The 115040-nt window shown below is 60.0% G+C and carries 99 protein-coding genes, 3 tRNA genes, 1 other RNA gene and 2 pseudogenes (2 of these 105 cut by a window edge); 59 read left to right on the forward strand and 46 right to left on the reverse strand.

The window, feature by feature from the left end:
• The 10 genes from CAF76_RS14345 to CAF76_RS14390 form a co-directional block, all read right to left on the reverse strand.
• Positions 1 to 1138, reverse strand: partial view of a hypothetical protein gene (locus tag CAF76_RS14345; RefSeq protein WP_085647646.1) — the 5' portion only. 161 nt of this gene lie to the left of the window's left edge; only the first 1138 of its 1299 coding nucleotides appear in the window; it begins with the start codon at positions 1136 to 1138; its stop codon lies off the left edge, out of view.
• 56 nt (positions 1139 to 1194) lie between these two features.
• Positions 1195 to 1467: a hypothetical protein gene (locus CAF76_RS14350; RefSeq protein ID WP_256579616.1), complete on the reverse strand. Its 273-nt coding sequence runs from the start codon at positions 1465 to 1467 to the stop codon at positions 1195 to 1197.
• 138 nt (positions 1468 to 1605) lie between these two features.
• Positions 1606 to 2088, reverse strand: coding sequence for a cysteine hydrolase family protein (locus CAF76_RS14355; RefSeq protein WP_085647647.1), 483 nt, complete (start codon positions 2086 to 2088; stop codon positions 1606 to 1608).
• Between the two features lie 67 nt (positions 2089 to 2155).
• Positions 2156 to 2545: a transfer-messenger RNA gene (gene ssrA, locus CAF76_RS14360) on the reverse strand.
• 95 nt (positions 2546 to 2640) lie between these two features.
• Positions 2641 to 2919 carry a hypothetical protein gene (locus tag CAF76_RS14365; protein WP_011332383.1) on the reverse strand — a complete coding sequence of 93 codons (279 nt, stop codon included), beginning with the start codon at positions 2917 to 2919 and terminating at the stop codon, positions 2641 to 2643.
• 130 nt (positions 2920 to 3049) lie between these two features.
• Positions 3050 to 5872: an FAD-binding and (Fe-S)-binding domain-containing protein gene (locus CAF76_RS14370; RefSeq protein ID WP_085647648.1), complete on the reverse strand. Its 2823-nt coding sequence runs from the start codon at positions 5870 to 5872 to the stop codon at positions 3050 to 3052.
• Positions 5869 to 6540, reverse strand: a complete 672-nt coding sequence (locus tag CAF76_RS14375) for a lactate utilization protein C (protein WP_085647649.1) — start codon at positions 6538 to 6540, stop codon at positions 5869 to 5871. Before CAF76_RS14375 ends, CAF76_RS14370 begins: the two co-directional genes overlap by 4 nt.
• The gene (locus CAF76_RS14380) at positions 6540 to 7994 is read right to left on the reverse strand and encodes a LutB/LldF family L-lactate oxidation iron-sulfur protein (protein ID WP_085647650.1); all 1455 of its coding nucleotides are present in this window, start codon (positions 7992 to 7994) and stop codon (positions 6540 to 6542) included. The genes CAF76_RS14375 and CAF76_RS14380 overlap by 1 nt, the downstream gene beginning before the upstream one ends.
• The gene (locus tag CAF76_RS14385) at positions 7991 to 8815 is read right to left on the reverse strand and encodes a (Fe-S)-binding protein (RefSeq protein ID WP_039769136.1); all 825 of its coding nucleotides are present in this window, start codon (positions 8813 to 8815) and stop codon (positions 7991 to 7993) included. The genes CAF76_RS14380 and CAF76_RS14385 overlap by 4 nt, the downstream gene beginning before the upstream one ends.
• A 150-nt stretch (positions 8816 to 8965) precedes the next feature.
• Positions 8966 to 10660 (reverse strand): lactate permease LctP family transporter, encoded by a 1695-nt coding sequence (locus CAF76_RS14390; protein ID WP_007953783.1) that lies wholly within the window; start codon positions 10658 to 10660, stop codon positions 8966 to 8968.
• A 262-nt stretch (positions 10661 to 10922) separates the two neighbouring features.
• Here CAF76_RS14390 and CAF76_RS14395 point away from each other — a divergent pair, with 262 nt between their 5' ends.
• Complete coding sequence (locus tag CAF76_RS14395) at positions 10923 to 11690, forward strand: FCD domain-containing protein (RefSeq protein ID WP_085647651.1); 768 nt, start codon at positions 10923 to 10925, stop codon at positions 11688 to 11690.
• Between the two features lie 50 nt (positions 11691 to 11740).
• Here CAF76_RS14395 and smpB read toward each other — a convergent pair whose 3' ends face one another.
• Positions 11741 to 12223, reverse strand: coding sequence for an SsrA-binding protein SmpB (gene smpB / locus CAF76_RS14400; protein ID WP_007953781.1), 483 nt, complete (start codon positions 12221 to 12223; stop codon positions 11741 to 11743).
• A 119-nt stretch (positions 12224 to 12342) separates the two neighbouring features.
• On the opposite strand from smpB, the gene CAF76_RS14405 reads away from it, so the two are divergent.
• Genes CAF76_RS14405 through CAF76_RS14415 form a run of 3 tightly spaced genes read left to right on the forward strand, consistent with a single transcriptional unit; the run spans position 12343 to position 14495 of the window.
• Positions 12343 to 13746, forward strand: coding sequence for a sodium-dependent transporter (locus CAF76_RS14405; RefSeq protein ID WP_039769144.1), 1404 nt, complete (start codon positions 12343 to 12345; stop codon positions 13744 to 13746).
• Positions 13747 to 13753: 7 nt separating this feature from the next.
• Entirely contained in the window at positions 13754 to 14188 is a 435-nt protein-coding gene (locus CAF76_RS14410; RefSeq protein WP_003221509.1) for a type II toxin-antitoxin system RatA family toxin, read from the forward strand.
• Entirely contained in the window at positions 14181 to 14495 is a 315-nt protein-coding gene (locus tag CAF76_RS14415; RefSeq protein ID WP_085647652.1) for an RnfH family protein, read from the forward strand. Before CAF76_RS14410 ends, CAF76_RS14415 begins: the two co-directional genes overlap by 8 nt.
• Before the next feature lie 61 nt (positions 14496 to 14556).
• On the opposite strand, the gene CAF76_RS14420 is transcribed toward CAF76_RS14415, so the two are convergent.
• Positions 14557 to 15084, reverse strand: coding sequence for an outer membrane protein assembly factor BamE (locus CAF76_RS14420; protein WP_074691914.1), 528 nt, complete (start codon positions 15082 to 15084; stop codon positions 14557 to 14559).
• A 97-nt stretch (positions 15085 to 15181) separates the two neighbouring features.
• On the opposite strand from CAF76_RS14420, the gene fur reads away from it, so the two are divergent.
• Positions 15182 to 15586, forward strand: a complete 405-nt coding sequence (gene fur / locus CAF76_RS14425) for a ferric iron uptake transcriptional regulator (protein ID WP_039769149.1) — start codon at positions 15182 to 15184, stop codon at positions 15584 to 15586.
• Between the two features lie 75 nt (positions 15587 to 15661).
• Here fur and recN read toward each other — a convergent pair whose 3' ends face one another.
• Positions 15662 to 17335: a DNA repair protein RecN gene (gene recN / locus CAF76_RS14430; protein WP_085647653.1), complete on the reverse strand. Its 1674-nt coding sequence runs from the start codon at positions 17333 to 17335 to the stop codon at positions 15662 to 15664.
• Between the two features lie 240 nt (positions 17336 to 17575).
• Here recN and grpE point away from each other — a divergent pair, with 240 nt between their 5' ends.
• The 8 genes from grpE to CAF76_RS14470 all read left to right on the forward strand — a co-directional run bounded on the left by grpE (position 17576) and on the right by CAF76_RS14470 (position 28091).
• A complete protein-coding gene (gene grpE / locus CAF76_RS14435; protein ID WP_039769154.1) occupies positions 17576 to 18145 on the forward strand; it encodes a nucleotide exchange factor GrpE in 570 nt (189 codons plus the stop codon).
• Between the two features lie 102 nt (positions 18146 to 18247).
• Complete coding sequence (dnaK, locus tag CAF76_RS14440; protein ID WP_064593336.1) at positions 18248 to 20161, forward strand: molecular chaperone DnaK; 1914 nt, start codon at positions 18248 to 18250, stop codon at positions 20159 to 20161.
• A 342-nt stretch (positions 20162 to 20503) separates the two neighbouring features.
• On the forward strand, positions 20504 to 21628 hold the full coding sequence (dnaJ, locus tag CAF76_RS14445; protein WP_039769159.1) for a molecular chaperone DnaJ: 1125 nt from the start codon (positions 20504 to 20506) through the stop codon (positions 21626 to 21628).
• Positions 21629 to 21637: 9 nt separating this feature from the next.
• The gene (gene dapB, locus CAF76_RS14450) at positions 21638 to 22444 is read left to right on the forward strand and encodes a 4-hydroxy-tetrahydrodipicolinate reductase (RefSeq protein ID WP_007953764.1); all 807 of its coding nucleotides are present in this window, start codon (positions 21638 to 21640) and stop codon (positions 22442 to 22444) included.
• A gap of 256 nt (positions 22445 to 22700) precedes the next feature.
• The gene (gene carA, locus CAF76_RS14455) at positions 22701 to 23837 is read left to right on the forward strand and encodes a glutamine-hydrolyzing carbamoyl-phosphate synthase small subunit (protein WP_064593337.1); all 1137 of its coding nucleotides are present in this window, start codon (positions 22701 to 22703) and stop codon (positions 23835 to 23837) included.
• A gap of 126 nt (positions 23838 to 23963) precedes the next feature.
• The gene (gene carB, locus CAF76_RS14460) at positions 23964 to 27185 is read left to right on the forward strand and encodes a carbamoyl-phosphate synthase large subunit (protein WP_039769162.1); all 3222 of its coding nucleotides are present in this window, start codon (positions 23964 to 23966) and stop codon (positions 27183 to 27185) included.
• Positions 27182 to 27658, forward strand: a complete 477-nt coding sequence (gene greA / locus CAF76_RS14465; protein WP_007953757.1) for a transcription elongation factor GreA — start codon at positions 27182 to 27184, stop codon at positions 27656 to 27658. Before carB ends, greA begins: the two co-directional genes overlap by 4 nt.
• Positions 27659 to 27686: 28 nt before the next feature.
• The gene (locus tag CAF76_RS14470; protein ID WP_085647654.1) at positions 27687 to 28091 is read left to right on the forward strand and encodes an MFS transporter; all 405 of its coding nucleotides are present in this window, start codon (positions 27687 to 27689) and stop codon (positions 28089 to 28091) included.
• A 9-nt stretch (positions 28092 to 28100) separates the two neighbouring features.
• Here CAF76_RS14470 and CAF76_RS14475 read toward each other — a convergent pair whose 3' ends face one another.
• Complete coding sequence (locus tag CAF76_RS14475) at positions 28101 to 28409, reverse strand: YhbY family RNA-binding protein (protein ID WP_011332401.1); 309 nt, start codon at positions 28407 to 28409, stop codon at positions 28101 to 28103.
• 101 nt (positions 28410 to 28510) lie between these two features.
• Here CAF76_RS14475 and rlmE point away from each other — a divergent pair, with 101 nt between their 5' ends.
• The 17 genes from rlmE to CAF76_RS14560 all read left to right on the forward strand — a co-directional run bounded on the left by rlmE (position 28511) and on the right by CAF76_RS14560 (position 44558).
• Complete coding sequence (gene rlmE, locus CAF76_RS14480) at positions 28511 to 29140, forward strand: 23S rRNA (uridine(2552)-2'-O)-methyltransferase RlmE (protein WP_085647655.1); 630 nt, start codon at positions 28511 to 28513, stop codon at positions 29138 to 29140.
• Positions 29141 to 29342: 202 nt separating this feature from the next.
• A complete protein-coding gene (gene ftsH, locus CAF76_RS14485) occupies positions 29343 to 31250 on the forward strand; it encodes an ATP-dependent zinc metalloprotease FtsH (RefSeq protein ID WP_011332403.1) in 1908 nt (635 codons plus the stop codon).
• 8 nt (positions 31251 to 31258) lie between these two features.
• A complete protein-coding gene (folP, locus tag CAF76_RS14490) occupies positions 31259 to 32110 on the forward strand; it encodes a dihydropteroate synthase (protein WP_074691907.1) in 852 nt (283 codons plus the stop codon).
• Positions 32111 to 32126: 16 nt separating this feature from the next.
• Positions 32127 to 33464, forward strand: a complete 1338-nt coding sequence (gene glmM, locus CAF76_RS14495; protein ID WP_039769173.1) for a phosphoglucosamine mutase — start codon at positions 32127 to 32129, stop codon at positions 33462 to 33464.
• Positions 33465 to 33529: 65 nt separating this feature from the next.
• Positions 33530 to 34285 carry a triose-phosphate isomerase gene (gene tpiA / locus CAF76_RS14500; protein WP_007953744.1) on the forward strand — a complete coding sequence of 252 codons (756 nt, stop codon included), beginning with the start codon at positions 33530 to 33532 and terminating at the stop codon, positions 34283 to 34285.
• Positions 34286 to 34289: 4 nt separating this feature from the next.
• Positions 34290 to 34673, forward strand: coding sequence for a preprotein translocase subunit SecG (secG, locus tag CAF76_RS14505; protein ID WP_011332406.1), 384 nt, complete (start codon positions 34290 to 34292; stop codon positions 34671 to 34673).
• A gap of 22 nt (positions 34674 to 34695) precedes the next feature.
• A tRNA-Leu gene (locus CAF76_RS14510) sits at positions 34696 to 34781 on the forward strand.
• A gap of 97 nt (positions 34782 to 34878) precedes the next feature.
• Positions 34879 to 34955, forward strand: a tRNA-Met gene (locus CAF76_RS14515).
• A gap of 138 nt (positions 34956 to 35093) precedes the next feature.
• Complete coding sequence (gene rimP / locus CAF76_RS14520) at positions 35094 to 35552, forward strand: ribosome maturation factor RimP (RefSeq protein WP_039769696.1); 459 nt, start codon at positions 35094 to 35096, stop codon at positions 35550 to 35552.
• A 47-nt stretch (positions 35553 to 35599) separates the two neighbouring features.
• Positions 35600 to 37081, forward strand: coding sequence for a transcription termination factor NusA (gene nusA / locus CAF76_RS14525; protein WP_085647656.1), 1482 nt, complete (start codon positions 35600 to 35602; stop codon positions 37079 to 37081).
• Between the two features lie 27 nt (positions 37082 to 37108).
• Positions 37109 to 39625 carry a translation initiation factor IF-2 gene (infB, locus tag CAF76_RS14530; protein WP_085647657.1) on the forward strand — a complete coding sequence of 839 codons (2517 nt, stop codon included), beginning with the start codon at positions 37109 to 37111 and terminating at the stop codon, positions 39623 to 39625.
• A 159-nt stretch (positions 39626 to 39784) separates the two neighbouring features.
• On the forward strand, positions 39785 to 40186 hold the full coding sequence (rbfA, locus tag CAF76_RS14535; RefSeq protein WP_007953741.1) for a 30S ribosome-binding factor RbfA: 402 nt from the start codon (positions 39785 to 39787) through the stop codon (positions 40184 to 40186).
• 4 nt (positions 40187 to 40190) lie between these two features.
• Positions 40191 to 41108 (forward strand): tRNA pseudouridine(55) synthase TruB, encoded by a 918-nt coding sequence (gene truB / locus CAF76_RS14540; RefSeq protein ID WP_007953739.1) that lies wholly within the window; start codon positions 40191 to 40193, stop codon positions 41106 to 41108.
• Positions 41109 to 41249: 141 nt separating this feature from the next.
• Positions 41250 to 41519 carry a 30S ribosomal protein S15 gene (gene rpsO, locus CAF76_RS14545; protein WP_011332409.1) on the forward strand — a complete coding sequence of 90 codons (270 nt, stop codon included), beginning with the start codon at positions 41250 to 41252 and terminating at the stop codon, positions 41517 to 41519.
• A 194-nt stretch (positions 41520 to 41713) separates the two neighbouring features.
• Entirely contained in the window at positions 41714 to 43819 is a 2106-nt protein-coding gene (gene pnp, locus CAF76_RS14550; RefSeq protein WP_011332410.1) for a polyribonucleotide nucleotidyltransferase, read from the forward strand.
• 129 nt (positions 43820 to 43948) lie between these two features.
• A tRNA-Thr gene (locus CAF76_RS14555) sits at positions 43949 to 44024 on the forward strand.
• Positions 44025 to 44258: 234 nt separating this feature from the next.
• On the forward strand, positions 44259 to 44558 hold the full coding sequence (locus tag CAF76_RS14560; protein ID WP_039769697.1) for a DUF6388 family protein: 300 nt from the start codon (positions 44259 to 44261) through the stop codon (positions 44556 to 44558).
• Between the two features lie 51 nt (positions 44559 to 44609).
• On the opposite strand, the gene nadC is transcribed toward CAF76_RS14560, so the two are convergent.
• The gene (gene nadC, locus CAF76_RS14565; RefSeq protein ID WP_007953729.1) at positions 44610 to 45458 is read right to left on the reverse strand and encodes a carboxylating nicotinate-nucleotide diphosphorylase; all 849 of its coding nucleotides are present in this window, start codon (positions 45456 to 45458) and stop codon (positions 44610 to 44612) included.
• A gap of 255 nt (positions 45459 to 45713) precedes the next feature.
• On the opposite strand from nadC, the gene CAF76_RS14570 reads away from it, so the two are divergent.
• From CAF76_RS14570 to CAF76_RS14590, 6 genes and pseudogenes are all read left to right on the forward strand, one after another.
• Entirely contained in the window at positions 45714 to 47903 is a 2190-nt protein-coding gene (locus CAF76_RS14570) for a DUF1631 domain-containing protein (protein ID WP_085647658.1), read from the forward strand.
• Positions 47904 to 47967: 64 nt separating this feature from the next.
• Positions 47968 to 48528 carry a 1,6-anhydro-N-acetylmuramyl-L-alanine amidase AmpD gene (gene ampD, locus CAF76_RS14575; protein WP_011332414.1) on the forward strand — a complete coding sequence of 187 codons (561 nt, stop codon included), beginning with the start codon at positions 47968 to 47970 and terminating at the stop codon, positions 48526 to 48528.
• Entirely contained in the window at positions 48525 to 49358 is an 834-nt protein-coding gene (gene ampE, locus CAF76_RS14580; RefSeq protein ID WP_039769185.1) for a regulatory signaling modulator protein AmpE, read from the forward strand. Before ampD ends, ampE begins: the two co-directional genes overlap by 4 nt.
• A gap of 1126 nt (positions 49359 to 50484) precedes the next feature.
• A pseudogene (locus tag CAF76_RS29070) lies at positions 50485 to 50688 on the forward strand (HAMP domain-containing protein); the annotation flags it as partial.
• 153 nt (positions 50689 to 50841) lie between these two features.
• Complete coding sequence (locus CAF76_RS29075; RefSeq protein ID WP_371857714.1) at positions 50842 to 51546, forward strand: methyl-accepting chemotaxis protein; 705 nt, start codon at positions 50842 to 50844, stop codon at positions 51544 to 51546.
• A gap of 154 nt (positions 51547 to 51700) precedes the next feature.
• Positions 51701 to 52090, forward strand: coding sequence for a hypothetical protein (locus CAF76_RS14590; protein WP_085647660.1), 390 nt, complete (start codon positions 51701 to 51703; stop codon positions 52088 to 52090).
• On the opposite strand, the gene CAF76_RS14595 is transcribed toward CAF76_RS14590, so the two are convergent.
• Positions 52091 to 52867, reverse strand: coding sequence for a TatD family hydrolase (locus CAF76_RS14595; RefSeq protein WP_085647661.1), 777 nt, complete (start codon positions 52865 to 52867; stop codon positions 52091 to 52093).
• 3 nt (positions 52868 to 52870) lie between these two features.
• Positions 52871 to 53866 carry a catabolite repressor/activator gene (gene cra, locus CAF76_RS14600; RefSeq protein ID WP_085647662.1) on the reverse strand — a complete coding sequence of 332 codons (996 nt, stop codon included), beginning with the start codon at positions 53864 to 53866 and terminating at the stop codon, positions 52871 to 52873.
• 306 nt (positions 53867 to 54172) lie between these two features.
• Between cra and ptsP the strand changes: the two genes are divergently transcribed.
• Genes ptsP through CAF76_RS14620 form a run of 4 tightly spaced genes read left to right on the forward strand, consistent with a single transcriptional unit; the run spans position 54173 to position 61321 of the window.
• Positions 54173 to 57034, forward strand: coding sequence for a phosphoenolpyruvate--protein phosphotransferase (ptsP, locus tag CAF76_RS14605; RefSeq protein ID WP_085647663.1), 2862 nt, complete (start codon positions 54173 to 54175; stop codon positions 57032 to 57034).
• Positions 57034 to 57975, forward strand: coding sequence for a 1-phosphofructokinase (pfkB, locus tag CAF76_RS14610; protein WP_085647664.1), 942 nt, complete (start codon positions 57034 to 57036; stop codon positions 57973 to 57975). The genes ptsP and pfkB overlap by 1 nt, the downstream gene beginning before the upstream one ends.
• A gap of 11 nt (positions 57976 to 57986) precedes the next feature.
• Complete coding sequence (locus tag CAF76_RS14615) at positions 57987 to 59720, forward strand: PTS fructose-like transporter subunit IIB (RefSeq protein ID WP_085647665.1); 1734 nt, start codon at positions 57987 to 57989, stop codon at positions 59718 to 59720.
• 59 nt (positions 59721 to 59779) lie between these two features.
• Positions 59780 to 61321 (forward strand): alkaline phosphatase, encoded by a 1542-nt coding sequence (locus CAF76_RS14620; protein WP_085647666.1) that lies wholly within the window; start codon positions 59780 to 59782, stop codon positions 61319 to 61321.
• Positions 61322 to 61441: 120 nt separating this feature from the next.
• Here the strand turns inward: CAF76_RS14620 and CAF76_RS14625 are convergent, their stop codons facing one another.
• Both CAF76_RS14625 and CAF76_RS14630 read right to left on the reverse strand, forming a co-directional pair.
• Complete coding sequence (locus CAF76_RS14625; protein ID WP_085647667.1) at positions 61442 to 63970, reverse strand: sulfite reductase flavoprotein subunit alpha; 2529 nt, start codon at positions 63968 to 63970, stop codon at positions 61442 to 61444.
• Between the two features lie 132 nt (positions 63971 to 64102).
• Positions 64103 to 66424, reverse strand: a complete 2322-nt coding sequence (locus CAF76_RS14630; RefSeq protein WP_085647668.1) for a TonB-dependent siderophore receptor — start codon at positions 66422 to 66424, stop codon at positions 64103 to 64105.
• Positions 66425 to 66631: 207 nt separating this feature from the next.
• On the opposite strand from CAF76_RS14630, the gene CAF76_RS14635 reads away from it, so the two are divergent.
• On the forward strand, positions 66632 to 67312 hold the full coding sequence (locus tag CAF76_RS14635; RefSeq protein ID WP_039769208.1) for a Fe2+-dependent dioxygenase: 681 nt from the start codon (positions 66632 to 66634) through the stop codon (positions 67310 to 67312).
• Positions 67313 to 68071 carry a tetratricopeptide repeat protein gene (locus tag CAF76_RS14640; protein WP_256579618.1) on the forward strand — a complete coding sequence of 253 codons (759 nt, stop codon included), beginning with the start codon at positions 67313 to 67315 and terminating at the stop codon, positions 68069 to 68071.
• A gap of 60 nt (positions 68072 to 68131) precedes the next feature.
• Here CAF76_RS14640 and CAF76_RS14645 read toward each other — a convergent pair whose 3' ends face one another.
• From CAF76_RS14645 to CAF76_RS14665, 5 genes are all read right to left on the reverse strand, one after another.
• On the reverse strand, positions 68132 to 69295 hold the full coding sequence (locus CAF76_RS14645; protein ID WP_039769212.1) for a type III PLP-dependent enzyme: 1164 nt from the start codon (positions 69293 to 69295) through the stop codon (positions 68132 to 68134).
• A gap of 858 nt (positions 69296 to 70153) precedes the next feature.
• Positions 70154 to 71308, reverse strand: coding sequence for a betaine/proline/choline family ABC transporter ATP-binding protein (locus CAF76_RS14650; RefSeq protein WP_039769215.1), 1155 nt, complete (start codon positions 71306 to 71308; stop codon positions 70154 to 70156).
• Complete coding sequence (locus tag CAF76_RS14655; protein ID WP_007953690.1) at positions 71305 to 71958, reverse strand: ABC transporter permease; 654 nt, start codon at positions 71956 to 71958, stop codon at positions 71305 to 71307. The genes CAF76_RS14650 and CAF76_RS14655 overlap by 4 nt, the downstream gene beginning before the upstream one ends.
• A gap of 13 nt (positions 71959 to 71971) precedes the next feature.
• Positions 71972 to 72865, reverse strand: coding sequence for a glycine betaine ABC transporter substrate-binding protein (locus CAF76_RS14660; RefSeq protein ID WP_064593352.1), 894 nt, complete (start codon positions 72863 to 72865; stop codon positions 71972 to 71974).
• Between the two features lie 20 nt (positions 72866 to 72885).
• Positions 72886 to 73575, reverse strand: a complete 690-nt coding sequence (locus tag CAF76_RS14665) for an ABC transporter permease (RefSeq protein ID WP_172829515.1) — start codon at positions 73573 to 73575, stop codon at positions 72886 to 72888.
• Positions 73576 to 73931: 356 nt separating this feature from the next.
• Here CAF76_RS14665 and CAF76_RS14670 point away from each other — a divergent pair, with 356 nt between their 5' ends.
• From CAF76_RS14670 to CAF76_RS14680, 3 genes are all read left to right on the forward strand, one after another.
• The gene (locus CAF76_RS14670; protein WP_011332431.1) at positions 73932 to 75515 is read left to right on the forward strand and encodes a peptide chain release factor 3; all 1584 of its coding nucleotides are present in this window, start codon (positions 73932 to 73934) and stop codon (positions 75513 to 75515) included.
• A gap of 127 nt (positions 75516 to 75642) precedes the next feature.
• On the forward strand, positions 75643 to 76851 hold the full coding sequence (locus CAF76_RS14675; RefSeq protein ID WP_085647669.1) for an MFS transporter: 1209 nt from the start codon (positions 75643 to 75645) through the stop codon (positions 76849 to 76851).
• Between the two features lie 160 nt (positions 76852 to 77011).
• Entirely contained in the window at positions 77012 to 77272 is a 261-nt protein-coding gene (locus CAF76_RS14680; protein ID WP_085647670.1) for a hypothetical protein, read from the forward strand.
• 107 nt (positions 77273 to 77379) lie between these two features.
• Here CAF76_RS14680 and CAF76_RS14685 read toward each other — a convergent pair whose 3' ends face one another.
• The 9 genes from CAF76_RS14685 to CAF76_RS14725 all read right to left on the reverse strand — a co-directional run bounded on the left by CAF76_RS14685 (position 77380) and on the right by CAF76_RS14725 (position 90016).
• Entirely contained in the window at positions 77380 to 78360 is a 981-nt protein-coding gene (locus tag CAF76_RS14685) for a peptide ABC transporter ATP-binding protein (protein WP_007953682.1), read from the reverse strand.
• Entirely contained in the window at positions 78360 to 79328 is a 969-nt protein-coding gene (locus CAF76_RS14690; protein ID WP_011332433.1) for an ABC transporter ATP-binding protein, read from the reverse strand. The genes CAF76_RS14685 and CAF76_RS14690 overlap by 1 nt, the downstream gene beginning before the upstream one ends.
• A 10-nt stretch (positions 79329 to 79338) precedes the next feature.
• Entirely contained in the window at positions 79339 to 80265 is a 927-nt protein-coding gene (locus tag CAF76_RS14695) for an ABC transporter permease subunit (RefSeq protein ID WP_039769224.1), read from the reverse strand.
• Positions 80266 to 80276: 11 nt separating this feature from the next.
• The gene (locus CAF76_RS14700) at positions 80277 to 81287 is read right to left on the reverse strand and encodes an ABC transporter permease subunit (protein ID WP_047597886.1); all 1011 of its coding nucleotides are present in this window, start codon (positions 81285 to 81287) and stop codon (positions 80277 to 80279) included.
• Between the two features lie 74 nt (positions 81288 to 81361).
• Entirely contained in the window at positions 81362 to 82957 is a 1596-nt protein-coding gene (locus CAF76_RS14705; protein WP_085647671.1) for an ABC transporter substrate-binding protein, read from the reverse strand.
• Positions 82958 to 83035: 78 nt separating this feature from the next.
• The gene (locus tag CAF76_RS14710; protein ID WP_085647672.1) at positions 83036 to 84451 is read right to left on the reverse strand and encodes an OprD family porin; all 1416 of its coding nucleotides are present in this window, start codon (positions 84449 to 84451) and stop codon (positions 83036 to 83038) included.
• A gap of 177 nt (positions 84452 to 84628) precedes the next feature.
• Complete coding sequence (locus CAF76_RS14715) at positions 84629 to 86227, reverse strand: ABC transporter substrate-binding protein (protein ID WP_064593357.1); 1599 nt, start codon at positions 86225 to 86227, stop codon at positions 84629 to 84631.
• Between the two features lie 301 nt (positions 86228 to 86528).
• Complete coding sequence (locus CAF76_RS14720) at positions 86529 to 88154, reverse strand: ABC transporter substrate-binding protein (protein WP_064593358.1); 1626 nt, start codon at positions 88152 to 88154, stop codon at positions 86529 to 86531.
• A 260-nt stretch (positions 88155 to 88414) separates the two neighbouring features.
• Positions 88415 to 90016 (reverse strand): ABC transporter substrate-binding protein, encoded by a 1602-nt coding sequence (locus tag CAF76_RS14725; RefSeq protein WP_085647673.1) that lies wholly within the window; start codon positions 90014 to 90016, stop codon positions 88415 to 88417.
• A 973-nt stretch (positions 90017 to 90989) separates the two neighbouring features.
• Between CAF76_RS14725 and CAF76_RS14730 the strand changes: the two genes are divergently transcribed.
• Positions 90990 to 91292 carry a DUF6124 family protein gene (locus CAF76_RS14730; protein ID WP_085647674.1) on the forward strand — a complete coding sequence of 101 codons (303 nt, stop codon included), beginning with the start codon at positions 90990 to 90992 and terminating at the stop codon, positions 91290 to 91292.
• Between the two features lie 186 nt (positions 91293 to 91478).
• Here CAF76_RS14730 and CAF76_RS14735 read toward each other — a convergent pair whose 3' ends face one another.
• Entirely contained in the window at positions 91479 to 92195 is a 717-nt protein-coding gene (locus tag CAF76_RS14735; RefSeq protein WP_064593362.1) for an SIMPL domain-containing protein, read from the reverse strand.
• Between the two features lie 263 nt (positions 92196 to 92458).
• On the opposite strand from CAF76_RS14735, the gene CAF76_RS14740 reads away from it, so the two are divergent.
• The 5 genes from CAF76_RS14740 (at position 92459) to CAF76_RS14760 (ending at position 97421) form a co-directional block, all read left to right on the forward strand.
• Positions 92459 to 92653, forward strand: coding sequence for a hypothetical protein (locus tag CAF76_RS14740; protein WP_085647675.1), 195 nt, complete (start codon positions 92459 to 92461; stop codon positions 92651 to 92653).
• 190 nt (positions 92654 to 92843) lie between these two features.
• Positions 92844 to 94106: an ATP-binding protein gene (locus CAF76_RS14745; RefSeq protein WP_011332442.1), complete on the forward strand. Its 1263-nt coding sequence runs from the start codon at positions 92844 to 92846 to the stop codon at positions 94104 to 94106.
• Positions 94099 to 94659: a response regulator transcription factor gene (locus CAF76_RS14750; RefSeq protein WP_003221630.1), complete on the forward strand. Its 561-nt coding sequence runs from the start codon at positions 94099 to 94101 to the stop codon at positions 94657 to 94659. Before CAF76_RS14745 ends, CAF76_RS14750 begins: the two co-directional genes overlap by 8 nt.
• A 96-nt stretch (positions 94660 to 94755) precedes the next feature.
• Entirely contained in the window at positions 94756 to 96483 is a 1728-nt protein-coding gene (locus tag CAF76_RS14755) for an ABC transporter ATP-binding protein/permease (RefSeq protein ID WP_085647676.1), read from the forward strand.
• 191 nt (positions 96484 to 96674) lie between these two features.
• On the forward strand, positions 96675 to 97421 hold the full coding sequence (locus CAF76_RS14760) for a FadR/GntR family transcriptional regulator (protein ID WP_175473381.1): 747 nt from the start codon (positions 96675 to 96677) through the stop codon (positions 97419 to 97421).
• Positions 97422 to 97452: 31 nt separating this feature from the next.
• Here CAF76_RS14760 and CAF76_RS14765 read toward each other — a convergent pair whose 3' ends face one another.
• Both CAF76_RS14765 and CAF76_RS14770 read right to left on the reverse strand, forming a co-directional pair.
• The gene (locus CAF76_RS14765) at positions 97453 to 97656 is read right to left on the reverse strand and encodes a hypothetical protein (RefSeq protein ID WP_085647677.1); all 204 of its coding nucleotides are present in this window, start codon (positions 97654 to 97656) and stop codon (positions 97453 to 97455) included.
• Between the two features lie 103 nt (positions 97657 to 97759).
• Positions 97760 to 98023, reverse strand: coding sequence for a hypothetical protein (locus CAF76_RS14770; RefSeq protein WP_256579626.1), 264 nt, complete (start codon positions 98021 to 98023; stop codon positions 97760 to 97762).
• Between CAF76_RS14770 and CAF76_RS14775 the strand changes: the two are divergent.
• A pseudogene (locus CAF76_RS14775) lies at positions 97988 to 98235 on the forward strand (FCD domain-containing protein); the annotation flags it as partial. The gene CAF76_RS14770 and the pseudogene CAF76_RS14775 overlap by 36 nt on opposite strands.
• Here the strand turns inward: CAF76_RS14775 and CAF76_RS14780 are convergent.
• The 4 genes from CAF76_RS14780 to CAF76_RS14795 form a co-directional block, all read right to left on the reverse strand.
• Entirely contained in the window at positions 98183 to 98536 is a 354-nt protein-coding gene (locus CAF76_RS14780) for a hypothetical protein (RefSeq protein ID WP_085647678.1), read from the reverse strand. The pseudogene CAF76_RS14775 and the gene CAF76_RS14780 overlap by 53 nt on opposite strands.
• A 196-nt stretch (positions 98537 to 98732) precedes the next feature.
• On the reverse strand, positions 98733 to 99107 hold the full coding sequence (locus CAF76_RS14785) for a hypothetical protein (protein ID WP_085647679.1): 375 nt from the start codon (positions 99105 to 99107) through the stop codon (positions 98733 to 98735).
• A gap of 102 nt (positions 99108 to 99209) precedes the next feature.
• Entirely contained in the window at positions 99210 to 99401 is a 192-nt protein-coding gene (locus tag CAF76_RS14790; protein WP_064593376.1) for a hypothetical protein, read from the reverse strand.
• Positions 99402 to 99412: 11 nt separating this feature from the next.
• Positions 99413 to 100711: a phospholipase gene (locus tag CAF76_RS14795; RefSeq protein ID WP_085647680.1), complete on the reverse strand. Its 1299-nt coding sequence runs from the start codon at positions 100709 to 100711 to the stop codon at positions 99413 to 99415.
• 235 nt (positions 100712 to 100946) lie between these two features.
• Between CAF76_RS14795 and kdgD the strand changes: the two genes are divergently transcribed.
• From kdgD to CAF76_RS14820, 5 genes are all read left to right on the forward strand, one after another.
• Complete coding sequence (gene kdgD, locus CAF76_RS14800; protein ID WP_011332448.1) at positions 100947 to 101858, forward strand: 5-dehydro-4-deoxyglucarate dehydratase; 912 nt, start codon at positions 100947 to 100949, stop codon at positions 101856 to 101858.
• 61 nt (positions 101859 to 101919) lie between these two features.
• Complete coding sequence (locus tag CAF76_RS14805; protein WP_011332449.1) at positions 101920 to 103359, forward strand: aldehyde dehydrogenase family protein; 1440 nt, start codon at positions 101920 to 101922, stop codon at positions 103357 to 103359.
• A gap of 99 nt (positions 103360 to 103458) precedes the next feature.
• The gene (locus tag CAF76_RS14810) at positions 103459 to 104823 is read left to right on the forward strand and encodes an MFS transporter (protein ID WP_039769701.1); all 1365 of its coding nucleotides are present in this window, start codon (positions 103459 to 103461) and stop codon (positions 104821 to 104823) included.
• 11 nt (positions 104824 to 104834) lie between these two features.
• On the forward strand, positions 104835 to 106388 hold the full coding sequence (garD, locus tag CAF76_RS14815; protein WP_039769258.1) for a galactarate dehydratase: 1554 nt from the start codon (positions 104835 to 104837) through the stop codon (positions 106386 to 106388).
• A gap of 288 nt (positions 106389 to 106676) precedes the next feature.
• The gene (locus tag CAF76_RS14820) at positions 106677 to 107618 is read left to right on the forward strand and encodes an AEC family transporter (protein ID WP_007953620.1); all 942 of its coding nucleotides are present in this window, start codon (positions 106677 to 106679) and stop codon (positions 107616 to 107618) included.
• A gap of 37 nt (positions 107619 to 107655) precedes the next feature.
• Here CAF76_RS14820 and CAF76_RS14825 read toward each other — a convergent pair whose 3' ends face one another.
• The 6 genes from CAF76_RS14825 to gatC form a co-directional block, all read right to left on the reverse strand.
• Positions 107656 to 108036, reverse strand: a complete 381-nt coding sequence (locus CAF76_RS14825; protein ID WP_011332452.1) for a carboxymuconolactone decarboxylase family protein — start codon at positions 108034 to 108036, stop codon at positions 107656 to 107658.
• Complete coding sequence (locus CAF76_RS14830; protein WP_085647681.1) at positions 108033 to 109094, reverse strand: calcium/sodium antiporter; 1062 nt, start codon at positions 109092 to 109094, stop codon at positions 108033 to 108035. The genes CAF76_RS14825 and CAF76_RS14830 overlap by 4 nt, the downstream gene beginning before the upstream one ends.
• A 46-nt stretch (positions 109095 to 109140) precedes the next feature.
• Positions 109141 to 109515, reverse strand: coding sequence for a septal ring lytic transglycosylase RlpA family protein (locus tag CAF76_RS14835; protein ID WP_064593383.1), 375 nt, complete (start codon positions 109513 to 109515; stop codon positions 109141 to 109143).
• A 148-nt stretch (positions 109516 to 109663) separates the two neighbouring features.
• Positions 109664 to 111109, reverse strand: coding sequence for an Asp-tRNA(Asn)/Glu-tRNA(Gln) amidotransferase subunit GatB (gatB, locus tag CAF76_RS14840; RefSeq protein WP_039769265.1), 1446 nt, complete (start codon positions 111107 to 111109; stop codon positions 109664 to 109666).
• 10 nt (positions 111110 to 111119) lie between these two features.
• Complete coding sequence (gatA, locus tag CAF76_RS14845) at positions 111120 to 112571, reverse strand: Asp-tRNA(Asn)/Glu-tRNA(Gln) amidotransferase subunit GatA (RefSeq protein ID WP_085647682.1); 1452 nt, start codon at positions 112569 to 112571, stop codon at positions 111120 to 111122.
• 16 nt (positions 112572 to 112587) lie between these two features.
• Complete coding sequence (gene gatC / locus CAF76_RS14850; RefSeq protein WP_007953612.1) at positions 112588 to 112875, reverse strand: Asp-tRNA(Asn)/Glu-tRNA(Gln) amidotransferase subunit GatC; 288 nt, start codon at positions 112873 to 112875, stop codon at positions 112588 to 112590.
• Positions 112876 to 113086: 211 nt separating this feature from the next.
• Between gatC and mreB the strand changes: the two genes are divergently transcribed.
• On the forward strand, positions 113087 to 114124 hold the full coding sequence (gene mreB / locus CAF76_RS14855; protein WP_002555108.1) for a rod shape-determining protein MreB: 1038 nt from the start codon (positions 113087 to 113089) through the stop codon (positions 114122 to 114124).
• 141 nt (positions 114125 to 114265) lie between these two features.
• Positions 114266 to 115040, forward strand: partial view of a rod shape-determining protein MreC gene (gene mreC, locus CAF76_RS14860; protein ID WP_085647683.1) — the 5' portion only. Its footprint extends 350 nt past the window's final position; only the first 775 of its 1125 coding nucleotides appear in the window; the start codon lies at positions 114266 to 114268; its stop codon lies beyond the right edge, outside the window.

Raw genomic sequence — 115040 nt, forward strand, 5'->3', positions numbered from 1 at the left:
ATGTTTTTATATAGCAAAATATCGTCTCAGATACGTCATCCGGATCATCGGGGATCTGGTAAAAATCTCTTCCTTCATGAACTAGTTTGTTTCGGATGTCGTTATATATGCGGTCGAACTCCTCAAGGATGGAGTGGAATTTGTTGGGGGAACGTTCGCAAATAAGGGCGGCTATGTAACTCCGATGTTTCCATCCCGTCCATTTTTTTTCAGGATCGGCAAGGCCGTCCAGTGTAAATAATAGGTTTAAAAATTGTGACTCGCTACCAATCGAGTAAAACGACTGCCTGCACGAGCGTAATGATGAAGTTACGGATGAGGATATTTCGTTTTTAATTTCTTCATTGTAGATGGCGGCTAAATAGTGAGTGCCTGGATAGAATAGGTCGTCGACTTGAGGTCCTAGCCAATTATTACTAACGGATAGTGGCTTTGATATTCCGCTAAGCTTCAGCGGCTTCAAGTGTGTTCTCTCAGATGGGATGATTTCGACATCATAAAAGCCATCATCGCGCTGTCCAGCCGGATTTGGCGTAAAAGCTTTATTTTTAAAGGAGCTGTGGGAGTATCTTATGATGTCTAAAGCATGTTCTGCTAAAGATAAGCATTTATTTATAACGTAGTCGTTATGGTCTATGGTGCGATTGAGTCTTAGTAGGTCTCGATAGTTTAGTTTGCAGTTAAATTGTACGTACTCAGTTTCTAAATCTGATAACCGCTCGTAGGGTTCTTGGTCGAATTCTTTGCGGCAGAAATATGTATACTTTCCCAGGGTTAAGGTTTTTTGTATGTAGATTTTTTCTAGAGGGATTATAATTGTGCAGTTTAATGTTCTGTTATCCGTCTCCAGTTCAGCTATTTCGGTATTGGAGTCGTGAGACTGAGCTTGCTCAATGTCAATCCAGTCGAAGCAGTTCCTGAAGTCTTCAAGTAAATCTCTGTCGTATTCGTCGGCAGTAAAGCTTGGTGCGCTAAATGTCACGCCGTCGCCTTCTGGGAATGCACTTGCCCAGTACCCGAGGCTTCTCAGTTTTTTAAGTGAGCTTGATATTTCAGCGTTTTTATTTACGAACTCCTCTCTACACCATACGAGATTTCCATAATGGCCGACTCTAGGTGGCAAAAATCTGGCTTTCATTTGATTTCCTTATTTGAGAGCAATCGTTTTGTCAATTGTTAAGGCCGGTGTGTCGTCTATCCAAGACGCATCGAGATATCCATCAGCAGTTGCCGGTCATTCCCTAGCCGCTCCCAGATCAACAGAGCTGTGAGTTGATAATAATACCGGGTGGCATCGGAATGGTCTTTCAGGTGTTGAGTGAGAAACCAGCGCACATGCTTGAGCTGCCAGATGCAGGGATTATTGCGTTGCCATAGGAAAAAGGGGACTAGGAAAAAGGGGACAGATTTATTTTGAAGGAAATCAATCTGTCCCCTTTTCCATTTGGCTTCGAGTGTCTTTTTCATGGCAAGGATGCGTGGTTTCAGGCTCCCGGCGAATTCCTTTGGTAAACCATCTTCTTGGTTGCAGCGGAGCGCGAAGACTGGCGCTCGGAAGCATCTTGAACCAGTTCATGGAAGTCGACGCGAGTTGCGGGAAATTTCCTAGGACGCCTGCAGACAAGAGCGGAGTGCACTCGACGTCAGCGTGTGCTTGAAGTGATGTTCCCACAACCGCTCACCCAGCCCACCCGAACGATCCAGCGACGAACCCACCGTCAGATCCGTCAGCAACGTCGGTTGCAAACCGGCATCGAACAGCGCAAACCCGGCAGCGAGGCAGCAGGTTTCGGTTTGCAGGCCGCAGACCAGCACGCGATCCAGATTCAGGCTTTTCAGGTATTCGATTGTGTCGGGGGAGGGGACGTAGCCGTATTTGATGAAGATGCGGTCTGCAGCGATCAGGCTGTCATCGTCCGTTGCTGGATGCCAGTCGAGCTGGCGCTGGAACGGTGTACGGCTCTCGTCATGGCGCTCGACCGTGGCGACGCTGGGCAGTTTGCCGATGAGCGATTGAATGCCGTCGATCAGCCATTGCGGAGGGGAGAAGCTGGGTTGGACGTCGATGATCAGCAGTGTCTGGCGCATGAGGTCTCCCGGGGTGAATCTCCAGATGCGACAAGGCCCGCACTGGGCGGGCCTTGTCGTTGAGAGTTGGTGGAGCCGGGGGGATTTGAACCCCCGTCCGCCAGTACTCCGCTGTCGGTACTACATGCGTAGCCGTGTCTATTAAGTTAACCCTCAGCGACCCGACGGGCAGGGTGCTTTGGGCGAGTTGTGTAAGTTTTAGCCGCTTCGTCCACAACGTACTGCACGGCGATTCTGTTCTATATGACAATCATTTTGGGTTTACAGACATCCCCTGATGATTGCTGGACCCGAAGGTACCAGGAGTGCATGTCAGCTGCAATTAAGCAGCGAGAGCAGCACCGTATTGGTCGTCATTGGCAACTATAAGTAGTTGCAACAGTGGATTTACGACTTCTGTTACCAAGTCGGCATGCACCTAGAGTTTCGCAACCGGCGTCGAATCCTAAACGGCCCCGAGCCTGGCGCTCTGTGTGGCTTATGAGCAACAAGCCTGCGCAGTGTACGCCAAACGGCTCACAAGGCCAACCCGAAGGTTGGCCTGAGCTTCGATCAGTTGTTGGTTCCGCTGGTTTTACGGATTTCCAGAATGGTTTGCTGGGTTTCAGCCACGCATTCGTCGATCTTGCCCTGGGCCTTGAGTGCCTGGGCTTTTTGCACACTGGCTTCTACCCGCTGACTCAGGTCGGGTGAGGCCATTGCCTGCGCCTTGGCGTTGTTGATGGTTTGCAGATTGGCATCACACAAGTCAGCGGGCTTGTCGGCAGCGAACGAAGCCGACGCCATCATCGAGGCAGTAACGAACAGACCTAACAGTACAGAACGTTTCATATGAATCTCCTTGAACTGAGGGATCCAGACTTCGCTGGCCGTCAGGACGGGCAACCGAATGGAGGACAAGCCCCGATTGTTCGGGGCCTGTTCTGTGGACTGCGGTCGCTCGCAAGGGTTCTATTTTTCTTCAGAGGGCGGTTGCGGGGGCTTTGGCTCGGGTTACCCGGTCCACCAGATACACCAGACCGTGGTAGTCGATGCCGCCATGTTGCGTCAGACCGATCTCACAGGTGCGGCTTGTGGAAATCCCCTCGCTGCACTGTTGCACCGCATCCTTGAGCGTTCGCAGCGAATGGCTGTTGAGCTCCGGCGTGGTGAAACCCTTGTCGCCAGCAAAACCGCAGCAGTGAATGCCTTCCGGAATCACCACATTCTTGCTGCATTTGCGCGCGAGGTCGATCAGCGCCTGGCTTTCCCCAAGATGCTGAGTGCTGCAGGTCACGTGAACGGCAATCGGTGCTTCCTGCGGGGTGAATTCGAGACGATCCATCAGATGCGTACGGATGAATCGCACAGGGTCATACAGATCCAGTCGAACATTTCCCACATCCTGCACCAGCCGCAACGTGCAGGGGCTGGTGTCGCAATAGATCGGATCAAGCCCGCCGCGACTGGCTTGGAGCAGCGCGCCGATCAGCTCCTGACGCTTGTGCTCGGCCTGTTCGGCATAGCCCTTGGACGCGAAAGGCTGGCCGCAGCAGAGGTTGTCCAGATTGTCCGGAAACACCACCTGATAACCGGCTTTTTCCAGCAGACCACGGGTTTTGTCGTACAGCGACATCTGCTCCTTGTCGCCCGCCGCCGGCCCCATCACCCGCGAGACGCAGGCTGCCAGATACACAACGCGCGGGCGTTCGTCCGTCACGGCCGGGCTGAAGCGAATGGCTTTTTCCGGTTGCGGCATCGCGTGGGTCCACAGCGGCACCTGACCTTTGGACAGCCGCGTCAGGGTCGCCGAAAGCTTCGCCAGGCGTGGTGCACCCAACAATATCCGCGCACCGTTGGCCACGTGCAGGGTGAAACGCGCACCCTGCAGGGTGGTGGCGAAATTTCCTTCGATCAAGTTGGCGGTTTTCGTATGTGTCGCGTGACGGCCGCGAAGCTTTTTCACCAGCTCGCCGGTGTTGATGCCTACAGGGCAGCGTTGCGCACACAAACCGGTCGCGGCGCAGGTGTCGATGCCTTGGTACTCGTAGGCTTTTTCCAGTTCGGTGGTGTCGATGCCGGCGCGCTTTCGCGCCTGAATATCGCGCCAGATCACGATGCGCTGACGCGGGCTCAGGGTCAGGCCTTTCGAGGGGCAGACCGGCTCGCAGAAACCGCACTCGATGCATTTATCGACAATCTCGTCGGCCGCCGGCAGCGGTTTCAGGTGCTTGAGGTGGATCTGCGGATCTTCGCTGAGCACCACGTCCGGATTGAGAATGCCGTTGGGGTCGAGCAGGCGTTTGAGCTGCCACATCAATTGATAGGCGTCACTGCCCCATTCCAGTTCGACGAAGGGCGCCATGTTGCGCCCGGTGCCGTGTTCCGCCTTCAGCGAACCGCCGAACTCCACGGCCACCAGTTGCGCCACGTCGTCCATGAACGCCTGATAGCGTGCGACTTCTTCCGCGCTGTTGAAGCCTTGGGTGAAGACGAAGTGCAGATTGCCTTCCAGCGCGTGTCCGAAAAGGATCGCTTCGTCGTAGGAGTGTTTGTCGAACAACTCGATCAAGCGGTTTACGCCGATGGCCAGTTGCTCGACCGGGAAGGTCACGTCTTCGATGATCACCGTGGTGCCGGTCTTGCGCACGGCGCCGACGGCGGGGAAGGTGTCTTTGCGGATCGCCCAGAGGCGGGCGTTTTCGACCGGGTCTTCGGTGAAGTCGACCTGTTTCTCCACCGGGAAGGCGCTGAGCGAGGCCATGATCTGCGCCAGTTGTTCCTGCAGCAAAGTGGAAGAAGCGGCGCGGGATTCGATCAACAGCGCGCAGGCATTGTTCGACAGCTGCTGTACGAAAGCCGGCATGCCGGGTTTGTCCTGCACCGAGCGCAGGCTGCGGCGGTCGAGCAGTTCCACGGCCGACACCGGTTGGCTTTTAAGCACGGTGACGGCGTTGCAGCAGGTTTCCACATCCGGGAATACGATCAGCGCCGAGGCCTTGTTCGGATGGTCGATCACCGTGTCGTAAGTCACGGCGCTGATGAAACCGAGAGTGCCTTCGGAACCGACCAGCAAGTGGCTCAAGATATCCACAGGCTCATCGAAATCCACCAGGGCGTTGAGCGACAGGCCGGTGGTATTTTTCAGACGGTATTTGTGGCGAATTCGCGCGGCCAGTTCGGCATTGGCGCGGGTCTCGCGGCCCAAGCTCGCCAGACGTTCCAGCAAGTCACCGTGGCTGACTCGAAACGCCTCGACGCTGGCGGCATCTTCGGTGTCGAGTCGCGTGCCGTCGGCCAGCACCAGACGAATCCCGGCCAGCGTGTGATAGGTGTTTTGCGCAGTGCCGCAGCACATCCCGCTGGCGTTGTTGGCGACGATGCCACCGATTTTGCAGGCATTGATCGACGCCGGATCCGGACCGATCTTGCGCCCGAATGGCGCGAGCCACGCGTTGGCCTGGGCGCCGATCACCCCCGGTTGCAGGCGGATTTGTGTGCCTTGCCCTCGGATCTCCCGGGCGTTCCAGTTATCCCCCAGCACGATCAACACCGAATCGCTGATCGCCTGTCCGGACAGGCTGGTGCCCGCGGCGCGGAAGGTCACCGGGACCTGATCGCGCTGGGCCAGTTTCAGCAGCGCTACCACTTCATCTTCGGATTCGACGCGGATCACCAGTTGCGGAATCAACCGGTAGAAACTGGCATCGGTGCCGAAAGCCAGGGTCGACAGCGGATCGTCGAAACGCCGTTCGGCAGGAATCAATTGCTGCGCATCGCGCAGGAAAGTCGCCGGTAAGGTCATTGGTCCTCCAGGATCAACACCACCAGGTCTTTCGGGCCGTGGGCGCCGTAAGCCAAGACTTGTTCGATGTCGGCGGTTTTCGACGGGCCGGACACCAGCAATGCATTGGTCGGCATGCCTTGGGCCCACTCGAATTCCTGCTGCACCTGAAAGAAGTTGTCGCGGATCTGGCTGGCCTTGAGCAGGGCGAAATGCACCGGCGGCACGAGGCTCATCAACCGTGGTTCTTCGCGGGTCGGCCAGAGAATCAGGCTGCCGGTGGCGGCAATGGCGCCGAGGGTGCCGGTGAGGCTGGCCGGGGTGTCGTTGAACAGCTCGGCTTTCCATTCCTCCATCGGCCGGTCGTAGGATTTCAGCGCCGGCAGATCAGGATTGTTCGCCCAGTGTTGTGTGATGCGCTGCCCGTGAGGCGTAGTCGGTGCGATCAGCAGGCTCGGCAACTGACGGTCGCGCAGCAATTGCGCCAGCAGCGCCGGCCACCCATCAGCGGATGTCAGGTGGATTTCGGTGTGCACCGCTTCCATCAGTTTGCGCAGTTGCGGGATCCGTTGTTCGGCGCTGTAGGTGTAAGGCTGGGTCACCAGATCGACGTCGAAGTTGTCGGCAATCGGCGTGGTGCCGGTCAGACTTTTCCTTAACTTGCCGAGGATATTTTGCTTGGCGCTCATCAACGGTCTCCTTGTTTGGCCAGGTGTTCGCGAGCCATGTCATGCAATGAGCGGGCGGCGGGTTTCGGTGCGCTGTGATTCTGCGTCCACGGCCCGACATTGTTCGGCGCCAGGGCGCGCAGTCGCGTGGCGAAGAACGCGAACAGCCGATACAGGGTCGGCGAGCTGTTGAGCTTCGCCCAGGCGTTCCAGATGAAACGTTCCTTGCGCGAATACTTGCTGCCTTGGCCGCGCATCACTTGATGAGGACTGTCGGGGGCTTTGACGTTCTCTTCGCGTAGGCGGCGCAACAGTGCGGGGATGGGAATCTTCACGGGACACACTTCACCGCAGGCGCCGCACAAAGAAGACGCGCTCGGGTGATCCGGGACTTTCGCCAGGCCGACCATGTGCGGAGTAATGATTTTGCCGATCGGGCCGGGGTAAACCTCGCCGTAGGTATGGCCGCCGACGCGGGTGTAGACCGGGCAATGATTCATGCAGGCGCCGCAGCGGATGCAGTTCAACGTCTGGCGCAGTTCGCTGTCGGCGAAAGCCTGGCTGCGACCGTTGTCGAGCAGCACCAGATGCACTTCCTGCGGGCCGTCGAGTTCATGTTCCTTGCGCGGGCCGGAGATCATGTTGACGTAGGTGGTGATCGGAATGCCCAGCGCCGAGCGGGTCAGCAATGACAGTAGCGGCACCACGTCGCGCAGGTTTTCCACGACTTTTTCGATACCGGTAACGGCGATGTGCACCGGTGGCACGGTGGTGGTCATGCGGCCGTTGCCTTCGTTTTCCACCAGCAGCAGGGTACCGGTTTCGGCCACGGCGAAGTTGACACCGGAGACGCCGATGTCCGCTTCGAAGAATTTCTGCCGCAGGACCCTGCGACCGATCTGAATGAGTTGGTCAACGTCCTTGGTGTATTCCACGCCAAGTTTGTCGTGGAACAAGGACGCGACCTGACCGGCATTCTTGTGGATTGCCGGCATGATTATGTGTGAAGGCTTCTCGTGGTCGAGCTGGACGATGTACTCCCCCATGTCGGACTCCAGACATTCAATGTCCCGAGCCTCGAGGAAATGGTTCATCTCCATCTCTTCGCTGACCATCGATTTGCCCTTGATCACTTGCCGCGCCTCGTGAGCGCGGATGATCGAAAGGACGATGCCATTGGCCTCGTCCACCGTTTCCGCCCAGTGCACTGTCACACCGTTGCGGGTCAGGTTCTGTTCCAGTTGCTCGAGCAGGTCGGGCAACTTGGAGAGCGCACGCGCCCTGATCGAGTTGCCCAGGGCGCGCAGGTGTTCTCTTTCGTGGGCATCGCTGAAAGCCGCTGCCCGCTTGGTCATCAATGAATCCATTGCAGTGCGGAAGTTGTTCCGTAACTGCGAATCGCCCAAGGCGTTGTGTGCCCGGGTGCGGAAGTCTTCTTCTACGGCAACCGTAGGAATAATCGTGGAAGTGCTCATCGCGCACCTCCGGTTCGTTGCCAGAGAAAACTCGCCAGGTGTTGCCCGCGCAGTGCTTCCTGCTGTTTTTCCAGCGAGCCGTTGATGTTCATCAGGCAGCCGCAGTCGGCACTGAGTACCTGATGCGCGCCGGATTCCTTCAACGCCCGGGTCTTGTCAGCCACCATCGCGCCGGAAATGTCTGGCATACGGACGCTGAATGTCCCACCGAAGCCACAGCATTCGCTTTCGTGATCGTGATTGACCCGTTCCACGTTGCTCAACTGCGCCAACAACTCGCGCCCGTGCAAGTGGGTGTTCATTTCCCGTCGCGCCGAACACGAGGTGTGCAGCGCCACTTTCACCGGCTCGCCGCTGTCCTTGAGCTGCACCTTGCAGACGAACAGCAGAAACTCGGCCAGCTCATAGGTACGGGCCGCGAGGGCCTGAACCTGTTTCAACGTTTCCGGCTCGTCCTTGAACAAGTCGGCGTAATGCTCGCGGATCATCCCGGCGCACGAACCCGACGGCACCACCACCGGATAGTCCCCGGCAAACAGCGCCAGTTGCGAGCGCGCCACCGTCCGTGCCTGCTCGGTGTAACCCGAGGTATAGGCCGGTTGTCCGCAGCAGCTCTGCCCTTGCGGGTAGTCGACCCGGATGCCTTCGCGCTCCAGCAAGTGGATCGCGTCCATCCCGGCTTCCGGGTAGAACAGGTCGACCACGCACGTGCCGAACAGGTAGACCCGCGACGGTTTCTCGCTCGGGTATTGCCGGGGTTCGGGCAGTGGCGGTGCGACGCGAGTGGCGTTGGGCACAGCGTTGTAAAAAAGCTCGCTCATCAGGCGTGTCTCCGGGTGGGCCCGGTTATCCGTCTGTTGAGGCTGCCGAATATAGAGCGCGTTGCTTTCAGCAGCCTTACAGACCGGGTTGTGAATTGCTGACACCGGAATCACGAACCGGTGTCGGTTTTTTCCATGTTGCTTGTCGGCTTAATGCACCAGCATGCCGGTGAACCAGTAGGCCTGAGCCAAAGTGATGAGGCCGACAATCGTTGCAAAGAATAGGCTGTGCTTGAGGGTGAAGCGGAACAGATCGGATTCCTTGCCTACCAGACCGGTCGCGGCGCAGGCCACGGCGATCGATTGCGGCGAGATCATCTTGCCGGTCACGCCACCGCTGGTATTGGCCGCCACCAACAGAGTGTCGTTGACCCCGATCTGGTGTGCGGTGGTCGCTTGCAGCGAACTGAACAGGGCGTTGGACGAAGTATCGGAACCGGTGAGGAACACGCCAAGCCAGCCGAGGAACGGCGAGAAGAACGGAAATGCCGCGCCGGTTGCCGCCAACACCAGGGCCATGGTCGAGGACATGCCGGAATAGTTGGTGACGAAGGCAAACGCCAGCACCATGCCGATCGACAGTATCGGCCAGCGCAGTTCGTAGAAGGTCTCTTTCAAAGTGGTCAGACCAGTTTTGAAATTGATCTTCAGCACCAGCATCGAAATCAGCGCGGAGAAGAAAATCGCCGTGCCGGTCGCGGAAATCGGATCGAGTTTGAACACGGCCGGGATCGCGGTCGGGGCGGCTACGATCGGAGCGGTCTTGATAACCAGTTGATCGAGGTGCGGAATCGCGAAGTTGAACACCCAGGCGTACATCGAACCGCCGGCGGCGAACATGGCCTTGAAGGGCTTGAGGGTCCAGATGGTCACCAGCACGGTGAGGATCAGGAACGGCGACCAGGCTTTGAAAATTTCCCCAAGGCTGTAAGGCGAAGCGACGGTGGTGCGCTTCTGGCCGAAACCGCCGACGCTGGCAGTCACCACCGAAGCGGAAACAGCACCGGCAATGTGCTGGCCGGCGGCACGTTTCGGCTGCCAGACCTTCAGGAACAGGGTCAGCGAAATCAGGCTGGCCAGGGCCGAGGTGATGTCCGGCAGTTCCGGGCCGATGAAGTTCGACGTGAAGTATTGGGTGACGGCAAAGCTCAAGCCTGCGACCAGCGCCGCCGGCCAGGTTTCACGCACGCCGCGCAGGCCGTCCATCATGAACACCAGCCAGAACGGCACGAACAGCGACAGCAGCGGCAGTTGGCGGCCAGTCATGGCGCCGATCTTGAACGCATCGATGCCGGTGACTTGCCCGGCCACGATGATCGGAATCCCCAGTGCGCCGAACGCAACGGGTGCGGTGTTGGCAATCAGGCACAGGCCGGCGGCGTACAGCGGGTTGAAACCCAGGCCAACCAGCAGCGCAGCGGTAATCGCCACCGGCGCGCCGAAACCGGCGGCGCCTTCCAGGAATGCACCGAAGCAGAAACCGATCAGCAGCACCTGCAGACGCTGGTCGTCAGTGATCGACAGCACCGAGCTGCGGATGACCTCGAACTGACCGCTCTTGACCGTCAGTTTGTACAGGAACACCGCTGCCACAATGATCCAGGCAATCGGCCACAGACCATAGGCGAAGCCATATCCGGCAGCGGCGAACGCCATGTCGACCGGCATCTGGAACGCAAAGATCGCCACGGCGATGGCCAGGGCGAGCGTGATGCTGCCGGCCACATGACCTTTGAGGCGGAACACCGCCAGGGCGAGGAAGAAGAAAACGATGGGGATGACGGCCGCGAGTGCGGACACGCCGAGACTGCCGAGCGGGCTGTAGAGCTGTTGCCAGGTTTGCATATGGGGTGGCCCCTAATTGTTGTTGGTCAGGCACTGTCAGCGTTCTTGGTTAATTGGTAAGACCAATTTACAAGTGCTGTCGGCTAGGGTAAAAGCCTTGATGTCGGTGTGTCAATTTGCCGCCCTAAAACTTTTGTCGAGCAACCGGACGGCGAATCGGATTGCACCGGTTGAATTGGCGTCATCTGGCAGGTGTCGGCGCAGCGTCGATAGGCCAGAATAGAGAGCCCGGCGAGCGGTCGGGATGGTGGAGAGTTGAGTGATGGGGTTTGATCAGATACGTCAGCGCCGTTTGTCTGACGACATTGTCGAGCGACTGGAAGGGATGATTCTCGAGGGCACGCTAAAGTCCGGCGAGCGCCTGCCAGCCGAGCGGACACTGGCGGAACAGTTCGGCGTTTCCCGGCCCTCTTTGCGCGAGGCGATTCAGAAGCTTGCGGCCAAGGGCTTGCTGGTCAGCAAGCAGGGCGGCGGCAACTATGTCGTGGAAAACCTCGGTTCGACGTTCAGCGATCCGCTGCTGCAATTGCTGGAAAGCAATCCCGAGGCGCAGCGCGATCTGCTGGAATTTCGCCACACGCTGGAGGCATCGTGTGCCTATTACGCAGCATTGCGCGCCACGGATGTGGATCGTGAACGGCTGACGGCTGCGTTTGAAGAGTTACAGGACTGCTATTCGCGTCATGACGAAGTGAGCCGGGCGGAAGAGGGCGCGGCGGATGCGAAATTCCACCTGGCGATTGCCGAAGCCAGTCATAACGCGGTGTTGCTGCACACCATTCGCGGGCTGTTCGATCTGCTCAAGCGCAACGTCGTGACCAACATCGGTGGCATGTACAAGCAGCGCACGGAAACCCGCGACATGCTGATCACGCAGCATCGGGAGTTGTATCTGGCGATTATCGAGGGTCGCGCGGAACAGGCGCGTGAGGTCTCCAGCCGCCACATTCTGTATGTGCAGGAAGTGCTGGAAGAGGTGCGTCAGGAAGTGCAGCGCATGGCTCGCGCCGAGCGACGCAAAGGGATGTAAAAAAGACCGCTCCCGTGCGAGGCGCGGGAACGGTCATTCAGGCAGAGGAATCAGTCTTCCTTGCCCTTGTTGCGCACCGCACGCTGCAACTCGCGACCGGCGTCGCGTTCGCGTTCGGTATCACGCTTGTCGTATTCCTTCTTGCCCTTGCCCAGCGCGATCTCGCACTTGACCATGTGCTTGCTCCAGTACCAGGACAGGCACACGCAGGCGTAACCCTTCTGCTGCACGGCGGCGGCGAGCTTGTCCAGCTCGCGGCGGTTGAGCAGCAACTTGCGGGTACGCACCGGGTCGGCGATGACGTGGGTGCTGGCGGTCATCAGAGGCGTGATGTGGCTGCCGAGCAACCAGGCCTCGCCATCCTTGAGCAACACGTAACTGTCGACCAGTTGCAGCTTGCTTGCCCGCAGACTTTTTACTTCCCAGCCGGCCAGGACCAGACCAGCCTCGAACTTGTGCTCGATGAAGTAATCGTGTCGCGCCTTTTTGTTTTGCGCGATGGTCCCTGTTGGGTGTTTCTTCTGTTTAGCCATAGGGGCGGCATTATATGGAGATAAACGGCTGTCGGCTACGGTGATGCTGCGTGCTTGAGCAGGTTGAGTGAATCCCGGACAATGCGGCCTCTTTTTCTAACGCTTGGGCGTGATAAACGATGTCGACAGACAAGGTTTCTGTCCACGGCAGTTGGGCTAGCCGCTGGGTTTTCATATTCGCCGCGACCGGTTCGGCCGTGGGATTGGGCAGCATCTGGAAATTCCCCTACATGGTCGGGGTCTACGGTGGCGGCGCCTTCGTGCTGATGTTTCTGGCGTGTATCGCGCTGATCGGCATCCCGGTAATGCTCGCCGAAACCCTGATCGGCCGCCGTGCCCGCCAGAGTCCGGCGAATGCCCTGAAGGTGCTGGCGCGGGAAGCTGGGCACTCGGGCAAGTGGTCGTGGGGCGCGTTCGCCGGGATGATCACGGCGCTGCTGATCCTGTCTTTCTACAGTGTGGTCGGCGGCTGGTCGCTGGATTACATCATTGATATGGGGCGCGGAGACTTCCAGGGCGCGACGGCTGATCAGGTCGGAGCCTACTTCGGTAATGTCATCGCCGACCCGTGGCGTATCACGCTGTGGCACACGGTTTTCATGCTGTTGTCGGCTGTGGTGATCGCCAAAGGCGTGGTCGCCGGGCTCGAGCGCAGCCTGCGGATCATGATGCCGCTGCTGTTCGTGATGGTGCTGGTGCTGCTGGGTTACAGCATGACCACCGGGCATTTCATGGAGGGCGTGCACTTCATGTTCGACTTCCACCCGGAAAAAGTCCTCGACGGCTTGCTGCCGGCCATGGGCCACGCATTCTTTTCGCTGAGCGTGGGCGTGGGCTCGATCATGATCTACGGCGCCTACATGACCAAGGAAGCCTCGCTTTCCGGCACAGTCGTGGGTGTGGCGCTGCTTGATACCTTCGTTTCGCTGGTGGCCGGTCTGGCCTTGTTTCCAATTGTTTTCGCCGGTGGTTTGAACCCGAGCGAAGGCCCGGGGCTGATGTTTGTCAGCCTGCCATTTGCTTTCGGTAACGTGCTGTTCGGCCAGTTGATGGGCGTGGTGTTCTTCGTTCTGGTGGCCATTGCGGCCTGGAGCTCGGCGATTTCCCTGCTGGAGCCAATGGTCGCCTATCTGGTCGAGCGGACTAAAATCAGCCGTGCCTGGGTGACATTCTGGTTGGCGTTCACCTGCTGGTTCGTTGGCCTGGGCACGGTGTTTTCCTTCAATATCTGGAAGGAAGCCAAATTTTTCGTGAACGATGGTGGGGTCTTCCATCTCTACCAGTGGGGTGCGGCCGGTGGCCTGGACTTCTTTGGCGTGATCGACTTCTTCACCTCGCGCATCATGTTGCCGCTCGGTGGGCTGTGCTTTGTGCTGTTTGCCGGTTGGGTGATGGGGCGTGAGGCGGTACGTGATGAATTGTCGATTCGCAGCCCGGCGCTGTTCGCCCTGTCTCTGTTTTTGATGCGCTATGTGGCGCCCATCGGCATTCTTGTAGTGTTTGCCGCCCAGCTCTGGAAGTGACGCTTACATGACGACACATATTCAACGATCGGCGCTGCTGCCTTATCCGGCGCAATTTCTCTACGACCTCGTCAATGACGTGGCACGGTACCCGGAATTTCTGCCGTGGTGCTCGTCTGCTGAAGTCCTGGAAAGCTCGCCTGAGCACATGCGCGCCAGTGTCGGCGTGGCCAAGGGGGGGCTTAGTCAGCACTTCGTGACACGCAATACGCTGGTGCCGGGGCAGTCGATCGAGATGAACCTGGAGGAGGGGCCGTTCAATCAGCTGCACGGCGTCTGGGTGTTCAAGGCCCTGAACGAGAAGGCCTGCAAGATCAGTCTGGATCTGTCCTTCGACTACGCCGGGCCGCTGGTCCGCGCGACGCTCGGTCCTTTGTTCAATCAGGCGGCCAATACGCTGGTGGACGCGTTCTGCCAGCGTGCCAAGCAGATGCATGGTTGAGCCGGTGATCGAAGTCGAAGTGGTGTATGCGGCGGTTGATCGTCAGGTTTTGCGTGTAATCAGTGTTGCTGAGGGTACGACGGTGCGTGCGGCGCTGATGGCGTCCGGTATTGATGCTGAATTTCCGGAGCTGGATCTGAAGAGTTGTCCTTTGGGGATCTTTGGCAAAGTGATCGCTGACCCTGATGCCCGGCGGGTTCAGGAAGGCGATCGCATCGAGATCTATCGACCGTTGTTGGCTGATCCGAAAGAGGTGCGCCGTCTGCGTGCCGCCAAGGCTGCCGAAGCCAAGGCGCGAAACCAGTAGGGTGGTCGAACGGCAGGCAATAAAAAACCCGGAATTTCCGGGTTTTTTATTGCGTCGCAAATTATTGCGGCGAGGTGTCCAGCGGTTCTGGCGTTGGAACCGGAACGGTTTCCACGCCATCGACGTCCTTCTGGATCTGATCCAGCAAGGAGCCAGGCTTGGCCGGTTTTTCCGGTTTCGGCTGCTCGGCGTTTTCAGCAGGAGCGGTCACGCTGGTGCCGCTATCCTTGCCGAGAATCGCTTCATCACGGCTGACGCCCGGCATGAAGTCACCGGACAGACTGACAAGGCGGTCATTCGAGTCGAAAATGACACTCATGCGTTCCTGCTGGCGTTCACCGCCACCAGGTTGCAGGCTGTACAGATAATCCCAGCGGTTGGCGTGGAACGTGTCGGCAAGCAGAGGGTTGCCCATGATAAACCGTACTTGCGGCCGGGTCATTCCCGGGCGTAACTGGTCTATCATGTCCTGCGTGACGACATTGCCCTGCTGGATGTCGATTTTGTAAACCCCGGGGAATGAACAACCGGCGAGTGCGAGCAGTCCCACAAAGGTGAAACTGGTTAGCAAGAGCTTGGTGTTTTGCATCGGTGGGCGACTTCCACTATCTTGGCTGGGACAACGTAAACGCCGATCATACCCGCATTAAGAGAAGCTGCGAAGCAGCATCGCGAGAAAGCTGACCATGGTTGAAAATAGCGAACTACGCAAAGCCGGCCTCAAAGTGACCCTGCCACGGGTCAAGATCCTGCAAATGCTCGACTCTACAGAGCAGCGTCACATGAGTGCCGAGGACGTCTACAAGGCGTTGATGGAAGCTGGCGAGGACGTCGGTCTGGCCACGGTCTACCGTGTTCTGACCCAGTTCGAAGCGGCTGGCCTCGTGGTCCGTCACAACTTCGACGGCGGCCACGCGGTATTCGAATTGGCCGACGGTGGCCACCACGACCATATGGTTAACGTGGAGTCGGGCGAAGTCATCGAATTCTTCGACGAAGAAATCGAAAAGCTTCAGAAGGCGATCGTCGAGAAGCACGGTTACGAGATGGTTGATCACAATCTCGTACTGTACGTACGCAACAAAAAGTAAGCATGTCGCGCGAATTTCAGGTTCGCGAAACGAGCGAAGGCGACCCAAGGGTCGCCTTCGTGCTTTCTGGCGTGCTTAAACCTTTGCGGTGACGACCATCTTTTTCGCGTGCGCCAAAGACTCTTTGGTCAGATCGATGCCGCCAAGCATGCGTGCGACTTCTTCTATACGGTCATTCTTGCTCAGCTTCGAAACAGCCGTGTGAGTGGCCTGCTCGCCTCGCACCTTGTGCACGAACAGATGCTGATGCCCCTGAGCCGCGACTTGCGGCAAGTGCGTAACCGTCAGTACCTGTCCGCGATCCCCGAGGCGGCGCAACAGTTGACCGACGATTTCAGCCGTTGGACCGCCAATCCCCACGTCAACTTCGTCGAATACCAATGTCGGTACGCGAGAGGTCTGGGCGGTAATCACCTGGATGGCCAGACTGATCCGTGACAACTCACCGCCGGACGCCACTTTGGCCAGGGCCTTCAACGGTTGGCCCGGGTTGGCGCTGACCAGCAGCTCGACCTGTTCCAGGCCATTGGGTTGCAGTTCGCTGCTGTTGTTGGCGCGCAATTCGATGGTGAAGCGACCGCCGGGCATGCCTAGGCGTTGAATCTCCTGTTCCACCGCGCTGGCCAGGCTGCTGGCTGCTTGATGACGCAGCTCGCTCAGTTCCCGAGCCTTTTCCTGATAGTGGCGGGCATAGGAAGCGAGCTCTTCGGCGAGACGCTCGATGGATTCATCGTTGGCGTCGAGGGCTTCGATTTCGTCGAGCAGCTTCTGCTGCATCTCCGCCACTTCTGTCGGCTGAATGCGGTGTTTGCGTGCCAGCGTGTAGATGGAGTCAAGACGTTCTTCCAGATATTGCAGGCGCGCCGGATCGGCATCGAAGTTGTCCAGAAAACGATTGAGCTCGCCGACGGCCTCTTCGACCTGGATTTGCGCGCTGGTCAGCAGGCTGCTCGCCTCACCCAGCGCGCCGACCGAATTGTTCACGCTCGACAGTCGATTGAGGCTGGCCGTCAGGGCATTCAGCACGTTGCCGGAATCGCTTTCGCTGCATTGCTCGACCACTTGTCGGCAGATGCCGAGCAGGGTTTCTGCGTTGGTCAGGTTCTTGTGTTCCTGCTCCAGTTCTTCCAGCTCGTTTTCCCCGAGGCCGAGGTTTTCCAGTTCTTCGAGCTGGTAGCTGAGCAATTGATGGCGTGCGCGCTGTTCGTCGCCGGAATTGGACAGGCGTTCCAGCTCCTGACGGGTCTGGCGCCAGCGCTGGGCGGCCAGGTGAACCTGGCGTGCCAGATCGGTGGTCCCGGCGTATTCGTCGAGCAGGCGCCGGTGGGTGTCGGTCTTGAGCAGGGATTGGTGTTCGTGCTGGCTGTGGATATCGATCAGCAGCTCGCCGAGTGCCTTGAGGTCACCGAGCGGGCAGGGCGTGCCATTTATATAGCCGCGTGAGCGACCTTCGGACGTGATGACCCGGCGCAGGATGCACGGACCGTCGGTTTCCAGGTCGCGTTCCGCCAGCCAGGCACTGGCCTCGGGAATATCCGCCAGATCGAAGGTCGCCAGGATATCGGCCTTGTCGGCGCCCGGTCGCACCACGCCGCTGTCGGCGCGATCACCGAGCGTCAGGCCCAGGGCGTCGAGCATGATCGATTTGCCGGCGCCGGTTTCCCCGGTAATCACGCTCATGCCGCGATCGAGTTCGAGATCGAGATGTTCAACGATGGCGTAGTTGTGTACGGACAGGTGCACCAGCATAAAGGCCGCTCCCAGGCTTCAGGTCTGGTTATTTATACAGTGTTTTGTTTCGGGCTGACAATGCCCTCGCTCAGCTCAATGGAGAAGATCCGATCAAATGCTTGTCGCGCGCAGGAATGCCAATGCAGCACTTTTTTGTAGGGTTAATCGTTGTCAGCCCTTGAAGCCTGATTTTGCGGCCCCATATACCGGGGCAGAAGCGCGAATCGAACTCGCGGACGATATTGAAAGGAGAATTCTATGGCTGACGAACAGACAGTAGATACGCAAAACCCAGAAGCCAATCAGGCGCCCGAGACTTCGGGTGATGACCTGGCGACCCGTGTACAAGTGCTCGAAGAGCAATTGGCCGCCGCGCAGGATCAATCGCTGCGCGTAGCTGCCGATCTGCAGAACGTCCGCCGCCGTGCCGAGCAGGATGTCGAAAAGGCGCACAAGTTTGCGCTGGAAAAATTCGCCGGCGACCTGCTGCCGATCGTCGACAGCCTGGAGCGCGGCCTCGAGCTGTCGAGCCCGGATGACGAAAGCATCCGTCCGATGCGCGAAGGCATCGAGCTGACCCTGAAAATGTTTCACGACACCCTCACGCGTTATCAGCTTGTAGCTGTCAGCCCGCAGGAAGGCGAACCGTTCAACGCCGTGGAACATCAGGCAATGGCCATGCAGGAAAGTGATGTCCTGGAGCCGAATAGCATTCTGAAGGTGTTCCAGAAGGGCTACCAGCTCAACGGTCGCCTGCTGCGTCCGGCGATGGTCGTGGTCAGCAAGGCGCCGGCGCCAGTTTCGCCTTCGATTGACGAGAAGGCTTGAAATTAGCCGCAAGGCCCCCATTTAGAAGTCAAGCGTTTAAGTATTACCGCAGTTAGCCACCACTGCTGCGGCAAAAAAATCCAAAGTTTCGGGAGAGTGAACATGGGCAAAATTATCGGTATCGACCTGGGGACTACCAACTCCTGCGTCTCCGTGCTGGAAAACGGCGTGGCCAAAGTTATTGAGAACGCCGAAGGCGCGCGTACAACGCCGTCGATCATCGCTTACGCCAATGATGGTGAAATTCTGGTAGGTCAGTCCGCCAAGCGTCAGGCTGTGACCAACCCGCACAACACGCTGTTCGCAGTGAAGCGCCTGATTGGCCGCCGCTTCGACGAAGAAGTTGTACAGAAAGACATCAAGCTGGTGCCTTACAAGATCGTCAAGGCCAACAACGGTGACGCTTGGGTCGAGGCTTCCGGCAAGCAGATGGCTCCGCCGCAAATCAGCGCCGAAGTCCTGAAAAAGATGAAGAAGACCGCCGAAGACTACCTCGGCGAAGCGGTGACCGAAGCGGTGATCACCGTTCCGGCCTACTTCAACGACAGTCAGCGTCAGGCGACTAAAGATGCTGGTCGCATCGCCGGTCTGGACGTAAAACGTATCATCAACGAACCAACCGCAGCCGCTCTGGCTTATGGCATGGACAAGGCCAAGGGCGATCACACCGTGATCGTTTACGACCTGGGTGGTGGTACTTTCGACGTTTCCGTGATCGAAATCGCTGAAGTTGACGGCGAGCACCAGTTCGAAGTGCTGGCCACCAACGGTGACACCTTCCTGGGTGGTGAAGACTTCGACATGCGCCTGATCGACTACCTCGTCGACGAGTTCAAGAAAGAGTCCGGCATGGACCTGAAGAACGATCCTCTGGCCTTGCAGCGTCTGAAAGAAGCCGCTGAGAAAGCCAAGATCGAGCTGTCTTCTTCGCAGTCGACCGACGTCAACCTGCCGTACATCACAGCAGACGCCACTGGTCCTAAGCACCTGAACGTGAAGATCTCTCGTGCCAAGCTCGAGTCGCTGGTCGAAGATCTGGTGAACCGTACCATCGAGCCATGCCGTATTGCTCTGAAGGACGCCGGTATCGACGTCAGCAAAATTGACGACGTCATTCTGGTTGGTGGTCAGACTCGTATGCCACTGGTGCAGAAGGCAGTTACCGATTTCTTCGGTAAAGAAGCACGTAAAGACGTGAACCCGGACGAAGCTGTTGCCATGGGTGCTGCGATCCAGGGCGCCGTTCTGGCCGGTGACGTGAAAGACGTTCTGCTGCTTGACGTCAGCCCGCTGACCCTGGGTATCGAAACCATGGGTGGCGTGATGACCGCGCTGATCGAGAAAAACACCACGATTCCTACCAAGAAATCGCAAGTGTTCTCGACCGCCGACGACAACCAGGGCGCCGTGACCATTCACGTCCTGCAAGGCGAGCGCAAGCAAGCCGCACAGAACAAGTCCCTGGGCAAGTTCGATCTGGCCGACATTCCACCAGCTCCACGTGGCGTTCCGCAGATCGAAGTGACCTTCGACATCGACGCCAACGGCATCCTGCACGTAGGTGCGAAGGACAAGGCGACCGGCAAAGAGCAGAAGATCACCATCAAGGCCAACTCTGGTCTGTCGGATGAAGAAATCCAGAAAATGGTGCGCGACGCCGAGCTGAACGCCGAGGAAGACCGCAAGTTCGAAGAGCTGGCCGCTGCCCGTAACCAGGGTGATGCACTGGTTCACTCGACTCGCAAGATGATCGCTGACGCTGGCGACAAAGTGACTGCAGAAGAGAAGACTGCAATCGAAGCGGCCGTGGTTGCCCTGGAAGCTGCCGTCAAAGGCGACGACAAGGCTGCCATCGACGCCAAGGTTGAAGAGCTGTCGAAAGTCTCTGCGCCGGTTGCTCAGAAGATGTACGCCGAACAGGCTCAGCCTGAAGGCGCGGCACCGCACGACGAGAAAGCTGAAAAGGCTGACGATGTTGTCGATGCCGAGTTCGAAGAAGTCAAAGACCACAAGTAAGTTGTTGGTCGCCCGGTTGACTGCCTTGCGGCGGTGACTGGTAGGATGTCGCCGCGCGGGAGCTTGCTCCCGCGTTGGCGTATCTGGAATACGCGAATTTTTACAGCATGCGACAACGGCGGATTGAGTGACTTGCTCTAACGAACAAGTCATTCAGTCCGCCCCAGGGTGCTGGCGGTATGGCCGGGAATGCTCCTGCTTTTCGCGCCGTAAATACCGCATGAACCAAAGACCAGGATCGTTGAATTGACGTGAGTTGGGTCCGGGCCTGTATTGGGGCTCAACGAGTTTGGCGAAGCTCAGGAGGGATTTGCCGAACGTCCTCAAGAGTATGAAGAACTTATGGCTAAGCGTGACTATTACGAAGTGTTGGGTGTTGAGCGCGGCTCAAGCGAAGCAGACCTGAAAAAGGCCTATCGCCGTCTGGCGATGAAGCACCACCCGGACCGTAATCCCGGTGACAAGGCGTCGGAAGATCTGTTCAAGGAGGCCAACGAAGCCTACGAAGTGCTGTCCGATTCCAGCAAGCGTGCAGCGTACGATCAGTACGGTCATGCCGGCGTCGACCCGAGCATGGGTGGCGGCGGTGCAGGCTTCGGCGGTCAGAACTTCTCCGACATCTTCGGTGATGTCTTCAGTGACTTCTTCGGTGGCGGTCGCGGCGGTTCCCGTGGCGGCGCTCAGCGCGGCAGCGATTTGCGTTACACCCTGGAGCTGAACCTGGAAGAAGCGGTACGCGGTACGACCGTGAATATCCGCGTTCCGACGCTGGTCAATTGCAAACCATGCGACGGTTCGGGCGCCAAGAAAGGCTCGTCGCCATCGACTTGCCCGACTTGCGGCGGCATCGGTCAGGTGCGTATGCAGCAAGGCTTCTTCTCGGTGCAGCAGACCTGCCCGCGCTGCCATGGCCAGGGCAAGATCATTTCCGATCCGTGCGATTCCTGCCACGGCGACGGTCGCGTCGAAGAGTACAAAACCCTCTCCGTCAAAGTGCCGGCCGGTGTCGACACTGGTGACCGCATTCGTCTGTCCGGCGAAGGCGAAGCGGGCACTCAGGGTGGTCCGACCGGCGACCTGTACGTGGTGATCAACGTCCGCGAACACGACATCTTCCAGCGTGACGGCAAGCACCTGTTCTGCGAAGTGCCGATCAGCTTTGTCGACGCGGCCCTGGGTGGCGAGCTGGAAATTCCGACCCTCGACGGTCGCGTCAAACTGAAGATTCCGGAAGGGACACAGACCGGCAAGCAGTTCCGCGTCCGCGGTAAAGGTGTTGCGCCAGTGCGTGGCGGTGGTGCGGGCGACCTGATGTGTCGTGTGGCCGTCGAGACGCCGGTCAATCTGAACCGTCGTCAGCGTGAATTGCTGGAAGAGTTCCGCAGTTCCCTGGCGGACGACAACAGCCACTCCCCGAAAACCACCGGTTGGTTCGACGGTGTGAAACGCTTCTTCGGCGATCTGTAAGGAGTCGGCATGCGACGTATAGCTGTGATGGGCGCTGCCGGGCGCATGGGCAAGATTCTGGTCGAGGCGGTGCAGCAGCGCGCGCCGCTGACCGGTTTGACGGCTGCGATTGTTCGTCCTGGCAGTACGCTTATCGGTGTGGATGCCGGTGAGCTGGCTTCGCTCGGTCGAATCGGCGTGCCGCTGTCCGGGAATCTGGAGTCGGTGGCGGAAGAGTTCGATGTGTTGATCGACTTCACCTTGCCGGAAGTGATGCTGAAAAACCTGGCCTTCTGCCGCAAGGCCGGCAAGGCGATGGTGATTGGCACGACCGGGCTGGATGCTGCGCAGAAGCAGTTGCTGGCCGAGGCGGGCAAGGATATTCCGATCGTGTTCGCCGCCAACTTCAGTGTCGGCGTCAATCTTTCGCTGAAGCTGCTCGACATGGCGGCACGGGTGTTGGCGGAAGATGCGGACATCGAAATCATTGAGGCCCATCACCGCCACAAGATCGATGCGCCATCGGGCACGGCCCTGCGCATGGGTGAAGTGATCGCCAATGCGCTGGATCGTGATCTGCAGAAGGTTGCGGTCTATGGTCGTGAAGGCCACACCGGTGCCCGTGAGCGTGAGACCATCGGCTTCGCCACTGTTCGCGGTGGTGATGTAGTGGGCGATCACACGGTGTTGTTTGCCTGCGAAGGCGAACGTCTGGAGATCACGCACAAGGCTTCGAGTCGCATGACGTTTGCCAAGGGCGCGGTGCGTGCGGCGTTGTGGCTGGATGCTCGCGAGCCTGGTTTGTACGACATGCAGGACGTGCTCGACCTGCATTGAGATGTTATGAATCCGGCGCAAACGCCCTGTTTGTGCCGGATTCAATCCGCTGAGCGACGCCCTGTCGCATTCTCCGGCCTTTCAGGCTCATTGGCGGTAGACCAAAAATCCCTTTTTCTGTAAGCTACAGCTTTAGTGTGTCCACTAAAAGCGCGCAGAATAATTCAGTGAAGAAGCGGGGTGACGTGTCCATACGTCACTCCGCTTTTTTACAACCTGCGATTGCCCTTTCATGCGTTATTTACGGGAGGTCTTCTTGACTAAGCCAGCCATACTCGCCCTTGCTGATGGCAGCATTTTTCGCGGCGAAGCCATTGGAGCCGACGGTCAGACCGTTGGTGAGGTGGTGTTCAACACCGCAATGACCGGCTATCAGGAAATCCTTACCGATCCTTCCTACGCCCAACAGATCGTTACCCTGACTTACCCGCACATCGGCAACACCGGCACGACGCCGGAAGACGCCGAGTCCGACCGCGTCTGGTCCGCTGGTCTGGTCATCCGTGACCTGCCGCTGGTAGCGAGCAACTGGCGTAACACGATGTCCCTGTCCGATTACCTGAAAGCCAATAATGTTGTGGCGATCGCCGGTATCGACACCCGCCGCCTGACCCGCATCCTGCGTGAAAAAGGCGCACAGAACGGCTGCATCATGGCCGGCGACAACATTTCCGAAGAGGCGGCCATCGCCGCTGCGCAAGGTTTCCCGGGCCTGAAGGGCATGGACCTGGCGAAAGTCGTCAGCACCAAGACCCAATACGAATGGCGCTCCACTGTCTGGGATCTGAAAACCGACAGCCACGCGACCATCGAAGCCTCCGAGCTGCCATACCACGTGGTTGCCTACGACTACGGCGTCAAGGTCAACATCCTGCGCATGCTGGTCGAGCGCGGTTGCCGCGTGACCGTGGTTCCGGCGCAAACCCCGGCTGCCGACGTGCTCGCACTGAAGCCGGACGGCGTGTTCCTGTCCAACGGCCCTGGTGACCCGGAGCCTTGCGACTACGCGATCAAGGCCATCAAGGAAGTGCTGGAAACCGAAATTCCGGTCTTCGGCATCTGCCTCGGTCACCAGCTGCTGGCCTTGGCCTCCGGCGCCAAGACCCTGAAAATGGGCCACGGCCACCACGGTGCCAACCACCCGGTTCAGGATCTGGACACTGGCGTCGTGATGATCACCAGCCAGAACCACGGTTTCGCGGTTGACGAAGCGACCCTGCCAGCCAACGTCCGCGCGATCCATAAATCGCTGTTCGACGGCACCCTGCAAGGCATCGAGCGTACCGACAAGAGCGCGTTCAGCTTCCAGGGTCACCCTGAAGCGAGCCCGGGCCCGAACGATGTGGCCCCCCTGTTTGACCGCTTCATCAACGAGATGGCCAAGCGACGCTAAGCGCTCGCCTTGAGACTGTAGCGAGAAGCCCCTCGAGGGCGGCCCCGGAACCGGCGGCCCCCTCGGGACTTCAGAAATCGATCAAGACGGCTTGCCGACTGACCTGCGGATTTGAGTGACAAACCCATGCCAAAACGTACAGACATTAAAAGCATCCTGATTCTCGGCGCTGGCCCGATCGTTATCGGCCAGGCCTGCGAATTCGACTACTCCGGCGCCCAGGCCTGTAAAGCCCTGCGCGAAGAGGGTTACCGCGTCATCCTGGTGAACTCCAACCCGGCCACCATCATGACCGACCCGGACATGGCCGACGCCACCTACATCGAGCCGATCAAATGGCAGACCGTTGCCAAGATCATCGAAAAAGAGCGTCCGGATGCAGTGCTGCCAACCATGGGCGGCCAGACTGCTCTGAACTGCGCCCTGGACCTGGAGCGCGAAGGTGTTCTGGAAAAGTTCGGCGTAGAGATGATCGGTGCCAATGCCGACACCATCGACAAGGCTGAAGACCGCTCGCGTTTCGACAAGGCGATGAAAGCGATCGGCCTGGAATGCCCGCGTTCGGGTATCGCCCACAGCATGGAAGAAGCCAACGCGGTGCTCGAGCGCCTGGGCTTCCCGTGCATCATCCGTCCGTCCTTCACCATGGGCGGCACTGGTGGCGGTATCGCTTACAACCGTGAAGAGTTCGAAGAAATCTGCGCCCGTGGTCTGGACCTGTCGCCAACCAAAGAGCTGCTGATCGACGAATCGCTGATCGGCTGGAAAGAATATGAAATGGAAGTTGTCCGCGACAAAAAGGACAACTGCATCATCGTCTGCTCGATCGAAAACTTCGACCCGATGGGAGTGCACACCGGTGACTCGATCACTGTTGCCCCGGCTCAGACCCTGACCGACAAGGAATACCAGATCCTGCGTAACGCCTCGCTGGCGGTACTGCGTGAGATCGGCGTCGAGACCGGTGGTTCCAACGTTCAGTTCGGTATCTGCCCGGACACCGGCCGCATGGTCGTGATCGAGATGAACCCGCGTGTATCCCGCTCGTCGGCTCTGGCCTCGAAAGCCACCGGTTTCCCGATCGCCAAGATCGCGGCCAAGCTGGCCGTCGGTTACACCCTCGACGAATTGCAGAACGACATCACCGGCGGCCGTACCCCGGCGTCCTTCGAGCCGTCCATCGACTACGTCGTGACCAAGCTGCCGCGCTTCGCTTTCGAGAAGTTCGCCAACGCTGACGCGCGCCTGACCACTCAGATGAAGTCGGTCGGTGAAGTCATGGCCATCGGCCGTACCTTCCAGGAATCCCTGCAGAAAGCCCTGCGCGGTCTGGAAGTGGGCGTTTGCGGTCTGGACGAAAAGGTCGATCTGAGCAACCCGGAAAGCATGAGCGTGCTCAAGCGCGAGCTGACCGTGCCGGGCGCCGAGCGTATCTGGTACGTGGCGGACGCCTTCCGCGCCGGCATGACCGTCGAAGAAATCTTCGGCATGAACATGATCGATCCGTGGTTCCTGGTGCAGATCGAAGATCTGATCAAGGACGAAGAGAAGGTCAAGACCCTCGGTCTGTCCGCTATCGACCGCGATCTGATGTATAAGCTCAAGCGCAAAGGTTTCTCCGACCAGCGTCTGGCCAAGCTGCTGGGCGTCACCGAGAAGAACCTGCGCACTCACCGCCACAAGTTGGAAGTGTTCCCGGTCTACAAGCGCGTCGACACCTGCGCGGCCGAGTTCGCCACCGACACCGCCTACCTGTATTCGACCTACGAGGAAGAATGTGAAGCCGCGCCGTCCGGTCGCGACAAGATCATCATCCTCGGCGGTGGCCCGAACCGTATCGGTCAGGGCATCGAGTTCGACTACTGCTGCGTTCACGCGGCACTGGCGCTGCGCGATGACGGTTACGAGACCATCATGGTCAACTGCAACCCGGAAACCGTTTCCACTGACTACGACACTTCCGACCGTCTGTACTTCGAGCCGGTGACCCTGGAAGACGTCCTGGAAATCTGCCGCGTCGAGAAGCCGAAAGGCGTGATCGTCCAGTACGGCGGCCAGACGCCTCTGAAGCTGGCTCGTGCTCTGGAAGCAGCCGGCGTGCCGATCATCGGCACCAGCCCTGACGCCATCGACCGCGCCGAAGACCGTGAGCGCTTCCAGCAAATGGTCGAGCGCCTGAACCTGCGTCAGCCGCCAAACGCCACCGTGCGCAGCGAAGACGAAGCTGTTCGCGCTGCCGCGAAGATCGGTTACCCGCTGGTGGTGCGTCCATCCTACGTACTGGGCGGCCGGGCGATGGAAATCGTCTACAAGGAAGAAGAACTCAAGCGTTACCTGCGTGACGCGGTGCAAGTGTCGAACGACAGCCCGGTGCTGCTCGACCACTTCCTCAACTGCGCCATCGAGATGGACGTGGATGCGGTCTGCGACGGCAAGGACGTCGTGATCGGCGCGATCATGCAGCACATCGAACAGGCGGGCGTTCACTCCGGTGACTCCGCGTGCTCGCTGCCGCCGTATTCGCTGCCGGCGCACATCCAGGACGAGATGCGCGAACAGGTCAAGAAAATGGCCCTGGAACTGGGCGTGGTCGGCCTGATGAACGTTCAGTTGGCGCTGCAAGGCGAAGACATCTACGTCATCGAAGTCAACCCGCGTGCTTCCCGTACCGTACCTTTCGTGTCCAAGTGCATCGGGATTTCCCTGGCCATGGTCGCGGCTCGCGTGATGGCCGGTAAAACCCTGAAGGAAATCGGCTTCACCAAGGAAATCATTCCGAACTTCTACAGCGTGAAAGAGGCGGTGTTCCCGTTCGCCAAATTCCCTGGCGTTGACCCGATCCTCGGCCCTGAGATGAAGTCAACCGGTGAAGTGATGGGCGTCGGCGACACCTTCGGCGAAGCCTTCGCCAAAGCCCAGATGGGCGCCAGCGAAGTGCTGCCGACCGGCGGTACTGCGTTCATCAGCGTCCGCGATGATGACAAGCCACTGGTTGCAGGCGTGGCCCGTGATCTGATCAACTTGGGCTTCGAAGTCGTCGCCACCGCCGGCACTGCCAAGCTGATCGAAGCCGCAGGCCTGAAAGTGCGTCGCGTGAACAAGGTGACCGAGGGTCGTCCGCATGTGGTCGACATGATCAAGAATGACGAAGTCACTCTGATCATCAACACCACCGAAGGTCGTCAATCGATCGCCGATTCCTATTCCATTCGCCGTAACGCCTTGCAGCACAAGATTTACTGCACCACTACCATTGCTGCTGGCGAAGCTATCTGTGAAGCGCTGAAGTTTGGTCCCGAGAAGACCGTACGCCGCTTGCAGGATCTACACGCAGGATTGAAGGCATGAATAAATACCCAATGACCGTCCAGGGCTCCAAGGCCCTGGAAGAAGAGCATGCTCACCTGACCAAGGTCGTTCGTCCGAAGCTCAGCCAGGACATCGGTACGGCCCGCGAGTTGGGTGACTTGAAGGAAAACGCTGAATACCATGCCGCCCGCGAACAGCAAGGCATGGTCGAGGCACGGATCCGTGATATCGAAGGTCGTCTGCAGAACGCGGTGATCATCGACGTAACGACCATTCCGCACACCGGCAAAGTGATTTTCGGCACCACCGTCGAAATCGCCAACGTCGAGACTGATGAAAGCGTCACCTACCAGATCGTGGGTGAGGATGAGGCGGACATCAAGCTCGGCAAGATTTCGGTCGGTTCGCCGATCGCTCGCGCCTTGATTGCCAAGGAAGAGGGCGATACGGTCGTTGTGAAAACGCCGGGTGGCGATATCGAGTACGAGATTGTCGAAGTCCGTCACATCTGAGAGCAGGCGTCCGCTGCATGCGGGCGCGATGCTCTGGCAGCTGGCCCAGATGTTGTGGGTCGGTGGCCTGTGGCTGGTACATCTGGGGCTGCGGCCGGTGCTGGGCCAAATCGGCCTGGCGCCGCTGCTGATCGATGAAGTTGCAAGTACGTTTGAAGTGACGGTGGTGGGTTTTGCCGTCGCGTGCGTGATATTTCAGGCTTTGGTGCTGGTACAGGCCGAGGGCCTTGTCAGTCTATGGCGGGATTTTCGCGGGCAGGTGTTGCTGATGGCGTTGTATGCGTGTGCGATGTTTGTCGCCGTGCGTGTCGGCTGGCCGGATGCGCAGCGCTGGCAGGTGTTCAGCTTTCTTGTGTTGGGTTTTTCCGGATTGGTGCTGGTATTGCAGCCGGTGCCGGGATGGAGTGGCAGGGTGCGCGAAGCACACCCTTGACCCTTGCCATCACTTGAAGCGATGGACGTTCGACAGCTGCTTGTTGACGCTGAAGTTCTTGCGGTAAATCAGTGCCATCTTGCCGATGACTTGAACCAGATCGGCTTTGCCGACCTTGCACAGCTCTGCAACGGACGCCAGGCGCGCCTCGCGATCGAGGATGTTGAGCTTGATTTTGATCAGCTCGTGATCTGCCAATGCGCGTTCGAGTTCGGCTAAAACACCCTCAGTCAAACCGTTGTCAGCCACCGTCAAAACTGGTTTCAGGTGGTGGCCGATGGATTTGTACTGTTTCTTCTGCTCTGGAGTGAGCGGCATAATCTGACCCTTTCGTCTGGATTCTGTAAAATGGCGGCCATTTTACCCGAGGGCTCGTGGATCCGCCCAGTTAATCACGACCCTAATCAACGAGGTGCCCAATGGCGCGTTCCAAGACAAGCCTTGGTTGGCTGAAAAGACATGTCAATGATCCCTATGTGAAGCAGGCGCAGAAGGACGGCTATCGTTCGCGCGCGAGTTACAAGCTTCTGGAGGTCCAGGAAAAATACAAACTGATCCGTCCGGGCATGAGCGTCGTCGATCTCGGTGCGGCGCCTGGCGGCTGGTCGCAGGTCACGAGTCGGCTGATCGGTGGGCAGGGGCGCCTGATCGCTTCGGACATCCTGGAAATGGACAGCATTCCGGATGTGACTTTCATCCAGGGTGACTTCACCCAGGACGAAGTGCTCACGCGCATCCTTGAAGCCGTAGGTAATTCGCAGGTGGACCTTGTGATTTCCGATATGGCCCCCAATATGAGTGGTACGCCTGAAGTGGACATGCCCAAAGCCATGTTTCTTTGCGAGCTGGCGCTTGATCTGGCGGAACGGATACTCAAGCCGGGTGGCAATTTCGTGATCAAGATTTTTCAGGGCGAAGGGTTCGATGTCTACCTGAAGGATGCTCGCAAGAAGTTCGACAAGATCCAGATGATCAAGCCGGACTCCTCTCGTGGCAGCTCTCGTGAGCAATATATGCTGGCATGGGGCTACCGCGGTCGTAGCGAGTAAAACGAGGTTTTTTGGCGGGGTGATAGGTTTTTCGTATTTCGCCCCGCGCGCATAAGCGAATATTGTGTAGAAAGTGTTTCACAAAGGGTTACAGACGGCGCCTGCCAGAGCTGTAGGTAATGTAGTAAGTTAGGCCGGTGAATATCATGCGAAGCGCGCGCCAGTAGCGGAGCTTGCTTCAGAGGGTAGTTAATTGAACGATATGGCAAAGAATCTGATCCTGTGGTTGATCATCGCGGCAGTCCTGGTGACGGTGATGAACAACTTCTCCAGCCCTAACGAGCCGCAGACCCTCAACTATTCCGACTTCATCCAGCAGGTCAAGGATGGCAAGGTCGAGCGCGTGGCCGTCGACGGCTACGTGATTACCGGCAAGCGCAACGATGGCGACAGCTTCAAGACCATTCGTCCGGCAATCCAGGACAATGGCTTGATCGGCGACCTGGTCGACAACCACGTCGTGGTCGAAGGCAAGCAGCCTGAGCAGCAAAGTATCTGGACCCAGCTTCTGGTAGCCAGCTTCCCGATCCTGGTGATCATCGCGGTGTTCATGTTCTTCATGCGCCAGATGCAGGGCGGCGCTGGCGGCAAGGGCGGGCCGATGAGCTTCGGCAAGAGCAAGGCGCGTCTGCTGTCCGAAGATCAGGTGAAAACCACACTGGCTGACGTTGCCGGTTGCGACGAAGCCAAGGAAGAAGTGGGCGAACTGGTCGAGTTCCTCCGTGATCCGGGCAAGTTCCAGCGCCTGGGCGGCCGCATTCCTCGCGGCGTGCTGATGGTTGGTCCTCCGGGTACCGGTAAAACTTTGCTGGCCAAGGCGATTGCCGGCGAAGCCAAGGTGCCGTTCTTCACCATTTCCGGTTCCGACTTCGTCGAAATGTTCGTCGGTGTCGGTGCCAGCCGCGTTCGTGACATGTTCGAACAGGCCAAGAAACACGCACCATGCATCATCTTCATCGATGAGATTGACGCCGTTGGTCGCCATCGTGGCGCCGGTATGGGCGGCGGTCACGACGAGCGCGAACAGACTCTCAACCAGTTACTGGTGGAGATGGATGGTTTCGAAATGAACGACGGCATCATCGTCATCGCCGCGACCAACCGTCCTGACGTGCTGGACCCTGCTTTGCTGCGTCCGGGTCGTTTCGACCGTCAGGTGGTGGTCGGCTTGCCGGACATCCGTGGTCGCGAGCAGATCCTCAAGGTTCACATGCGTAAAGTGCCAATGGGTGATGATGTTGCTCCGGCTGTTATCGCACGCGGTACTCCGGGTTTCTCCGGCGCCGATCTGGCGAACCTGGTCAACGAGGCTTCGCTGTTCGCTGCCCGTGCCGGCAAGCGCATCGTCGAAATGAAAGAATTCGAACTGGCCAAAGACAAGATCATGATGGGCGCCGAGCGCAAATCCATGGTCATGTCCGAGAAGGAAAAGCAGAACACCGCTTATCACGAAGCAGGCCACGCCATTGTCGGTCGCGTCGTGCCCGAGCATGATCCGGTCTACAAGGTGTCGATCATCCCTCGCGGTCGTGCGTTGGGTGTGACCATGTTTCTGCCGGAAGAAGATCGTTACAGCCTGTCCAAGCGTGCGCTGATCAGTCAGATCTGCTCGCTGTACGGCGGCCGTATTGCTGAAGAGATGACTTTGGGCTTTGACGGTGTGACGACTGGTGCTTCCAACGACATCATGCGGGCGAGTCAGATTGCGCGGAACATGGTGACCAAGTGGGGTCTGTCGGAAAAACTCGGTCCGTTGATGTACGCCGAAGAAGAGGGGGAAGTATTCCTCGGTCGCGGCGGTGGCGGTCAGAATGCCAGCTTCTCCGGTGAGACAGCCAAGCTGATCGACTCTGAAGTACGCAGCATCATCGATCAGTGCTACGGCACGGCCAAACAGATCCTCACGGACAACCGCGACAAGCTCGATGCCATGGCGGATGCACTGATGAAGTACGAGACGATCGATGCCGAGCAGATCGACGACATCATGGCTGGTCGTACACCTCGCGAGCCTCGCGATTGGTCGGGCGGCACTGGTACTGGCACACCGCCTGTCATTCAGGGTGAGCGTCCGGAAACACCGATTGGCGGTCCGGCTGCCGACGTTTAAGGTTTGAAATGACTTCTGTACAGTCCCTGACCCGGTTGCCTTGCGGCAACCGGGTTCTTGATTTGGCCCGGACGCATGTCATGGGCATTCTCAATGTCACTCCTGATTCTTTTTCCGACGGTGGCCGATACAGCCAGCTCGACGCGGCCTTGCGTCATGCCGAAGCCATGGTTGCGGCGGGTGCAACACTGATCGATGTGGGCGGCGAGTCGACCCGCCCGGGCGCGCGGGCGGTTTCTCCGTTGGAGGAGCTGGAACGTGTCGCTCCCGTCGTCGAGCTTATCAATCGCGAACTGGATGTGGTCATATCGGTCGATACGTCCACTCCGGCGGTCATGCGCGAAACAGCGCGTTTGGGTGCTGGCTTGATCAACGACGTTCGTTCGCTACGGCGGGATGGCGCGCTTGATGCGGCGGCGGCCACGGGATTGCCCGTGTGCCTGATGCACATGCTCGGCGAGCCTGGCGATATGCAGGATGATCCGCGTTATCAGGATGTCACCCGGGAAGTGGGTGAGTTTCTTGCCGAACGGATGGCTCAGTGCGAGGAGGCAGGCATTCCGGCCGAGCGGATCATTCTTGATCCGGGCTTCGGCTTCGCCAAAACCCTGCAGCACAATCTAAGCTTGTTCAAGCATATGGAAGCCCTGCATGCGTTGGGGCGGCCGCTATTGGTGGGCGTTTCGCGCAAAAGCATGATCGGCCATGCATTGAATCGCCCCGTGGGTGAGCGTCTGTATGGCGGTTTGGCACTGGCTGCACTGGCATCGGTGAAAGGCGCGCGTATATTGCGCGTCCATGATGTGGCGGAAACGGTGGACGTGGTGCGAATGCTCGCAGCCGTGGAATCAGCCGAATAAGAATGATGGAGCACTTATGAGCAAGAAATATTTTGGTACCGACGGGATTCGTGGTCGCGTCGGGGAATACCCGATCACTCCGGACTTCATGCTCAAGCTCGGCTGGGCTGCCGGTATGGCCTTTCGCAAGATGGGTGCCTGCAAGGTGCTGGTCGGCAAGGACACGCGAATTTCCGGCTACATGTTCGAATCGGCACTTGAGGCTGGCCTGACATCGGCGGGCGCCGATGTAATGCTGCTCGGTCCGATGCCGACTCCGGCCATCGCCTACCTGTCGCGTACATTCCAGGCTGAGGCCGGAATCGTGATCAGTGCATCGCACAATCCGCATGACGATAACGGCATCAAGTTTTTCTCCGGCAAGGGCACCAAGCTGCCCGATGAGCTGGAGCTGATGATCGAGGAATTGCTCGATACGCCAATGACTGTTGTGGAGTCGAGCAAGATTGGCAAGGTGTCGCGAATCAATGATGCGTCCGGTCGCTATATCGAGTTTTGCAAGAGCTCTGTGCCGACCGGCACCAGTTTTTCCGGACTGAAGATTGTCATCGACTGCGCGCACGGAGCTACCTACAAGGTCGCGCCGAGCGTATTCCGTGAGCTGGGTGCCGAAGTTGTGGTTCTGTCCGCGCAGCCCAATGGTCTGAATATCAACGACAACTGTGGCTCCACGCACATGGGGCAATTGCAGGCGGCGGTGTTGTCCGAGCATGCGGATCTGGGTATTGCCTTCGACGGTGATGGTGATCGGGTGCTGATGGTCGACCACACCGGGGCGATAGTCGATGGTGACGAGCTGATTTTCATCATCGCGCGCGATCTGCATGAGCGAGGCAAATTGCAGGGCGGTGTGGTCGGTACGCTGATGAGCAATCTGGGTCTGGAGTTGGCTCTGGCGGATCTGGGTATTCCTTTTGTGCGTGCAAATGTCGGCGACCGCTATGTGATTGCCGAATTGCTGGAGCGCGATTGGCTGGTCGGGGGCGAGAACTCCGGACATGTCGTTTGCTTCAACCACACGACGACTGGCGATGCGATCATTGCGGCGTTGCAGGTGCTGATGGCATTGAAAACACGCAACGAAGGTCTGGCGCAAACTCGTCAGGCCCTGCGTAAGTGTCCTCAAGTGCTGATCAACGTGCGCTTCGGCGGTGGCGACAGCCCGCTGGAGCACCCGGCTGTCAAGGAGGCGAGCGCACGCGTAACCCAGGCTATGGCGGGGCGCGGGCGTGTGCTTTTGCGCAAGTCCGGGACAGAGCCTCTGGTACGTGTGATGGTCGAAGGCGAGGACGAAATCCAGGTTCGTGGCTATGCCGAAGAACTGGCAAAACTGGTAACTGAAGTTTCTGCCTGATTCGGCTTGCCAGCCATGATTGTGTTGGGTAACATCTGCGCCCACTTTGACCGACGAGGTACAGCATGCGTCGCCCTATGGTAGCTGGTAACTGGAAGATGCACGGTACCCGCGCCAGCGTCGCTGAGCTGATCAACGGCCTTCGTCATCTGGCCTTGCCAAGCGGTGTTGATGTCGCGGTATTCCCGCCTTGCTTGTATATCAATCAAGTGATTGATGGCTTGAAAGGCAAATCGATCTCGGTCGGTGCGCAGAATTCTGCGGTGGAATCCATGCAAGGTGCATTGACGGGCGAGATTGCGCCGAGTCAGTTGGTGGATGCAGGTTGTTCCCTGGTGCTTGTCGGGCACTCCGAACGCCGCCAGATCATGGGTGAGCGAGACGGAATGCTGAATCGCAAGTTCGCAGCGGCACAGGCATGTGGCTTGATTCCGGTGTTGTGTGTAGGGGAGACCCTGGAGCAGCGCGAAGCCGGAAAGACTCTTGAGGTTGTCGGGCGTCAGCTGGGCAGTATCATCGAGGAGCTGGGTGTCGGTGCTTTTGCCAACGCAGTGATCGCTTACGAGCCGGTCTGGGCGATTGGTACCGGGCTGACTGCAACGCCGCAACAGGCTCAGGATGTGCATAAAGCCATTCGCGAGCAGTTGGCGGCAGAGAATTCTGAAGTGGCACGAGGTGTGCGGCTTCTATACGGCGGCAGCGTGAAGGCGGCCAATGCGGTCGAACTGTTCGGCATGCCGGATATCGATGGGGGGCTCATTGGTGGAGCTTCCCTGAATGCAGATGAGTTCGGTGCGATTTGTCGCGCCGCGGGAAACTGAAAAAATGCTGGAAACAGTCGTAGTCGTTTTTCATCTGCTGGGTGCATTGGGCGTAGTTGCTCTGGTTTTGCTGCAGCAGGGTAAAGGTGCGGACGCTGGCGCGTCTTTCGGAGCAGGTGCTTCAAATACTGTGTTCGGAAGCCAAGGTTCCTCTACCTTTCTTAGTAAGTTTACTGCTATACTTGCCGCCGGTTTCTTCATAACCAGCTTGGGGTTAGGATACTTTGCTAAAGAGAAGGCTCATCAGCTGACTCAAGCAGGTTTGCCAAACCCGGCAGTGTTGGAAGTTCCAAAGCAACAACCGGCTTCTGATGATGTCCCGGTGCTTCAAGAGCAAAAGTCGGCTACTCCAGCGACTGACGTACCTCCAGCTCAAGAGCAGAAGTAAGAAGGGTTTCAAACGTAGTATTGCCGAGGTGGTGGAATTGGTAGACACGCAACCTTGAGGTGGTTGTGCCCATAGGGTGTAGGGGTTCGAGTCCCCTTCTCGGTACCAATTAGTCAGGAGAGCCCGCTGTTGCGGGCTTTCTTGCAGGTGGAAGGTTACATTGACCCTAAAAGGGATCGGTCGTATACTTCCGCCCCAGCTTTGTCGCGGGGTGGAGCAGTCTGGTAGCTCGTCGGGCTCATAACCCGAAGGTCGTCGGTTCAAATCCGGCCCCCGCAACCAGTTTAAGGAGCCCCTTTTAAGGGGCTTTTTGTTAGCTGGACACTTTCAACGCCGCTGTTCGACGGCGTTTCAAGGATGGGCGTTTCGCCCATTTTTTTATTTTGCATAGCATGCACATACATGCACGAGGGGGTTCAGGTGTCGAGCAAGCTAGAAGAGTTGCAGGCCTTGCTGGCCCCGGTGGTCGTGGCCCTAGGCTATGAATGCTGGGGTATTGAGTTTTCGGCTCAAGGTCGCCACTCAATGTTGCGCGTTTATATCGATAAGGAAGGCGGCGTACTGGTGGACGATTGTGCCATCGTCAGCCGTCAGATCAGCGGTGTGCTGGATGTTGAAGATCCGATCTCCGTTGAATACACCCTTGAAGTTTCCTCGCCAGGCATGGAACGCCCACTGTTCACTCTTGAGCAGTTTGCCAAATATGTCGGTGAACAAGTGAAGATCAAGCTGCGCTCGCCTTTTGAAGGTCGACGCAACTTTCAGGGCCTTCTGCGCGGTGTAGAAGAACAGGACGTCGTGGTGCAGGTAGATGACCATGAGTTCCTGTTGCCGATCGATATGATCGACAAGGCCAACATTATTCCCAGTTTTGACTGAGACGCGGATCCCGCGGATCCAATGGCTTGCGAAAGGCGAGGCGTACGATGAGCAAAGAAGTACTGCTGGTTGTTGAGTCGGTATCCAATGAAAAGGGTGTACCGGCAAGCGTAATTTTTGAAGCGCTGGAGCTGGCTCTGGCCACTGCTACCAAAAAGCGTTTTGAAGACGAAGTTGATCTGCGTGTGGAAATCAACCGCCACACCGGTTCTTACGAAACTTTCCGTCGCTGGACGGTCGTCGAAGAGAATGATCTCGATGATCCGGCCATCGAAACCTGGCCGAGCAAGGTTGCTGAAACGCACCCTGGCGCCAAGGTTGGCGACGTCGTTGAAGAAAAGATCGAGTCCATCGAGTTCGGCCGCATCGCTGCGCAGACCGCCAAACAGGTCATCGTGCAGAAAGTGCGCGAAGCCGAGCGCGCTCAAGTGGTTGACGCTTATCGCGAGCGCCTGGGAGAAATCATCTCCGGCACCGTGAAGAAAGTGACCCGCGACAACGTGATCGTCGACCTGGGTAATAACGCTGAAGCGTTGCTGGCCCGTGAAGACATCATCTCTCGCGAAACCTTCCGTGTTGGCGTGCGTCTGCGTGCGCTGCTCAAGGAAATCCGCAGCGAGAACCGCGGCCCTCAGTTGATCCTGTCGCGTACCGCGCCGGAAATGCTGATCGAGCTGTTCCGTATCGAAGTGCCGGAAATCGCTGAAGGTCTGATCGAAGTCATGGCCGCTTCCCGTGATCCGGGTTCGCGCGCCAAGATCGCTGTCCGCTCCAAGGACAAACGCATCGACCCGCAAGGCGCGTGCATCGGTATGCGCGGTTCGCGCGTCCAGGCCGTGTCGGGCGAGTTGGGTGGCGAGCGTGTCGATATCGTCCTGTGGGACGACAACCCGGCACAGTTCGTGATCAATGCCATGTCGCCGGCAGAAGTGGCGGCCATCATCGTTGACGAAGATGCCCATGCCATGGACATCGCCGTTGGCGCAGACAATCTGGCTCAGGCCATCGGTCGTGGTGGTCAGAACGTGCGTCTGGCGAGCCAGCTGACTGGCTGGACCCTGAACGTGATGACCGAATCGGACATCCAGGCTAAGCAACAAGCGGAAACCGGCGACATCCTGCGCAACTTCATCGACGAGCTGGAAGTCGATGAAGAACTGGCTCAGGTGCTGGTAGACGAAGGCTTCACCAGCCTGGAAGAGATTGCCTACGTACCGTTGGAAGAAATGCTCAACATCGACGGCTTTGACGAGGACATCGTCAACGAGCTTCGCGCTCGTGCCAAGGATCGCTTGTTGACCAAAGCCATCGCTACTGAGGAAAAGCTGGCAGACGCCCATCCGGCCGAAGACCTGCTCTCGCTTGAGGGTATGGACAAGGATTTGGCGATGGAACTGGCGGTGCGCGGCGTAATTACCCGCGAAGACCTGGCCGAGCAGTCTATTGACGATCTGCTCGACATCGACGGCATTGACGATGATCGTGCCGGCAAGTTGATCATGGCCGCCCGAGCCCACTGGTTCGAGTAATTAGGCGCGGCCTGAGGAGAGAAGTGCATGACGCAAGTCACGGTGAAACAACTGGCCGATGAGGTCAAAACACCGGTAGAGCGCCTGTTGCAGCAGATGCGTGAGGCAGGTCTGCCGCACACCGCCGCCGAAGAAAATGTGACTGACAGTGAGAAGCAATCCCTGCTGACCCACTTGAAAAGCAGCCACAAGGCGAAAGTGGAAGAACCACGCAAGATCACGCTGCAGCGTAAAACCACCAGCACCCTGCGTGTGGCTGGCAGCAAAAGCATCAGCGTTGAAGTCCGCAAGAAGAAAGTTTTCGTACAGCGTAGCCCGGAAGAAATCGAAGCCGAGCGCAAGCGTGAACTGGATGAACGTCGCGCAGTAGAAAATGCTGCCCGTCAGAAGGCTGAAGAAGAAGCCCGCGTGCGCGCCGAAGAAGAAGCGCGTCGCCAGCCTGCTGCGCCGTCCGCTCCTGCCGAAACCGTCGCTGCCCCTGCGCCAGTGGCCGAACCCGTGCGCGAAGCCGCGCCGGTTGTGGCTGCTGCGCCAGCTGCCGACACTCGCAAGCGTGACGAACAGCGCCGTCCGGACAAACCACGTGCTGACGACAACAACCGTCGTGGCGGTGGTGATGGCGAGCGCAAAAACGCTCCGCATCGCGCATCGGTCAAGGAAAAGGCTCCGGCTCCACGTGTGGCGCCACGCACTACCGACGAAGAGAGCGATGGCTTCCGTCGCGGCGGTCGTGGCAAGGCCAAGCTGAAGAAACGCAACGCCCACGGTTTCCAGAGCCCGACCGGCCCTGTCGTACGTGAAGTGAAGATCGGCGAAACCATCACTGTTGGCGATCTCGCCCAGCAGATGTCGGTCAAGGCTGCCGAAATCATCAAGTTCATGTTCAAGCTGGGCACCCCGGCCACCATCAACCAGGTACTGGATCAGGAAACTGCCCAACTGGTCGCAGAAGAACTGGGCCACAAAGTGACCCTGGTCAGCGACACCGCCCTGGAAGATTCCCTGGCCGAGTCCCTGAAGTTCGAAGGTGAAGCGGTTCCTCGTGCGCCGGTCGTGACCGTAATGGGTCACGTTGACCACGGTAAGACCTCGCTGCTCGACTACATCCGTCGTGCCAAGGTAGCTGCTGGCGAAGCCGGCGGTATCACCCAGCACATCGGTGCATACCACGTTGAAACCGAACGCGGCATGGTCACCTTCCTCGACACCCCTGGTCACGCCGCGTTTACCGCCATGCGTGCCCGTGGTGCCAAGGCGACCGACATCGTGATCCTGGTCGTTGCGGCGGACGACGGCGTGATGCCACAAACCATCGAAGCCGTTCAGCACGCTGTTGCTGCTGGCGTTCCGCTGGTGGTTGCGGTGAACAAGATCGACAAGCCGGGTGCTGATCTCGATCGCATCCGCAGCGAACTGTCGGCTCACGGCGTGACCTCTGAAGACTGGGGTGGTGACACTCCATTCGTTCCGGTCTCCGCGAAGATGGGTACCGGTGTCGACGAGCTGCTTGAAGCTGTATTGCTGCAGGCTGAAGTTCTCGAGCTGACCGCCACTCCTTCGGCTCCTGGCCGCGGTGTCGTGGTTGAATCGCGTCTCGACAAGGGCCGTGGCCCGGTGGCGACCGTTCTGGTTCAGGACGGTACGCTGCGTCAAGGCGACATGGTGCTGGTCGGCTCGAACTATGGCCGCGTGCGCGCCATGCTCGACGAGAACGGCAAGCCGATCAAGGAAGCGGGTCCGGCCATTCCGGTCGAGATCCTCGGCCTGGACGGTACGCCTGACGCCGGCGACGAAATGAGCGTGGTTGCCGACGAGAAGAAAGCCCGTGAAGTGGCTCTGTTCCGTCAAGGCAAGTTCCGCGAAGTCAAACTGGCTCGCGCTCACGCCGGCAAGCTGGAAAACATCTTCGAAAGCATGGGCCAGGAAGAGAAGAAGACGCTCAACATCGTCCTCAAATCCGACGTCCGTGGTTCGCTGGAAGCCTTGCAGGGCGCTCTGAACGGCCTGGGCAACGACGAAGTGCAAGTGCGCGTGGTCGGTGGCGGTGTCGGTGGTATCACCGAATCCGACGCCAACCTGGCACTGGCTTCCAACGCTGTACTGTTCGGCTTCAACGTGCGTGCCGATGCCGGCGCACGGAAGATCGTCGAGCAGGAAGGTCTGGACATGCGTTACTACAACGTGATCTACGACATCATCGAAGACGTCAAGAAAGCCCTGACCGGTATGCTTGGCAGCGACGTTCGCGAGAACATCCTCGGTGTGGCCGAAGTCCGTGACGTGTTCCGTTCGCCGAAGTTTGGCGCGATCGCTGGTTGCATGGTGATCGAAGGTGTTGTGCACCGTAACCGTCCGATCCGTGTACTGCGTGAAGACATCGTGATCTTCGAAGGCGAGCTGGAATCTCTGCGCCGCTTCAAGGATGACGCTTCCGAAGTACGTGCCGGCATGGAATGCGGTATCGGCGTGAAGAGCTACAACGACGTCAAAGTCGGCGACAAGATCGAAGTCTTCGAGAAGGTTCAGGTTGCTCGCAGCCTCTGACTCGCGCACTTCAAGGGCCACGTCGGGCCGCCGCATGCAAGTGCGCGGCACGGCGTCAGGACTCTAAACGCAACGCCCGGTCTGGCTTTTGTCAGGCCGGGCGTTTGCCGCTTTCAGACCTTGCGGGTTTCACCGCAGGGCAGTAACAGGTAACAAATCATGGCAAAAGAATACAGCCGTACCCAACGTATCGGCGATCAGATGCAGCGTGAGCTGGCCCAACTGATCCGTCGTGAAGTCAAAGACCCGCGCGTCGGCCTGGTCACCATTACCGCCGTGGAAGTCAGCCGTGACGTCGGTCACGCGAAGATCTTCATCACCGTGATGGGGCAGGACAACGCCGAAGACATCGCGCAAAGCATCAAGGTGCTCAACGCTGCCGCCGGTTTCCTGCGCATGCAGCTGGCCCGCGAAATGAAGCTGCGCAGCGTGCCGCAATTGCACTTCCACTACGACGAAAGCGTCGTGCGGGGTGCGCACCTGTCGGCCCTGATCGAGCGCGCTGTGGCTGAGGACAATCAGCACGTAGCTGCGGCAGAACCCGAAGACACCAAGGAGTAACTCGGTGGCGCAGGTCAAACGTATCCGTCGTAACGTCAGCGGCATCATCCTGCTCGACAAGCCGTTGGGGTTCACCTCCAACGCCGCGTTGCAGAAGGTTCGCTGGCTGCTCAACGCCGAGAAGGCCGGTCATACCGGCAGTCTCGATCCTCTGGCCACCGGCGTTCTGCCGCTGTGCTTTGGCGAGGCGACCAAGTTCTCGCAGTACCTGCTCGATTCCGACAAGGGTTACGAAACCCTGGCGCAACTGGGCAAGACCACCACCACGGCGGACGCCGAGGGTGAGGTTTTGCAGGAGCGTCCGGTGACCGTTGGTCAGGCCGACATTGAAGCGGTTCTGCCGAAATTTCGCGGGCAAATCAGTCAGATACCGCCGATGTACTCCGCTCTCAAGCGTGATGGCCAGCCGCTGTACAAGTTGGCCCGTGCAGGCGAAGTAGTGGAGCGTGAACCGCGTTCTGTTACTATTGCGCGCTTGGAATTGCTGGCCTTCGAAGGCGATACTGCGCGACTCGCGGTGGATTGCAGCAAGGGCACCTATATTCGCACCCTGGTGGAGGATATCGGTGAGCAACTCGGTTGTGGTGCGTACGTCGCTGAATTGCGTCGTACCCAGGCCGGGCCTTTCACCCTGGCGCAGACCGTGACCCTCGAAGAGCTGGAAGCGGTACATGCCGAAGGCGGCAACGAAGCGGTCGACCGCTTCCTGATGCCATCGGACAGCGGCCTGCAGGATTGGCCGCTGCTGCAGTTCTCGGAAGCGAGCGCGTTCTACTGGCTCAACGGCCAGCCGGTACGTGCCCCGGATGCTCCGAAGTTCGGCATGGTGCGGGTACAGGATCACAACGGTCGCTTCATCGGTATCGGTGAAGTGAGCGAAGACGGGCGCATCGCGCCGCGTCGACTGATTCGGTCAGAATGACCGGAAACCGGTCTGTGTAACAGCAGGCCGGCGAGTGTGGCTGTCAACAGGCACGGTCACTACTCATTTATAGATACAGGGATTTGTCCCTGGCCTGTTGAAACTGTTTTTGAAACGGTTTCCTGATAAAAGGATTGCCTCATGGCTCTCGACGTTCAAGAAAAAGCTCAAATCGTTGCCGACTACCAGCAAGCTGTTGGTGACACTGGTTCGCCAGAAGTGCAAGTTGCACTGCTGACCGCCAACATCAACAAACTGCAAGGTCACTTCAAGGCCAACGGTAAAGACCACCACTCCCGTCGTGGTCTGATCCGCATGGTTAACCAGCGTCGCAAGCTGCTGGACTACCTGAAAGGCAAGGACGTGAGCCGTTACAGCGCTCTGATCGCTCGCCTGGGTCTGCGTCGCTAATCAGCGATTGCGCTATGAGGTTGGTTGTCTGTCAGACGTCAGCGGGTTTCCGCCGGCGTCCGGCAGGCTCCCAGCCTCAAGTTTTATCTGGATACACGTTTTACCCTGGACAGGCGTCGGGCCGATTCCCGGCATTGCCCAAGAATTTCGCAAGAAACCAGTTCCCCCAAGAGCCACAAAGAAGGTAGGACACCGTGAACCCGGTAATCAAAAAATTCCAGTTCGGTCAGTCGACCGTTACCCTCGAGACTGGCCGTATCGCCCGTCAGGCCTCCGGCGCAGTATTGGTCACCGTTGACGACGACGTCAGCGTATTGGTGACCGTAGTCGGTGCCAAGCAAGCCGATCCGGGCAAGGGCTTCTTCCCTCTGTCCGTTCACTACCAGGAAAAGACCTACGCTGCCGGCAAGATCCCTGGCGGTTTCTTCAAGCGTGAAGGCCGTCCTTCCGAGAAAGAAACCCTGACTTCCCGACTGATCGACCGTCCGATCCGTCCGCTGTTCCCGGAAGGTTTCATGAACGAAGTGCAGGTTGTCTGCACCGTCGTTTCCACCAGCAAGAAGACCGATCCGGACATCGCTGCGATGATTGGTACCTCGGCTGCCCTGGCGATCTCCGGCATTCCGTTCGACGGCCCGATCGGCGCCGCTCGCGTTGCTTTCCACGAAAGCACCGGCTACCTGCTGAACCCGACCTACGAGCAGCAGGCTGCCTCGAGCCTGGACATGGTCGTTGCCGGTACTTCGGACGCCGTACTGATGGTTGAATCGGAAGCCAAAGAGCTGACCGAAGACCAGATGCTGGGCGCAGTACTGTTTGCTCACGACGAGTTCCAGGTCGTGATCAACGCCGTTAAGGAACTGGCTGCCGAAGCTGCCAAGCCAACCTGGACCTGGGCACCTGCTCCAGAAGCCACCGAGCTGCTGGCCGCTATCCGTTCCGAGTTCGGCGAAGCGATCTCCCAGGCTTACACCATCACCATCAAGGCCGACCGTTACGCGCGTCTGGGCGAGCTGCGTGACCAGGTTGTGGCCAAGCTTTCCGGTGAAGAAGGCCAGCCTTCGGCTGCCGACGTCAAAGCCGCTTTCGGTGAAATCGAATACCGCACCGTTCGCGAAAACATCGTTAACGGCAAGCCACGTATCGACGGTCGCGACACCCGCACCGTACGTCCGCTGAACATCGAAGTCGGCGTTCTGCCGAAGACTCACGGTTCGGCACTGTTCACCCGTGGCGAAACCCAGGCTCTGGTTGTCGCGACGCTGGGCACCGCCCGTGACGCGCAACTGCTGGATACCCTGGAAGGCGAGAAAAAAGACCCGTTCATGCTGCACTACAACTTCCCTCCGTTCTCGGTGGGCGAGTGTGGTCGCATGGGTGGCGCCGGTCGTCGCGAAATCGGTCACGGCCGTCTGGCCCGTCGTTCGGTTTCGGCCATGCTGCCTGCCGCTGACGTGTTCCCGTACACCATCCGTGTGGTTTCGGAAATCACCGAATCCAACGGTTCGAGCTCGATGGCTTCCGTTTGCGGCGCTTCCCTGGCCCTGATGGACGCTGGTGTTCCGATGAAGGCACCGGTTGCCGGTATCGCCATGGGTCTGGTTAAAGAAGGCGAGAAGTTCGCCGTCCTGACCGACATCCTGGGCGACGAAGACCACCTGGGCGACATGGACTTCAAAGTAGCCGGTACCGCCAAAGGTGTGACCGCGCTGCAGATGGACATCAAGATCAAGGGCATCACCGAAGAGATCATGGAAATCGCTCTGGGCCAAGCCCTGGAAGCGCGCCTGAACATCCTCGGCCAGATGAACCAGATCATCGGCCAGTCGCGTACCGAACTGTCGGCCAACGCTCCGACCATGATCGCGATGAAGATCGACACCGACAAGATCCGTGACGTTATCGGTAAGGGTGGCGCGACCATCCGTGCGATCTGCGAAGAAACCAAGGCTTCGATCGACATCGAAGACGACGGCTCGATCAAGATCTTCGGCGAAACCAAGGAAGCGGCTGAAGCTGCACGTCAGCGCGTTCTGGGTATCACCGCAGAAGCCGAGATCGGCAAGATCTACGTCGGCAAGGTTGAGCGCATCGTCGACTTCGGCGCATTCGTCAACATCCTGCCGGGCAAGGACGGTCTGGTTCACATCTCGATGCTGAGCGACGCTCGCGTAGAGAAAGTGACCGACATCCTGAAAGAAGGCCAGGAAGTGGAAGTGCTGGTACTGGACGTGGACAACCGCGGCCGTATCAAGCTGTCCATCAAAGACGTGGCCGCTGCGAAGGCTTCGGGCGTTTAATCACCCCGCAGCTCCAGCGCAATGAAAATGCCCCGCCGTGAAAACGGCGGGGTATTTTTTTGTCCGTGAAATATCGAGTCATTCGGCGAAGTTGCCGACCTGCAAGACCGGTGCTAGGTTTAGCCCACCGCCCGTGTAGCTCAGCCGGTAGAGCAGCGCACTCGTAACGCGAAGGTCGCAGGTTCGATTCCTGTCTCGGGCACCACCTCTCCCTTATCCTTTTGAACCGGCATTTATGTTCCACAGGTCAACTTTTTGTGGGAGAGATGTAAAGAGCCGTGTAATTCGTCATGCAAACGTCCTATATTCGGTGCCTGCCTGAGCATCGCCCAGCAGTTTTCAGATGATCCCGAATGGTTCCGAAGGCCGGACAGTCCGCGTCAGAGAGATCCTTGATGATCCAGATCCATCCTCCATTCCTATGATCAGCGAGAACGCCATGACCGAATTAACTCAAGAGCAACGTCACGAAGAAGCGCTTAGAAAATACATTCTGGATGTCCCGGATCTGAAGGAAGAGATCAAGGACCTGAGTCCCGATGATCAGAAAGACCAGATTCAGTGGGCGTTCGAAGATGAAGCCGAAGCCCAGGGCCTGCAGCCGTGGGAATTGACCCTCAAGTACACCAGCACGCCTGAGGAGTTCGAGGCCAAGCGCCTGGAACTGCACAAGGAAGCGGCCGAAGTGTTGGGCGTCGAGTGGGAAGAGTACTGCGAGATGAACAATCTGGTGGTCTGAAACAAAAACGCCAGCCTCGAAAGAGCTGGCGTTTTTTATTGCGTGATCGACTCAGATGCTCAGTCGCATCGACAGATCCACGGCCTTCACGTCCTTGGTCATCGCGCCGATCGAGATGTAATCCACCCCGGTCTGTGCGATCGGCAGCAGCGTGCTTTCGTTGATGCCGCCACTGGCTTCCAGTTTTGCCTTGCCGCCGTTCAGGCGCACGGCTTCGCGCATGTCGTCGAGGCTCAGCTCATCGAGCATGATGATGTCGGCACCGGCGGCCAGCGCCTCCTTCAGCTCTTCCAGACTTTCCACTTCGATTTCCACCGGCTTGCCCGGGGCGATCTTGTGCGCAGCGGCAATGGCCTGCGGGATGCCGCCGCTGGCAGCGATGTGGTTTTCCTTGATCAGGAACGCGTCGTAGAGACCGATGCGATGGTTATGGCAACCGCCGCAGGTGACCGCGTATTTCTGCGCCAGACGCAGGCCCGGCAGGGTCTTGCGGGTGTCGAGCAGTTTCACCGACGTCTCGGCAACGAAGTCCGCCAGGTACTGCGCGCGGGTCGCCACGCCCGACAGCAATTGCAGGAAGTTCAGGGCGCTGCGCTCGCCGGTCAGTAGCGACCGGGCAGGGCCTTCCAGATGAAACAACGGCTGATTCGGCGAAACCCGTTCGCCATCGCGCACCTGCCAATGCACCGCCACCCGCGGATCGAGCTGGCGGAACACCGCATCGACCCAGGCCGTGCCACTGATGACGGCGGCGTCACGGGTGATGATGGTGGCTTTGGCCAGGCGTTCGGCCGGGATCAGTTGCGCGGTGATGTCGCCGCTGCCGATGTCTTCGAGCAACGCACGGCGCACGTTGGCTTCGATTTCGGCGGTCAAATCGGCGAGACGTAGATTCGGCATAACGGGCTCCACAAACTAAGTGGTCCGATTATAGGGGCATGGCGTCGGCCAACCCAAGGCGAGAACAGCCACGCAGCCCTGCATCCGGTCGATTTTCTTTGAGCAAACCCGATTCTGTCGTGGTCACTTCAAGGTGTCGGCGCATAGGGGAAACCCTGACGGCTCTGGCGCCGGGGACATCTTTTGCAAGATAATCCGCCTTGCATTTGACGCCATGAGTTTGACGTCGGCAAATCACCGTTTCAGGAGGCTTGGATGCACAACGACGGGAATGTAGTGCCTCTGCACAAGGCCACTACCGATCAGGCGACTCACTCGCCGCTCGCCCGCCTGCCTGTGATTCTGCTTCAGGTTCGCGACAAGGCTGCCCAGCGCCTGCGCAACGGTTTGCAGGAGCTGTTCGATAACGCCGACGACACCCTGTTCGAAATGGCCGACCGGGCACGCAACGACGTCGAACAGAACATTTTTTTCGAGGCCATGCGCGACCTGCGCCTCAAGCGCAAGAACATCGAACGCGGTTTTCTCGAGCAGTTTTTCGAAGCCTTTGTCGGCCTCACTCAATTCGATCCCGTCCCCACCGTCCTGTCTCACGCCTTGCAATATGGGGACACCTCGGCGCGCACTGATGACATGGAGCGCAGCGTCGCGGTCGAAACCATGGTCGGCCGCGTACTCAATCGCGACGGCTTCGCCCTCGATCAACTGACCGCGCGGTTCAATGCGCTGTTGGGCAAGACCCTGGACGATCAATACAACCCGCTGGGCCCGGCGATGCTTTGTGAGTACTTCCTGCAGGCCGGGCGCAATCTGGGGGTGGAGATCAAGGTCAAGCTGATCCTGCTCAAATTGTTCGAGCGCTATGTGCTGGCCGATACCGATCAACTCTACGCCGAAGCCAACCAACTGCTGATCGCCACGGGCGTGTTGCCCGACCTCAAGCCGGCACCGGCCCGTCGTGCCATCGATCAGGCCGTGGCCAGCGTGCAGAGTGAATTCAAGGGCGTCGACAAACCTCAGACGGATGCGGGCGTGCAGGAGGTCTTCGCCGCGTTGCAGGAGTTGCTGCTGCATGTGCGCGGTACCGTTGCGCCGACCCTGGAACCCAGCGCTCCCGCCCAACCAATTTCCACCCGCGACCTGCTGCGCCTGCTCTCGCACCTGCAGCAATACGTGCCGGCGCTGGCGGTGCAGGACGACTTCGATCTGCGTCATCAACTTGAACAACTGCTGACCCGGGTCAGCGTGCGCAGCGGCAAGTCGCGAATTGTCGGCGGGGCTGACGAGGACGTGATCAATCTGGTGGCCATGGTCTTCGACTGCATCCTCGATGATCGCAACCTGCCGGATTCCCTCAAGGCGCTGATTGCCCGGTTGCAGATCCCGATGTTGAAGGTCGCGGTGATCGACAAAAGCTTCTTCAGCCGCAGCAGCCACCCGGCGCGCCGCCTGCTCAACGAAATCGCCGAGGCGGCGATGGGCTGGGGCGAGTGCGACGGTAATGCGCGCGACAGCCTGTACCTGCGCATCGAGCAAGTGGTGCAGCGCCTGCTGACGGATTTCGTCGATGACCCGGCGATTTTTTCCGAGTTGCTGGCGGACTTCCTCGCCTTCACCAGTGACGAGCGCCGTCGCAGCGAATTGCTTGAACAGCGTTTGCGCGATGCCGAAGAGGGCCGGGCGAAAACCGAACTGGCTCGCCAGCGGGTCGAGCAGGCGCTCAATCAGGCTTTGCTGGGCAAGGTCCTGCCACCGTCGGTGGTGACGTTCGTGCAAGACGCCTGGAGCAAGGTGTTGCTGCTGACCTGCCTCAAGCACGGCGATCAGTCCGCCGAATGGCAGGCCGACGTGCAGACCATGGAGCAATTGATCTGGAGCGTGCAGCGTCACGACGACGCCGAAGCCGGTCTGCGTCTGCTGGCGCTGGTGCCGGGATTGCTCAAGTCATTGCGCGACGGCCTGAGCACTTCGGCCTTCGATCCGTTTGCCACCAGCGGTTTTTTCAGTGAGCTGGAAGCGCTGCATGTGCGGCTGCTCGAACCGTCCAGCGCACCGGATCAGTCCGTGCTGCCGGAAATGATCGAAGTGTCGCAGACGATTGTCCTGCAGATGGCTGACGACGGTCTTAAGCCACGCACGCCAGCGCGTTTGCCAGCCGACGATGTCGGTCTGCGCCAGGTCGAACAGTTGCGTCTGGGCAGTTGGGTGGCGTTCGAGGAGGACGAAGAACACACTCTGCGCTGCAAGCTGGCGGCGATCATCGAGGCTACCGGCAAGTACGTGTTCGTCGACCGCACCGGCATGAAAGTGCTGGAGCGCGACCGCACGGAACTGGCCCTGGCGTTTCGTCGCGGCGCGGTGCGGGCGCTGGACGACACCTTGCTGTTCGACCGGGCGCTGGAGTCGGTGCTCGGCAATCTGCGGCGGCTCAATCGCGGCAAGTGATCGCGCGCCGGGGGCCGATCACGGCATACTGGTCGCCAACACAGTCGGCGTTGAAGGAATCGGTATGCAGTTGGATCCCGCAAGCGGGTGGTGTCACGGGGTGCAGGTCTGCCCTTCGCCCAACTTCAATGAACGCCCGGCGGGCGAAGTCTCCCTGTTGGTCATCCACAACATCAGCCTGCCGCCGGCACAGTTCGCCACCGGCAAGGTCCAGGAATTTTTCCAGAATCGTCTGGATGTCACGGAACATCCCTACTTTGCGGGGATCGCCGACCTGCGCGTGTCGGCGCATTTTCTGATCGAACGTGACGGCAAGGTCACCCAGTTTGTCTCCTGTCTTGAGCGCGCCTGGCATGCTGGCGTTTCGGTGTTCGAGGGACGGGAAACCTGTAACGATTTTTCCGTAGGCATCGAGCTGGAAGGCACCGATGATCTGCCGTTCACCGATGCGCAGTACCAGGCGTTGACCGTGCTGACCCGGCAGATACAGGCGGCGTTCCCGGCAATCACCGTCGAGCGCATCTGCGGGCACAGCGACATCGCCCCCGGACGCAAGACCGACCCCGGACCCGCATTCGACTGGGCACGCTACCGCGCCGCCCTGGCACAAGAGGAAGGACAATGAGTTTTCTGGTGTTACTGCTGGCGGTATGGATCGAGAAGTTCTCGGCTCTGCGCCAACGGGTGCAACGCGATGGCGGATGGATCCGCGAACTGCACAAGCTTGAAACCGGTGGGCTGGCGAAACAGCCGTGGCTGGTGCTGATTGTTCTGGTGCTGCTGCCGGTGGCATTGCTGGGCTTGTTGCTGCTGGTGCTGGAGCCGGTGGCCTATGGTCTGCTGGCATTGCCGGTGCATTTGCTGGTGGTGATTTACAGCCTGGGGCGGGGTGACCTGCTCGGCGAACTCGGGCCGTTTCGCGACGCCTGGCGCCGTGAGGACCTGCAGGCCGCCGCCCATGTGGCCAAGCGTGATCTGAACATCTGCGCCGAAAGCGGAGAACAATTGCTGGAGCAAGTGCAGCGGCATCTGTTGTGGCAGGCCTACCAGAGCTTTTTTGCGGTGATTTTTTGGTACTTCCTGCTCGGTCCGGTGGCGGCACTGAGTTACCGCTTGCTGGCGCTGGCGGAGGAAAACGCCCAGAACCCGGCGGTGGCCGAACGGGCAGGGCAACTGCGTCATGCCTTCGACTGGGTGCCGGTGCGCCTGCTGGCGGCGAGCCTCGCCCTGGTCGGCAATTTCGTCGCGGTCAGTCGGGTGATGCTGCACGAGCTGCTGAACTGGAACATCAGCGCCGCGCAACTGATCAACAGGGTCGGGCTCGCGGCCGGGGAAATCCCGCCGGCCGCTGTCGGCCCCGAAGGCATCAACACCCTCGACTGCCTGTGGGAGTTGCTGCTGCGGGCGGCGGTGCTGTGGTATGCCGGATTTGCCCTGTGGACAGTGCTGGCGTAGGCCGTTCGAGTGACGAGGGGGGCAATCCCCCTCGTTAACCTTAAGTTACAAAACCTCCCTTCGATTTGAGCTATACAGAGATAGCGCCCGATAGTGGCTATCTGCTGTCGCCCCGCGCCTGCCAATAAAAACAAGAAAAAACCAAGGGAGACTTCCAGTGAAGAGCTTGCTCTATCCCGCCGTCTCGCTGATGAACCGCTTGAGCTTCGGGATGAAGTTCAGCCTGATCAGCGTGCTGTTCCTGGTGCCGATGCTGGTGACCAATTTCTATCTGGTGCGCGATTCCTATCGCGAATTCCAGGGCACCCGAGTGGAGCTGCAGAGCCTCGACCTGCTGGGCAGCAGCCTGACCTTGCGCCGGGATCTGGAAACCCTCAACAATCTGGTGCAGATCAATGTCACCCTCGGCCAGTCCGGCAAGGCCGGCAATGTCGAGGCGCAGATCACCAGTCTTGAGCAAAACGCTCTGGCGCGCCTGCAAGGGCTGACGCCCATGACCGAGGATCCGGAGCAGATCAAATTCTTCGAGGCCAAGCGCGATGAAATGATCGCCGCCTTCAAGGCCCAGCAAGCGGAAAACTCTCTGCAAAGCAAAAGTGCACTGATCGGCAAACTGCTGGGCAACGCGCAGATATTCAGCCAGATCGTGGCCAGTCAGGCCGGATTGAGTCGCGACAACCAGAGCGACATACGCCAGCTCAGCGAGCTGATCACCGCGATCACGCCGGCCGTCACCCAGGCCTTGGGCGAAGGTCGGGCGATGGGCTCGTATTCATTGGGCCAGGGCTTTCTCAACAGTTCGTCGAGCACCCGTTTCGACGAGTTGCTGGTGCAGATCGAAAAGCTTCAGGCCGAATATGGCCTGAAATTGCAGGATGCGCTGGGGTCGAGCAAAGCCGCCGGTGACTCCCTGAGCGCCCCGGCCGATGCCAGCAAGGCGTCGCTGAAACAGGCCGGCACCCTGATCGAAGAACAAGTGGTGATGGCCGAAACCCTCGACGCCCCATGGCAGGGTTTTTATGACCAGCTCACCGGGCTGATGGACCAGACCTATCAGCTCAACGACGCCACCCTGAAATTTCTCGACACCCAATTGCAACAGCGCCTGGGGCAAAACCGTACGCACATGGTGCTGCAAGCCGTGGCGTTGTCGCTGGTGTTCGTGCTGATTTTCTATCTCTACGGTGGCTTCTATGCCTCGACCCGCGCCACCCTGAAAAACCTCGGCGCCATGATGGATAAAGTCGCGGCGGGCGACATGACGGTGAATTTCCACGCCAACAGCCGCGATGAACTCGGCGAGTTGGGCGAAGTGTTCAACGGTACGGTGAGGAAAATCCATGACCTGATCGAACGGGTCGGCCACACCGTTGGCGAGGTCGAGCGGCAGGCGGGGCAGGTGGAAAACGTCTCGGCGCAAAGCAATCAGGCGGTCGCCGGGCAACGCACACAGATCGAACAGGTGGCGACGGCGATGAACCAGATGTCGGCAACGTCGCTGGAGGTGGCACGCAGTGCGGCGGCAGCGGTCAGCAGCGCCCACAGCGTGAACGACGAAACCATCAACGGGCGCGGACTGGTGGAATCGCAGCAGGGCAGCATCGCGGCACTGGCGAGCGAGATCGATCAATCGGTGCTGGTGATCAACCAGTTGGCCAGCGACAGTCAGTCGATCAGTCGCGTTCTGGAAGTGATCAAGAGCATCGCCGAACAGACCAATCTGCTGGCGCTCAACGCCGCGATCGAGGCTGCGCGGGCCGGTGAGCAGGGGCGCGGTTTTGCCGTGGTCGCTGACGAAGTCCGCACGCTAGCCAAACGCACTCAGCAATCGACCGAAGAAATCGAGCAGATGATCGCCAAGCTCCATGGCGGCGTCGGCGCGGCAGTGAAGGCCATGGGCGTCAGCCATCAGATGGCCAACGGCACGGTGGGGCAGTCGGAGAAAGTCCAGCAGGCGCTGGAAAACATCCTCGGCGCTGTCGGCATGATCGTCGACCAGAACCAGCAGATCGCCGCCGCCGTCGAGCAGCAGACCGCCGTGGCCCACGATATCGACCAGAACATCGTCGAGATCAACCGTGCCGGCGAGCGCACCGCAGAAGGTGCGCATCAGACCGAAGACGCCAGCCGTGCGTTGTCGGCGCAGGTGGTCGAGTTGAAGCAGTTGATCAGCGCGTTCCGGGTTTGAAGCGACCTGCCTCCTGTGAGGCAGGTTTTTTCGGAATGGCTTGTAGTACTTTTTTGCCTACATCTGTAAGCCCAATCCTGTTTTCCTCCAGGCGCTGGTTTTTCGGCTTCAATGAACCAAGATCAATTCATTGACCACTTGGAGGAGATCGCACATGTCCGTCGCAACCCTGGGCGTCCAGGGCCGCTGCGCCCACTGCCAGACCACGCTGGTGCTCAAGCCCTGGCAACTGAATGCCATTTCGATCCACGAAGCGTTCACCTGCGCCCACTGCCAAAAAAGCCTGGAGCTGCGCTGCCCGAAGCAGATCAAACGCTTTCGTTCGCTCGACTCACTCGGCCTGCTGCGCGTCAGTGCGCTGGTGACGGTGTGCACCGCGCTGCTGGTGGCCTTGGTGATGGAATGGGTGGGCCTGCTCAGCGTCACCGAGCAGCTGAACGGATCGCTGATCGCGATTTTCGTGTACTTCGCGGTGATTCGTTATGCCCGGCAGCGCCAGCATCTGACGCTGATTCTCGACGCGGCCAAGGCTCACGCCGACTGACTACCAGCCGAACACGTCGCAGCTGTTGGCGGTACTGGCGGCGGCGAGTTGTTGCGCACTGATGTTCATCAAAGTGGCCAGTGAGGCGCAGATCGTCGGCAGATGCGCCGGCGTATTGCGCACGCCGGGAAACATTGCGGGCGCCATGTCCGGTGAGTCGGTTTCCAGCACCACCGAATCCAGCGGCAAGTCGGCCAGCACCCGATGCATGCGCAACGCCTGCGGCCAGGTCGGTGCACCACCGAGGCCGAGTTTGAAACCAAGCTTGATGTATTCCCGCGCTTCTTCACGGCTGCCGGCGAAGGCGTGGATGATCCCGGCGCGTTTGAGCTTGAAGCGCTTGAGCGTGGCGATCACTGCCGCATGGCTGCGCCGTACGTGGATCAGCGCCGGTAATTCGAAATCCGCCGCCAGTTGCAGCTGCGCTTCGAACAGCGCCTGCTGGCGTTCGCGGTCGAGGGTTTCGATGAAGTAATCCAGGCCGATTTCACCGACCGCGCACAGCTGCCTATGACCCTTTAGCCGTGTCAGCCAGTCGCCCAGTGCCAGCAAGTCTTGCGGCCGATGCTGATCGAGATAGACCGGGTGCAAACCGAAGGCCGCGTACAGATCGGCATCGCTTTGCACCAGATCCCACACCCGTTGCCAGTTACCCTCGTAGACCCCGAGCACCACCATTCGCCGCACCCCGAGGGCGCGGCTTTCGGTGAGCAGCGCCGCGCGGTCGGCGTCGAAGTCAGGGAAGTCCAGATGGGTGTGGCTGTCGATCAGCTCCACGGCTCAGTCCCGGTGAATACGCTGCTTGAAGGTACGGGCGATGGCCTGCACGCCGGGCTGGTAGTCCGATTGTTCGACCGCCGCCAGCGCCAGTTCCAGCGCCTTGTCGGCGATCAACTGGTGCTGCTGGGCCATGGCGTTGACCGGCAGAGGCAGGAAGTCGAGCAACTGGGTGTCACCGAATGTGCCGAGACGCAGTGGGCGCGATTTGAGCGGGAAGTCATGCAGCGCGTCGAATACGCCCTGCAGCAGCACGTAGGACGTGGTCACCAGCGCATCCGGCAAATGCCCGAGACGTTGCAGAAGTTCTTCCATCAATTGCTTGCCGCACTCGCGGCTGAAGGATTCGGCGTGCTCGATCAGCACTTCGCCCTTGAACCCGGCCAGGGCTTGCTTGAACCCGGCCGCACGTTCCTGGCTGATGCTGAGTTCCGGGCGGGCGCCCAGCAGCACGATCTGTTTCGGCTGCGGGTCGAGCAGGCTTTCGGTCAGGTGCAGGCTGGCTTCGCGGTCATCGCTGACTACCGAACAGAAATGCTCGGCATCCATCACCCGGTCGATGGCAATGATCGGCAAGCCCTTGGCCTGCAACTGACGATAACTGTCGTCACCGGCCGGCAGGCAACTGGCGACGATCAATGCATCGCAGCGCCGGGCGCGGAACAGTTGCAGCAGTTGTCGCTCGCTGTCCGGCGCGTCGTCGGAGCTGGCGATCAGCAACTGATAACCCCGCGCCCGGGCGCCTTGCTCCAGCAGTTTGGCGATCCGCGCGTAACTGGGGTTTTCCAGATCCGGCAGGATAAAACCCAGGGTCCGGGTGTGCCGACTGCGCAGCCCGGCTGCCTGTGGATTGGGGGTAAAGCCGTGCAGATCGACCACCGCTCGCACCCGCTCGACGGTGGCGGTGCTGATGCGTTGCTGTTCGGCCTTGCCGTTGATGACGTAGCTGGCGGTGGTCACGGACACTCCGGCCAACCGCGCGATATCACTGAGTTTCAACCCGGGATTTCCTTGTTTTTTCGAGCTTGCCGCGACATTTTCGCCAATCCTACCCGATTCAGGCAGGCGACCATTGTCTCAGCGCATCCGACAAGTTGGACTTCAAGGATGGGACATTATCGAGTAACGTGCCGATCAATCTAGATTAAACGTTTCAGCAAGCGTATTTTCTACGTTTTAGACGCCTTTGGCCGGTTCTGCCGTGAAACCGCCAAAACTGCCTCCTGAAAAGGATGGCCTACAGCGCCTAAGCTGCAACCATTCAAAACAATACCTGGCGTCAAACGACGCCAAAAAGGAGATCGCATGCTCGAGCTCACTGTAGAGCAGATATCCATGGGCCAGTCGGCTGTGGATAAACCCGCCGCTTTGCAATTGCTGGCCAGTCATCTGGTCGCCGATGGACTTGTCGCCGACGGCTACCTCGCCGGCCTGCAGGCCCGGGAGGCTCAGGGCTCGACCTTCCTCGGCCAAGGCATTGCGATTCCCCACGGCACCCCTGAAACCCGTGATCAGGTGTTTGCCACCGGCGTGCGCCTGATGCAGTTCCCCGACGGCGTGGACTGGGGCGATGGCCAGATCGTTTATCTGGCCATCGGCATCGCCGCCAAATCCGACGAACACCTGCGCCTGCTGCAGCTGCTGACCCGTGCCCTCGGCGAGACCGATCTGGGCCAGGCCCTGCGCCGCTCAAGTTCGCCGGAAGCGCTGCTGAAACTGCTGCAAGGCGCGCCGCAGGAACTGGCGCTGGATGCGCAGATGATCGGCCTCGGCGTATCCGCCGACGATTTCGAAGAACTGGTCTGGCGCGGTGCGCGTTTGCTGCGCCAGGCCGATTGCGTGAGCAACGGTTTTGCCGGCGTGCTGCAGCAAGTCGAAGCGCTGCCGCTGGGCGATGGCCTGTGGTGGCTGCACAGCGAACAGACCGTGAAGCGTCCGGGCCTGGCCTTCGTCACCCCGGACAAACCGATGCGTTACCTCGGCCAGCCGCTCAGCGGTCTGTTCTGTCTGGCCAGCCTCGGTGAAGCGCATCAGGCGTTGCTCGAGCGTTTGTGCGCGTTGCTGATCGAAGGTCGCGGCCATGAACTGGGTCGCGCCACCAGCAGCCGCAAAGTCCTCGAAGTGCTTGGCGGTGAGTTGCCGGCCGATTGGCCGAGCGCACGTATCGCATTGGCCAACGCCCATGGTCTGCATGCGCGGCCGGCGAAGATCCTCGCGCAACTGGCGAAAAGTTTTGACGGCGAGATTCGTGTGCGCATCGTCGACAGTCAGGACAGCGCCGTATCGGTGAAAAGCCTGAGCAAACTGCTGAGCCTCGGCGCCCGTCGTGGCCAGGTGCTGGAAATCATCGCCGAGCCGAGCATTGCCGCCGATGCCTTGCCGGCCTTGCTCGCCGCCATCGAAGAAGGCCTCGGCGAAGAAGTCGAACCGTTGCCCGCAGTCAGTCAACAGCGCGAAGTGATTACGGACATCGCAGAAGTGCTGACCGCCCCGGCCTCCGGCAGTCTGCTGCAAGCGATCCCTGCCGCCCCCGGCATCGCCATCGGCCCGGCGCACATTCAGGTCCAGCAAGCCATCGATTACCCGTTGCGCGGCGAGTCTGCCGCCATCGAGCGCGAACGTCTCAAACAAGCGCTGGCCGACGTGCGTCAGGACATTCAGGGCCTGATCGAGCGTAGCAAGGCCAAGGCGATCCGCGAGATTTTCATCACCCACCAGGAAATGCTCGGCGACCCGGAACTCACCGACGAAGTCGACACCCGCCTCAAGCAGGGCGAAAGCGCCGAAGCGGCGTGGATGGCCGTGATCGAGGCCGCCGCAAAACAACAGGAATCGTTGCAGGACGCGTTGCTCGCCGAACGCGCCGCCGACCTGCGCGACATCGGTCGCCGGGTGCTGGCGCAACTGTGTGGTGTGCAGACGCCCGCCGAGCCCGAGCAACCGTACATTCTGGTGATGGATGAGGTCGGCCCGTCTGACGTTGCGCGGCTGGATCCGGCGCGGGTCGCGGGGATTCTTACCGCCCGTGGCGGCGCCACCGCTCACAGCGCCATCGTGGCTCGCGCGCTGGGGATTCCGGCGCTGGTCGGTGCGGGCGCTGCGGTGTTGCTGCTGAAGCCGGGCACGCCGTTGCTGCTCGATGGTCAGCGCGGTCGCCTGCATGTGGACGCGGATGCCGCGACCCTGCAACGTGCCAGCGAAGAACGCGACACCCGCGAACAACGCTTGAAAGCCGCCGCCGAACAACGTCATCAACCGGCGCACACCACCGATGGCCACGCCGTGGAAGTGTTCGCCAACATCGGCGAAAGCGCCGGTGTGATCAGCGCGGTGGAGCAGGGCGCCGAAGGCATCGGCCTGCTGCGCACCGAGTTGATTTTCATGGCCCATCCGCAAGCGCCGGACGAAGCGACTCAGGAAGCCGAATACCGCCGCGTCCTCGATGGCCTAGCCGGACGGCCGCTGGTGGTGCGCACCCTCGATGTCGGCGGCGACAAACCGCTGCCGTATTGGCCGATCGCCAAGGAAGAAAACCCGTTCCTCGGCGTGCGCGGGATTCGCCTGACCTTGCAGCGTCCGCAGATCATGGAAGCGCAGTTGCGCGCCTTGCTGCGTTCGGCGGACAACCGTCCTTTGCGGATCATGTTCCCGATGGTCGGCAGCGTCGAAGAGTGGCGTCAGGCCCGCGACATGACCGAACGCCTGCGTCTGGAAATCCCGGTTGCCGACCTGCAACTGGGGATCATGATCGAAGTGCCGTCCGCCGCCTTGCTGGCGCCGGTGCTGGCCAAAGAGGTGGATTTCTTTAGCGTCGGCACCAACGACCTGACCCAGTACACGCTGGCGATCGACCGTGGTCATCCGACCCTGTCCGCCCAGGCTGACGGCCTGCACCCGGCGGTGCTGCAACTGATCGACATCACTGTGCGCGCGGCCCATGCCCATGGCAAATGGGTCGGCGTGTGCGGCGAGCTGGCGGCGGATCCGCTGGCGGTGCCGGTGCTGGTCGGCCTCGGTGTGGATGAACTGAGCGTCTCCGGGCGCAGCATCGCCGAGGTCAAGGCACGCATCCGCGAGCTCAGCCTGACCCAGACTCAAACCCTTGCTCAACAAGCCCTGGCCGTGGGCAGCGCCAACGAAGTGCGCGCATTAGTGGAGGCCCTGTAATGGCCAAGATTCTCACCCTGACCCTCAACCCGGCGCTGGACCTTACGGTGCAGTTGCCACGTCTGGAGGCCGGTCAGGTCAATCGCAGCGACGAGATGCACACCCACGCTGCCGGCAAGGGCGTCAACGTCGCGCAGGTGCTGGCCGACCTCGGTCATCAACTGACGGTCAGCGGCTTTCTCGGCGAAGACAATCTGCAAGCGTTCGAAACCCTGTTCGCCAAGCGCGGTTTCACCGATGCGTTTATCCGGGTGCCCGGCGAGACCCGCAGCAACATCAAGGTCGCGGAACAGGATGGACGCATCACCGACATCAACGGCCCGGGGCCGATGGTCGGCGTGGTGGAGCAACAGGCGTTGCTGGATCGACTGGTGCAGATCGCGCCGGGGCATGACGCGGTGGTGGTCGCCGGCAGTTTGCCGCGCGGCGTCACTGCACAGTGGTTGCGCGAACTGGTCGAACGCTTGAAAACGTTGGGCCTGAAAGTCGCCCTGGACACCAGCGGCGACGCCTTGCGCGCGGCGCTCAAGGCCGGCCCGTGGCTGATCAAGCCGAACACCGAAGAGCTGGCCGATGCGCTGGGCTGTGAAGTGGTGTCCCACGCGTCTCAGGCTGAAGCGGCCAATCGGCTGCACGCTCAGGGCATCGAGCACGTGGTGATTTCCCACGGTGCCGAAGGTGTGAACTGGTTCAGCGTCGGCTCGGCGTTGCATGCGACGCCGCCGAAGGTCAGCGTCGCCAGTACGGTCGGTGCCGGCGATTCGTTGCTGGCCGGCATGCTCCACGGTCTGTTCAGCGCCGACACGCCGGAACAGACCCTGCGCACGGCCACGGCGATTGCGGCGCAGGCAGTGACCCAGATCGGATTCGGTATTCGCGATGCTGCGCAACTGACGCAGCTCGAACAGGGCGTGCGCGTGCGCGCCCTGACAGAACAATAAGAGGGTTTGTCATGAAGTTAGCCATTGTCACGGCCTGCCCTAACGGCATGGTCACCAGTGTGCTGTGCGCCCGGCTGCTGGATGCCGCGGCCCAGCGTCAGGGCTGGAGCACCAGCGTCGAAGTGGTGGATGCGGCGCACCCGGAACGCGAGTTGTCAGCGGCCACCATCGAAGCCGCCGAGTGGGTGTTGCTGGTGACCACGGGACCGGTGGACATGACCCGGTTCATCGGCAAGAAAGTCTTTCGGATTGCGCCGGCGCAAGCCCTGCAGGATGTTGAAGACGTGCTGCGGCGTGGCGCCGTCGAGGCGCAGGTTTACGTCGCTGACGAAACGCCGCCCGTGGTTGCCAGCGCGCAAGCGCCGCGTCTGGTCGCGGTCACTGCATGCCCGACCGGCGTCGCTCATACATTCATGGCCGCCGAAGCCTTGCAGCAAGCCGCCAAGCGTCTGGGCTACGACCTGCAAGTCGAAACCCAGGGCTCGGTCGGCGCGCGAAATCCGCTGAGCGCGGCAGCGATTGCCGAGGCTGACGTAGTGCTGCTGGCGGCTGACATTGAAGTCGCCACCGAGCGTTTCGCCGGCAAGAAAATCTACCGCTGCGGCACCGGCATTGCGTTGAAGCAATCCGAAGCCACGCTGAAAAAAGCCCTGGCCGAAGGTGTCGTTGAAAACGCTGCCGGCGACGGCAAGGCGCCGGCCAAGCAGGAGAAAAGCGGCGTCTACAAACACCTGCTGACCGGTGTGTCGTTCATGCTGCCGATGGTGGTGGCGGGCGGGCTGATGATCGCCTTGTCGTTCGTGTTCGGCATCACCGCGTTCAAGGAAGAGGGGACGCTGGCGGCGGCGCTGATGCAGATCGGTGGCGAGACCGCGTTCAAATTGATGGTGCCGCTGCTGGCCGGTTACATCGCCTGGTCGATTGCCGACCGTCCCGGACTCGCGCCGGGGATGATCGGCGGTTTGCTGGCGAGCACCCTGGGCGCCGGATTCATCGGCGGGATCGTTGCCGGGTTTATCGCAGGCTATGCCGCCAAAGCAATCAGTCGCTATGTGGCGCTGCCGCAAAGTCTCGAAGCGCTGAAACCGATTCTGATCATCCCGTTGTTCGCCAGTCTGTTCACCGGACTGGTGATGATTTACGTGGTCGGCAAACCGGTGGCCGGGATGCTTGCGGCGCTGACGCATTTCCTCGACAGCATGGGCACCACCAACGCGATCCTGCTCGGTGTGCTGCTGGGCGGCATGATGTGCGTCGACCTCGGCGGGCCGATCAACAAGGCCGCGTATGCGTTCTCGGTGGGGCTGCTGGCCTCGCAGAGTTATGCACCGATGGCCGCGACCATGGCCGCCGGCATGGTGCCGCCGATCGGTCTGGGTATCGCCACCTTCATCGCCCGACGCAAGTTTGCCCAGACCGAACGCGAGGCCGGTAAAGCGGCGCTGGTGCTCGGGTTGTGCTTCATCTCCGAAGGGGCGATTCCGTTTGCCGCGAAAGACCCGTTGCGGGTGATCCCGGCGAGCATTGCCGGCGGTGCACTGACCGGTGCGCTGTCGATGTACTTCGGCTGCAAACTGATGGCGCCCCACGGTGGCCTGTTCGTGCTGGCGATTCCGAATGCGATCAACCATGCGCTGTTGTACCTGCTGGCGATTGTCGCGGGCAGTCTGCTGACGGCGGTGGTGTATGCGCTGGTCAAACGACCGGAAGCCGTGGAACTGGCGCTGGAGCCCGCGAAGGCGTGAGGTGTCACACCCTTTTCATCTAGCAGTGCTTAAGTTTTCCTTTTTTCAGGGAGAACACCATGAGCGATTTCAATCCCGGTCGCCGGCGCGTGATGCAAGCCGTCGGCGCCGGACTGCTGATGCCGGGGCTGGCGCCGGCCGTGATCGCGTCGGTCAAGGATCGACCGCAACTGACTGACGGCGTGCAATCCGGCGACCTTCAGAGCGACCGCGCGATGATCTGGAGCCGCGCCGACCGCCCGGCGCAGATGGTGGTGGAGTGGGACACCCGCAGCCAGTTCCGTCATCCGCGCCGAGTCGTCTCGGCGCTGGCCGATGCCCGCAGCGATTTCACCGCCCGCGTCGAACTCACCGGGTTGCCCGCTGATCAGGCGATTTTCTACCGCGTGTATTTCAAGGACGCCCGCACTGGCGTCGCCAGCGAACCCTGGCTCGGCCACTTGCGCAGCGCACCGACGGCGCGGCGCAATATCCGCTTCGTGTGGAGCGGCGACACCGTCGGCCAGGGCTTCGGCATCAACCCCGATATCGGCGGCATGCGCATCTATGAAGCCATGCGCATGCGCCTGCCGGACTTCTTTATCCACAGCGGCGACACCATCTACGCCGACGGCCCGGTGCCGGCGCAGCTGACCACCGAGGGTGGCCGGATCTGGCGCAACCTCACCACGGAAGCCAAGAGCAAGGTCGCCCAGACCCTCGACGATTATCGCGGCAATTACCGCTACAACCTGATGGACGAAAACGTCCGTCGCTTCAACGCCGAAGTGCCGCAGATCTGGCAGTGGGACGACCATGAAGTGGTCAACAACTGGTCGCCGGGCAAGCAGCTCGACGATCGTTATCAGGAAAAAAATATCCACACCCTGGTCGGCCGCGCACGTCAGGCCTGGCTCGAATATGCGCCGATGCGTTTGCAGGCGGCCGATGGCGGCGGGCGGATTTATCGCAAGCTCAGTTACGGGCCGATGCTCGATGTGTTTGTGCTCGACATGCGCAGTTATCGCGGCGCCAACGACGACAATCTCGGGGCGGAAAAACCGTTCCTCGGACGCGAGCAACTGAACTGGCTCAAGCGTGGATTGAAGGCCTCGAAAGCCCAGTGGAAAGTGATTGCCGCCGACATGCCGATCGGTCTCGGCGTGCCCGACGGCGAAGTCAGTCCCGGTGTTGCGCGCTGGGAAGCGGTGGCCAACGGCGATCCCGGTCCGGCCCAGGGGCGCGAACTGGAAGTGGCCGAATTGCTCGGGTTCCTGCGGGCACATCAGGTGCGCAATTTCGTGTTCCTGACGGCGGACGTGCATTACTGCGCGGCGCATCACTATCACCCTGATCGCGCGGCGTTCCAGGATTTCGAACCGTTCTGGGAGTTTGTCGCAGGGCCGTTGAACGCCGGCAGTTTCGGCCCCAATCCGCTGGACAAGACCTTCGGCCCGCAAGTGGTGTTTCAGAAAGCGCCCCCGACGCAAAACGCTTCACCGTTTGCCGGGTTTCAGTTTTTCGGCGAGGTGAACATCGAGGGGCAGAGCGGGGAGATGAGCGTGGTGTTGCGGGATCTGGAGGGGGTGGCGGTGTTTGAGCAGAAGCTGAAGCCGACCTGAGATCACCGCGAAACACACGGTGGGAGCGAGCCTGCTCGCGATGACGGTGTCACAGACAACTAATGTGTTGAATGTAAAACCGATATCGCGAGCAGGCTCGCTCCTACAGAGAGGGTGGTGTTAGTAAACGTCGCGACGATAACGACCCTGTTCGATCAGGCGTTCGACTTCGGCGGCGCCCAGCACTTCATTGAGCACCTGATCCACCCCCGAAGCCATGCCTTGAAGGCTGCCGCAGATGTAGATCACTGCACCGTCCGCCAGCCATTTCTTCAGCTCGCCGGCCGATTCGCGCAGGCGATCCTGCACGTACATCTTCTCGGCCTGATCTCGCGAGAACGCCAGATCGAGGCGTTCCAGATCGCCATTGATCAACCACTCTTCCAGCTCCGCGCGACAGAGGAAATCGTGCTCGCGATTGCGCTCGCCAAACAGCAGCCAGTGACGTTGTTGGTTGTCGGCGATCCGCGCCTTGAGCAAGCTGCGTAGCCCGGCGAGGCCGGTGCCGTTGCCCAGCAGGATCATCGGCACCGGAGCGTTCGGCAGGTGGAAACCGCTGTTGCGGCGGACCCGCAGGCTGATGCTGCCGCCGATCTGCGCATGCTCGGTCAGCCAGCCGGAGCCGATGCCGAGGCTGCCATCGGCATGCTGTTCCTGACGCACGATCAGCTCCAGTACGCCATCGGCGGCAATCGAGGCGATCGAGTATTCGCGCATCGCCAACGGCACCATCGCATCGACCAGCGCCTGAGCGTGCAGGCCCACCAGATGGGCGCGGTGCTCGGGCAATTGGCGGCTGGCGAGGGCCACTTCCAGCGACTCTTGCAGGCCGTTGACCTTGACGCTGGTTTCGCCACGGATGCCGAGGCCGTCGAGGAAATGCTCGATTGCCCACGGGCAATTACGCGGCAGCACTTCCACCAGATCGCCGGCCAGCCAGCTGCGGGAGGTCGGTGCGGTCAGACCGAGCAGATAGACCGGTGCGCCGGCGCTGTCCGGGTTCATCAGCTCGCGGCGCACCAGTGTCCAGTTCTCGTAGCTCGGTGCCTGCCAGGTGTCGACCGGTGCTTGCCCGGTGAGCAGGCCGAGCTGGGTCTGCCAGTGACGCAGGGCGTAAGGGTCGCCGCTGTCGACTTCGACCGGGGCGAACAGGGTCTTGCCGCCGTGTTCGCCGAGCCAATGATGCAAGCGTCGGGCAAAACCGCAGAAGTGTTGATACTGCCGATCGCCGAGGCCGAGTACGGCGTAGTTGAGGCTGTCGAGGGTCGAGGCGTTGTTCAGCACTTTGCGTTCGAAACCGCGCGCGCTGTCCGGCGCTTCGCCGTCGCCGAAGGTACTGACCACGAACAGCGCGTTGTTCGATTCGCGCAGATCCTGCTCGCTGACATTCGCCAGCGGCTGCACCTTCACCGGCAATCCGGCGGCCTGCAATTGCCCGGCGGTCTGCCACGCCAGTTGCTCGGCAAAACCGCTCTGGCTGGCGAAACCGATCAGCCACGCCGGTGTATCGCCGGCCGGTTGGTCGAGGCCTTTGCGGGCATCCTTGATCTGCTTTTTCTTGCGCCGGCGATCCAGGTACAACAGCCAGCCGGTGATGAAGAACAGCGGCATCAAGACGGCCGCGACGGTGACGATGATCCGCCCGACCAGACCGAAATAACTGCCGACGTGCAGCGCGTAAATGCTGGTCAGCAATTGCGCCTTGAAGCTTTTGTCGGCGTAGCGGTCGACGCGCTTGACCACGCCGGTGGCCGGGTCGAGGGTGATCTGGTTCAGCGCGCGCTCATGGGGCGAGCTGTCGAGCAGGTAGAACACGGTCGCCGGTTGACCGGCCACTGGCGGCATGCGGATGTTGTAGGCGGCGAGGCCCGGGCCGGCGGTGCTGTAGATGCTGAGCCACATGGCGGCGTAATCGGCAGTCGGCGCCGGACCTTCAGGGGCCGGGCCACGACCGCCGCGCACGCGCTCGTTTTGCGGTGCATCGGAAAGCAGTCGGGTCAGGCCCTTGTTGTACCACTCGTAGGACCAGGACAGTCCGGTCAGTGCCAGCAGCAGGTAAACCAGCATGCACCAGGTGCCGAACACCGAGTGCAGATCCCAGTTGAAGCTGCGGCCCTTTTTCTTCCAGTCGAGGGTCAGCCACACGCGCCAGCTTTGCCACTGGCGCGGCCAGCGCAGGTACAGGCCGGACAGGCAGAAGAACAGCAGCATCAGGGTGCAGGCGCCGGTGATGTTGCGACCGGTATCGCCCATGGCGAGGAACCGGTGCAGTTGCAGCATCAGGCCGAAGAAGTCCTGGCCCGTGGCATCGCCCTTGAACTCGGCGGTGTAGGGATCGAAGTAGCGCATCTCGCCCCGGCGCTCGCCTTTGGGCGGGGTGAACCAGACGCGTCCGGCGCTGCCGCTTTCGGTTTCGACCGAGAGCATCGAGACTTTCTTGCCCGAGGCCGCTTCGATGTGCGCCACCAGATCGGCGGGCGGCAGCACGCCGGCGACCTGCTTCTCGACCTGCAACACCGAAGGGTTGAGGGCTTTGAGAATTTCGTCCTGAAACGAATAGGCAGCGCCGGTGATGCCCATCAGGGCCAGCACCAGCCCGGCAGTGATGCCAAAAAACCAGTGCAACTGGAACAGGGTTTTCTTCAACACGTTGCTTGCCTTGTCCGTTCGGAGGTTGTGTTCACGGCGTGCATTATGCCGTGGCTTATCGAGAAACGTTCTTTATTACGCACAAAAGCCCCGCTCAAATGAATGAACGGGGCTCGGTACTTCCCGCTTCGATCAGAAGTGGAAGTTGGTGCTCAGCAATGCCGTACGGCCCGCCGCCTGGTTGGCGAAGTGAGTCGAGAAGGCCTTGTCGTAGTAGGTTTCGTTGGTCAGGTTCTGCACGTTCAGTTGCAGGTCGACGTTCTTGCTCAGCTTGTACGCCGCCATCGCGTCGTAGCGAACGTAGGAATCGACCATGGTGGTGTTGGCCACGCTGCCGAACACGTCATCCACGTAGAACGCACCGCCACCGATGGTCAGCTTCGGCGTGACCTGGTAAGTGGTCCACAGGCTGGCGCTGTTTTTCGGCGTGTTGGGCAGCTCGTTACCGTTGTTGGCCTTGTTGGCCGGCAGGTCACCACCGTCCACTTGCTCGCTGTCCATGTAGGCGTAACCGGCGAACACTTGCCACTTGTCGGTGATCTTGCCGCTGGCGGACAACTCGATACCTTGAACGCGGGTCTTGCCGGCGTTCTCGTACGAGGTGGTATCGACCTGGACACGCGCGTTTTCTTTCTCGGTGCGGAAGATGTCGGCGGTCAGCGACAGGCGATCGTTCAGCAGATCCCACTTGGTACCGATTTCGTAGTTCTTGGTGGTTTCCGGCTCCATATCGCTCTTGAGCAGGTTGCCATTGCGATCCGGCGTGCCGCCCAGCGGGTTGCCTTCCTGACCTTCACCCAGGGTGTTGCCCGGCGGAGTGGCGGAGGTGGCGTAGGACGCATAGATGCTGCCGTTCTCTGCCGGTTTGTAGACGATGCCGAACTGACCGGTGACGAACTCGCTGGTGTCAGCACCCTTGGAGGTGGTGCGGCCAGCGTTGTTGTAAGTCTTGTAGCCGGTTTCGAAGTGGTCGTAACGCAGGCCCATGTTCACCAGCCATTGCTCGGACAGCTCTAGGGTGTCGAACGCATACAGCGCGTAGGTATCGGACTGGGTGTCGGTGCCGGCGTAGTTGCGCGAGATTGCGCCGTTCCACGGATCGTTCGGGTTCGGGTTCGACAGCGAGGTGCAGTTGTAGCCGCTGGCAGCGCCGATCAGGCCCGGATTGCAGTTGGTGGTCACGGCCGAGGTGCGCGGCGTGGTGTCGGTGTTGACGTTGTACGAGGATTTGCTGCTTTCCTCACGGGTGTACTCGACACCGGTGGAGAAGCTGTTCTTGAAGCCGGCAACGTAGAAGTTGCCGAACAGGTCGGTCTGGTTGGTGGTGGTCTCGGTGTTGCTCACGCGAGTGTTCGCACGACGCCAGACGCTGCCGTTGTTGACGTTGCCCTTGCTGTCGTCCGGCTGGGTCAGGATGTAATCCTGCATGCTGGTGCCGTGACGCAGGGTGTTCTTGATCGTCAGCGAGTCGCTCAGGTCATGCTCGATGGCGAAGGTCGCGGTGTCGGTGCGGCCCTTGCGGAAGTCGCGGTCCAGACCGTAGAAATTGCTGTGATCGCCGCCGGCGTACGGCTTGTCCGGGTTGGACTTGGTGCGCGCCGCCGAGCCGCCGGCCGGAATGGTGTAAGGGATGCCCGAATCCGGCGTGTCGTTGCTTTCGAGATGGTAGTAATCGAGGTTGACGCGGGTGTCGGTGCCCAGGCCGAAGGCCAGGGATGGCGCGATGCCCCAGCGGTCGTAGTCGACCTTGTCGCGGCCGGCGACGTTGCTCTCGTGGCTCATCAGGTTCAGACGGCCGGCAGCGGTGTCGCTGAACTGGTAGTTGCCATCCATCGTGTAGCGCTGGGTCTGATCGGAGCCCCAGGTGAAGCCACCGTCGAACGAGTTGCCCAAGTGGGCTTTCTTGCTCACCAGGTTGATGCTGCCGCCCGCCGCGCCACGACCGCCGATGGCGGAGTTCGGGCCCTTGCTGACTTCGATGTTTTCCACGGCGAAGATTTCGCGGCTCTGGGAGCCGGTATCGCGCACGCCGTCGAGGTAGGTGTCACCCTGGGCGTCGAAACCACGGATGAACGGACGGTCGCCCTGCGGGTTGCCGCCTTCACCGGCACCGAAAGTGATGCCCGGCACGGTGCGCAGCGCGTCCTGCATGTTCAGGGCGCCGGTGTCTTTCAGCACTTGTTGCGGGATAACGGTGACCGAGCGCGGCGTGTCGACCAGCGGCGCGGTGTACTTGGGCGAGGAGGCTTTCTCGACCTGGTAGGAGGTCGAGTCCTGGGCTTCGCCGGTGATGGCGGTGGCGTCCAGGGCGATGGCATTGCCGGTGGCTTTGCTGTCGGTTTTTTCGGCGGCGAACACCATGTGGCCTGCGGAGCCGGCGGTGATCGCCACGCCGATGGCGGAAGCGAGCAGACGTGGTGAACTGACCGGTACTTGTGCTGGTTGACGTGCCATTTTTATTCCCCTCCCCAAGGATTTGAGGCGGCGGAATATAGGGTAAACAGGTATTCGTATCAATTGCGAAACATTACTATTCGCGACAAATTTACATTCTTTACAATTTAACCTTACGGTTTTTACCAGTTCATTCGTCTAGCGGGTTTTACACAGTCAATAAGAATCAATACCATTGGCATCCTTTTGCCATCTGGTGACGTCGCCATGCTCCTGCACATTCCCGCACTGTTCGAGAAAGACGAAGTGCAGCGCATTCGCGAGGCGCTGGAGCAGGCCGACTGGGCCGATGGCAAGATCACCGCCGGCTATCAATCGGCCAAGGCCAAGCACAATCTGCAACTGCCCGAAGGCCATCCGCTGGCGAAGGAAATCGGCGCGGCGATGCTCGAACGGCTGTGGAAAAATCCGTTGTTCATGTCCGCCGCTTTACCTCACAAGGTATTCCCGCCGTTACTCAACTGCTACACGGCGGGTGGCAGTTTCGATTTCCATATCGACAACGCGGTGCGCCAGCCCAAGGGCAGCATCGAACGGGTACGCACTGATCTGTCGGCCACGCTGTTCTTCAGCGAACCCGAGGACTACGACGGCGGCGAACTGGAAATCCAGGACACCTTCGGCACCCAGCGGGTAAAACTGCCCGCTGGCGATATGGTGCTGTACCCCGGCACCAGCCTGCACAAGGTCAACGCGGTGACTCGCGGTGCGCGCTATGCCTCGTTCTTCTGGACTCAAAGCCTGGTGCGCGAAGACAGCCAACGCGCGTTGCTGTTCGAGATGGACGGTGCGATCCAGCAGCTTACCCAGGACATGCCCGATCACCCTTCGCTGATCCGCCTCACCGGCACCTATCACAACCTGCTGCGTCGCTGGGTCGAGGTATAAGTGGCGGACTTTCGGTTGCGCCGCGAGGAAGTCCTCGACGGCGAACGCCTCACGGCCATGCTCGAAGAAAGCCCTGCCCGCGCGGCTCAGGCGATTCTGATCGCGGCGGGTGAGGGCGTGCTGGAAGCGCAGGCGCTGCTTGGGCAGATCCTGCTCGATGGTCACGGGATTGCTCAGGATCAGCCGCTGGCCTTGCGCTGGTTTGAAATCGCCGCAGAGCAAGGTCATCTGATGGCGCGTAACATGCTCGGTCGCTGCCATGAGCACGGATGGGGTTGTGTGGCCGACGCAGCGATTGCCGCCCAGCAATATCGTGTTGCAGCGGATGCCGGGCTGGATTGGGCGATGTACAACCTCGCCAACCTGCTGGCAACCGGGCGCGGTGTCGCGGTCGATCATCTTCAGGCCATGGCGCTGTATCAACGCGCGGCAGAGTCCGGGCATGCCAAGTCAATGAACCTGCTCGGGCGTTATCTGGAAGAGGGGCAAGTGTGCCCGGCGAATCCGGCAGCGGCCCGTGACTGGTATCGACGTTCGGCCGAAGGCGGAGACTTTCGTGGGCAGTTCAGTTATGCGGCGGTGCTGGCGGCTGAGGGGCGCGTCGATGATGCGCTGGTCTGGCTGGAGAAAGCGCTGGCCGGCGGCAACCTGAATTTTCTGCGCGTGGCCAGCCAGACGCTGGCGAGCGCAACCGATCCGAGAATCCAGGCGCTGGCGCAGGCCTACACTCACCGTTGCGCCGAGTTACAGGACACCTGAATCGCAGCTACAAAAAAGCCCATGACACGTCATGGGCTTTTTGCATTACGCCAGCATCGCTTACACGTAAAACGATTTCAGCGGCGGGAAGCCGTTGAACTCTACCGCGCTGTAACTGGTGGTGTACGCACCGGTCGACAGCCAGTACAGGCGATCACCGATCGCCAGGTTCAGCGGCAGACCGTACTTGTAGTTCTCGTACATGATGTCGGCGCTGTCGCAGGTCGGGCCGGCGATCACGACTTCTTCCATTTCGCCTTTCTTCTCGGTCCAGATCGGGAACTTGATCGCTTCGTCCATGGTTTCGATCAGGCCGGAGAACTTGCCCACATCGGTATACACCCAACGCTCGACGGCGGTGCGGGATTTACGCGCGACCAGCACCACTTCGCTGACCAGGATGCCAGCGTTGGCGATCAGCGAACGGCCCGGCTCCAGAATGATTTCCGGCAGGTCATCACCGAAGTCTTCCTTGAGGAAGCGGATGATTTCTTCGGCATAGGTTTCCAGGCTGTTGGTGCGGGTGATGTAGTTGGCCGGGAAGCCACCGCCCATGTTGATCAGCTTCAGATGGATGCCGTCTTCTTCCTTCAGGCGCTCGAAGATCACTTTGACCTTGGCGATGGCGGCGTCCCAGACGCTGATGTCACGCTGTTGCGAACCGACGTGGAACGAGATGCCGTAAGGCACCAGGCCCAGGTCGCGGGCGAGGATCAGCAGGTCCATGGCCATGTCGGTCTGGCAGCCGAATTTGCGCGACAGTGGCCAGTCGGCGGTGGTCGAGCCTTCGGTCAGGATGCGCACATAGACTTTGGCGCCCGGTGCGGCCTTGGCGATGTTGCGCAGGTCGGCTTCCGAGTCGGTGGCGAACAGGCGCACGCCCTTCTCATAGAAGTAGCGAATGTCCTTGGACTTCTTGATGGTGTTGCCGTAGCTGATCTGGTCCGGGCTGACGCCACGGCTCAGCACTTTGTCCAGCTCATAGATCGAGGCGATGTCGAAGCTCGAACCTTTCTCTTTGAGCAGATCGATGATCTCGACGGCCGGGTTGGCCTTGACCGCGTAGTAGACCTTGGCGAATTCGAAACCGGCGCGCAGGTCGTCATAGGCCTGGGCGATCATCGCGGTGTCGATCACCACGAACGGGGTTTCCTGTTTGTCGGCGAACGCCTTCATTTTCTGAAAGGTTTCGCGCGCGAAATAGTCTTCGACCTGGATCGACATGCTGGGAACTCTCCTACTGGCAAACAAAGTTAATCAATGGGTGCGAGGGTGTGTCATCAATGAATTCGCGAGTGCGTTGTGCCTGAGCGCGTGCCAGGCAAGGCGCAGGCCGCAGCTAATGGTTGCTCCCTTCGCAAGGCCTGCAACGCAGCATGGCGCGCGCTCAGGCACAACCCGAAGGGCCGGGCCTGCTTTTGCGCAGGGCTGCGTTGCTCGTCCCTTATTTGGAACAACCAAACTGCGGGCCTCGCGCCTTGCCCTGCGCAAAAGCATGCCCGGCGCACTCGTGAATTCATTGATGACACACCCTCCTGAACGTCCTCCGTATCCCCACTTTGGTTCGCCTACTTCCCAAGGCATGTCGCCGAAAGCAAAAAGGCCATGGGAAATGAAGCTTTCTTTCCCTTGGCCTTGCTGTCTCGTCGTCAGTACTTGAGCCGGATGGATCGTTTCCAGCATGGACGTTCGGCGCGAACTTTAGGGCGTGAGGGGCCTGAGATCAACTAAAAATGTCGCGTTTTTGCACGCTTCTGACGTACGTCGCGGATATCACTCTTTGTACCCGACCGAGATGACGGGCAGATGTTCCGCAATAATTTTCAGGTGTTAAAAATACCTGCACGTTCGACGGTGATGTGTGCCAAGTCTCAGATAAGTACGATCACTTCAACATCGGCGACGTTGGCGGCGAGAAGGGGAGGTGAGGGGGAAGTTGCGGGTTAACGCTGACATCGTCGGCCGGGTTGAGCCCTCTGGCGTGTTGATATTTCTTGCCGGCTAATCGTCGGCAAAAAAATCACGGCTCTCAGGTTCCGGTAGTCGAAAAAAAGGGCTGTCGAACAGCCCTTTTGCGTTTGATCAGGCCACCGCCTCGGCTGGCGACACAATATTGGTCTTCATTCCGCGCGATCGACCGGAACTCAGGTACGCCGCAATCGACTCTTGCGTAACCTCGCCGAGGAACACACGCTCGGCATCCATCACCGGCAGCCATGAGCGATTGAACTCGTACATGCGCGACAACAGGATGCGCAAATGCTCGTCGTAGGCAGCCGTGGCGTTGAACTCGCGCAGGAACTGCGCACAGGTGCCGGTCTGACGATGCAGGTCACGACGGCGCACATACCCCAGTGCCTTGTTCTCAGCGTCAGTGACGACGACATAGCGACGGTCATGTTCGTCCATCAACTCCAGCGCGTCGGCCACCGGGGTTTCCGGGCTGACCGACGGCGCGTTGTCCGCCGCGTCTTCGGCTTTCACCAGCAGCAGACGTTTGAGGGTGCTGTCCTGACCGACGAAGTTGCTGACGAAATCATCCGCCGGGTGGGCGAGCAGGGTGTCCGGATGGTCGATCTGCAACAGCTTGCCGGCGCGGAAGATCGCGATCTTGTCGCCGAGCTTGATCGCTTCGTCGATGTCATGGCTGACCATGATCACGGTCTTGTTCAGTGCGCGTTGCATCTCGAAGAACTCGTTCTGGATCATCTCGCGGTTGATCGGGTCCACCGCGCCGAACGGTTCGTCCATCAGCAACAACGGTGCATCCGCCGCCAGCGCACGGATCACGCCGATCCGTTGCTGCTGGCCGCCGGACAGCTCACGCGGGTAACGATGCAGATACTGCTTGGGCTCAAGCTTGATCATGCTCATCAGTTCGCGGGCGCGGTCGTGGCACTTCTGTTTGTCCCAGCCGAGCAGTTTAGGCACGACGACAATGTTCTCTTCGATAGTCATGTTCGGGAACAGACCGATCTGCTGGATCACGTAGCCGATGTTGCGGCGCAACGTCACCTCGTCGAGGTCGGTGGTGTCTTCGCCGTTGATCAGGATCTTGCCCGAGGTCGGTTTGATCAGGCGGTTGATCATTTTCAGCGTGGTGCTTTTGCCGCAGCCCGATGGCCCGAGGAACACACAGATTTCGCCTTCATTGACGGTCAGGCTTACCGAGTCCACGGCTTTCACATCTTTGCCGTTGCTTTGGAAGGTCTTGCTGAGGTTTTGAAGTTCGATCATTTGAGGAGTCCTTTTGGAGTCAGCGAACGTTGCAGCCACTGCAAAATGAGGTCGGCGAAGATCGCCAGAAGACTGACCAGCAGCGCGCCGACGATGAGCATCGACATGTCACTGCGGCTGATGGAAGCGAGGATCAGCACACCGAGGCCGCCGGCGCCAATGGTCGCGGCGATGGTCATCACGCCGATGTTCATCACCACGGCGGTGCGCACGCCGGCGAGGATCACCGGCACGGCGATCGGCAACTCGACCATGCGCAGGCGTTGGCCGAAGGTCATGCCGATGCCGCGAGCGGCTTCGCGAATGCCCGGCTCGACGCCGGTCAGGGCAAGGTAGGTGTTGCGCATGATCGGCAGCAGTGAATAAAGGAACACGGCGGTGATCGCCGGCATCGGGCCGAGGCCCTGGCCGAATTTCGAGTAGAACGGCAGCAGCAGGCCGAACAGGGCAATCGACGGCACGGTCAGCAGCACCGTGGCGCTGGCCTGCAAGGGGCCAGCGAGGCTCGGGAAACGTGTCATCAGGATGCCCAGCGGCACGCCGATGAGGATTGCCAGGCTGACGGCAATGCCGACCAGGGTGATGTGCTGCCAGGTCAGGTGCATCACCTGCTGCCAGTCGAGGTGGGAAAAGGCGTTCAGGAATTCCATGGCTTTTCCTCCTTTAGTTCAGTGGATGCTGGCGCAGGAAGTCGGCAGCGACTTTCGACGGGCTCTCGTGATCGACATCGACCCGCGCGTTGAGCTGGCGCATGGTTTCGTCGTCGAACAGCTCGGCCAGCGGCTTGAGTTGCTCCGCCAGTTGCGGGTGGGCGTCGAGGTAGGCCTGACGCACGACCGGCGCGGCGGTGTAGTCCGGGAAGTAATGCTTGTCGTCTTCCAAAAGCTTCAGGCCGAAGGCGTTGAGGCGACCGTCGGTGGTGTAGACCAGACCGGCAAACACCTGACCGTTACGCAGCGCGGTGTAGACCAGCCCCGCGTCCATCTGCCGGATGTTCTTGCGGGTCAGGTTCATGTCGTAGAGCTTGACCATGCCGTCCAGACCGTCGGAGCGGTTGGCGAACTCGGTGTCCAGCGCCACCAGATGATTTGTTTTGGCTTCAGCGCGCAGCACTTCGTTCAACTGGCTGATGGTGTGGATCTGCGGATATTCCTCGGCCACGGTCTTCGGCAGGGCGAGGGCGTAGGTGTTGCTGAATTTCGACGGTGTCAGCCAGACCAGGCCTTTTTTCGCGTCGAGTTCTTTCACCCGGGCGTAGGACTGTGCGCTGTCGAGTTTCTCGGTGACATGGTTGTAGGCCACCAGCGACACGCCGGTGTACTCCCAGAGCATGTCCAGTTGTCCGGTTTCGTGGGCGCTGCGGGCCAGGTTACTGCCCAGGCCACCGGTGATCTGCGCGTCGTAGCCTTTGCTGCGCAGGTATTGCGCGGTGATTTCCGCGAGCAGGGTCTGCTCGGTAAATACTCGGGCGCCGAGGCGAATCACCGGTTTGTCGGCGGCTTGGGCGATCCCTGCGAAGAGCAGCACGCAGCCCAGAATCAAACTAAGTCTTTTCATAAAAATTCCTTCGCAAAGCCTCAAGACGGGCGCAAACCGCGTTCCAGCCAGAGACGGCTGGCGAGGGTGACCACGCCATCGAGCAGCAGGGCCAGCAGCGCGGTGCACGCGGCGCCGAGCAGCAGTTGCGGCTGATTGTTCAGGGCGATGCCGGGGAAGATCAGGCTGCCGAGGCTGTTGGCGCCGATCAGGAAGGCCAGCGGCGCGGTGCCGACGTTGATCGCCAAAGCCACTCGCACACCGCCGACGATGATCGGCACGGCGTTGGGCAACTCGACTTTCCACAGCACCTGGCGCGGGGTCATGCCGATGCCGACAGCGGCCTCTTTCAGCGAGCCCTGGACGTTTTTCAGGCCTTCGTAGGTGTTGCGCACAATCGGCAACAGCGAGGCGAGGAACAAAGCGAAGATCGCCGGACCGCTGCCGATGCCGAGAATCCCCAGGGCAATCGCCAGCACGGCCAGCGGCGGCACGGTGTTGCCGATGTTGAAGATCTGCATGAAGCGTTCAGCGCGGCCGACCATGGTCGGGCGGCTCAGGAAGATACCGGCGGGGAGGCCCACGACGAGGGCGGCCAGCATTGAGGCGAGGACGAGAATCAGATGAGCTTGCAGGTAAAACAACAAATCGTCGCGGTAGTGTTCGATCGTGTTGATGCCGATCCAGTGGACCAGCAGGGCCAGGAGCGCGATCACCACCGCACCTCCCATCAGCCCTTTGCCATAGCGGATAGCCACAGGCGGACTCCTTTTTTTTAGTCGGCGACCGCTGCTCCGTGTGGCATGCCATGCCTGGCTGCCGGAGTCAGTGTTCGCGAGAAGCAGCTTTTTTTCAGCCCGGCAAAAGCGGTCTGAAAGCGAGCCATGAGCGCAGCCTCGTCAGGCTAACTTGCTGATTTTTCAGCCCCTGACGAATTGTCGTAACAGGGGATGGACGTCTCCGTGCTTTAAAAGGTTCCCATCCGAGGCAGCATTTGGCCACCCTTAATGTGCTCAACGGTTCGGTTATTGAATCGAGTTGGGCTATAATCGCCGCCCTTTTTTGAATCACCGCCAGGCGATTTCCCATGACCAGACAGGCCGCCGAAGTCGCGAAACGCCGCACTTTCGCCATTATTTCCCACCCCGATGCCGGTAAAACCACCATCACCGAAAAGCTCTTGCTGATGGGCAAGGCGATTGCCGTGGCCGGTACGGTGAAATCCCGTAAATCCGACCGCCACGCGACATCCGACTGGATGGAGATGGAAAAGCAGCGGGGCATCTCGATCACCACGTCGGTCATGCAGTTCCCGTATCGCGAACACATGATCAACCTGCTCGACACCCCGGGCCACGAAGACTTCTCCGAAGACACCTACCGCACCCTGACCGCGGTGGACTCGGCATTGATGGTTCTCGACGGCGGTAAAGGTGTAGAGCCACGTACCATCGCGCTGATGGACGTCTGCCGTCTGCGTGACACGCCGATCGTCAGCTTCATCAACAAACTCGACCGTGACATCCGCGACCCGATCGAACTGCTCGACGAAATCGAAGCCGTCCTGAAGATCAAGGCCGCGCCGATCACCTGGCCGATCGGTTGCTACCGCGACTTCAAGGGCGTGTACCACCTGGCCGACGACTACATCATTGTCTACACCGCCGGTCACGGTCACGAACGCACCGAAACCAAGATCATCGAGAAGCTCGATTCCGACGAAGCACGCGCGCATCTGGGCGACGAGTACGAGCGTTTCCTCGAACAGCTGGAACTGGTGCAGGGCGCCTGCCACGAGTTCAACCAGCAGGAGTTCCTCGACGGTCAACTGACCCCGGTGTTCTTCGGTACTGCATTGGGCAACTTCGGGGTCGACCATGTGCTCGACGCCGTGGTCGACTGGGCCCCGCGTCCGCTGCCGCGCGTGGCCAACGAGCGCACCGTGGAGCCGGTGGAAGAGAAGTTCTCGGGCTTCATCTTCAAGATCCAGGCGAACATGGACCCGAAACACCGCGACCGTATCGCCTTCATGCGTATCTGCTCCGGCAAATATGAAAAAGGCATGAAGATGCGCCACGTGCGTACCGGCAAGGACGTGCGCATCGGCGACGCCCTGACGTTCTTCTCCTCCGAGCGTGAACAGCTGGAAGAAGCGTATGCCGGCGACATCATCGGTCTGCACAACCACGGCACGATCCAGATCGGCGACACCTTCAGCGAAGGCGAAACCCTGGGCTTCACCGGTATCCCGCACTTCGCCCCGGAACTGTTCCGCCGCGTACGCCTGCGCGACCCGCTGAAATCCAAGCAACTGCGCCAGGGCCTGCAGCAGCTGGCCGAAGAAGGCGCAACCCAGGTGTTCTTCCCGGAGCGCAGCAACGACATCATCCTCGGCGCCGTCGGTGTGCTGCAGTTCGATGTGGTCGCCAGCCGCCTGAAAGAGGAATACAAGGTCGAGTGCTCCTACGAGCCGATCACCGTGTACTCCGCGCGCTGGATCGAATGCAGCGACAAGAAGAAGCTCGAGGAATTCTCCAACAAGGCGGTGGAAAACCTGGCACTGGACGGCGGCGGTCACCTGACCTACCTCGCGCCGACGCGGGTCAACCTGGCCCTGATGGAAGAGCGCTGGCCGGACGTGAAATTCCGTGCGACCCGTGAGCACCACTAAGCGCTGATTGGCGACACCCGAAAGCCCACTGATAAAACAGTGGGCTTTTTTTTGCGTGTTGATCAAGTATGCGAACTCATTCAAGTCGGGCGCAGGCGTCTGGTCCGATCACCAAGGGAGCAATCGAATGACAGGGAGGCTCGCTCATCTGCTTCGGCCCAACGGCTATTTCAGCCTGATGGCCTGGGTGCTGGCGGCGCTGCTGTTCATCAATCGCCTGAGCAGCATGGTCAAGCTGTTCATGGCGTTGTACTTGCGGCAAGAGTTGGGGCTGGCGATCGAAACGGTCGGCTGGCTGCTGTCGGCGTATGGCGGAGGTCTGCTGATCGGCTCGATGCTCGGCGGATGGCTCAGTGACCACGTCCGCACGGCGCGACTGACGGCGGCGCTGTTCTTTGTCTCTGCTTGGGTTCTGGTCTTGCTGGGGCTGGTCACGCAAGTGCCATTCCTGGCCGGGTTGCTGTTGCTCAGCGGCACTCTCGATGGGGCGATCCGCACCCTGCATCAGCGACTGATCATGGAGTATTGCGAGGTTGCGCATCGCCCACGGGCGCAGGCCTTGAGTCGCATTGCCCGGAACCTCGGGATGGCCGCTGCAGGTGTGGCGGGCGGTGTTCTGGCACAGGTGGATTTTCGCTGGGTGTTTTTCATCAGCGCCGGGCTTACGCTGCTGGCGTTGCTCTGGTTTGTCCGCACGACCTGGCGCCGGCCGGTGCTGATCGCTGACGAGGCGCCACAGGCGCAATCGAGTTCGGGCCTTCCCTATCGCGACAAACCCTTCCTCTGGCTGCTGGCGGCGACCGTCCTTCTTGGCATGGCGTTCGACACGGTCTACAGCACCTTGGGCAACTATCTTCGCGACTATTACCGTTTGAGCACCGAGGCCATCGGCTGGCAGTTCGCGATCAACGCGATTCTGGTGGTAGCGCTGCAGATTCCCATGTCGCACTGGGGGGAACGCTGGGGCGCGCGTCGGCCATTGATCGCCGGTTGTGTGCTGCTGGCGGTCGGACTCGGCATGTTGCCGCTGGGTTCCGGCTTGTTTTATGCCTGCCTCTCGACCGTGATCTGGACGCTGGGGGAGGCGTTGTTCATGCCACCGTTGAATGTGCTGGTGATGCAGCATGCGCAAACCGGAAAAAGCGGTCGCTATTTTGGTCTGTTTTTCATGGCCTGGAGTGCGAGTTCGCTGCTGTCGCCGGTGCTGGGTGGGCAGCTCTATGGCCAGTTCGGCGGTCACAGTGTCTGGCTGGCGAGTGCCGTGCTGGCCTTGCTGTCAGTGCCGCTGATTTATCAGGCAACGCGCATTCGAGCCACGCAAGGTGCAGACGCTTAGCCGATCCGGTTATGAGCGTTATTCGAAAGCGGTCTGTCCACGCATGGCATTTCCGGGCATTGGTCAGCGTCCTATCTGGTGAACCCGGCGGATCGGAACTAGATTTCAATCAGCGTCAGGTCAGCATGAATTTCTCACCTGGAACAGGATGGACTCGGCTATGAAAAGCAGGTTGCTACGGATTTTGCTGCTGTTGAAAGTGGTGGTGATGCTGTCCCTCGGCACCGCGACGGCCTGGGCCGAGTGCGAGGATCACGAGACCCAGGCCTCCAGCGGTCAGGTGGGGCACAGCGCGCTGATGCTGGCCAAGTCCGAGTCCGAGCCGGGCGATCAGGGCCAGGGTGGCAGCGCCGACGATGACGACTCGACCACCGACGAGCCGGACTCCGATGATCCTGATGAAGGGGACAGCCAGACGTAGATTCCGGACAAAAGAAAACCCCTTCTTTCTCGACTGATGCGCAATCGAGGCAGAAGGGGTTTGGTCAACTCATCAACAACCCGCCCCGGGAAACGGGGCGGGTTTTCTCATGCCGCGCCGTCGAGGAATTGCTCGGCGTAGTGGCACGCGACCTGACGCGTGTCGAGCTGGCGCAGGGCCGGCTCTTCGCTGCTGCAACGCGCGGTGGCGTATGGGCAGCGCTTGTGGAACGCGCAGCCAGGCGGCGGGTTCAGCGGGTTGGGCAACTCGCCGACGATCTTGATTTTCGGCTTGTCCGGATCCGGATGGATGGTCGGGGTCGCCGACAACAGCGCCTGGGTGTACGGGTGCAGAGGACGGGCATAGATGTCGTGCTTCGGACCGATTTCCACCGGGCGACCGAGGTACATCACCATCACGTCATCGGCCACGTGCTGCACCACCGCCAGGTTGTGCGAGATGAACACGTAACCGGTGTTGAACTCCTGCTGCATGTCCATGAACAGGTTCAGCACCTGCGCCTGGATCGACACGTCCAGCGCCGAGGTCGGTTCGTCCGCCACCAGCACTTTCGGTTGCAGCATCATGGCGCGGGCCAGCGCGATACGCTGACGCTGACCGCCGGAGAACATGTGCGGATAACGCTGGTAGTGCTCGGGACGCAAGCCGACCTGCTTCATCATCGCCTGGACTTTCTCGCGACGTTCGGCGGCCGACAGGTTGGTGTTGATCAGCAGCGGCTCGGCCAGCTGATCACCGATTTTCTGCCGTGGGTTCAACGATGCGTACGGGCTCTGGAACACCATCTGCACGTCTTTGCGCAGTTGCTTGCGCTGAGCCTTGTCGGCGCCGGCCACTTCTTGCCCTGCGATTTTCAGGGAGCCGGATGACGGCTCCTCGATCAGGGTCAGGGCGCGGGCGAGGGTGGATTTGCCGCAGCCCGATTCACCGACGACGGCGAGGGTCTTGCCCGCTTCCAGCTCGAACGACACACCGTTGAGGGCGCGCACGGTGGCGTGACCCTTGAACAGGCCACGGGAGACTTCGTAGTGACGGGTCAGGTCGCGGGCGGTAAGTACGACGGCCATTACGCCACCTCCTGGTTCAGCGGATAGAAGCAGCGGGCGAGGCTGTGGCTTTTCGGGTCAAGGGTCGGACGTTGCGCGCGGCAGCTGTCCTGCACGTACGGGCAGCGCGGCGACAGCAGGCAGCCTTGCGGGCGGTCATAACGGCCGGGAACGATTCCCGGCAGCGTCGCCAGACGCTCGGCACCCTGGCTGTGTTCCGGAATCGCCTTGAGCAGCGCTTCGCTGTACGGGTGGGCCGGGATGTCGAACAGTTGCGGCACCTGCCCGACTTCAACGGCCTGGCCGGCGTACATCACGCACACGCGCTGGGCGGTTTCGGCCACCACGGCGAGGTCGTGGGTGATCAGCACCAGGCCCATGTTCTGCTCTTTCTGCAACGCCAGCAGCAGGTCCATGATCTGCGCCTGAATCGTTACGTCGAGTGCGGTGGTCGGTTCGTCGGCGATCAGCAGTTTCGGCTCGCCGGCAATCGCCATGGCAATTGCCACACGCTGGCTCATGCCGCCGGACAGTTGATGCGGGTAGGCATCCATACGGCTGGCGGCGCCCGGGATTTCGACTTTTTCCAGCAGTTCGATCGCACGCTTGCGCGCTTGCTTGCCGGACATTTTCAGGTGCAGGCGCAGCACTTCTTCGATCTGGAAACCGACGGTGTAGCTTGGGTTCAGCGCGGTCATCGGGTCCTGGAACACCATCGCCAGGTCTTTGCCGACGATCTGCCGACGCTGGCGGTTGTTCAGCTTGAGCATGTTCTTGCCGTCGAAGCTCAGCGAATCGGCGGTGACGATCCCCGGGTGCTCGATCAGGCCCATCAGCGCCATCATGGTCACGGACTTGCCGGAACCCGACTCGCCCACGATCGCCAGGACTTCGCCCTTGTCGACTTTCAGGTCGAGGCCGTCGACGACCGGGGTGGCGTTCTTGTCGCCGAAGCGAACGTTGAGATTCTTGATTTCTAACAGTGACATGGGAATCTCCTCAGGCGGCGTTCTTGAGTTTCGGGTCCAGCGCATCGCGCAGGCCGTCGCCCATCAAGTTGATTGCCAGCACGCTGAGCAAAATGGTCAAACCAGGCAGACTCACCACCCACCAGGCGCGTTCGATGTAGTCGCGGGCCGAAGCCAGCATGGTGCCCCACTCAGGGGTTGGCGGCTGGACGCCGAGGCCGAGGAAGCCCAGGGCGGCGGCATCGAGGATCGCCGAGGAGAAGCTCAGGGTCGCCTGAACGATCAGCGGTGCCATGCAGTTCGGCAGCACGGTGATGAACATCAGGCGTGGCAGACCGGCACCGGCCAGGCGCGCGGCGGTCACGTAGTCGCGGTTCAGCTCACCCATCACGGCGGCACGGGTCAGACGCACGTAGGACGGCAAGGACACCACGGCAATCGCGATCACGGTGTTGATCAGGCCAGGGCCGAGGATGGCGACGATCGCCACGGCCAGCAGCAGCGATGGCAGGGCCAGCATGATGTCCATCAGACGCATGATGGTCGGGCCGACCACTTTCGGGAAGAAACCGGCGAACAGACCCAGCAGGATCCCCGGGATCAGCGACATCACCACCGACGACAGACCGATCAGCAGCGACAGGCGCGAACCCTGGATCAGACGCGACAGCAGGTCGCGACCCAGTTCATCGGTGCCGAGCAGGAATTGCATCTGACCGCCTTCGAGCCACGCCGGCGGCGTCAGCAGGAAGTCACGGTATTGCTCGCTCGGGTTATGCGGGGCGACCCACGGCGCGAAGATCGCGCAGAAAATCACCAGCAGCATGAACAGCAGGCCGGCGACGGCGCCCTTGTTCTTGGCGAAAGCCTGCCAGAACTCTTTGTACGGTGACGGGTACAGCAGACTTTGATCCACGGCGGTGGCGGCGGTGACTACTGAGGAAGTTGGAGTGCTCATGGGTATTGACCTCAGCGCTGATGACGGATGCGTGGGTTGGCAAAGCCGTAGAGGATATCCACCACGAAGTTGACCAGAATCACCAGGCAGGCGATTAACAGGATGCCGTTTTGCACAACCGGGTAGTCCCGGGCGCCGATGGCTTCGATCAGCCATTTACCGATGCCGGGCCAGGAGAAGATGGTTTCGGTCAGGACCGCACCGGCCAGCAGAGTGCCGACCTGCAGGCCGACCACGGTCAGTACCGGGATCAGCGCGTTGCGCAGGCCGTGGACGAACACCACGCGCGACGGCGACAGGCCTTTGGCCCTGGCGGTACGGATGTAGTCTTCACGCAGCACTTCGAGCATCGACGACCGGGTCATCCGCGCGATCACCGCCAGCGGAATGGTGCCCAGCACGATGGCCGGCAGGATCAGGTGGTGCAGGGCATCGAGGAACGCGCCCATGTCATCGGCCAGCAGGGTGTCAATCAGCATGAAGCCGGTGCGCGGCTCGATGTCGTAGAGCAGGTCGATCCGCCCGGACACCGGGGTCCAGCCCAGGCTCACCGAGAAGAACATGATGAGGATCAGGCCCCACCAGAAGATCGGCATCGAGTAACCCGCGAGGGAGATGCCCATCACCCCGTGGTCGAACAGGGATCCTCGCTTGAGGGCCGCGATCACCCCGGCCAAGAGGCCCAGGATGCCAGCGAACAGCAGGGCGGCCATGGACAGTTCCAGGGTCGCCGGGAAGAGGGAGGTGAACTCGGTCCATACGCTCTCACGGGTGCGCAGGGATTCGCCGAGGTCGCCGTGGGCCAGTTTGCCGATGTAGTCCAGGTACTGGGCGTACAGCGGTTTGTTCAGACCGAGGCGTTCCATTGCCTGAGCGTGCATTTCGGGGTCGACCCGACGTTCGCCCATCATCACTTCCACGGGGTCGCCGGGAATCATGCGAATCAACGCGAAAGTCAGCAAGGTGATGCCGAAAAACGTGGGGATCAACAACCCCAGTCGGCGGGCAATAAAACTAAACATCGTGTGTGGTACCTCATCAGCCGGTTAGGCGTGCCCGGTTTCCCTGGGGTCAGGGAAACCGGGAGTTTTCTTATCTACTTCACCTGGGTGGTGGCGAAGTTATTGGTTGTCAGAGGGCTGATGTGATAACCCTCTACGTTGTTGCGCATTGCGGTGAACATGCGGGTGTGGGCCATGCTGATCCACGGCTGATCCTGATTGAACAGCACTTGAGCCTGTTCATACAGCCTGGCGCGTTCGGCCGGATCTACTTTAGCCCGTGCTTCGTCGAGCAGGGCCTGGAATTTCTCGTTGCACCAGCGCGCGTAGTTTTCGCCGTTCTTGGCGGCTTCGCAACTGAGCATAGGCGTCAGGAAGTTATCCGGGTCGCCGTTGTCGCCCGCCCATCCGGCCGAGACCATGTCGTGCTCGCCGGCCTTGGCGCGTTTGAGCATTTCGCCCCATTCCATCACGCGGATGTCGATCTTGATCCCGACTTTCGCCAGGTCAGCCTGCATCATCTGCGCACCGAGCATCGGGTTCGGGTTGGTCGGGCCACCACCGTTGCGGGTGAACAGGGTGAACGTGGTGCCTTCCGGTACTCCGGCTTCCTTGAGCAGGGCACGGGCCTTGTCGAGGTCACGTGGCGGGTTTTTCAGGTCGTGGTTGTAGCCCAGCAGGGTTGGCGGATACGGGTTGACCGCAACCGTCGCGTTGCCTTTGCCGAACAGGGCGTTGACGTAGGCTTCCTTGTCGAAGGCGATGTCGATCGCTTTGCGCACCCGCACGTCGCTGATGTACTTGTGCTGGGTGTTCATGGCGACGTAGGAGACAGTCATCGCATCCAGTTCATCGACTTTCAGGTTGCTGTCTTTCTTGATGCTCGGGATGTCATCCGGTTTCGGATACAGCGCGATCTGGCACTCATTGGCCTTGAGTTTCTGCAAGCGCACGTTGTTGTCGGTGGCAATCGCCAGGATCAAGGCTTCAGCCGGGGCCTTGCCGCGGAAGTAGTCCGGGTTGGCCTTGAAGCGTACCTGGGCATCCTTGTTGTAGCGCTGGAAGATGAATGGCCCGGTGCCGACCGGTTTGCTGTTCAGGTCGCCAGTCTTGTTGGCCTTGAGCAACTGATCGGCGTACTCGGCCGAGTAGATCGAGGAGAACGCCATGGCGATGTCGGCCAGGAATGGCGCTTCGCGACGAGTCAGGGTGAACTTGACGGTGTTGTCGTCGACTTTCTCGACGCTTTTGAGCAGTTCCTTGAAGCCCATGCTTTCAAAGTACGGGAAGCCCACGCTCGACAGCTTGTGCCACGGATGATTCGGGTCCAACTGACGCTGGAAACTCCAGACCACGTCGTCGGCGTTCATGTCGCGGGTCGGCTTGAAATATTCGGTGGTGTGAAACTTGACGCCTTTGCGCAGGTGGAACGTGTAGGTCAGGCCGTCTTCGCTGATGTCCCAGGATTCGGCCAGCGCCGGAATCACTTCGGTGGTGCCGGGCTTGAAGTCCGCCAGACGGTTGAAGACCGTTTCAGCTGCCGCATCGGCTGTGACTGCAGTCGTGTATTGGACTATATCGAAGCCTTCCGGACTGGCTTCGGTGCAGACCACCAAGGGTTTGGCCGAGACGCCGACAGCGACACTCAGCAACGCAGCCGCGATGGCTGCACGTAGGGGAAGCATTTTCATCAAGAACCCTCTGCAATCGGTTGAAGACAAAAAGCCGAACGGCCGACTCGTCACTGAGTCAGCCGTCGGCTGGCGGTTTTACAGGATGTTGAATGGAACGGTGGTCACCAGACGGAACTCGTTGATGCTGCCGTCAGCCTGGTTTTCGCTGGCGCGGTGCGCGGTGTAGGTCGCGCGAACGGTGGTTGCCTTCAGAGGACCGCTCTGTACCGCATAAGCGGCACCGATCCCGTATTCATAGTGGTGCTCGCCGTCCATCGACTGCACGCCATCGTAGCCGCCACCCTTGTAGTGAGTGCCGTCGATGCCCCAGCCGCGGGCCTGGTAGATGTTGAACTTCAGGCCTGGCACGCCGTATTCGGCCATGTTCAGACCGTAGGCCACCTGGAAGGATTTCTCGTTCGGGCCGTTGAAGTCCGACAGCAGGGAGTTGGCCAGGTAGATACCGTTGGTTTCGTGCAGGTAGTCGAAGTACTCGTTACCGTTCACTTCCTGGTAGGAGAAGGTCAGGGTATGCGCCTGGTGGGTCAGACCGAACGACAGGGAGTAGGTGTCGTTGTCGATTTCACCGAGTTTCTTCTTACCTTCGTCCACGGTCTTGTAGTAGTTCAGACCGGTGGTCAGGGCCAGAACCGAGCTGTCACCCAGCACGTGAGTGGCGCCGAAGTAGTACTGGTTCCACAGGTCTTCGGCCTGGGTGCCCCACAGGCTGGTGGTCAGGCTGGCGAACGGCTGGTACGAGATACCGCCGGTGTGAACGTGGTCGGCTTCGGCATCGATCGCGCCGTATTCGGAGCGGAATTTGCTCAGGCTTTCTTCGGTACGCGGCGACACGCGGTCGAACGAGGCCAGGTCAAAGGACAGGTTGTTCAGCTCTTCGCTGTGGATCGCGAGACCTTCGAAGCTCGATGGCAGCGGACGGTTGCCGATCACATCGACCTGCGGGCTGCTGAAGTTCATGCGGCCGGCGGTCAGGATCGTGTTGGAGATCCGCGCCTTGACGTTGGCCAGGCCGACTTTGCTCCACTGGCCCTGGGCTTCGCCGCCTTCACGGGTCAGGGTACGGTTGTTGCCCGCGCCTGGACGGGTGCCCGGTGCGCCGCCGTTGTTGGCCGCCAGGTTCTCGCGGTCACGCTCCAGCGCGATGGCGTTGTACGCCGCCACTTCGGTGCTGAAACCGACGGTGCCTTCGGTGAAGCCCGAGTTGTACTTGACGATAGTGCCTTGCACCCAGTTGATACGGCGGTCGGTCGGGGTGGCCACGCCATCCTTGCGATAGGTGAACTTGCCGCCGCGTTTCAGTTGTTCGTTGGCGTACCAGTTACGGGTCGTGCCGCTGATTGTGGAGCCTTCGAGAAAGCCGGTGGCTTCAGCCTGGGCGCTCTTCTCGTTGACGGTCACCGGGGTGAACGCCTGGCTTTGGGTTTCCGCATAAGCCGTGGCGGTGATGCTGCTGATGGCCAGGGCCAGTATCGCGGTATTGCTCAGTTTCATGGGTGAAGCTCCTTTACTTTCTTTTTATGCCGGCTTTTTTGGGTTGGCCGGTTATTGGTTTAGAACTCATTCACACATCGCAAACGTTTGCAAAAGGCCTGATTGGCGAATTTCGGCAAAGCGCTTGCGTGAGGGGGTAGACGGCCCCCTCAGCATTGCGGCTAATCGGTTTTTTGTTTAATCGATGCTGACACCCGAAAACACGTTGCGACCGAACGGGCTCACCTTGAACCCTTCGACTTTGGCGCTCAGCGGCTGGTTGACCGTCGAGTGGGCGACAGGCGTGATCGGCACTTGCTGCTTGAGCAGTTGCTGGGCCTGTTTGTAGAGCACGGTGCGCTGGTCGCGGTCGGTGACGACCTTGGCCTGTTTGATCAGCTTGTCGTAAGCCGGATCGCACCACATGGAGTAGTTGTTGCCGCCGATGGCGTCGCAGCTGTACAGCGTGCCGAGCCAGTTGTCCGGGTCCCCGTTGTCACCGGTCCAGCCGATCAGGCTCACGTCGTGCTCGCCATTCTTGGTGCGCTTGATGTACTCGCCCCATTCGTAGCTGACGATCTTCACTTTCAGACCGATCTTGGCCCAGTCCGCCTGGAGCATCTCAGCCATCAGTTTGGCGTTCGGGTTGTACGGACGTTGTACCGGCATCGCCCACAGGGTGATCTCGGTGCCTTCCTTGACGCCTGCAGCCTTGAGCAGCTCTTTGGCTTTCTCCGGGTTGTAGGCGGCGTCCTTGATGGTGTCGTCGTAGGACCATTGGGTCGGCGGCATGGCGTTGACGGCCAGTTGACCGGCGCCTTGATAAACAGCGTTGAGAATGCCCTGTTTATTCACCGCCATGTCCAGCGCCTGACGCACTTCGAGCTGGTCGAACGGCTTGTGGCGCACGTTGTAGGCGATATAACCGAGGTTGAAGCCCGGCTTCTCGATCAATTGCAGTTTCGGGTCGTTCTTCAGTGCCGGCACATCGGCCGGACGCGGGTGCAGGGTGACCTGGCATTCGCCGGCCTTGAGCTTTTGCACACGTACCGAGGCGTCGGTATTGATCGCGAAAATCAGGTTCTTCAGCTTCACCCGGCTCGGATCCCAGTAGTGCGGGTTGCCGGTGTAGCGAATGTTCGAGTCTTTCTGGTAGCTCTTGAACACGAACGGGCCAGTGCCGATCGGCTTCTGGTTGATGTCGCTCGGCTTGCCTTCGGCCAGCAGCTTGTCGGCGTACTCGGCGGACAGGATGGCGGCGAAGCTCATGGCGATATTCTGGATGAACGCGGCGTCGACGCTGTTGAGCGTGAACTGCACGGTCAGCGGCCCGGTCTTCTCGACCTTGGCGATGTTCTTGTTGAGGCTCATCCCGTTGAAATACGGGAACTCGGTCGGATAAGCCTTACGGAAAGGCTGTTGCGGGTCGAGCATGCGGTTAAACGTGAACAGCACGTCGTCGGCGTTGAAATCGCGTGTAGGTTTGAAGTACGGCGTTGTATGAAATTTCACCCCTTCACGCAGGTGAAAGGTGTACTTGAGGCCGTCCTCGGAAATATCCCAGCTGGTTGCGAGGCCCGGTACTACACCGGTCGCGCCTTTTTCGAACTCGGCCAGTCGGTTGTACAGCGGTTCGGCGGCGTCGTTATCGGTCGCCGTTGTGTACTGCGCGGTATCGAAACCGGCCGGACTGCCTTCGGAGCAAAACACCAGGCTGTCGCTGGCGGCATGACTGGCGGACGTGGCAGCCAACAGGCCGGCGCCCAGCAATGCGGAAAAAACCAAGGTATGGCGCATGACGCTCCCTCTTTTTTAGTGTTTTTCAATGCGCCGCGATCCCGTCCAGGGACGTTGTAGCTGCATTGAGCTCAAACCGAAACGAACAGCAAAAACCGAAAGCCCACGCAGTCACTGGTCAGAACCCGACGGTAGGGGCCGTGGGTCTGGCAGTAAATGCGCTGAGTCCTAAAGACTCGTAGGAAAAGGCGACACGTCCTAAACCATCCCGGTCAGACGGGCTGGAAAAGGTTGTAGGCAAATTCCTTACTTCTCGGCAAAAAAAACAGCGGCGACGCTGAAAACGTCGCCGCTGCCTCTTTTATTTGCTGACGCTGACGCCGTAGAAGGAGTTCAAGCCGAAAGGGCTGATCTTGAAGTCCTGCACGTTGGCGCGCATGGGTTGATACACCGTCGAGTGAGCGATAGGTGTCATAGGGACTGCATCTTTGAGGACGTGCTGCGCCTCTTTGTAGAGTTCGGTGCGCTTGGCCTGGTCAGTGGTGCGCTTGGCTTCTTTCACGAGGCCATCGAATTTCTTGTCGCACCATTTGGAGAAGTTGTTGCCGCTCAGGGAGTCGCAACCAAACAGCACGTTGAGCCAGTTGTCCGGATCACCATTGTCACCGCTCCAGCCAATCAGCATGCCCTGGTTCTCGCCACCCTTGGAGCGCTTGATGTACTCGCCCCACTCGTAGCTCTGAATCTTCACGTTCAGACCGATTTTCTTCCAGTCGGACTGGAGCATTTCGGCCATCAGCTTGGCGTTCGGGTTGTACGGACGCTGAACCGGCATCGCCCACAGGACGATCTCGGTACCTTCCTTGACGCCGGCTTCCTTGAGCAGCTGCTTGGCTTTCTCAGGATCGTACTTGGCGTCCTTGATGGTGGTGTCGTAGGACCACTGGGTCGGTGGCATGGCGTTGACGGCCAGTTGGCCCGCGCCCTGGTAAACCGAGTCGATGATCTGTGGCTTGTTGACCGACATGTCCAGCGCCTGGCGCACACGCAGGTCAGCCAGCGGGTTAGGCTCGTTGCTGCCCTTGACCTTGTCCATCACGTTGTAGGCGATGTAGCCCAGGTTGAAGCCGGCCTGGTCAGGCATCTTCAGCGCAGGATCGGCTTTCAGTGCCGCGAGGTCGGCCGGACGCGGGAACAGGGTGACCTGGCACTCGTTCTTCTTCAGCTTCTGGATACGTACCGACGGGTCGGTGGTGATGGCGAAGATCAGGTTGTCGATCTTCACGTCTTCAGGCTTCCAGTACTCCTTGTTGCCGGTGTAGCGGATGTTGGAGTCTTTCTGGTAGCTCTTGAACACGAACGGACCAGTGCCGATCGGCTTCTGGTTGATGTCGGCAGCCTTGCCTTCTTTCAGCAGCTGGGCTGCGTACTCGGCGGACTGGATCGACGCGAAGCTCATGGCCATGTTCTGGATGAACGCGGCGTCGACCTCTTTCAGAGTGAACTTGACGGTGTGGTCGTCGACTTTATCGATCTTGGTGATGTTGGTGTCCATCCCCATGTCGGTGAAGTACGGGAATTCGGTCGGGTACGCCTTACGGAACGGGTCATCCTTGTTAATCATGCGATTGAAGGTGAACAGCACGTCGTCGGCGTTGAACTCACGAGTCGGCTTGAAATACGGGGTGGTGTGGAACTTGACGCCTTCACGCAGGTGGAAGGTGTAAGTCAGGCCGTCATCCGAGATGTCCCACTTGGTCGCCAGACCAGGAATCACGGCGGTACCGCCACGCTCGAACTGGGTCAGACGGTTGAACATGGTTTCGGCTGAGGCGTCGAAGTCGGTTCCGGTGGTGTATTGGCCTGGATCGAAACCGGCCGGGCTGCCTTCGGAGCAGAACACCAGGTTAGTCGCAGCGGTGGCGAAAGGTGCGGAGGCTAACAAGCCTGCGCCGACTAAAAACGGAATGACCGCGTGTTTAAGCATGTTGGCCTCATGATTTGTTGTCATTTTTTAGTAGTGAGGTACGACCTCGTGAGTCGTGCCTGCGGATACTTATGCAGGGCCCATACCCAATGCAAGATCCAGAGCGCTCGGCGGCGTCAAAGCGTGGCACGAACGTACCTTAATGTCGCATCCGTATAACTTCTGACGCATTTGACCGTTTGCGGGCGGTTTTTACGGTGCAAATGGAGCCCCAAAACGGTGCATTGGTCACGCTGTGCGCGCCGGATTGGGGCCGGGTGTTACTTATTTATACCCACGCCATAGAAGGGGGTTAGACCGAACGGGCTGATCTTGAAGTCGCTGACTTCCTTGCGCAGCGGCTGGAACACCGTGGAGTTGGCGATCGGCGTGATCGGCACCTGCTGTTTAAGGATCAGTTGCGCCTGTTGATACAGTTTTACCCGTTGCGATTTATCGGTTGACACCTTGGCCTGTTGCACCAGCTTGTCGTAGGTCGGGTCGCACCATTTGGCGTAGTTGCTGCCCTTCACTGCCGCGCAGCTGTACAGCACGCCCAGCCAGTTGTCGGGGTCGCCGTTGTCACCGGTCCAGCCGTAGATCATCGCGTCGTGCTCGCCATTCTTGGCGCGCTTGATGTACTCGCCCCATTCATAGCTGACGATGTTGGCCTTGATACCGATCTTCTCCCAATCCTGCTGGATCATCTGTGCCGACATCCGCGCATTCGGGTTCGAGGCGCGCTGCACGGTCATGGCCCAGAGGTTGATGGTTGTACTCGGTGCAACCCCGGCTTCCTTGAGTAGCGCTTTGGCTTTCACAGGGTCATGCGGTGCGTCTTTTATGTTCGGATCGAACGACCATTGCGCTGGCGGCAAGGCGTTTTGCGCCAACTGCCCTGCACTCTGGTAAACCGCCTTGATGATCGCCGGTTTGTCGATGGCCATATCCAGTGCCTGGCGCACTTTGAGCTGATCCAGCGGTGGATGAGTGGTGTTGTAGGCGAGGAAGCCGAGGTTGAAACCGGGCTGCTTCAACACCCGCAGGTTCGGGTCTTTTTCCATCACTTCGATGTCGGCGGGGCGCGGGTAGCCGCTGACCTGGCATTCGCCGGTCTTGAGCTTTTGCAGGCGGACGGCGGCGTCCGGGGTGATCGAGAACACCAGGTTGTCGAGCTTCACGTCCTCTGGTTTCCAGTAGTCCTTGTTCGCGGCGTAGCGGATCTGCGCGTCCTTCTGGTAGCGCTTGAACACGAACGGGCCGGTGCCGACCGGTTTCTGGTTGAGGTCTGCTGCTTTGCCTTCCTTCAGCAATTGGGCGGCGTATTCGGCCGATTGCACCGAGGCGAAGCTCATGGCGAGGTTTTGCACGAACGCGGCGTCGACGTTGTTCAGGTTGAAGCGCACGGTGTTGTCGTCGAGTTTTTCCACGGATTTGATCGTGGTGTTCAGGCCCATGTCGGTGAAGTACGGGGACTCGGCGGGGTAGGCCTTGCGAAAGGCGTTGTCCGGGTCGAGCAGGCGCTGGAAGGTGAACAGGACGTCGTCAGCGTTGAAGGTTCGGGTCGGGGTAAAGTAATCGGTGGTGTGGAATTTTACGTTTTGGCGCAGGTGGAAGGTGTACTGGAGGCCGTCCGGGCTTACGTCCCATTTGGTCGCCAGACCGGGTTCGACTTCGGTGCCGCCGCGTTTGAATTGGGTGAGGCGGTTGAAGACGGTTTCGGCGGAGGCGTCGAAGTCGGTGCCGCTGGTGTATTGGCTGGGGTCGAAGCCTGCGGGGCTGGCTTCGGAGCAGTAGACCAGGGTTGTTGCTGCGTTGGCGATTGGGGTTATGGCGGTCAGGGCCAGGGTTATTAGAAGTGGTTTGAAGGTGAATCGATCCATGGAGTCCCCGGGTGCACTGGAGGTAGTTGTGGGGAGGAGGGTAGCCGGGGTTTCGGTGGGCGCGGAAATATCGTTTTTCTAGGTGAGGTGTCTATCTCGGTATATCTGGGGAGGTTGTGAACATATCCGTTTCTTCGGGTGCTGCTGCTTATGGTTCCGCCCTGACGGCGGGTCACTTTTTACAAACGCCTAAAAAGTAACCAAAAACGCTTTGCTCCTGCGTTCGGCCCCTCGCTGGGGCTCGGGGTTCCTTCGTTCCGGGATTCATCCGGGGGCATCGCCTACGGTTTGCTTCGCTGCACCTCCTCTCGATGTGTTTGGCTTCGCCAAACGGTCGCTGCGCTCCCACCCCCGGATAAATCCCTCCACTCAGCCTTCCGACGTCGTCCGAAGATCAAAAGCGGTACTCGAGCTAACGCTCATCGTGTTGAGTGGTGGAAGCCAAAGCCAAAGCCAAAGCCAAAGCCAAAGCCGGAGCGGAGTTGTTTGCGTTTTAAAACCCCGAGTTCACCTCGGTATCTCACGTCTGCGTATTCCATTTAAACAACGCGGTCAGTCCCCTCTCCCTCCGGGAGAGGGCTAGGGTGAGGGCAGCTTTTGAAGCTGTTTAAATCTCAACAACAACCCAGGATCCTTCCCACAAGGTTTTCAGGTTGTCCGTCGGAAGCACGATCCCTAGTCTTTGGTTGTCGCAGAAAACTCTGTGATTGGGTGTGAGAACCCTGGCAAGTGAGTGTTATTAAAACGTCAGTCCGACCATAATTGCCGCCAGCTTTTGCTGCCTGTAATTGATTTATGGCGGCTGTGTGCGGGCAGACTTTGGTCTGGCCGGAATCTCCTTGCCCGGTTTCTCACCCCGCACATAGCTGCCACCTCTTCGCCGCGTGAGAACGGCATTGGGTGGCTTCAAGTCAGCAAGGAGTTAATCAATGCCGACCCACCCCTCGAATCAACCACGCCCCTCGAAGAAGCCATGCGCGCCGAAGACCTCGCCCGCAACCGCGAAGCCATCAAACGCGCTCTCGACTATTACCTGTGCCCCAATCCTTCCAAACCGCGCCCGAGCACGATGTACATGGTCACGCCCAACGTCGACACCGAAAGCCTGCTGGCCAACGCCTGCGAGTCCCTGGCCTCGGCCAGTACCATCGCCAGCAATTTCGCCAATGAGCTCAGCGGTTCGCAGCGCAGTACGGCGCTCGGGATCCAGCAGATCATCATGCTGGCCGAGCTCGCAGTGAACCGCGCGCTGGACCGGGTTGATCCGCAAACCTGACGACCGCGTCATCGTTCATCGCGGGCAAGCCCGCTCCCACAGGGTCGTGCGCGATTTCAATAAATCCACAGAACTGGTGGGAGCTGGCTTGCCAGCGATGACGGCAGAGCTGACAACACAAATCCCGGGCACAAAAAAACCGGCGATCATCACTGATCGCCGGTTTTTCATTCAGCTGTCATTCAATCACTGCATCAACACTTCAATCGAGCCATCAGCGGTCAGGCTGACCTGGCTGGTGCCGGCTTCGACTTCAGGCGTGACAGGCGCCGAATCCATGCCCGCGGCTTTCATCATCATCGGGGCGCGCATGTAGGGTTGCGGGAAGCCGTTGCTGTTGAGGTTCAGGTTGACGATTTTGTAACCCTTGCCGCCCAGGGCGTCGGTGGCCAGTTGGGCGCGGGCCTTGAAAGCGGTGACGGCTTCTTTCAGCAGTTTGTCTTCGCTGGCCTTGCGGGTCGGGTCGGCGATGGCGAAGTCCATGCCGCCCATTTTCAGGTCGGTCAGCAACTCGCCAGTGAGTTTGGACAGGGCGGCGAAGTCGGCGCTTTCCAGGCGCAGTTCGGCGCGTTCGCGCCAGCCGGTGATTTTCTGGCCCTTGGTGTCGTAGATCGGGTAGCTGTTGCGGCTGCCCTGGCGCAGGGTGATGTCTTTGACCTGCTTGGCCTGGGCCAGGGCCTTGTTCATGGTGGTGCTGACGTCGGCGGCGAGTTTGGCAGGGTCAGTGTTTTGTTCTTCGGTGTAGAGGGTCACGATCATCAGGTCGCGGGCCACTTCCTGGCTGACTTCGGCGCGCAGGGAAATCTGGTTGTAGTGCAGCTCATCGGCGGCCAGGGCCGGAAGGCTGGCGATGCTGCCGACGGTCAGGGCGAGAAGGGCGGCGCTGCGGCGAAATGTGTGCATGAAAGCTCCTTGATGAGGGCGCAGGTGATGGTTCGGGGGCCTGCGTGAAACCATCAGACTCTAGCTTTTATGATCCGGTTCGCCCAGTTACAACTTCTATACAGATCACGCTGACGGCCATCCGTCGGAGAGGTGGCGTTACCTGTTAGTTCTGACAGTAGAAATGTTCAACGTGTTGGTCGAGCATCACTAAGCCCTTCGCGATAGCCATCAACTGGCCGAGTGATCGGCTTCGATGAACTCCATCCTATAAGGAAATAGTCATGACACCGGAAGCGAAAACAGATGCAAACCAACGCGGTTTTGATGTCCTTTTTGTCAATGGACCCCATGATCAGCAATGGGTCGACGTTTTTATCCATGGCACGCAACAAGGATTTCGGTTCGGCACGATCGAGGAAGGCTGGAACAAGGTCCAGGAGTTGATTAACAGGGATTCCTACGGAATTGGGAACTGACTGAGCCTTCAAACCGGCTATCTCAAATAGATCGCCGGTTTTTTCGCTTTTCGAATACCCCTCGTGACGGCAGCCTTATAGCTGTCACACAACTTTCTGCCATGTGGTCGTTTGCCGCACTTTCGCCTCTCGAGCCCGCGCCTTGGTTATACTCCGTGCGATCCGCCTGGAGCGCTCATCAGGAGAGCTCATGCTCGCCCCCGTACAACTGACTTCCGCCACTCGCCAGAACCTCTGGCGGCTGACTTTCATCCGCACCCTGGTGCTCGCCGCACAGGCCGGTTCCGTGGGCCTGGCTTACTGGCTGGATCTGTTGCCGTTGCCGTGGGTGCAACTGGTGATGACCCTCGGCTGTTCGATTCTGCTGTGTGTGTTCACCGCCGTGCGTTTGCGCACTTCGTGGCCGGTAACCGAGCTCGAATACGCGCTGCAACTGGCCTGCGATCTGGTTATCCACAGTGCCTTGCTGTATTTCTCCGGTGGTTCGACCAACCCGTTCGTTTCGTATTATCTGGTGCCGCTGACCATCGCTGCGGTGACGCTGCCGTGGCGTTATTCGGTAGTGCTGTCGGGCATTGCGTTGGCCTTGTACACCCTAATGCTGACGCACTTCTATCCGCTGGAAACCCTGCCGGTCGCGCGGGAAAACCTGCAGATCTACGGCATGTGGCTGAGCTTTGCCCTGGCGGCGGCAGTGATTACGTTCTTCGCCGCGCGCATGGCTGAAGAGCTGCGCCGCCAGGAAGAGTTGCGCGCGATCCGCCGTGAAGAAGGCCTGCGCGACCAGCAATTGCTGGCCGTTGCGACTCAGGCCGCCGGTGCCGCCCATGAACTGGGCACACCGCTGGCGACCATGAGTGTGTTGCTCAACGAAATGCAGCAGGATCATCACGACCCGATGCTTCAGGAAGACCTGAAGGTGTTGAAGGATCAGGTGAAGCTCTGTAAGGAGACCTTGCAACAACTGGTGCGCGCCGCCGAAGCCAATCGCCGGATGGCGGTGGAGATGCAGGACGTCACCGAGTGGCTCGACGAGGCGCTCAACCGTTGGCACCTGATGCGCCCGGAAGCCAGTTATCGCTTCCAGCGTCTGGGCCAGGGCCCGTTGCCGCGTGTGGCGCCGCCGCCGGATCTGACCCAGGCCCTGTTGAATCTGTTGAACAACGCCGCCGACGCCTGCCCGGAAAATCTTCAGGTGACTCTGGACTGGACCGCCGAAGACCTGACCATCAGCATCCGCGATCATGGCGCCGGTGTGCCGCTGGCCATCGCCGAGCAGATCGGCAAACCGTTTTTTACCACCAAGGGCAAAGGTTTCGGCCTGGGCCTGTTTTTGAGCAAGGCCAGCGTGACACGCGCCGGCGGCTCAGTGAAACTCTATAGTCATGAGGAAGGCGGCACGCTCACCGAGCTGCGCCTGCCCCACGGCGCCCGAGGAGAGCAACATGAGTGACGAAATCCAAGTCGAAGGCGAAGAACTGCCGCATTTGCTGCTGGTCGATGACGACGCGACCTTCACCCGAGTGATGGCCCGTGCCATGGCCCGCCGCGGTTTCCGCGTCAGCACTGCCGGTTCCGCCGAAGAAGGCCTGACCATCGCTCAGGCCGATCTGCCGGACTATGCCGCGCTGGACCTGAAGATGGACGGCGACTCCGGCCTGGTGTTGTTGCCGAAGCTGCTGGAGCTGGACCCGGAAATGCGCGTGGTGATCCTCACCGGTTACTCGAGCATTGCCACCGCGGTCGAGGCGATCAAGCGCGGCGCCTGCAACTATCTGTGCAAACCGGCCGACGCCGACGATGTGCTGGCAGCGCTGCTGTCCGAACACGCCGACCTCGACAGCCTGGTGCCGGAAAACCCGATGTCGGTGGATCGCCTGCAGTGGGAGCACATCCAGCGCGTGCTGACCGAGCACGAAGGCAACATCTCCGCCACTGCCCGCGCCCTGGGCATGCACCGCCGCACCCTGCAGCGCAAACTGCAGAAGCGTCCGGTTCGTCGCTGAACCTGCGCTGAACGACCATCGCCAGCCCTCGCGATAAAACGCACCGATCATCTATGATCGGTGCGTGTCTGTTCTTTTCTTTATCGAGCCTTTTCCATGAATCAGAACGCTGAATATTCCGCGGTCAACGATACTGTGCGCGGGCAGTTTTTTCGCAAGGTGTGGGCCATGATCACGCCTTACTGGCGCAGCGAAGAGAAGGGCAAGGCCTGGACGTTGCTGATCGCCGTGATTGCGCTGACGTTGTTCAGCGTGGCGATCTCGGTGTGGATCAACAGTTGGTACAAGGATTTCTATAACGCCCTGCAGAAGAAGGATGAGGCGGCGTTCTGGCAGTTGATCCTGTATTTCTGCGGCATTGCGGCCGTGGCGATTCTTGGTGCGGTGTATCGCCTGTACCTGACGCAGATGCTGACCATCCGTTGGCGGGCATGGCTCACCGAGAACCATTTCAAGCGCTGGCTCGGGCACAAGAACTACTACCAGCTGGAGCAGGGCGGCTACACCGACAACCCTGACCAGCGGATTTCCGAAGATCTCAATACCTTTACCACCAACACCTTGAATCTCGCGTTGGGCCTGATCCGCACGGTGGTCAGCCTGGTGTCGTTTTCGATCATTCTGTGGGGCGTCTCCGGCAGCATCGAAGTGTTCGGCATCGAGATTCCCGGCTACATGTTCTGGTGTGCGTTGCTGTACGCGGCGGTCGGCAGTTGGCTGACGCACCTGATCGGTCGACGCCTGATCGGCCTGAACAATCAACAACAACGTTTCGAAGCCGACCTGCGTTTCTCCATGGTGCGGGTACGTGAGAACGCCGAGAGCATTGCGCTGTACAACGGCGAGCCGAACGAGAATCGTCGTCTGAGCAACCGCTTCGGTCTGGTCTGGCACAACTTCTGGGACATCATGCGGGTGTCCAAGCGCCTGACGTTCTTCACCTCGGGTTACGGCCAGATCGCAATCATCTTCCCGTTCATCGTCGCGGCCCCGCGTTACCTGACCGGCAAGATCGAGCTGGGTGAGCTGATGCAGATCAACTCGGCATTCGGCAACGTGCAGGAGAACTTCAGTTGGTTCATCAATGCCTATGCGGACCTCGCCGCGTGGCGCGCCACCTGTGATCGTCTGCTGAGTTTCCGCCAGGCCATGACCGACAACGAAGAACGTGCACCGGCCATCGACGTGCAGAATCAGGGCAATGAGCTGAAGGTTCATAACCTGGGCCTTGATCTGGCTGACGGTCGTCACCTGCTGACCAGCGCCGACATGACTGTGGAGCAGGGCGATCGGGTGATGCTCAGCGGTCGTTCCGGCAGTGGTAAATCCACGCTGCTGCGGGCGATGGGCCATTTGTGGCCGGCCGGGCACGGCAGCATTCGCCTGCCGGCTTCGCGTTATCTGTTCTTGCCGCAAAAGCCGTATCTGCCGATCGGCACCCTGCGTGAGGCGTTGAGTTATCCACAACCGGGCGACACTTACGCGCCGGAACGTTATGCACAAGTGTTGGAAACCTGCCGCTTGCCGCATCTGGTCGCGCGGCTGGATGAGGCCAATCACTGGCAGCGCATGCTCTCGCCGGGCGAACAGCAACGACTGGCTTTCGCCCGCGCGCTCCTTTACGCACCGCAGTGGTTGTACATGGATGAGGCGACTTCAGCGATGGATGAGGAAGACGAAGCGACGCTGTATCAGGCGCTGATCGATCAGATACCGGGGCTGAGCATTGTCAGCGTCGGCCATCGCAGCAGTCTGAAGCGTTTCCACCCACGGCATGTGCGGATCGACAGCGGTCATCTGGTAGAGCAAACCGTGACTGCCTGATCGATACACAGCCCATGTGGGAGCTGGCTTGCCAGCGATGGCGTCGGTTCAGTCGACATCTTCATCGACGGGTATGGCCTCATCGCTGGCAAGCCAGCTCCCACAGTATTTGTGTGGAAACGGAAAGTGATCGTACAACCCGCTTGAGCTATGATGCCCACAAGCCGAATTTTCGAGACAAGATGCAGACCATGGAAAACCTGATCGACACCCCGCGACTCCCTCGCAAGCGCCGCAGCCTGGCTCAGGAACTGGTGACGGTGCTGACCGAGCAGATCCGCGACGGTCTGCTCAAGCGCGGCGACAAGTTGCCGACCGAGTCGGCGATCATGGAAGCCCACGGCGTCAGCCGCACCGTGGTGCGCGAGGCGATTTCCCGTTTGCAGGCGGCGGGGCAGGTGGAAACCCGTCATGGCATCGGCACCTTCGTGCTCGACACCCCGAGCCCAAGCGGTTTCCGGATCGACCCGGCCACCGTGGTCACCCTGCGTGACGTGTTGGCCATTCTCGAATTGCGTATCAGCCTCGAAGTCGAATCCGCCGGCCTTGCCGCGCAGCGTCGCAGCACCGAGCAACTCGCTGCGATGCGCGCGGCCCTTGATGCGCTGAATGACAGCGTGGCCCACGCCAGCGATGCAGTGGCGTCGGACTTCCAGTTCCATCTGCAAATCGCGCTGTCCACCGGCAACCGCTACTTCACCGACATCATGACCCACCTGGGCACCAGCATCATTCCGCGCACTCGCCTGAACTCGGCGCGCCTGGCTCATGACGATCAGCAGCACTACATGAATCGCCTGAGTCGCGAGCACGAGGAAATCTACGACGCCATCGCCCGTCAGGATTCCGATGCCGCCCGCGCGGCCATGCGCCTGCACCTGACCAACAGCCGCGAACGGCTGCGTCAGGCGCATGAAGAGGCGCAGGCGCAGGGTTGATTGTTGCCTATCGTTCGAGTTGTCGATTGTTTCAAGGTTTATAAACCTCGGTCTCGAGCATGACATCGGTGATGGGCTCTTCGATATCGAAGGGCACAGACAGGATTTTTTTGGTGACGATGTACTGCTGGTCGACACCCGCGAACTTCAGAATGTCGGACAAATTGACAATCCCCTCGAACATAAAATACCGCCGATTGCCCACGGGGTTCTTAAGCGTGTAGTTCACTTTCATGATTGCAGCTCCTGGACTGAGAATTGAGTCTCAGCCTAGGAGCAGTCATTCTGTCGGCGCACCTGTAAAAACTAACAGTTTCGACGAGCGGTGCTGGCTGGTCTCAGGCTTCAACGTAGAGCTTCAACGGTTCGAAGGAAGGCTCCAGACTGGCCTCATCAGCAAACTTGTAGCGCAGTTCAACGGTGCTGTTCAGGTACTTTTCCAGTTCGAATCTGGGGATGCTCAGTTCGATCCCGGTCAGGCCGAGCATGTCATCGAGGGCGTCATCCCAAGTGCCGGTCGGTTTCGACAAACCCTGCCATTCGGGCTCTTCCGGGGCGTCACCTATAACTCGGCGCGACTGGCCCATGACGATCAGCAGCACTACATGAATCGCCTGAGTCGCGAGCACGAGGAAATCTACGACGCGATTGCCCGTCAGGATTCGATGCCGCCGGTGCGGCCATGCGCCTGCACCTGACCAACAGCCGCGAACGGCTGCGCCAGGCTCATGAAGAGGCGCAGGCGCAGGGGGGATTGTTGCTTATCGTTCGAGTTGAACTGTCAGCAATGGGGATGACTCAGCATTACCGTTGAATCTGGTGACGGTGTAATGCAATTCGGCCTTGGCACCGGGAACAAGTTTTTTCTCAAAGACATCTTTGGAGATGGCGAAGATCACTGGCCTTCCCATTTCGGCTGCGGTCAGTACACGGGTCCCTTGCCATTCGTTACCGGTCGAGGTCCTTACGTGCATGTTAATCACGTCGCCAACAGCGGCCTGGGAGAAAGGCGGCACAACACTGTGAGCGTCTCCCTTCAGTTTGCCAACGTGGAGCACACCATTCACGGCTTCTTCGAGATCCGGTGCCGCCAAGGCTTTGACTTGTGCAGTCATGATCAAACTCCTTTTCACATCCATTTGAACCCTGTTCAGAACGCAGCCATTTTGTTGGGCTGACGGAGCCGGTTCGTTAACTCCTCAGCGATTGAAGCCGGGAATGGATGTGCACGGCACCTGTTAGAAATAACAGTTTCGACGAACGGTCGATGCCTTCGGAAAGGTATGCCTGGTCTGCGGGAAAACGGCCGGCTCAGGTCTCTATATGTAGCGTCAACGGTTCGGAGGAAGGCTCCAGACTGGCCTCATCAGCAAACTTGTAGCGCAGTTCAACGGTGCTGTTCAGGTACTTTTCCAGTTCGAATCTGGGGATGCTCAGTTCGATCCCGGTCAGGCCGACCATGTCATCGAGTGCGTCATCCCAGACGCCGGTCTGCTCCGACAAGCCTTGCCATTCAGGCTCTTCCGGGTCGTCACCGAGGATCGGGTACACATCCCAGTTCGGCGGGGTGTTCTGGCCATCGGGTACACGAACGATCAGGTCGTCATCCAGCGTCGATAACCGCAGGATGATCGAGTCGCTGGCGTGATCGGGGAATTGTGGAAGGTGTGCAGCGGCAAACGTCATGTTTCGCTCTCCTTGAAAGATCTGCCGCGATCCTTCGCGGCAGTCGTCGCACTTTACCCGGCGAATCGCTGAGGCGCGCCGGGGCAATCTTGTCCGGGCATTTCAGCTGTGGGGCAGAATCGAACGATCCACCCTGACCGCCAGTTTTCCCGGGCCGGGCTTGACGTCGAACGTCGCCTGGCCATGAGCATCCACCGACGCGCGGGCGATAGCCACGCCATCGCGCAGCAATTGCAGCGGCGCACCTTTCAATGATTGGCCCGAGGCCAGTTCCAGTTTCAATTTGAGGGTCATCGAATCGCTCCTTAATTCGTGTTGCCGGTTGGGTAATAGTCCTTGAGCAGCAGGTAAGTGCTCCAGCCCCACCAGTCGTCGACGGTGGCGGTGTCGTTGAGGTTGTTAACGTCCTTGCGCCGCAGGACTTTGTTGCCCTCGACGCGGAACAGTGGCGAGAAGTTGTTGGCCGGGTCTAGCACGGCGGTCAGATCCGGCAGCCGTTGCAGCGCGTTGAAGGTGGTCGGCACGTTGCCGCTTGAATACGCGGCATACACCTCGTTTGCCGAATCCTGCACCGCTTGATTCACCTGATTGCGGTTGTCGGCATCCGTGGCGTCGAAGTAGCGCTTGTCACCGAACGCCCGCCATTGCTCGCCATGTCCGTTACGTACCTTGAGGCCGAATTTGCTGTCTTCGTCGTGCATGAAGCGGGTGATCAACGAGCCCAGGTCACTCGGCGTCACCGCGGCGGCCATGGCTTTGCGCGGCACCCGCAAATGTCCGGAGGAAAACAGGTCGGTGAGGTAGTGATCGGCAAAAGCGTTCATCGCGTAGGCCCGTTCCAGTTGCAGTTCGTCTTGGCTGGCGTGGGCGGCAGCGGCGTTTTGCAGGGCAACGGTGTGCCCGGCGATGTAGGCTTGTCGGGCCCATTCGCCGAAATGGTCGGCGTTGTTTGCCGCCAGTTTCAGATAGCGACCGAGCGGAAACAGCGCCGAGACGAAACTGCCGCCGCCGGTGATTTTGTTCCACTCTTCCGACAACGTATCTCCTAACGCGTCGTAGGCCTCATGAGGCTGCTTACCGTCCTTGATTGCCTGTTTAACCGCGTCGATCTCCTTTTGCATGATCGCGAGAATCTGCGTCGCTTCAACTTTAGAAGCGGGCAGCGCTGCGAGGCTGTCGAAGGCTGCCGTGAAGCGCTGAAGGCGATCAGCCGGGGTCGATCCTTCATTGATCGGGCGGTCGACGATTCCATAGAAATCACCACCCAGTGCCAGCACCTGGCCGTAGGTCAGCGCCAACCCGTTCGGCAGATGCAGGGGCACGTTTTGCGCGAGTAGCGGCTCGGCATTTTCAACGAAACGCAGCTGGGTGTTATCGCCGATAGCCGTGTGTTCCGCACCTTCGAAGCGCAGTTGCGGCTTGCCTTTCAAGGCTTGAGCGGGCAGGGCGGTCACGGGTTCGACATCGCTGTGCGAGTCGGCGGTGTGCAACAGCAAGTGCGGGTTTTCGGCATTGAAGGCGATGCCGCCGGGGGTAAACAAGTCATCAAAACGAGCGATGACCGGTGCAGGTTTTTCGAAGCATTTTGTGTGTAGACCGGACATTTCTTTCTCCTTGATATGTCGTCGGCAGGTTGTATTTAGCTGTACGTATATACAGTTAAGTTCAGCCTAGTCGAGAAATTTCCTACGTCAAAAAGAAATCCTGTCCGACAAAAAATGCCCTCCAACGATGAAATGCAGTTGACGGTTATATTTTAAGTTGTACGATGACCTACAACTTCGGCGAAGGCTGAACGGTCCACTCACAAAAAAACGTTGCTACCAGGGTGTTCGAATAATGAATCCACAAGAACTGAAGTCCATCCTCTCCGCCGGCCTGCTCTCGTTCCCGGTGACCGATTTCAATGCCCAGGGCGATTTCAACCGCGCTGGCTACATCAAACGCCTGGAATGGCTGGCCCCGTACGGTGCTTCAGCCCTGTTCGCCGCCGGTGGCACCGGTGAATTCTTCTCCCTGGCTGCCAGCGAATACTCGGAAATCATCAAGACTGCCGTCGACACCTGCGCCAGCAGCGTGCCGATCCTCGCCGGTGTCGGTGGTTCGACCCGCCAGGCCATCGAATACGCTCAGGAAGCCGAGCGTCTGGGCGCCAAAGGTCTGTTGCTGCTGCCGCACTACCTGACCGAAGCCAGCCAGGACGGTGTCGCCGCCCACGTTGAAGCGGTGTGCAAATCGGTCAACATCGGTGTGGTGGTGTACAACCGCAACGTCTGCCGCCTGACCGCGCCGCTGCTGGAGCGTCTGGCCGAACGCTGCCCGAACCTGATCGGTTACAAGGACGGTCTGGGCGATATCGAACTGATGGTGTCGATCCGTCGTCGCCTCGGCGATCGCTTCAGCTACCTCGGTGGTCTGCCGACCGCCGAAGTCTACGCCGCTGCCTACAAGGCCCTGGGCGTGCCGGTCTACTCGTCGGCGGTGTTCAACTTCATCCCGAAAACCGCGATGGACTTCTACCACGCGATTGCCCGCGAAGATCACGCCACCGTCGGCAAGATCATCGACGACTTCTTCCTGCCGTACCTGGACATCCGCAACCGCAAGGCCGGTTACGCCGTGAGCATCGTCAAGGCAGGCGCCAAGATCGCCGGCTATGACGCAGGCCCGGTGCGGGCGCCGCTGACTGACCTGACCGGCGAAGAGTACGAAATGCTCGCTGCGCTGATCGACAAGCAAGGTGCGCAGTAACACACCTCTATAAACAAGGCCGCTGAGCAATCAGCGGCCTTTTGCGTCAGGAGAATGATTCGTGACCAAGCGCTATGACAACTACATCAACGGTGAATGGGTCGCCGGTAACGATTACTCGGCGAACATCAACCCGTCCGAACTGAGTGACACCATCGGCGATTACGCCAAGGCTGACCTGGCTCAGGTCAACGCCGCTATTGACGCCGCGCGCGCCGCGTTCCCGGCGTGGTCGACCTCGGGCATTCAGGCCCGTCACGATTCGCTGGACAAAGTCGGCACCGAAATCCTCGCCCGCCGCGAAGAGCTCGGCACCCTGCTGGCCCGGGAAGAGGGCAAGACCTTGCCCGAAGCCATCGGCGAAGTGACCCGCGCCGGCAACATCTTCAAGTTCTTCGCTGGCGAGTGCCTGCGCCTGTCCGGCGACTACGTGCCGTCGGTGCGTCCGGGCGTCAACGTCGAAGTGACCCGCGAAGCCCTGGGTGTGGTCGGCCTGATCACCCCGTGGAACTTCCCGATTGCCATCCCGTCGTGGAAAATCGCCCCGGCCCTGGCCTACGGCAACTGCGTGGTGTTGAAGCCAGCGGATCTGGTGCCGGGTTGCGCCTGGGCCCTGGCCGAAATCATCTCCCGCGCAGGTTTCCCTGCCGGCGTGTTCAACTTGGTGATGGGCAGCGGCCGCGTGGTTGGCGAAGCTTTGGTCAACAGCCCGAAAGTCGACGGCATCAGCTTCACCGGCTCTGTCGGTGTGGGTCGGCAGATCGCGGTCAATTGCGTGTCGCGCCAGGCCAAGGTTCAGTTGGAGATGGGCGGCAAGAACCCGCAGATCATTCTCGACGACGCCGACCTCAAGCAGGCGGTCGAGCTGTCGGTGCAGAGCGCGTTCTACTCCACTGGCCAGCGTTGCACGGCTTCGAGCCGACTGATCGTCACTGCCGGGATTCACGACAAGTTCGTCGAAGCTATGGCCGAGCGCATGAAGTCGATCAAGGTCGGCCACGCGCTGAAGGCTGGCACCGACATCGGTCCGGTGGTTTCGCAAGCGCAGCTTGAACAGGACATGAAGTACATCGACATCGGTCAGTCCGAAGGTGCGCGTCTGGTCAGCGGCGGTGGTCTGGTGACCTGCGACACCGAGGGTTACTTCCTTGCGCCGACCCTGTTTGCCGACAGCGAAGCGTCGATGCGCATCAGCCGCGAAGAGATCTTCGGCCCGGTGGCCAACATCGTTCGCGTGGCCGATTACGAGGCTGCACTGGCCATGGCCAACGACACCGAATTCGGTCTGTCGGCGGGTATCGCCACCACGTCGCTGAAGTACGCCAACCACTTCAAGCGTCATTCCCAGGCCGGGATGGTGATGGTCAACCTGCCGACCGCCGGTGTCGATTACCACGTTCCGTTCGGTGGCCGTAAGGGTTCATCCTATGGCTCACGTGAGCAAGGCCGCTATGCGCAAGAGTTCTACACGGTCGTGAAGACCAGCTACATCGGTTCGTAAATCGCTGCACCCGCGCCGGGCCTTCGCCTGAGGCCCTGCGCGGCACAAGACCAAAGAATGTTTTACCCGCATAAAAATAATCAGTGGGAGTACATCTACATGCAATCGTCCAAGCCGACTCACGTCCGCTATTTGATCCTGCTCATGCTGTTTCTGGTGACCACGATCAACTACGCCGACCGCGCCACCATCGCGATCGCCGGTTCCAGTTTGCAAAAAGACCTCGGCATCGACGCGGTCACCCTCGGCTACATCTTCTCTGCTTTCGGTTGGGCCTACGTGGCCGGGCAAATTCCAGGCGGCTGGCTGCTCGATCGCTTCGGCTCGAAAAAAGTCTATGCCCTGAGCATTTTCACCTGGTCGCTGTTCACCGTGCTGCAAGGCTTCGTCGGTGAATTCGGCATGTCCACGGCCATCGTCGCGCTGTTCATGCTGCGCTTCCTGGTGGGTCTGGCCGAGGCGCCATCGTTCCCCGGCAACGCACGCATCGTGGCGGCCTGGTTCCCGACCGCCGAGCGCGGCACCGCTTCGGCGATCTTCAACTCGGCGCAATACTTCGCCACCGTGTTGTTCGCGCCGCTGATGGGCTGGATCGTGTTCTCCTTTGGCTGGGAGCACGTGTTCATCGTGATGGGCCTGCTCGGCATCGTTTTCTCGCTGGTCTGGCTCAAGGTTATCCACAGCCCGCGCCAACACCCGATGGCCAACGAAGCGGAAGTGAAGTTCATCGCCGACAACGGCGGCATGGTCGACATGGACCAGAAACAAGGCAAAAAGGCTGACGGTCCGAAGTGGGATTACATCCGCCAGTTGCTGACCAATCGCATGATGCTCGGCGTTTACCTGGGCCAGTACTGCATCAACGGCATCACCTATTTCTTCCTGACCTGGTTCCCGGTGTACCTGGTGCAGGAACGCGGCATGACCATCCTCAAGGCCGGTTTCATCGCCTCGTTGCCGGCGATCTGCGGCTTTATCGGCGGCGTGCTCGGCGGGGTGATTTCCGATTACCTGCTGCGCAAGGGCCATTCGCTGACCTTTGCCCGCAAGGCGCCGATCATTGCCGGTCTGCTGGTTTCGAGCAGCATCGTGGCGTGCAACTATGTCGACGTTGAATGGATGGTGGTCGGCTTCATGGCCCTGGCATTCTTCGGCAAAGGCGTGGGGGCTCTGGGCTGGGCAGTGGTGTCCGACACTTCGCCGAAACAGATCGCCGGTCTGAGCGGTGGCCTGTTCAACACCTTCGGCAACATCGCCTCGATCACCACTCCGATCGTCATCGGTTACATCATCAGTTCCACCGGCTCGTTCAAATGGGCGCTGGTGTTCGTCGGTGCCAACGCACTCGTGGCGGTGTTCAGCTACCTGGTGATCGTCGGCCCGATCAAACGTGTGGTCCTTAAAGAGCCGCCAACCCAGGGCGGTTCCGAAGCCACCGGCAAATTGTCTCAAGCGCATTCCTGAGGAGCGGCGTCATGCAGTTGATTGAACATTCCGACTCGCCGCGCTACATCCGCCTGCACGAGCGGGACAACGTAGTGGTAGTGGTCAACGACCAGGGCGTGCCGGCCGGCACCGCATTTGCCGATGGCCTGGTGACGGTGGATTTCGTGCCGCAGAGTCACAAGGTCAGCCTCGTGGATATCCCCGAGGGCGGCACGGTGATTCGCTACGGCCAGATCATTGGCTACGCGTTGCAGCCGATTCCCCGTGGCAGTTGGGTCAAGGAAGATCAACTGCGCATGCCGACCGCGCCACCGCTGGACAGCCTGCCGCTGTCCACCGATGTGCCGGCCGCCCAGGCACCGCTGGAAGGCTTCACGTTCGAGGGTTATCGCAACGCCGACGGTACCGTCGGCACGCGCAACATCCTCGGGATCACCACTACCGTGCAATGCGTCACCGGGGTGCTCGATCACGCGGTGAAACGGATCAAGGACGAACTGTTGCCGAAGTATCCGCACGTCGATGACGTGGTGGCACTGACTCATAGTTACGGTTGCGGCGTGGCCATCACGGCGACCGACGCTTACATCCCGATCCGCACCGTGCGCAATCTGGCGCGCAACCCGAACCTCGGTGGCGAGGCGTTGGTGATCAGCCTGGGCTGCGAGAAATTGCAGGCCGGGCAGGTGATGCACGAGGACGATGCCTCGGTGGATCTGAGCGAGCCGTGGCTGTATCGCTTGCAGGATTCCAGTCACGGTTTCACCGAGATGATCGAGCAGATCATGGAACTGGCCGAAGTTCGCCTGAAGAAACTCGACCAGCGCCGCCGGGAAACCGTGCCGGCGTCCGAGCTGATCCTGGGTATGCAGTGCGGCGGCAGCGATGCGTTTTCCGGCATCACCGCCAACCCGGCGCTGGGTTATGCCTCGGACTTGCTGCTGCGGGCGGGGGCCACGGTGATGTTTTCCGAAGTCACCGAAGTACGCGATGCGATCTACCTGCTGACCTCACGGGCGCAGAGCAAAACCGTTGCCGAAGAACTGGTGCGCGAGATGGACTGGTACGACCGTTACCTGGCCAAGGGCGAGGCGGATCGCAGCGCCAATACCACGCCGGGCAACAAGAAGGGCGGGTTGTCGAACATCGTCGAGAAGTCGCTGGGTTCGATCGTGAAGTCCGGCAGCAGCGCGATCAGCGGTGTGCTCGGCCCGGGTGAGCGCTTCAAGCAGAAGGGTTTGATCTTCTGTGCGACGCCGGCGAGTGATTTCGTCTGCGGTACGTTGCAACTGGCGGCGGGGATGAACCTGCACGTGTTCACCACCGGTCGTGGTACGCCTTATGGTCTGGCCATGGCGCCGGTGGTGAAGGTTTCGACTCGTACCGAACTGGCGCAGCGCTGGCCGGATCTGATCGATATCGATGCCGGGCGGATTGCTACCGGTCGCGCGTCTATCGAGGAGTTGGGCTGGGAGTTGTTCCACTACTACCTGGATGTGGCGAGCGGCAAGCAGCAGACGTGGGCGGAGAAGCACAAGCTGCATAACGACATTACGTTGTTCAATCCGGCGCCGATTACTTGATCTGCTTGAGGGGTGTGGTGCCTGTACTGGCCATGCCCTCACCCCAACCCTCTCCCGGGGGGAGAGGGGGCTGACCGAGTTGTCTTTCGTTTTACATCGACCTGAAAAATCGAATTGATTATGGATTCGGCGACGTAGTTTCAGGTCGATAATTTTCTGGAGCATCCCCGGATCAGTCCCCTCTCCCTCCGGGGGAGGGTTAGGCGGGCGGCGCTCCGATGAGGGGCTTTTGAAGGTTTTGGCTTATCATTAGCCCCCTAACGACGCTCACCTCCAAGGCTCCCCGGCATGCTGGCTATTTTTCTTGAAACCCTGAACATCACCGCGCCGGTGTTTGCCATGCTGTTTCTCGGTGTGCTGCTCAAGCGCATCGACTGGATCAACGACAACTTCATCCACACAGCTTCGTCGCTGGTGTTCAACGTCACCATGCCGGCGCTGCTGTTTCTCGGCATCCTGCATGCCGACCTGCACGCCGCGTTGCAACCGGCGCTGCTGATCTATTTCGCCCTCGCCACGCTGGTCAGTTTTGCCGTGGCCTGGGGCTGGGCGATTTTCCGCTGCCCGCGTGAAGATCGCGGCATCTACACGCAAGGTGCGTTTCGCGGCAACAACGGGGTGATCGGCCTGGCACTGGCGGCGAGCATGTACGGTGACTACGGGATTTCCCTCGGCGCGATTCTCGCGGCGCTGGTCATCCTGTTCTACAACACCCTGTCGACCATCGTGCTGGCGGTCTACAGCCCGGTGATCAAGTCGGACCCGTGGAGCATCTGCAAAAGCGTGGTCAGCAATCCGTTGATCATCAGCGTGATCGCGGCGGCGCCGTTCGCTTATTTCAAGATCGGTCTGCCGGGGTGGCTGGAAACTTCCGGCCAGTACCTGGCACAGACCACGCTGCCGCTGGCACTGATCTGTATTGGCGGCACGCTGTCGCTGGCGGCGCTGCGCAAGAGCGGCAACATGGCGCTCAGTTCGAGTCTGGTGAAGATGGTCGGCCTGCCGGTGATCGCCACGCTGGGTGCATGGCTGTGGGGTTTTCGCGGGGCGGAGCTGGGGATTCTGTTTCTGTACTTCGGCAGCCCGACTGCCGCTGCCAGTTTTGTCATGGCCCGTGCGGCGCAGGGCAATCATGAACTGGCGGCGGCGATCATCGTGCTGACCACGTTGATGGCGGCGATCACCACCAACATCGGGATCTTCTTCTTGCAGTGGGGCGGGTGGATCTAGCCTGAGAACGGGTTTGCTCGCGAAGGGGACAGTGCTGTCACTCAGGCTTCTGGTAACTGTCGATCACTTCCTGCGCCGCGCGAAACGCATCGATCGCCGCCGGTACGCCCGCGTACACCGCGCAATGCAGCAGCGCTTCACGGATTTCATCGACCGTGCAGCCATTGTTCAACGCACCGCGCACATGGCCCTTCAATTCCTGCGGGCACTTCAACGCAGTCAGTGCAGCGAGAGTGATCAGGCTGCGGGTCTTCAGTGGCAAACCTTCGCGATTCCACACGCCGCCCCAGGCGTGTTCGTTGACGAAATCCTGTAGCGGTTGGGTGAACTCGGTGGCGTTGCCCAGCGCGCGGTCGACAAACGCGTCGCCCATTACCTGACGGCGGACTTCAACCCCGGATTTCTTCGATTCGGTCATGGCACATCCCTCTTGTGGTGTTGGCGGCGCCAGGCGCGCACGGACGTGAAAAACAGAAACGTCAGCAGCGTCGGCAGCACATAAAACAGCATCAATCGCTCGAGCTTGCCGGCCAGTGGCATGCCGGTGGTGAACGACACCACGTGCAGCCCGTACGCCAGATACAAACCCAGCAGCAGCAAACCTTCGGCCCGTGTCACGCGATAACCGGAATAGAACACCGGCAGGCACAGCGCAGCGACGCCGAGCATCACCGGCAGGTCGAAATCCAGCGCGTTCGGCGAGACCGACAACGGTGTCGGTGCGATCAGCGCGGTGAGGCCCAGCACCCCGAGCAGGTTGAACAGGTTGGCGCCGATCACGTTGCCGACTGCAATGTCCCGCTGACCGCGCAGCGCGGCGATCAACGATGTAGCCAGTTCCGGCAGCGAGGTGCCGACCGCGACCACGGTCAGGCCAATCACCCGCTCGGAGAATCCCAGGTCAGTGGCGACGACCACGGCTGCACCCAGCAGCAAGTGCCCGGCGAACACCAGCATGCCCAGACCGCCGACAATCATCAGCAGGCTGGTAAACCACGGGGCCTGCGGATCGTGGGGTTGATCGGAATGCGGGCGGGTCGAGTGCCGTGATTGGCGCAGCAGTAATCCGAGATAAAGCGCCAGGGCGCCCAGCAGCAGAATGCCGTCGAGGCGCCCGAGTTCTTCATTCCATGCCAGCAGGAACACCAGCAGGCTGGCGCCGATCATCAACGGGATGTCGAGGCGCACCAGTTGCCGCGATACCCGCAGCGGAATGATCAGCGCCGACAGGCCGAGGGTGACAAGAATGTTGAAAATGCTGCTGCCGATCACGCTGCTGACCGCGATGTCCGGCGTGTGCGCCTGCACGGCTTGCAGGCTGACGGCCATTTGCGGGGCGCTGCTACCGAGGGCGACGATGGTCAGGCCGATGATCAGCGGTCGTACATGCAGACGCGCGGCCAGGCGCACGGCGGCGCGCACCATCAGTTCGGCGCCGGCGATCAGCAGGAACAGCCCGCTGAGCAATTCGATCACGCTGATCAGGGGTAAGTCGGTCAGTCCGAAAATGGTGGACGCTCCATCAGTCGTCGAGGGCCTGGACCCGAACCCGGGCGGTTCCACTGCGCAGCATACCGAGCTGTTCGGCCGCCGCACGTGAAACATCGATCAGGCGGCCACGGGTGTGCGGGCCACGGTCGTTGATGCGGACCACGACGGATTCATCGTTTTTCAGGTTGGTGACCTTCACCCGAGTGCCGAACGGCAACTGGCGGTGGGCGGCGGTCAGGGAATTCTGGTTGAACGCTTCGCCGCTGGCGGTACGTTTACCGTGGTGTTTGGCTCCGTAATAGGAGGCGACGCCGGTCTGGTCGTAACCGTGCGGGTCGATGATGTCGGTGCTGGCGCAACCGGCCAGCAAAGAGAGCAGGGCGCAGGCGCCGAGCAGACGTTTCATTCGAAAGCTCCCAAATAACAATGTGGGAGCGAGCCTGCTCGCGATAGCGCAATTTCAGACACTGCAAAAGTGACTGACAGACCGCCATCGCGAGCGGGCTCGCTCCCACAGGGATTGGAGCCAGGCTTTGGATCTGGCTCCATTGTGGTCAGCCTTCGAGCTTGCTTTTCAGCAGTTCGTTCACTTGCTGCGGGTTGGCCTTGCCCTTGGAGGCTTTCATGGCCTGACCGACGAAGAAGCCGAACATCTTGCCGCGCTTGGCTTCGTCTGCCGCGCGGTATTGCTCGACCTGCTCGGCGTTGGCCGCGAGCATTTCGTCCAGCACCGCCGAGATTGCGCCGGTGTCGGTAACCTGCTTCAGGCCGCGCTTTTCGATGATCTCGTCTGCGCTGCCTTCGCCGTTGGCCATCGCTTCGAACACCACCTTGGCGATCTTGCCGGAGATGGTGTTGTCCTTGATGCGCTGCAGCATGCCGCCCAGTTGCTCGGCGGAAACCGGCGAATCCTCGATGTCCAGGTTCTGCTTGTTGAGCAGGCTGCCCAACTCGACCATCACCCAGTTCGCCGCCAGTTTGGCGTCGCCGCCGATGCTCGCGACTTTCTCGAAGTAGTCCGCCTGCTCACGGCTGGTGGCCAGCACGTTGGCGTCGTAGGCCGACAGACCGAAGGCACTCTGGAAGCGCTCGCGTTTCTGCGGTGGCAGCTCCGGCAGGGTGGCGCGCACGTCGTTGAGGAACGAATCCTCGATGACCACCGGCAGCAGGTCCGGATCGGGGAAGTAACGGTAGTCGTTGGCTTCCTCTTTGCTGCGCATCGGACGGGTTTCGTCCTTGTTCGGATCGTACAGACGGGTCTGCTGGATCACTTTGCCGCCGTCTTCGATCAGGTCGATCTGACGCTGGATCTCGGAGTTGATCGCCTTCTCGATGAAGCGGAACGAGTTGACGTTCTTGATCTCGCAGCGGGTGCCGAACTCGACCTGGCCTTTCGGACGTACCGACACGTTGCAGTCGCAACGCAGCGAGCCCTCGGCCATGTTGCCGTCGCAGATGCCCAGGTAACGCACCAGCGCGTGGATCGCCTTGACGTAGGCCACCGCTTCCTTGGCGCTACGCATGTCAGGCTCGGACACGATTTCCAGCAGCGGCGTGCCGGCACGGTTCAGGTCAATGCCGGTGGCACCGCTGAATTCTTCGTGCAGGCTCTTGCCGGCGTCTTCTTCCAGGTGCGCACGGGTGATACCGACGCGTTTGACCGTGCCGTCTTCCAGGGCGATGTCCAGGTGGCCCTTGCCGACGATCGGCAATTCCATCTGGCTGATCTGGTAGCCCTTCGGCAGGTCCGGGTAGAAGTAGTTCTTGCGGGCGAACACGTTGTGCTGACCAATCTCGGCGTCAATCGCCAGACCGAACATCACCGCCATGCGCACTGCTTCCTGGTTGAGCACCGGCAGCACGCCGGGCATGCCCAGGTCGATCAGGCTGGCCTGGGTGTTCGGCTCGGAACCGAACTGGGTGGAACTACCGGAAAAGATTTTCGACCGGGTGGTGAGCTGGGTGTGAATCTCCAGCCCGATCACGACTTCCCATTGCATGTGTGTCTCCTCAGAAGCCGGTTGGGGTGCGAGTGTGCCAGTCAGTGTTCAACTGATACTGATGCGCAACGTTGAGCAAACGGCCTTCCTGGAAATACGGCGCGAGCAGTTGCACGCCAACCGGCAGACCGTCGACAAAACCGGCCGGCATCGACAGGCCCGGCAGGCCCGCGAGGTTGGCGGTGATGGTGTAGACGTCTTCCAGGTAGGCAGCGACCGGGTCGCTGTTCTTGGCGCCCAGTTTCCAGGCCGGGTTTGGCGTGGTCGGGCCGAGGATGACGTCGACTTCATTAAAGGCGGTCATGAAGTCGTTCTTCACCAGGCGACGGATCTTCTGGGCTTTGAGGTAGTAGGCATCGTAGTAACCGGCGGACAGCGCGTAGGCACCGACCATGATCCGGCGCTGTACTTCAGGCCCGAAACCTTCGCCACGGGAGCGCTTGTACAGGTCTTCCAGGTTCTTCGGGTCTGCGCAGCGGTGGCCGAAGCGCACGCCGTCGAAACGCGACAGGTTGGAGGACGCTTCTGCCGGGGCGATCACGTAGTACGCAGGAATCGCGTGCTGCATGTTCGGCAGGCTGATTTCCTTGATCACGGCACCGAGCTTCTGCAGCTCTTTGATGCTGTTCTGGATCAGGTCGGCGATGCGCGGGTCGAGACCTGCACCGAAGTATTCCTTCGGCACACCGATGCGCAGGCCTTGCAGCGAACCGTTCAGGCCGGCGGCGTAGTCTGGCACTGGCTCATCGATGCTGGTGGAGTCGTTCGGATCGAAGCCGGCCATACCTTGCAACAAAATCGCGCAGTCTTCGGCGGTGCGAGCCAGAGGGCCGCCCTGATCGAGGCTGGAGGCGTAAGCGATCATGCCCCAGCGCGAAACGCGACCGTAGGTCGGTTTCAGGCCGGTGAGGTTGGTGAATGCAGCTGGCTGACGGATCGAACCGCCGGTGTCGGTGGCCGTTGCGGCAGGCAACAGACGAGCGGCAACCGCCGCCGCTGAACCACCGGACGAACCGCCCGGCACGTGTTCCAGGTGCCACGGGTTTTTCACTGCGCCGTACCAGCTCGACTCGTTGGCCGAACCCATGGCGAATTCGTCCATGTTGGTCTTGCCAAGGGTCACGGTGCCGGCGGCGGCCAGCTTCGACACCACGGTGGCGTCGTATGGGGCCTTGAAGTTGTCGAGCATCTTCGAGCCGCAGCTGGTGCGGATGCCCTGGGTGCAGAACAGGTCTTTATGGGCGATCGGCGCGCCGAGCAGGGCGCCGCTCTCACCATTGGCCCGGCGCACGTCGGCGGCTTTCGCCTGCTCGAGGGCCAGTTCTTCGGTGAGGCTGATGAAACTGTTGAGCTGCGGATCGAGCTGGGTAATGCGTGCCAGCAGGACTTTGGTCAGCTCTTCGGAGGAAAACTTTTTATCGGCGAGACCGCGGGCGATCTCGGCCAGAGTCAATTGATGCATTGCAGGCTCTTTCCCTTTAGTCGATGACTTTCGGAACCAGGTACAGGCCGTTTTCGACCGCTGGTGCGATGGACTGATAAGCCTCGCGGTTATTGCTTTCGGTCACGACGTCGGCGCGCAGGCGCTGACTGGCTTCCAGCGGGTGGGCCAGCGGCTCGATACCGTCGGTATTGACCGCCTGCATTTCGTCGACCAGCCCGAGAATGCTGTTGAGGGCCGAAGTGATGTGTGGAAGATCGGCGTCATTAAGGCCAAGGCTGGCCAGATGAGCGATTTTTTCCACGTCGGAGCGTTCTAGCGCCATCGGGTTTCTCCAGTGGAAAACAGGACGGACGGCGTCCGTGTGTTAGATTGTCGGAACACTACCGCACTTCTACGGTCATAAGGCCGCGATTGTGGGGCTTGGTGCACAGAAAAGCGGCCAATTTAACATATTGGCGCCTTGCCCAAAATCCCTGTCGTTGTTAGAGTTTGCCGCACTTTTTTACCCACGCGTTGCCTAGGGTCCCTTTCCCATGTTCAAGAAACTGCGTGGCATGTTTTCCAGCGATCTTTCCATTGACCTGGGCACTGCCAACACCCTTATTTACGTGCGCGAGCGCGGTATCGTCCTGAATGAGCCATCGGTTGTGGCCATTCGGACACACGGTAACCAGAAAAGTGTCGTCGCTGTCGGCACCGAGGCCAAGCGCATGCTCGGCCGTACGCCGGGCAACATTGCTGCCATTCGTCCGATGAAGGACGGCGTGATCGCCGACTTCAGCGTCTGCGAAAAGATGCTGCAATACTTTATCAACAAGGTTCACGAAAACAGCTTTCTGCAGCCCAGCCCTCGTGTGCTGATCTGCGTTCCATGCAAGTCCACCCAGGTTGAGCGTCGTGCCATCCGTGAATCGGCCCTTGGTGCCGGTGCCCGTGAAGTGTTCCTGATCGAAGAGCCGATGGCCGCTGCGATCGGTGCCGGCCTGCCGGTTGAAGAAGCTCGCGGTTCGATGGTCGTGGATATCGGTGGTGGTACTACCGAAATCGCGCTGATCTCCCTGAACGGTGTGGTCTATGCCGAATCCGTACGCGTTGGCGGCGACCGCTTCGACGAAGCGATCATCACCTACGTGCGCCGCAACTACGGCAGCCTGATCGGCGAATCCACTGCCGAGCGCATCAAGCAGGAAATCGGTACGGCCTACCCGGGCGGCGAAGTTCGCGAAGTCGACGTTCGCGGTCGCAACCTGGCCGAAGGCGTTCCACGCGCATTCACCCTGAACTCCAACGAAGTGCTGGAAGCTCTGCAAGAGTCTCTGGCAACCATCGTTCAGGCCGTAAAAAGTGCCCTGGAGCAATCGCCGCCGGAACTGGCTTCCGACATCGCCGAGCGAGGCCTGGTGCTGACCGGTGGTGGCGCGCTGCTGCGTGACCTCGACAAGCTGCTGGCCCAGGAAACCGGTCTGCCGGTGATCGTTGCCGAAGATCCGCTGACCTGCGTCGCTCGCGGCGGTGGCCGTGCACTGGAAATGATGGACAAGCACACCATGGACCTGCTCTCCAGCGAATAAGTCGCCGGGTGCAATACGTGGGTGAGCGCACAGGCAGCACTTTGCAGTGCTGCCTGTTGGCGTTTATCTTCTGTCAGTCTTCATCCAGGCCGGTTTGATGCCGTATGAATAAACAGAACATTTGCCTGGGAGGAGCGGCTTATTAAACCGCTTTTCGCCAAGGGCCCCTCACTGGGCGTGCGCTTGTTGGTGCTGGCCGTACTGTCGGTCGCGCTGATGGTCGTTGACGCGCGCTTCAGCCTGCTTAAACCCGTACGCAGCCAGGCCTCGCTGGTGCTGATGGATGCCTACTGGATTACTGACCTGCCCGGACGGTTGTGGGAAGGTATCGCCAGCCAGTTCGGCAGTCGCACCGAGCTCGTCGCCGAAAATGAAAAACTCAAGTCGGAGAACCTGCTGTTGCAGGGTCGCATGCAGAAGCTTGCCGCCCTCACCGAGCAGAACGTCCGTCTGCGCGAGTTGCTAAATTCCTCCGCGCTGGTCAACGAGAAGGTCGAAGTGGCCGAACTGATCGGCATGGACCCCAACCCCTTCACCCATCGCATCATCATCAACAAAGGCGAGCGCGATGGCGTGGTGCTCGGTCAGCCCGTGCTCGATGCTCGTGGCCTGATGGGGCAGGTGGTCGAACTGATGCCGTACACCTCCCGTGTGCTGCTGCTGACCGACTCGACCCACAGCATTCCTGTGCAGGTGAACCGTAACGGTCTGCGGGCGATCGCCAGCGGCACCGGTAACCCTGAGCGTCTGGAGTTGCGCCACGTGGCGGACACCGCCGATATCAAGGAAGGTGATCTGCTGGTCAGCTCCGGTCTTGGTCAGCGTTTCCCGGCCGGTTATCCGGTGGCGACGGTCAAGGAAGTGATCCACGATTCCGGCCAGCCATTCGCCATTGTTCGCGCCGTGCCGACCGCCG

This window comes from Pseudomonas sp. B40(2017) (assembly GCF_002112855.1).
GTDB lineage: Bacteria > Pseudomonadota > Gammaproteobacteria > Pseudomonadales > Pseudomonadaceae > Aquipseudomonas > Aquipseudomonas pharyngis.

What these genes read in the sequence shown, in the direction of transcription:
- CAF76_RS14350 (WP_256579616.1), bottom strand. Translation starts at nt 1,467, where the DNA reads ATGAAAAAGACACTCGAAGCCAAATGGAAAAGGGGACAGATTGATTTC.
- CAF76_RS14355 (WP_085647647.1), bottom strand. Translation starts at nt 2,088, where the DNA reads ATGCGCCAGACACTGCTGATCATCGACGTCCAACCCAGCTTCTCCCCT.
- CAF76_RS14365 (WP_011332383.1), bottom strand. Translation starts at nt 2,919, where the DNA reads ATGAAACGTTCTGTACTGTTAGGTCTGTTCGTTACTGCCTCGATGATG.
- CAF76_RS14370 (WP_085647648.1), bottom strand. Translation starts at nt 5,872, where the DNA reads ATGACCTTACCGGCGACTTTCCTGCGCGATGCGCAGCAATTGATTCCT.
- CAF76_RS14375 (WP_085647649.1), bottom strand. Translation starts at nt 6,540, where the DNA reads ATGAGCGCCAAGCAAAATATCCTCGGCAAGTTAAGGAAAAGTCTGACC.
- CAF76_RS14380 (WP_085647650.1), bottom strand. Translation starts at nt 7,994, where the DNA reads ATGAGCACTTCCACGATTATTCCTACGGTTGCCGTAGAAGAAGACTTC.
- CAF76_RS14385 (WP_039769136.1), bottom strand. Translation starts at nt 8,815, where the DNA reads ATGAGCGAGCTTTTTTACAACGCTGTGCCCAACGCCACTCGCGTCGCA.
- CAF76_RS14390 (WP_007953783.1), bottom strand. Translation starts at nt 10,660, where the DNA reads ATGCAAACCTGGCAACAGCTCTACAGCCCGCTCGGCAGTCTCGGCGTG.
- CAF76_RS14395 (WP_085647651.1), top strand. Translation starts at nt 10,923, where the DNA reads ATGGGGTTTGATCAGATACGTCAGCGCCGTTTGTCTGACGACATTGTC.
- smpB (WP_007953781.1), bottom strand. Translation starts at nt 12,223, where the DNA reads ATGGCTAAACAGAAGAAACACCCAACAGGGACCATCGCGCAAAACAAA.
- CAF76_RS14405 (WP_039769144.1), top strand. Translation starts at nt 12,343, where the DNA reads ATGTCGACAGACAAGGTTTCTGTCCACGGCAGTTGGGCTAGCCGCTGG.
- CAF76_RS14410 (WP_003221509.1), top strand. Translation starts at nt 13,754, where the DNA reads ATGACGACACATATTCAACGATCGGCGCTGCTGCCTTATCCGGCGCAA.
- CAF76_RS14415 (WP_085647652.1), top strand. Translation starts at nt 14,181, where the DNA reads ATGGTTGAGCCGGTGATCGAAGTCGAAGTGGTGTATGCGGCGGTTGAT.
- CAF76_RS14420 (WP_074691914.1), bottom strand. Translation starts at nt 15,084, where the DNA reads ATGCAAAACACCAAGCTCTTGCTAACCAGTTTCACCTTTGTGGGACTG.
- fur (WP_039769149.1), top strand. Translation starts at nt 15,182, where the DNA reads ATGGTTGAAAATAGCGAACTACGCAAAGCCGGCCTCAAAGTGACCCTG.
- recN (WP_085647653.1), bottom strand. Translation starts at nt 17,335, where the DNA reads ATGCTGGTGCACCTGTCCGTACACAACTACGCCATCGTTGAACATCTC.
- grpE (WP_039769154.1), top strand. Translation starts at nt 17,576, where the DNA reads ATGGCTGACGAACAGACAGTAGATACGCAAAACCCAGAAGCCAATCAG.
- dnaK (WP_064593336.1), top strand. Translation starts at nt 18,248, where the DNA reads ATGGGCAAAATTATCGGTATCGACCTGGGGACTACCAACTCCTGCGTC.
- dnaJ (WP_039769159.1), top strand. Translation starts at nt 20,504, where the DNA reads ATGGCTAAGCGTGACTATTACGAAGTGTTGGGTGTTGAGCGCGGCTCA.
- dapB (WP_007953764.1), top strand. Translation starts at nt 21,638, where the DNA reads ATGCGACGTATAGCTGTGATGGGCGCTGCCGGGCGCATGGGCAAGATT.
- carB (WP_039769162.1), top strand. Translation starts at nt 23,964, where the DNA reads ATGCCAAAACGTACAGACATTAAAAGCATCCTGATTCTCGGCGCTGGC.
- greA (WP_007953757.1), top strand. Translation starts at nt 27,182, where the DNA reads ATGAATAAATACCCAATGACCGTCCAGGGCTCCAAGGCCCTGGAAGAA.
- CAF76_RS14470 (WP_085647654.1), top strand. Translation starts at nt 27,687, where the DNA reads ATGCTCTGGCAGCTGGCCCAGATGTTGTGGGTCGGTGGCCTGTGGCTG.
- CAF76_RS14475 (WP_011332401.1), bottom strand. Translation starts at nt 28,409, where the DNA reads ATGCCGCTCACTCCAGAGCAGAAGAAACAGTACAAATCCATCGGCCAC.
- rlmE (WP_085647655.1), top strand. Translation starts at nt 28,511, where the DNA reads ATGGCGCGTTCCAAGACAAGCCTTGGTTGGCTGAAAAGACATGTCAAT.
- ftsH (WP_011332403.1), top strand. Translation starts at nt 29,343, where the DNA reads ATGGCAAAGAATCTGATCCTGTGGTTGATCATCGCGGCAGTCCTGGTG.
- folP (WP_074691907.1), top strand. Translation starts at nt 31,259, where the DNA reads ATGACTTCTGTACAGTCCCTGACCCGGTTGCCTTGCGGCAACCGGGTT.
- glmM (WP_039769173.1), top strand. Translation starts at nt 32,127, where the DNA reads ATGAGCAAGAAATATTTTGGTACCGACGGGATTCGTGGTCGCGTCGGG.
- tpiA (WP_007953744.1), top strand. Translation starts at nt 33,530, where the DNA reads ATGCGTCGCCCTATGGTAGCTGGTAACTGGAAGATGCACGGTACCCGC.
- secG (WP_011332406.1), top strand. Translation starts at nt 34,290, where the DNA reads ATGCTGGAAACAGTCGTAGTCGTTTTTCATCTGCTGGGTGCATTGGGC.
- nusA (WP_085647656.1), top strand. Translation starts at nt 35,600, where the DNA reads ATGAGCAAAGAAGTACTGCTGGTTGTTGAGTCGGTATCCAATGAAAAG.
- infB (WP_085647657.1), top strand. Translation starts at nt 37,109, where the DNA reads ATGACGCAAGTCACGGTGAAACAACTGGCCGATGAGGTCAAAACACCG.
- rbfA (WP_007953741.1), top strand. Translation starts at nt 39,785, where the DNA reads ATGGCAAAAGAATACAGCCGTACCCAACGTATCGGCGATCAGATGCAG.
- rpsO (WP_011332409.1), top strand. Translation starts at nt 41,250, where the DNA reads ATGGCTCTCGACGTTCAAGAAAAAGCTCAAATCGTTGCCGACTACCAG.
- CAF76_RS14560 (WP_039769697.1), top strand. Translation starts at nt 44,259, where the DNA reads ATGACCGAATTAACTCAAGAGCAACGTCACGAAGAAGCGCTTAGAAAA.
- nadC (WP_007953729.1), bottom strand. Translation starts at nt 45,458, where the DNA reads ATGCCGAATCTACGTCTCGCCGATTTGACCGCCGAAATCGAAGCCAAC.
- CAF76_RS14570 (WP_085647658.1), top strand. Translation starts at nt 45,714, where the DNA reads ATGCACAACGACGGGAATGTAGTGCCTCTGCACAAGGCCACTACCGAT.
- ampD (WP_011332414.1), top strand. Translation starts at nt 47,968, where the DNA reads ATGCAGTTGGATCCCGCAAGCGGGTGGTGTCACGGGGTGCAGGTCTGC.
- ampE (WP_039769185.1), top strand. Translation starts at nt 48,525, where the DNA reads ATGAGTTTTCTGGTGTTACTGCTGGCGGTATGGATCGAGAAGTTCTCG.
- CAF76_RS29075 (WP_371857714.1), top strand. Translation starts at nt 50,842, where the DNA reads ATGTCGGCAACGTCGCTGGAGGTGGCACGCAGTGCGGCGGCAGCGGTC.
- CAF76_RS14590 (WP_085647660.1), top strand. Translation starts at nt 51,701, where the DNA reads ATGTCCGTCGCAACCCTGGGCGTCCAGGGCCGCTGCGCCCACTGCCAG.
- ptsP (WP_085647663.1), top strand. Translation starts at nt 54,173, where the DNA reads ATGCTCGAGCTCACTGTAGAGCAGATATCCATGGGCCAGTCGGCTGTG.
- pfkB (WP_085647664.1), top strand. Translation starts at nt 57,034, where the DNA reads ATGGCCAAGATTCTCACCCTGACCCTCAACCCGGCGCTGGACCTTACG.
- CAF76_RS14615 (WP_085647665.1), top strand. Translation starts at nt 57,987, where the DNA reads ATGAAGTTAGCCATTGTCACGGCCTGCCCTAACGGCATGGTCACCAGT.
- CAF76_RS14620 (WP_085647666.1), top strand. Translation starts at nt 59,780, where the DNA reads ATGAGCGATTTCAATCCCGGTCGCCGGCGCGTGATGCAAGCCGTCGGC.
- CAF76_RS14630 (WP_085647668.1), bottom strand. Translation starts at nt 66,424, where the DNA reads ATGGCACGTCAACCAGCACAAGTACCGGTCAGTTCACCACGTCTGCTC.
- CAF76_RS14635 (WP_039769208.1), top strand. Translation starts at nt 66,632, where the DNA reads ATGCTCCTGCACATTCCCGCACTGTTCGAGAAAGACGAAGTGCAGCGC.
- CAF76_RS14645 (WP_039769212.1), bottom strand. Translation starts at nt 69,295, where the DNA reads ATGTCGATCCAGGTCGAAGACTATTTCGCGCGCGAAACCTTTCAGAAA.
- CAF76_RS14650 (WP_039769215.1), bottom strand. Translation starts at nt 71,308, where the DNA reads ATGATCGAACTTCAAAACCTCAGCAAGACCTTCCAAAGCAACGGCAAA.
- CAF76_RS14655 (WP_007953690.1), bottom strand. Translation starts at nt 71,958, where the DNA reads ATGGAATTCCTGAACGCCTTTTCCCACCTCGACTGGCAGCAGGTGATG.
- CAF76_RS14660 (WP_064593352.1), bottom strand. Translation starts at nt 72,865, where the DNA reads ATGAAAAGACTTAGTTTGATTCTGGGCTGCGTGCTGCTCTTCGCAGGG.
- CAF76_RS14665 (WP_172829515.1), bottom strand. Translation starts at nt 73,575, where the DNA reads ATGGGAGGTGCGGTGGTGATCGCGCTCCTGGCCCTGCTGGTCCACTGG.
- CAF76_RS14670 (WP_011332431.1), top strand. Translation starts at nt 73,932, where the DNA reads ATGACCAGACAGGCCGCCGAAGTCGCGAAACGCCGCACTTTCGCCATT.
- CAF76_RS14675 (WP_085647669.1), top strand. Translation starts at nt 75,643, where the DNA reads ATGACAGGGAGGCTCGCTCATCTGCTTCGGCCCAACGGCTATTTCAGC.
- CAF76_RS14680 (WP_085647670.1), top strand. Translation starts at nt 77,012, where the DNA reads ATGAAAAGCAGGTTGCTACGGATTTTGCTGCTGTTGAAAGTGGTGGTG.
- CAF76_RS14685 (WP_007953682.1), bottom strand. Translation starts at nt 78,360, where the DNA reads ATGGCCGTCGTACTTACCGCCCGCGACCTGACCCGTCACTACGAAGTC.
- CAF76_RS14690 (WP_011332433.1), bottom strand. Translation starts at nt 79,328, where the DNA reads ATGTCACTGTTAGAAATCAAGAATCTCAACGTTCGCTTCGGCGACAAG.
- CAF76_RS14695 (WP_039769224.1), bottom strand. Translation starts at nt 80,265, where the DNA reads ATGAGCACTCCAACTTCCTCAGTAGTCACCGCCGCCACCGCCGTGGAT.
- CAF76_RS14700 (WP_047597886.1), bottom strand. Translation starts at nt 81,287, where the DNA reads ATGTTTAGTTTTATTGCCCGCCGACTGGGGTTGTTGATCCCCACGTTT.
- CAF76_RS14705 (WP_085647671.1), bottom strand. Translation starts at nt 82,957, where the DNA reads ATGAAAATGCTTCCCCTACGTGCAGCCATCGCGGCTGCGTTGCTGAGT.
- CAF76_RS14710 (WP_085647672.1), bottom strand. Translation starts at nt 84,451, where the DNA reads ATGAAACTGAGCAATACCGCGATACTGGCCCTGGCCATCAGCAGCATC.
- CAF76_RS14715 (WP_064593357.1), bottom strand. Translation starts at nt 86,227, where the DNA reads ATGCGCCATACCTTGGTTTTTTCCGCATTGCTGGGCGCCGGCCTGTTG.
- CAF76_RS14720 (WP_064593358.1), bottom strand. Translation starts at nt 88,154, where the DNA reads ATGCTTAAACACGCGGTCATTCCGTTTTTAGTCGGCGCAGGCTTGTTA.
- CAF76_RS14725 (WP_085647673.1), bottom strand. Translation starts at nt 90,016, where the DNA reads ATGGATCGATTCACCTTCAAACCACTTCTAATAACCCTGGCCCTGACC.
- CAF76_RS14730 (WP_085647674.1), top strand. Translation starts at nt 90,990, where the DNA reads ATGCGCGCCGAAGACCTCGCCCGCAACCGCGAAGCCATCAAACGCGCT.
- CAF76_RS14735 (WP_064593362.1), bottom strand. Translation starts at nt 92,195, where the DNA reads ATGCACACATTTCGCCGCAGCGCCGCCCTTCTCGCCCTGACCGTCGGC.
- CAF76_RS14740 (WP_085647675.1), top strand. Translation starts at nt 92,459, where the DNA reads ATGACACCGGAAGCGAAAACAGATGCAAACCAACGCGGTTTTGATGTC.
- CAF76_RS14745 (WP_011332442.1), top strand. Translation starts at nt 92,844, where the DNA reads ATGCTCGCCCCCGTACAACTGACTTCCGCCACTCGCCAGAACCTCTGG.
- CAF76_RS14750 (WP_003221630.1), top strand. Translation starts at nt 94,099, where the DNA reads ATGAGTGACGAAATCCAAGTCGAAGGCGAAGAACTGCCGCATTTGCTG.
- CAF76_RS14755 (WP_085647676.1), top strand. Translation starts at nt 94,756, where the DNA reads ATGAATCAGAACGCTGAATATTCCGCGGTCAACGATACTGTGCGCGGG.
- CAF76_RS14760 (WP_175473381.1), top strand. Translation starts at nt 96,675, where the DNA reads ATGGAAAACCTGATCGACACCCCGCGACTCCCTCGCAAGCGCCGCAGC.
- CAF76_RS14765 (WP_085647677.1), bottom strand. Translation starts at nt 97,656, where the DNA reads ATGAAAGTGAACTACACGCTTAAGAACCCCGTGGGCAATCGGCGGTAT.
- CAF76_RS14780 (WP_085647678.1), bottom strand. Translation starts at nt 98,536, where the DNA reads ATGACTGCACAAGTCAAAGCCTTGGCGGCACCGGATCTCGAAGAAGCC.
- CAF76_RS14785 (WP_085647679.1), bottom strand. Translation starts at nt 99,107, where the DNA reads ATGACGTTTGCCGCTGCACACCTTCCACAATTCCCCGATCACGCCAGC.
- CAF76_RS14790 (WP_064593376.1), bottom strand. Translation starts at nt 99,401, where the DNA reads ATGACCCTCAAATTGAAACTGGAACTGGCCTCGGGCCAATCATTGAAA.
- CAF76_RS14795 (WP_085647680.1), bottom strand. Translation starts at nt 100,711, where the DNA reads ATGTCCGGTCTACACACAAAATGCTTCGAAAAACCTGCACCGGTCATC.
- kdgD (WP_011332448.1), top strand. Translation starts at nt 100,947, where the DNA reads ATGAATCCACAAGAACTGAAGTCCATCCTCTCCGCCGGCCTGCTCTCG.
- CAF76_RS14810 (WP_039769701.1), top strand. Translation starts at nt 103,459, where the DNA reads ATGCAATCGTCCAAGCCGACTCACGTCCGCTATTTGATCCTGCTCATG.
- garD (WP_039769258.1), top strand. Translation starts at nt 104,835, where the DNA reads ATGCAGTTGATTGAACATTCCGACTCGCCGCGCTACATCCGCCTGCAC.
- CAF76_RS14820 (WP_007953620.1), top strand. Translation starts at nt 106,677, where the DNA reads ATGCTGGCTATTTTTCTTGAAACCCTGAACATCACCGCGCCGGTGTTT.
- CAF76_RS14825 (WP_011332452.1), bottom strand. Translation starts at nt 108,036, where the DNA reads ATGACCGAATCGAAGAAATCCGGGGTTGAAGTCCGCCGTCAGGTAATG.
- CAF76_RS14835 (WP_064593383.1), bottom strand. Translation starts at nt 109,515, where the DNA reads ATGAAACGTCTGCTCGGCGCCTGCGCCCTGCTCTCTTTGCTGGCCGGT.
- gatB (WP_039769265.1), bottom strand. Translation starts at nt 111,109, where the DNA reads ATGCAATGGGAAGTCGTGATCGGGCTGGAGATTCACACCCAGCTCACC.
- gatA (WP_085647682.1), bottom strand. Translation starts at nt 112,571, where the DNA reads ATGCATCAATTGACTCTGGCCGAGATCGCCCGCGGTCTCGCCGATAAA.
- gatC (WP_007953612.1), bottom strand. Translation starts at nt 112,875, where the DNA reads ATGGCGCTAGAACGCTCCGACGTGGAAAAAATCGCTCATCTGGCCAGC.
- mreB (WP_002555108.1), top strand. Translation starts at nt 113,087, where the DNA reads ATGTTCAAGAAACTGCGTGGCATGTTTTCCAGCGATCTTTCCATTGAC.